The following is a 115,343-nucleotide window of genomic DNA, read 5'->3' as shown; positions in this document are numbered from 1 at the left end:
AGCGGATGAAGGTCACCGGCGAGGACGACATCGCGCGGCTCGGCGAGGCCTTCAACAAGATGGCGCAGAACCTCCAGATCAAGATCCAGCAGCTGGAGGAGCTGTCGCGGATGCAGCGGCGGTTCGTCTCGGACGTCTCGCACGAGCTGCGTACGCCGCTGACGACCGTACGGATGGCCGCGGACGTCATCCACGACGCGCGCGTCGACTTCGATCCGGTGACGGCACGGTCGGCGGAGCTGCTGGCCGGGCAGCTCGACCGGTTCGAGTCGCTGCTCGCCGACCTGCTGGAGATCAGCCGGTTCGACGCGGGCGCGGCGGCCCTGGAGGCCGAGCCGATAGACCTGCGGAACGTCGTACGACGGGTGATCGAGGGTGCCGAGCCGCTCGCCGAGCGCAAGGGCACCCGGATACGGGTGGTCGGGGACGAGCAGCCGGTGGTGGCGGAGGCCGACGCCCGCAGGGTCGAGCGGGTGCTGCGCAACCTCGTGGTCAACGCCGTGGAGCACGGCGAGGGCCGGGACGTGGTGGTGCGCATGGGCGCGGCCGGAGGAGCCGTCGCGGTCGCGGTGCGCGACTACGGAGTGGGCCTCAAGCCGGGCGAGGCGACCCGGGTGTTCAACCGCTTCTGGCGGGCCGACCCGGCCCGGGCCAGGACGACCGGAGGCACCGGTCTCGGCCTGTCGATCGCGGTCGAGGACGCACGGCTGCACGGCGGCTGGCTGCAGGCCTGGGGCGAGCCCGGTGGCGGCTCCCAGTTCCGGCTGACGCTGCCGCGTACGGCCGACGAGCCGCTGCGCGGATCGCCGATACCGCTGGAGCCGGAGGACTCGCGGGCCGCGCGTGAGCGGGCCCGCCAGGGCGCGGCGCCCGAGCAGGGCAATGGGCTGCGGCTGGCGAGCGTGCCGGTCCAGCCCGCCGCCACCCGCTCCTCGCTGCCCGTGCCGCCCCGGCCCCCGGTCCCGCCGAAGACGTCCGGACCGGCCGCCGATCCGACCGCGCTGCCCGGTGGCGGTGGCGCCAGGGTGGTGCCCCGGGTCACCGACGCGCGCGTGGAGACCGAAGCTCGCGTGGAGGCCGACGCGCGCGTGGAGGGCGAGTCCGTACCATCGCAGGCTGCTGACAGAGCGGCTGCCCCGGCAGCCGCCGACCAGGAGGAATCGGCTCGTGGGCGCTGATCGGGGGAAGGGCCGCGGCCGTCGGCTGCGGTCGACCGCGCTGCTGGGCTGCGGCGGTGTGCTGGTGGCGGGGTGCGCGTCGATGCCCGACAGCGGTGACGTGCACGCGGTGCAGGCCTCGCAGCGCGCGGACTCGCAGGTGCAGGTGTACGCGGTGCCGCCGCGCGAGGGGGCGGCCGCCGACGAGATAGTCGACGGCTTCCTGGAGGCGATGACCAGTGACGACCCGCAGTTCGCGACGGCGCGCAAGTATCTGACGCCGCAGGCCGCGCGGACCTGGAAGCCGGATCTGGCGACCACGGTGCTGGCCGACGGGCCGAACCCGCAGCCGAACCGGACGAATGACAAGGGCGACAACTCGAGCTTCACGTTCACGGTGACCGGAAGGCCGGTCGCCGTGGTGGACAAGCAGCACGCGTACCAGCCGGCGGGCGCGAAGTCGGCGTACAACGAGACGATCCATCTCGTACGGCAGAACACGCCCAGCGGCAAGGAGTGGCGCATCGACCAGCTGCCCGAGGGGCTGCTGCTCGGTCAGTCGGACTTCCAGCGCATCTACCGTTCCGTCAACAAGTACTACTTCGCGTCGGGACAGGACCGGCTGGTCGCGGACCCGGTGTACGTGCGTCAGCGCAATGACCCCGAGACGCAGATGAACCTGGTCACCCAGACGGTCATGTCCGTGCTGGAGGGTCCGACCAACTGGCTGCGGCCGGTGGTGGGTTCGCGCTTCCCGAGCGGTACGGCACTGAAGGAGGGCACCAAGTCGCTCTCGTTCGACGACCGCAACGCGCTCAAGGTGCCGCTCAACGAGCGGGCGTCCAACGTCGGCGGCAGCCAGTGCCGCAAGATGGCCGCCCAACTGCTGTTCACGCTGCGGGACCTGACGGCGACGCGGGTCGGCCAGGTGGAGCTGGACCGGGCGAACGGCTCACAGCTGTGCGTGCTCGGCGGCGACCAGGCCGAGGGGTACGCCCCGGACCGTATCTCGCCCAAGCCCGGCCAGTACTTCGTGGACTCACAGGGTCGCCTCGCGCGGATGCGCGCCGGTGCGCGCGACAGCGCCGATGGCACCGACGGCGTGGACAGCACGGACGGGGACGTGGTCACCGAGCTGGTGCCCGGGCCGTTCGGCCGGACCGAGCAGCGGCTGCGTACGGTCGCGGTGGAGCGGGACGAGAGGCGCGCCGCAGGGGTGACGAACGACGGCCGCTCGCTGTTCGTGGCGCCGATCGTGTCCGACGGCGAGCTGGTGAAGACGCTCGTGACCAGCCAGAGCAAGGAAACGAAGGACGGTCTCTCGGCGCCGAGTTGGGACGGCCGGGACGATCTGTGGGTGGCCGACCGGGACCCGGGGCACCCCCGGCTCCTCCGCCTCGACCACGGCCAGGGGCAGCCCCAGGAGGTCGATGTCGCCGGTCTGAACGGGGCGCGCATCGAGCAGGTGCGGATGTCGGCGGACGGGGTGCGGATCGCGCTCCTGGTGAACGAGGGCGGCCACACGACGCTGCGGATCGGCCGTGTGGAGCGGATCGGCGACCCGGAGCACCCTCAGGTCTCCGTGGTGGAACTGCGCCCCGGAGCGCCGCAGATGGAGGATGTGACGGCCGTGTCCTGGGCCGGACGCAGCCGCCTCGTCGTGGTCGGCAACGAGTCCGGCGGCCTTCAGCAGCAGTTGCGCTACATGCAGACGGACGGCTCGCTGTCCGCCGCGGGCAATCTGCCGGGAGCCAACCGGGTGACCGAGATCGCAGCTGCCGACGACGAGCGCCTGCCGCTGGTGGCGCACTCGCGGGAGGACGGCATCGTACGGCTGCCCCCGGGCGCCACCTGGAAGACGGCGGTCAAGACGGGCTCCTCGCCGGTCTACCCGGGCTGACAGCTCCGCCGCCATGGGCTCCATGGCGGCGGCCGCTCGGCCGTCGGCCGTTCGGTGACGGTGGCCCGGTTGCCCCGGTGGGTTTTCCACAGGGGTGGCCGGGCCGCCTTCCTGTTGGCAGAGTGGACGCCATGCGGGGATGGTGGCAGGAGATCTCCGGGCTGGTGCTGCCGGTTGCCTGCGGCGGCTGCGGCAGTCCCCGTACGGCGCTGTGCGAGCGGTGCGCGGCGGTGCTGCTCGATGTGCGGGCACGGCGGGTCAGACCTGCTCCCGAGCCCGCGGGGCTGCCGGTGGTGTACGCGGCAGCGGTGTACGAGGACGCCGTGCGGGCGGTGTTGCTCGCGCACAAGGAGCGGGGCGCCCTGGGGCTGGCCGGGGTCCTCGGGCAGGCGCTCGCGGGCGCGGTGCGCGAGGCCGCCGGAGTACCCCGGGACGGGCCGCTGCTGCTCGTGCCGGTGCCGTCGGCGCGGCGGGCGGTGCGGGCGCGCGGGCATGACGCGGCGCGCCGGATCGCCCTGGCGGCGGCGGGGGAGTTGCGGCGTACGGGCACGGACGCGCGCGTTGCGGCGGTGCTGCGGCAGCGGCGTGCGGTGGCGGACCAGTCGGGGCTGAGCGCCCGGCAGCGACTGGCGAATCTGAGCGGGGCGCTGGAGGTGACGGCGGGTGGTGACAGGCTGCTGGAGGGTGGCCGGGTGGTCCTGGTGGACGACCTGATGACCACGGGAGCCTCGCTGGTGGAGGCGGCCCGGGCCGTCTCCGGCCCCGGCCGGATGGCGGGCGGTGCCGGGGCGCAGGGAATTCCGGGATTCGCGCGACGGTCGTCGGTGGCCGCGGTCGTCGCATCCACTCCGGCATCTTTCGAAATAAACCGGAACTGACGGGGAACTTGCATCGTTGCAGGTAGTGAGAGGGAGAAAGCACCTGAACGGAGGTACGTGCGGGTAGCGGGTGCCGACATCCGTCCGAGCGAGCTATGTTCGGTTGTGAGGAATGGCGAGAGCCGGCCTCACTGAATGCACGGCCTCATGTCTGGGTATTTCCCCGACCCTGAAGTCGGTGGGGTGGCGATCTTCCCCACGGGGGAGGAGGAGGTGAAAGTCGCCCAGTCCGAGGCTCCGGTGCTCACCGGGGCCTGGTGCAAGAGGGAGATGCTCCGCAGTGAAGGCGGAGTGATCCGGGAACGGAGTTCTGCGTGGACATCGTCGTCAAGGGCCGCAAGACCGAGGTACCCGAGCGGTTCCGCAAGCACGTGGCCGAGAAGCTGAAGCTGGAGAAGATCCAGAAGCTCGACGGCAAGGTAATCAGCCTCGACGTCGAGGTGTCCAAGGAACACAACCCGCGGCAGGCCGACCGTTCCGACCGAGTGGAGATCACGCTGCACTCGCGTGGCCCGGTGATCCGGGCGGAGGCGGCGGCAGGCGACCCGTACGCAGCCCTCGATCTGGCCCACAGCAAGCTGGAGGCGCGGCTGCGCAAGCAGCACGACAAGCGCTACACCCGCAGGGGCAACGGCCGGCTCTCGGCTGCCGAGGTGGCCGACGTGGTCCCGGGCGTGGCCCAGTTGAACGGAAACGGCGAGCCGGTGGACGGATCGAGGGAGGAGCGCGTTCCCATCACCCGGATGGGATCGGTCGAGGTGCAGGGCGAGGGCCCGCTGGTGGTCCGCGAGAAGACCCATGTCGCCGCCCTGATGACACTCGACCAGGCGCTCTACGAGATGGAGCTGGTAGGACACGACTTCTACCTCTTCGTCGACTCGGAGACGAAGCAGCCCAGTGTCGTCTACCGGCGGCACGCCTACGACTACGGCGTGATCCACCTGGAGACGGACCCGCTCGCCGGTGAGGACGCGAGCGGCGCCGGTGGAGCGCTCGGCGGATGACCAGCTGGTCGGCGCGCTGAACGGATCGGTGCGGCGCGCCGTATGACAGTGCGGTGATGCCCCTGGAGCGCCTTGTGCGCCCCCAGGGGCACCACTGTGCGACTACTGGACCACCGCTCTGTCGGCCGGGCATGAAATCATGGCGTCGCACGCCAACCGCTGCTCCCCGGAGCACGGTTGGTGCAGCCACACCAACTCGGGCCATGGCCTTCAGGGGGAGGAACGATGGCAGACAGCTTCGGGCCGGTGCACGACGGGTCGGCCCCGGACGGTTCTGACGGGGCTCCCACCGGCATGGAAGCGGCCGGATCGCGCAAGGAGCCGATCCGGGTCCTGGTCGTCGACGACCACGCCTTGTTCCGCCGGGGCCTGGAGATCGTGCTGGCCGCGGAGGAGGACATCCAGGTCGTCGGCGAGGCGGGCGACGGGGCGGAGGCCGTGGACAAGGCGGCGGACCTGCTTCCCGACATCGTGCTGATGGACGTACGGATGCCTCGGCGCGGCGGGATCGAGGCCTGCACCTCCATCAAGGAGGTGGCCCCCAGCGCGAAGATCATCATGCTGACGATCAGCGACGAGGAGGCCGACCTCTACGACGCGATCAAGGCGGGTGCGACGGGCTACCTCCTCAAGGAGATCTCCACCGACGAGGTGGCGACCGCGATCCGGGCGGTGGCGGACGGCCAGTCCCAGATCAGCCCGTCGATGGCGTCGAAGCTGCTCACCGAGTTCAAGTCGATGATCCAGCGCACCGACGAGCGCCGGCTGGTGCCCGCGCCGAGACTGACCGACCGCGAGCTGGAGGTGCTCAAGCTCGTCGCCACGGGGATGAACAACCGGGACATCGCCAAGGAGCTGTTCATCTCCGAGAACACCGTGAAGAACCACGTCCGCAACATCCTGGAGAAGCTGCAACTGCACTCCAGGATGGAGGCGGTGGTGTACGCGATGCGCGAGAAGATCCTGGAGATCCGCTAGCCGCCTCGCGTCGGCCCGCCGAGGCCTGGCCGGGCTCCGGGGTTCAGGCCGCCGCGATCGCCGCCGTCAGCTCGCGGGCGAGCCCCGGGGTGTCGGCGCGCTCGATCCGTACGGCGTCGCAGCCCACCCACCGCGCCGCCTCCAGCAGGGCCTGGGCCATCGGGGCTATGGCCTTCGGCGTTTCCAGGGAGACCTGCTTGGCCACCAGGGTGCGGCCCTCGCGGGCGGGGTCGACGCGGCCGAGCAGCCTGCCGCCCGCCAGCAGGGGCATCGCGAAGTATCCGTACACCCGCTTCGGCTTGGGGGTGTAGGCCTCCAGGCGGTGGCTGAAGCCGAAGATCCGCTCGGTGCGCGCGCGGTCCCAGATGAGCGAGTCGAAGGGCGACAGAAGCGTCGTGCGGTGGCGTCCGCGCGGCTCGGTGGCCAGCGCCTCCGGGTCCGCCCAGGCGGCCTTGTCCCAGCCCTGGACGGTGACGGGCACCAGACCGGAGTCGGCGATCACCGCGTCCACCTGCTCGCCCTTCAGGCGGTGGTAGTCCGCGATGTCCGCGCGGGTGCCGACGCCCAGGGAGCGGCCCGCGAGGGCGACGAGGCGGCGCAGGCACTCGGCGTCGTCCAGCTCGTCGTGGAGGAACGCGTCCGGAATGGCGCGCTCGGCCAGGTCGTACACCCGCTTCCAGCCGCGCCGTTCGGTGCACACCACCTCGCCGTACATCAGCGCGCGTTCGACGGCGACCTTGGACTCCGACCAGTCCCACCACTCGCCCTTGTTCTTGGCGCCGCCCAAGTCCGTCGCGGTCAGCGGGCCTTCGGCCCGCAGCTGCTTGATCACCTGCTCGTACGCCCCGTCGGGCAGGTCGTGGTGCCATTGCGGGCGGGAGCGGTAGGCGCGGCGGCGGAAGGCGAAGTGCGGCCACTCCTCGACGGGGAGGATGCAGGCGGCGTGCGACCAGTACTCGAAGGCGTGGGCGTCCGTCCAGTACGCCTCGTCCACCGTCTTGCGGCCCACCGCGCCCAGGCGTGCGTACGGAATCAGCTCGTGCGACCGGGCGAGGACCGAGATCGTGTCGAGCTGGACCGCGCCCAGGTGGCGCAGCACGCCCCGCACCCCGCCCCTGCGGTCGGGCGCGCCCATGAAGCCCTGGGCGCGCAGGGCGATGCGACGGGCCTCGTCGGCGGAGAGTTGGGCGGCGGGACGCGGCAGGCTGGTCATGTTCCGCACGATAGACGGCACCACTGACAATCCCCCGGGGAGCGTCCCCGGCCGGGGCCCGTCCGCTCCGGCCTCACGCCCGAGGCGGCAGGTACGCGCGCGTGGTGGGCAGGCCCAGGTCGCCGGGGAGGAGGCCGCCCACCCAGCTGTCGCGGCGGGTGCCGCCGTGGACGAGGGCCCCGCGCAGGGTGCCCTCCATGGTGAAGCCCGCCTTCTCGGCCACCGCGCGCGAGGCCGTGTTGCCGACCTCCGCCCGCCACTCCAGGCGCTCGACGCCCGCCGACTCGAAGGCCCAGCGGGCCGCCGCCACCGCCGCCTCGGTCATATAGCCACGGCCCCGGTGCTCCTTGGCCGCCCAGAACCCCAGCTCGGCGACGTTCTCCCCGCGCCGCATGACGCCGACCATCGCCACCAGCGCGCCCTCTGCCGCCGCCCCCTCGGCCTCACCGGTCCCACTGGTCTCTTCCGTCTCACCGGTCCCGGAGGTGTCCCTCAGGCGTACCGCGAACGTGTAGTCGGAGTCGTCCCGCCAGCCGTTGGGCGCGAAGGTGCCGGTGAAGGCCTCGGCGTGCTCGCGCAGGTAGGGCGAGGGGACGGTGGTCCAGCGCTGGATGTCGGGGTCCTGACAGGCCGCGTACGCCGCGTCCGCGTCCTGCGGGCCGACGGGGCGCAGCAGCAGGCGCTCGGTGCTGAGGGTGACTGGGTCCATCGGCTGATTCTCCGTGCGGGGCCGGAACGGACGCCAGGGCTTTTCGTGTTTCCCGGCACCTTCCGGGCGCCCGGTCCGTTGTCGTCATGGCAGACCTCCCGGCGTGGGCGGGTCCTCGCATACGATGGCCGTTGCCCAGAAGTAATCAACCGTACTCGACCGCGCCAGGCCCGACCGGCAAGGAGACCAACCCCCGTGTCCGTCCTCTCAAAGCTCATGCGTGCAGGCGAAGGCAAGATCCTGCGCAAGCTGCACCGCATCGCGGACCAGGTCAACTCCATCGAAGAGGATTTCGTCAACCTCTCCGACGCCGAGCTCCGTGCCCTCACCGACGAGTACAAGGAGCGGTACGCGAACGGGGAGACCCTGGACGACCTGCTCCCGGAAGCCTTCGCCACCGTCCGCGAGGCCGCCAAGCGCGTCCTCGGCCAGCGTCACTACGACGTCCAGATGATGGGTGGCGCGGCCCTGCACCTCGGCTATGTCGCCGAGATGAAGACCGGTGAGGGCAAGACCCTCGTCGGCACCCTGCCGGCTTACCTGAACGCCCTGTCCGGCAAGGGCGTGCACCTGATCACGGTCAACGACTACCTGGCCGAGCGCGACTCCGAGATGATGGGCCGCGTGCACCGCTTCCTCGGCCTCGAGGTCGGCTGCATCCTGGCCAACATGACGCCCGCCGAGCGCCGCGCGATGTACGCCTGCGACATCACGTACGGCACGAACAACGAGTTCGGCTTCGACTACCTGCGCGACAACATGGCGTGGTCCCAGGAAGAGCTCGTCCAGCGCGGCCACAACTTCGCGATCGTCGACGAGGTCGACTCGATCCTGGTCGACGAGGCGCGCACGCCGCTGATCATCTCCGGCCCGGCCGACCAGGCCACCAAGTGGTACGGCGACTTCGCCAAGCTGGTCACGCGCCTCACCAAGGGTGAGGCGGGCAACCCGCTCAAGGGCATCGAGGAGACCGGCGACTACGAGGTCGACGAGAAGAAGCGCACCGTCGCCATCCACGAGCCCGGCGTCGCCAAGGTCGAGGACTGGCTGGGCATCGACAACCTCTACGAGTCGGTGAACACCCCGCTCGTCGGTTACTTGAACAACGCCATCAAGGCGAAGGAACTGTTCAAGAAGGACAAGGACTACGTCGTCATGGACGGCGAAGTCATGATCGTCGACGAGCACACTGGCCGTATCCTCGCCGGCCGCCGCTACAACGAGGGCATGCACCAGGCGATCGAGGCGAAGGAAGGGGTGGACATCAAGGACGAGAACCAGACCCTCGCCACGATCACCCTGCAGAACTTCTTCCGCCTCTACAAGCGCCACGACCAGGAGGGCAAGGAAGGCCCCGGCCTCTCCGGCATGACCGGTACGGCGATGACCGAGGCCGCCGAGTTCCACCAGATCTACAAGCTCGGCGTCGTCCCGATCCCGACCAACCGCCCGATGGTCCGCAAGGACCAGTCCGACCTGATCTACCGCACCGAGGTCGCGAAGTTCGAGGCGGTCGTCGACGACATCGCCGACAAGCACGACAAGGGCCAGCCGATCCTGGTCGGCACCACCTCGGTCGAGAAGTCCGAGTACCTCTCGCAGCAGCTCTCCAAGCGCGGCATCCAGCACGAGGTGCTGAACGCGAAGCAGCACGACCGGGAGGCGACGATCGTCGCCCAGGCCGGCCGCAAGGGCGCCGTCACGGTGGCCACGAACATGGCCGGCCGAGGCACCGACATCAAGCTCGGCGGCAACCCGGACGACCTCGCCGAGGCGGAGCTGCGCCAGCAGGGCCTGGACCCGGTGGAGCACGTCGAGGAGTGGGCGCACGCGCTGCCCGCCGCCCTGGAGAAGGCCGAGCAGGCCGTCAAGGCGGAGTTCGAAGAGGTCAAGGAGCTCGGCGGGCTCTATGTCCTGGGCACCGAGCGGCACGAGTCGCGCCGGATCGACAACCAGCTCCGCGGCCGCTCCGGCCGCCAGGGCGACCCGGGGGAGTCCCGCTTCTACCTGTCGCTCGGCGACGACCTGATGCGCCTGTTCAAGGCCCAGATGGTCGAGCGCGTCATGTCGATGGCCAACGTGCCGGACGACGTGCCGATCGAGAACAAGATGGTGACGCGCGCGATCGCGTCGGCCCAGTCGCAGGTCGAGCAGCAGAACTTCGAGACGCGTAAGAACGTCCTGAAGTACGACGAGGTGCTCAACCGCCAGCGCGAGGTCATCTACGGAGAGCGCCGCCGCGTCCTGGAGGGCGAGGACCTGCACGAGCAGGTGCAGCACTTCATGGACGACACCATCGACGCCTACATCCAGGCGGAGACCGTCGAGGGCTTCGCCGAGGAGTGGGACCTGGACCGGCTGTGGGGCGCCTTCAAGCAGCTCTACCCGGTGAAGGTCACCGTGGAGGAGCTGGAGGAGGCGGCGGGCGACCGCGCGGGCATCACCGCCGAGTTCATCGCCGAGTCCATCAAGGACGACGTCCACGCGCAGTACGCGGCGCGCGAGGAGCAGCTCGGCTCCGAGATCATGCGTGAGCTGGAGCGGCGCGTGGTCCTCTCGGTGCTCGACCGCAAGTGGCGCGAGCACCTCTACGAGATGGACTACCTCCAGGAGGGCATCGGCCTCCGTGCCATGGCGCAGAAGGACCCGCTGGTCGAGTACCAGCGCGAGGGCTTCGACATGTTCAACGCCATGATGGACGGCATCAAGGAGGAGTCCGTCGGCTACCTGTTCAACCTGGAGGTCCAGGTCGAGCAGCAGGTCGAGGAGGTCCCGGTCGAGGACGCGGCCCCCTCCGACAAGCCGTCGCTGGAGAAGGAGACCGCCGGGGCGCGTCCGGAGATCCGGGCCAAGGGCCTGGACGCCCCGCAGCGCCCGGACCGGCTGCACTTCTCCGCGCCGACGGTGGACGGCGAGGGCGGCGTGGTCGAGGGCGACTTCGACAACGGCGACGAGCCGGCCCGCTCCGAGGCGGACGGCATGACCCGCGCGGAGCGCCGCAAGGCCCAGAAGAGCACGGGCGGCCGCCGCCGCAAGAAGTAGCGGCGAGGCACGCAGTCACCGGGTGGGGCCGGGCACCGTACGGGTGCCCGGCCCCACTTCTACTGCCGCGCACCGCCAGCGCAGGTCGGCGCCCTGCTCCAGGCGGAAGGCCATGGCGCGTACGTGGTCGCCGGCGCCGATGCGGGCGAAGGCCTCGATGACGCCCGGCTGGGGCACGTACTCGTCGCAGTGCCGCACCACCGGTCGGCACGAGGCCCGCAGCGGGCTGGCCGGGGCCAGCAGCACCAGCTGCTCGTACGCCTCGCCGACGGTGTGCCCCAGCATCCAGTGGACCGGGCGGTGGCCGCTGAGGACGGCGAGCAGGCGCTCCGCGAACCAGTAGCGGGGCAGCCGCCTGCGCCCCGTGTGCGCGGTGCCGGGCCTGCCGGGCCCCACCCGGTCGACCCGGCCCGCGGGCCGGGTCCTGTCGGTCCGCGCGGCCGTCCTTGTCCCGTCGGTCCTGTTCATCTCCGCAGCCCCCTTTGATACCGGCCAGTAGCTTTCGTTGGGGATCTTGTACGGGGGCGGCGGCGCCGGTCGCAAGGGGCCTGGGGCGGCGGGGAATCCGGCGCCGCGCACTCCGAGGCCGCCGGCGCCGCGCGGGCAACCCGAAGGGGGACTCCCGCACGTATCCTGAGGGCGTCTTCCGACCAGAAAAGAGCGGCCTGTCATGCGCGTGTACCTCCCTCTGACCCTTCCTGGTCTCGCGACGGCGCACACGGCGGGAGAGCTCGGCCCCGGCCCGCTGACCGCCTACGCCGTCACGCCCGGGCTGCGCGAGTGGTACGTCTCGGACGACATCGAGGAGCTGGAGTACGCGGCGCTGAGCCGGGCCGCGGCGGCCTCGCTGAGGCTGCTCGCCGGGCACCCGGAGGCTGCCAGGCGCCGCGTCGTGGTAGCCGTGGACGTGCCCGACGGGGCCGCCTCGGCCGACCCCGACCGCAGCCTGGACGCGAGCTCGCTGGGCGAGGTGCGGATCGCCGGGCCGGTGCCGCTGGGCAAGGCGGCCGCGGTGCACGTGGACGCGGACGACGCGGTCACCGACGTCGCCGCGGCGGCCGAGGCGCTGGGCGCGGCGGACCAGGGCGACGACGACGCCCAGTTCACGGTCGACGGCGCCGAGGACCACGAGCTGCTGTGGTTCGGCGTGCAGGAGATTCCCAACCTGATCGGCTGACGGCCCCGCTGACCTGCGCTCTTGGGCACCTCTTGGGTGCATCGGGGTCCGTTGTCAGTGGGGGTGGGTACCGTTCTGGCATGGGGAAGCGCACGACGCATCTGGTCTGGGACTGGAACGGCACACTGCTCGACGACATCGCCGCGGTCATCGAGGCGACCAACGCCGCCTTCGCGGAGCTCGGCCTGGAGCCGATCACGCTGGAGCGGTACCGCGAGCTGTACTGCGTGCCGATACCCCGCTTCTACGAGCGGCTGATGGGGCGGCTGCCGACCGAGGCGGAGTGGCTCGTGATGGACGAGGCGTTCCACAAGCACTACTGGCTCCGGGCGGACGCCTGCGCGCTCACGGCGGGCGCGGCCGAGCTGCTCGCCGCGCGGCGGGCGGCCGGGCTCAGCCAGTCGCTGCTGTCGATGGCGCCGCACGAGCACCTGGTGCCGATCGTGCGCCGGCACGGCATCACCGAGCACTTCCTGCGTGTCGACGGGCGCACCGGCCCCTCGCACGGCAGCAAGGCCGAGCACATGGTGCGGCATCTGACGCTGCTGCGGGAGGCGGGCGAGGGGATATCCCCCGACCGGATCGTGGTGATCGGGGACGCGGTGGACGACGCCGTGGCCGCGGCGCACGTGGGGGCGCGTGCGGTGCTGTTCACCGGTGGGTCGCACAGCCGGGCCAGCCTCGCGGTGGCGGGCGTGCCGGTGGTGGACACACTGGCGGAGGCGGTCCAGACGGCGGAGCTGCTGGCGGGCTGACGGCCTCGTACGCGGTCGGTGGGGTAGTTCGGCGGGGTAGTGCGGTGGCGCCCGTGCGGGACGCCCTGAGACGCCCCGCACGCGGCCGCTGCGGGACCGGCTGGTGCCGAGGAGCGCCCAGGGGGCTCCGACGTGCCCAGGGCGCCCCTGGCGCGTTCCCTGCTACGTCACCGGCGCCTTGGCCCGCAGCACCGTGAGGAACTCCCGCATCCAGGTGGAGTGGTCCGGCCAGGCGCGGGCGGAGACCAGGGTGCCGTCGACGACGGTCTCCGCGTCGCGGAAGCTGGCACCGGCGGCCTGCATGTCGAGTTCGAGGGCGGGGTACGCGGTGACCCGGCGGCCGCTGAGGCCGCCGATCGCCGCGGTCAGGAGGGGACCGTGACAGATCTGGGCGACCGGCTTGTCCGTGTCGAAGAAGGCCTTGAGGAGCTTGCGCAGCTCGGGGTCGTTGCGCAGGTACTCGGGCGCCCGGCCGCCCGGGATCACCAGTGCGGCGTACTGGCCGGGATCGACTTCCGAGAAGGCGAGGTCGGCCGGCCAGGTGTAGCCCGGCTTCTCGGTGTACGTGTCGAAGCCCGGCTCGAAGTCGTGGATCACGAACTGGAGCTTCTTGCGGGCGGGGGCGGCGATGTGGACGTCGTAGCCCTCCTCGCGCAGCCGCTGGTAGGGGTAGAGGACCTCCAGCGACTCCGCCGCGTCGCCGGTCACGATCAGGATCTTGGCTGCCATCGGTGCTCCCGGAGTCGACCGTGCGTGCCTGGCTCGTACAGGGTGCGCAGGGCTGTTCGCCCCGCCGTTCCTGGGGGTGTGCGCGGTGCGGCTGGGCGCACCGCGGGTACGGGGCAAACGTGCCCCGGCCCGGCCGGTTTGCCAAGAGGGCGTTCGGACGGCCCGCGTCGCTGTCCAGAGTGTCAAACTTCGGGCCCTGCTTTTGTACACATACGGCTCATGACGGTTCGGGGGGGCGGGGCGATAGCCTTGACCCGTGATCAGCGCGATATCCCGCAGGGGCACTGACGCCCCTGCCCTGCGCCCGGAGTGCCACAGTGCCCGGGCCCTCGCTGATTCCCGTATCCCGGGCCCTTCGCCGAAAATGGCCAGTAACGACCCGGGCATCTCTCATCGCGGCATAACGTCGACTCCGACCGGACACCCCGCGTCGTGGCGTTGCGCCGCTTCTACCTACGTCACGCAACGGCGCGCGACAGGAGCCAGAGGACATGCAGACCAAGCTGGACGAAGCCAAGGCCGAGCTGCTCGCACGGGCCGCCCGGGTAGCTGAGAACAGCCCGGTGGGGGGCCCCGGCGGTCTGGGGGGCGCCCCCCAGGACCGGGCAGCCACTACCGGGGCCGCAGGGGAGGAAGGTCCTGCCCAGGACGCCGTCCTCGGGTACCTCCAGCGCTACTACCTGCACACCGCTCCCGAGGACCTGACCGACCGCGACCCGGTCGACGTCTTCGGTGCCGCCCTGTCGCACTACAGGCTGGCCGAAAACCGCCCGCAGGGCACCGCGAGCGTGCGGGTGCACACCCCGACCGTCGAGGAGAACGGCTGGACGTGCAGCCACTCGGTCGTCGAGGTCGTCACCGACGACATGCCCTTCCTCGTGGACTCCGTCACCAACGAGCTCTCCCGCCAGAGCCGCGGCATCCACGTCGTGATCCACCCGCAGGTCGTGGTCCGCCGTGACCTCACCGGCAAGCTCATCGAGGTCCTCGACGCCGGCGCGCACAACGGCGCCCTGCCGCACGACGCTCTCACCGAGTCCTGGATCCACGTCGAGATCGACCGCGAGACCGACCGCGCCGACCTGAAGCAGATCACCGCCGATCTGATGCGGGTGCTGTCCGACGTACGGGAAGCCGTCGAGGACTGGGAGAAGATGCGCGACTCCGCGCTGCGCATCGCCGAGGAGCTCCCCAAGGAGCCCAAGGCGGGCGATCTGCGCGACGAGGAGGTGGACGAGGCCCGGGAGCTGCTGCGCTGGCTCTCCGACGACCACTTCACCTTCCTCGGCTACCGCGAGTACGAGCTGCACGAGGACGACTCGCTGGCGGCCGTGCCCGGCACCGGCCTCGGCATCCTGCGCTCCGACCCGCACCACCACGGCGACGACAGCCACCCGGTCAGCCCGTCCTTCGAGCGGCTGCCCGCCGACGCGCGCGCCAAGGCCCGTGAGCACAAGCTCCTGGTGCTCACCAAGGCCAACAGCCGGTCCACCGTGCACCGGCCCTCCTACCTCGACTACGTCGGGGTGAAGAAGTTCGACGACAACGGCAACGTGGTCGGCGAGCGCCGCTTCCTCGGCCTGTTCTCCTCGGCCGCGTACACCGAGTCGGTCCGCCGCGTCCCGGTCGTGCGCCGCAAGGTCGCCGAGGTGCTGCGCGGCGCCGGGTTCTCGCCCAACAGCCACGACGGCCGCGACCTGCTCCAGATCCTGGAGACCTACCCGCGCGACGAGCTGTTCCAGACCCCGGCCGACCAGCTGCGCTCCATCGTCACCTCGGTGCTCTACCTCCAGGAGCGGCGCCGGCTGCGCCTCTACCTGCGCCAGGACGAGTACGGGCGCTACTACTCGGCGCTGATCTACCTGCCCCGCGACCGCTACACCACGGGCGTGCGGCTGCGGCTCATCGACATCCTGAAGGAGGAGCTCGGCGGCATCAGCGTCGACTTCACCGCCTGGAACACCGAGTCGATCCTGTCCCGGCTCCACTTCGTGGTGCGGGTGCCCGTCGGCACCGAGCTGCCCGACCTCACCGACGCGGACACCGAGCGCATCGAGGCCCGCCTCGTGGAGGCCGCCCGCTCCTGGGCCGACGGGTTCTCCGACGCGCTGAACGCCGAGTGCGGCGAGGAGCGCGCCGCCGAGCTGCTGCGCCGCTACGGCCACGCCTTCCCCGAGGGCTACAAGGCGGACCACTCCCCGCGCGCCGCCGTGGCCGACCTGGTCCACCTGGAGCAGCTCACCCACGGCCGCAAGGACTTCGCGCTCTCGCTGTACGAGCCGGTCAACGCGGCCCCCGGCGAGCGCCGGTTCAAGATCTACCGCATCGGCGAGCAGGTCTCGCTCTCGGCCGTGCTGCCGGTCCTCCAGCGCCTGGGCGTGGAGGTCACGGACGAGCGCCCCTACGAGCTGCGCTGCGCCGACCGCACGCACGCGTGGATCTACGACTTCGGCCTGCGCCTGCCGAAGAAGATCAACGGCAACGGCGACTACCTCGCGGACGACGCGCGCGAGCGCTTCCAGGAGGCCTTCGCCGCCACCTGGACCGGCTCCGCCGAGAACGACGGCTTCAACTCGCTGGTGCTGCGCGCCGGGCTCAACTGGCGCCAGGCGATGGTGCTGCGCGCCTACGCCAAGTACCTGCGCCAGGCCGGTTCGACCTTCAGCCAGGACTACATGGAGGACACCCTCCGCGACAACGTCCACACCACCCGGCTGCTGGTCTCGCTCTTCGAGGCGCGGATGTCGCCGGGCCGCCAGAGTGCGGGCACCGAGCTCATCGACGGGCTGCTCGAAGAGCTGGACGGGGCGCTCGACCAGGTCGCCTCGCTCGACGAGGACCGCATCCTGCGCTCCTTCCTCACCGTCATCAAGGCGACGCTGCGGACGAACTACTTCCAGAAGAACGCCGAGGGCAACCCCCACGCGTATATCTCGATGAAGTTCGACCCGCAGGCGATCCCGGACCTGCCGGCGCCCCGCCCGGCGTTCGAGATCTGGGTGTACTCGCCGCGCGTCGAGGGCGTGCACCTGCGCTTCGGCAAGGTCGCGCGCGGTGGTCTGCGCTGGTCCGACCGCCGCGAGGACTTCCGTACGGAGATCCTCGGCCTGGTCAAGGCGCAGATGGTGAAGAACACCGTCATCGTGCCGGTCGGCGCCAAGGGCGGCTTCGTCGCCAAGCAGCTCCCGGACCCGTCCGTGGACCGCGACGCGTGGCTGGCCGAGGGCATCGCCTCGTACAAGACGTTCATCTCGGCGCTGCTCGACATCACCGACAACCTGGTGGCGGGCGAGGTCGTGCCGCCGTCCGACGTGGTGCGCCACGACGAGGACGACACCTACCTGGTGGTCGCCGCCGACAAGGGCACCGCGACCTTCTCGGACATCGCCAACGACGTGGCGATCAGCTACGACTTCTGGCTCGGCGACGCGTTCGCCTCCGGCGGCTCCGCCGGATACGACCACAAGGGCATGGGCATCACCGCGCGCGGTGCCTGGGAGTCCGTCAAGCGGCACTTCCGCGAGCTCGGCCACGACAGCCAGACCGAGGACTTCACGGTCGTGGGCGTGGGCGACATGTCCGGTGACGTGTTCGGCAACGGCATGCTGCTCTCCGAGCACATCCGCCTGGTCGCCGCGTTCGACCACCGTCACATCTTCATCGACCCGACCCCGGACGCGGCCACCTCCTACGCCGAGCGCCGCCGTCTGTTCGACCTGCCCCGCAGCTCCTGGGCGGACTACGACAAGGGGCTGCTGTCCGCGGGCGGCGGCATCCACCCGCGCACGGCCAAGTCGATCCCGCTCAACGCGCAGATCCGGGCGGCCCTCGGTATCGAGCCGGGTGTCACCAAGCTGACGCCCGCCGAGCTGATGCAGGCGATCCTCAAGGCGCCGGTGGACCTGCTGTGGAACGGTGGCATCGGTACGTATGTGAAGTCGTCCGCCGAGTCCAACGCGGACGTCGGCGACAAGGCCAACGACGCGATCCGCGTCAACGGCGAGGACCTGCGGGTCAAGGTCGTCGGCGAGGGCGGCAACCTGGGTCTGACCCAGCTCGGCCGGATCGAGTTCGACCGCAACGGCGGCAAGGTCAACACCGACGCGATCGACAACAGCGCGGGCGTGGACACCTCCGACCACGAGGTGAACATCAAGATCCTGCTCAACGGTCTGGTCACGGACGGCGACATGACCGTCAAGCAGCGCAACAAGATCCTCGCCCAGATGACCGACGAGGTCGGCAGGCTGGTGCTGCGCAACAACTACGCGCAGAACACCGCCCTGGCCAACGCGGTCGCGCAGTCGCCGTCGCTGCTCCACGCCCACCAGCGGTTCATGCGCCGCCTCGGGCGCGACGGCCACCTGGACCGGGCGCTGGAGTTCCTGCCGACGGACCGCCAGATCCGCGAGCTGCTCAACAACGGGCGCGGGCTCAGCCAGCCGGAGCTCGCCGTGCTGCTCGCCTACACCAAGATCACGGTGGCCGACGAGCTGGTCCACACGGACCTGCCGGACGACCCGTACCTGCAGAAGCTGCTCCACGCGTACTTCCCGAAGCAGCTGCGCGAGAAGTTCCCCGAGGCCATCGACGGACACGCGCTGCGCCGCGAGATCGTCACCACGGTCCTGGTCAACGACACCGTGAACACCGGTGGTTCGACCTTCCTGCACCGGCTGCGGGAGGAGACCGGCGCGTCCATGGAGGAGATCGTCCGGGCGCAGACCGCGGCCCGCGAGATCTTCGGCCTGAGCGCGGTGTGGGACGCGGTCGAGGCGCTGGACAACAGGGTCGACGCCGACGTCCAGACCCGTATCCGCCTCCACTCGCGCCGTCTCGTCGAGCGCGGCACGCGCTGGCTGCTCAACAACCGGCCGCAGCCGCTCCAGATCGCCGAGACCATCGCGGACTTCGCCGAGGGCGTCGAGAAGGTCTGGGGCGAGCTGGCGAGCATGCTCAAGGGCGCGGACCTGGAGTGGTACCAGTCGATCCTGGACGAGCTCACCGCGGCCGGGGTGCCCGACGAGCTCGCCCGCCGGGTCGCCGGGTTCTCCTCGGCGTTCCCCTCGCTCGACATCGTGGCGATCTCGGGCCGCACCGGCAAGGACCCGCTGGCCGTGGCCGAGGTCTACTACGACCTCGCGGACCGGCTGCGGATCACTCAGCTGATGGACCGGATCATCGAGCTGCCGCGGGCCGACCGCTGGCAGTCCATGGCCCGCGCCTCCATCCGCGAGGACCTGTACGCGGCGCACGCGGGTCTCACCCAGGACGTGCTCTCGGTCGGCAACGGCACCTCGTCGCCCGAGCAGCGCTTCAAGGCCTGGGAGGAGAAGAACGCGGCGATCCTCGGCCGTGCCCGCACCACCCTGGAGGAGATCCAGGGCTCGGACGCCTTCGACCTGGCGAACCTGTCGGTCGCGATGCGGACGATGCGGACGCTGCTGCGCACGCACAGCTGAGCGACGGCTGAGGGCTGACGGCTGAGGGGCGGCCACCGGTGGAAACCGGTGGCCGCCCCTCACGCGTACGTGGGGTGCTGCCCGTCTAACGCGTCGCCTTCCAGAGCGTGACCGTGCCCTCGAACGCCGGGATGTCCTTGTCCGTGGACGGTGTCACCTTGGTGATCTTCCACATGGCCAGATTGCCCTTGGTGGTCACCGAGCACATGATGTCGCCCGCCTTGATCAGGTGGTCGTCGTTGAGCGCCTGGGCCGAGGCGGAGTTGGGCAGCGGGTTCTGCAGCGCGCCCTCACGGCACTGCTCGGGCGTGGTGCCGTCCGCCTTGCCGAGCGCCTGCTTGAAGTCCAGCCGGTCGTCGCGCGCCTCGAACTCGGTGTTGTCGTAGGCGAGCTTGCCGGTCGGGTCCACCGCCGGGACGTCGAAGTCGATCATCGTGGTGGAGAGCGACTCCGGGGTGCGCAGGGTGATCGGCTTGTCCTGGAAGACCACGGTGTACGTGACGTTGGCGGGCGGCGCCGAACTGTCGTCGCTCGCGGCGTCCGAGGGCGTGTCGGCCGCCGGGGACTGCTTCGGCGGGTTCTTGGCGGCGGGCGACTGCGTCGTGCCGCCCTTGGCCTCGTCGCTGCCGCCGTCGGCGCAGCTGCTGGGTCGTCATCGACCAGCAGTTTAGACCGGTTTGGGATATTTATTCGTACCGGTGTGACCCTATTTCTTCTTGGTGTGCTCCTCGTACGCGGCGACCACCTCGTCGGCCGGGCCGTCCATGCGCAGGACCCCCGACTCCAGCCAGATGGCCCGGTCGCAGGTCTGCTTGATGGTGCCGTTGCTGTGGCTGACCAGGAAGACCGTGCCCGCCTCGGCGCGCAGCTCCTCGATCCGCTCCTGGCTGCGCCGCTGGAAGCGGGCGTCGCCGGTGGAGAGCGCCTCGTCGATCAGGAGCACGTCGTGGGACTTGGCGGCGGCGATGGAGAACCGCAGCCGGGCGCCCATGCCGGAGGAGTAGGTGCGCATCGGAAGGGTGATGAAGTCGCCCTTCTCGTTGATCCCGGAGAACTCGACGATGTCGTCGTAGCGGTCCCGGACCTCCTCGCGGGACATGCCCATGGCGAGCCCGCCGAGGGTGACGTTGCGCTCGCCGGTGAGGTCGTTCATCAGCGCCGCGTTGACGCCGAGCAGGGAGGGCTGGCCCTGGGTGAAGATCCTGCCCGCGGCGGTCGGGAGCAGGCCCGCGACGGCCTTCAGGAGGGTCGACTTGCCCGAGCCGTTGGAGCCGATCAGGCCGATCGCCTCCCCCTTGCGGGCGACGAAGCTGACGCCCTTGACGGCGTGCACCTCGCGGATGCCCGGGGTGGCCCTGCGGGAGGCGATACGGCTGAGCGCGGAGGTCGCACTGCCTCTTCCTTTGGAGGAGCCGCCGTTGACCTTGTAGACGATGTGGACGTCGTCGGCGATCACGGTGGGAGCGCCGAGCGGGGCGGGGGCGCCGATCACGGCGGGAGTGCTGTCAGCCACGGCCGTACTTCTCCTCTGCCTTCCAGAAGTAGATGAACCCGGCGACGAGGGCGAGGACGGCCCAGCCGCCCGCGATGGCCCACACGTGCGGCGGGAGCTGCTTCGCCTTGAAGCTGTGGATCAGGGCGAAGCGCATCAGGTCGATGTAGACGGCGGCCGGGTTGTACTGGAGCACCTTCACCAGGCCGTGCGGCAGCGAGCTGCGGGTCATCAGCTGCGGCAGGCTCCACATGACGCCCGAGACGTACATCCAGGTGCGCAGCACGAACGGCATCAGCTGCGAGATGTCCGGGGTCTTGCTGGCGACCCGGGCCATCGCGAGCGACAGACCGGTGTTGAACATGGCCTGCAGGATCAGCGCGGGGACGGCGATCAGCCAGGACACCGCCGGGTAGACGCCGACGGCGACCAGGATCATCGCGAGCGCGGCGATGGAGAAGAGCAGCTGCTGGAGCTGCTGGAGCGCCAGCGCGATGGGCAGTGACGCGCGCGGGAAGTGCAGGGCGCGGACCAGGCCCATGTTGCCGGTGATCGCGCGCGTGCCCGACATGATCGAGTTGGCGGTGAAGGTCCAGATGAAGACGCCGGTGACCAGGAACGGGATGTAGTCCGGGACGCCCTGCTTGGTGCCCATCAGGATGCCGAAGATGAAGTAGTAGACCGTCGCGTTGAGCAGCGGGGTCATCAGCTGCCAGATCTGGCCCAGCTTCGCCTCGCTGTACTGCGCGGTGAGCTTGGCGGTGGCGAACGCCGAGATGAAGTGGCGGCGCGCCCAGAGCTGCTGGACGTACTCCTTCAGCGACGGGCGGGCGCCGCTGACCGTCAGGCCGTACTTGGCGGCCAGCTCGGTGGCGTCCAGGCCCTGGTCGGGGTCGGCGGGCCGGGTGTCCTGCGCGGGGGCCGGCGGGGCCGGCGGTGCTGCGGTCTGGCTCACAACGATCGCTTTCGACGTGGCTTCGCGGGCGGGAGGTCTTCGCGGGGACGCGTGTCCCAGGGCCGACGCGTGTCTCGAAGTCGACGGGTGCCTCAAGGCCGACGGGGTGTCTCGAGGCCGGGACATGGCCGGGCGGTGAACCCGGGGTTACGACGGGACGGGTCCGTATCGTCGTAACGGTGAGACTAGGACGGGATGACGTCGCAACGCAACCGTCTCGTCGTATCGCTATGCTCAAGACATGACCAACTCGGACGCCCCGGCCCCCGCCGAACCCCAGCGCCGCGCCCCGGCCGGTGCCGCCGTGCTGCGCTCCGACGTGACCGAGGCCATCCGCAAGGCCGTCTTCGAGGAGCTGGCGGCGGTCGGCTTCGCCCGGATGTCGATCGAGGGCATCGCGCGCCGCGCCGGAGTCGGCAAGACGGCCGTCTACCGCCGCTGGAAGTCCAAGCTGAGCCTGGTCCTCGACCTGGTGTCCGCCTTCGCCGCGCAGGGCCTGCCGGTGCCCCGCACGGGCTCCCTGTACGGGGACATCAGGGCGCTGCTCGCGGTGGCCTCGCTCGCCCTGCGCCACCCGGTCGCCTCCCAGGTGATCCCGGACCTGCTCGTCGAGTCGGTCCGCCACCCGGAGATCGCCGACGCCATCAAGAAGGCGCTGCTCGACGGACAGAAGGGCGTCGCGGCGGTCGTCGTGCGCGAGGCCGTGGAGCGCGGCGAACTCCCCGAGGGGGCCGACCCGGACCGGGCCCTCGACCTGATCGTCGGGCCGCTGTACTGGCGGCTCGTGGTGGTCCGGGGCGACCTGCCGAAGGGATACCTGGACGATCTGGCCACCTCGGCGGTGGCGGCCCTGAAGGCGACGGGCTGAGCCGTCGCGCGTCCGTGGGCCGGTCGGCTCAGCCGCGGACTCCGGGGTAGCTCACCCGCGCCAGCACCTCTCCGCTGTGCGGGCTGAACGCGACCACCACCGCCTCCTCGGGCAGGCGTTCCTCCGGAGTGAGCAGCAGCCAGTGGACGCCGTAGCGGCGGGCGATGGCCGCGCGCGCGTGGAGAGGCGTCGACGGGGACAGATAGCGCCTCACGGCCGCCTTGCGGCGCAGCCGTTCGGACTCCGCGAGCGCCGGGTCGGGCCAGACCGGGGCCACCAGGAAGGGCCCGTACCCGGGCAGGGAACGCACTACGTAGTAGTCGTCCGCGAGAACCGTGTCGCCCGGCGGGATGTGCTGGGCGGCCCAGCCGTAGGTGTCCCAGTGCGGCGGGCGCTCGACGCCCCGCACCCCCAGGCTCGGCGCCACCGCCCCGGCCTGGGCCGAGACGAACCCCAGGCACGCCCCGGCCGCCGCGAGCGGGGCGAGCGCACGGCGGGCCGCGGACCACGGGCGCGGCCGGGCCAGCTCGACGGCGAGCGCGACCTGTGCGGGGACCGGGGCGACCGCGAGCAGCCTGCCGTACGTGTAGTGGCCGCTCACCCAGCCGTACAGGACGACCAGCCAGAACAGCAGGGTCATCAGCGCCAGCGGGTCGCGCCGGTCGCGGCGCAGGCGCAGCAGCAGCACGGGCGCGCCGAGCAGGGCCGCCAGCCAGTAACGGCCGATCAGATCTTCATACAGGGCCCTGTGCATGGAATCGATGCCGGTGTCGCCGACGAGTGTGAAGATGTCGCAGTACGGCCAGGTCACCGTCACCGCCAGGGCGCCCGCCCCCGCCAGCGCCCAGCGGGCGGCGGCCGCGCCGCTCCACGCCCCCTTCCGCGCGAGGGCGAGGCCCGCCGTGCCGAGCACCGCGGCGATCGCGGTGATCGGGTGGACGAGGACGACCACGCCGGTCAGCACGCCGAGCGCGGCGAACTCCAGCGGGGCCGCGCGCCACCGGGGCGTACGGGAAGAACGTTCCGTCAGACGGCCCGCCAGGGCCCAGATGTGAAAGGTGAGGCCGATGGCGAAGGTGCTCGGGTAGGACAGGTTGCCGGTCATCGACAGCAGACCGAGGAAGCCGCTCCACCAGGTCACCGCGGTGCCCCACAGGACCGCCGAGAAGGCCAGCGTGAACACCGGCGCCCACGCGCGCGTGGAGAACAGCCGGGTGAAGCGGCCGAGTCCGGTGAGCAGGACCAGCAGGTTCACCGGCCCGAAGAGCCGTACCACCACACGGCCGGGCAACTCGGTGAGCTGGGCGAACACGCCCTGGGCCACGGAGTACGGCGAGTAGTACGGGCTGCCCGCGCCCGGCAGGTCGGCCATCGGGTGGGCGGGGTCGAGCAGATCGGCCTTCAGCCGCTCCACCACGGCGGCGTGCGTACCGAGGTCGCAGCACAGCGGCACCCGCCAGGCCGCCGCCGATATCACCAGCCAGAACACCCCGCCCAGGACGAAGTAGGGCGTGACGCGCCAGGCGGGGCCCGGGGGCGGCGCGTCGGCGGGACTTACGGCCGCGCGCCGGGGCGCCGGAAGCCGGGCGGGGCCGGTGGGAGGAAAGGTGCGCACAGGTCATCGGTTCCGTGGGGGTCCCGATCTGTCCCGGCATCCCGCGTCGATCACCCGATCAGCAGCCCGTGGTCAGCCGGTCGACGACCCGGGCCGCCGCCCGGCCGTCGTCCAGGTCGCCGTACGCGGCGCGGAAGGCGGCGTACGCGTCCGCGTGGGCGGTGGCGCCGCTCTCCGGCTCTGCCAGCGCCTCCGCCACGGCGCCGGTGTCGGAGAGCAGCGGGCCGGGGGCCAGCGCCTCGAAGTCGGCGTAGAAGCCGCGCGCGGTGTCGCGGTAGTGGGCGAGGTCGTAGGTGTGGAAGAGCATCGGGCGGCCGGTGTGGGCGAAGCCGCAGATCAGCCCGGAGTAGTCGGTGACCAGGACGTCGGCGGCCAGCAGCAGCCCGGAGGTCGTGGGGTGCGCCGAGACGTCACGGCCGCCACCCCTGGAGACGCCCGTGCAGCCGACCCCCGCCCGCGCCTGTGAAGCCCGCTCAGGGCGCGACCCCCGTATCGGCATCCTCGTCGTCGCGTACAACGCCGAGACCACGCTGGAGCGGACGCTCGACCGCATCCCGGCCGACTTCCGCTCCCGTATCGACGAGATCCTGATCCTCGACGACGCCAGCCACGACGGCACCTTCACCGCCGGCTGCCGCTGGTCCCAGGCCGAGGGCAAGCCCCGTACCGTCGTCATGCGGCACACCAAGAACCTCGGCTACGGGGGAAACCAGAAAGCCGGGTACGCGCTCGCCGCCGAGCGCGGGCTCGACATCGTCGTCCTGCTGCACGGCGACGGCCAGTACGCCCCCGAACTGATCCCCGAGATGGTCGCGCCCATCGAGAACGGCGAGGCCGAAGCCGTGTTCGGGTCGCGCATGATGGACCGGGGCGGCGCCCTGCGCGGCGGAATGCCGTTCTACAAATGGCTGGGGAACCGTATCCTCACCCGCCTGGAGAACTCCCTGCTCGGCTCCCGGCTCACCGAGTTCCACTCCGGCTACCGCGCCTACAGCGTCGCCGCGCTGCGCCGGCTCCCCATCGAGCGCAATACCGACGCGTTCGACTTCGACACCCAGATCATCGTCCAGCTCATCGACGCGGGAATGCGGATCAGCGAAATCCCCGTGCCCACGTACTACGGCGACGAGATCTGTTACGTCAACGGGCTCAAGTACGCCAAGGACGTGGTGAAGGACGTCCTCGAATACCGGCTCGCGGTCAAGGGGTTCGGCACCTGCCCGTGGATTCCCAAGCCCGACGGATACGCGTTCAAGGAAGGCGACGGCTCCTCCCACTCCGTCATCCTGGACCGGATGCGCGCCCTCCCGCCCGGCCGCGTCCTGGACCTGGGCTGCTCCGGCGGGCTCTTCGCCGAGCGCCTGGAGGCGATGGGCCACGAGGTGACGGGCGTCGACCGCGTCGAGGTGCCGGGCGTGCGTGAGAGGTGTACGCGGTTCTTCGCGGCGGACCTGGAGGAGGGACTGCCCGAGGAGATCGGGCGGGGATACGACTACGTGGTCGCCGGGGACGTCATCGAGCACCTCTCCCGGCCCGAGCGGGTCCTCGCCGAGATCGCCCGGGTGCTGCGCCCGGGCGGGCGGGTCCTGCTGTCCGTACCGAACTTCAGCCACTGGTACGCCCGGCTGCGCGTCGCCCTCGGCGCCTTCGGGTACGACCGGCGCGGCATCCTCGACGAGACGCATCTGCGCTTCTTCACCCGCGCCAGCCTGCGCCGCACGGTCCAGGGCGCGGGGTACGACATCCTCTCCATGTCCTCGACCGGGGCGCCCTTCTGGGCGCTGCTCGGCGGTGGCGGCCCGGTCGGCGGGGCGCTCGCCAGGGTGCTCGGCGGGCTCTCCCGGCTGCTGACCCGGCTGCGGCCGACCCTGTTCGGCTATCAGCACATCGCCCTGCTCACGCCGCACGCGGCGGAGACGATCATCGCTGGGGAGCACGTCGATGTACAGGACATCCTCAACCGTCAGTACACCCCCGCCGACCGTGTGGGCGTCTGACCGCGCGCCGCACCCGGTGCCCGAAGTCCCGGTCGGGAGGCCGACGTTGAACCTGCCCAGCCTGGCCCTGCTGCTCTTCGCGGTGTTCTCCTCGGCGGGCGGCCAGATCATGCTCAAGCACGGCATGCGCAGCGCCGCCTTTGCCGTGCGGCACGGCGGAGGCTCGATCGCGCTGCGGGCCGCCACCAGCCCCTGGATCGTGGTCGGCCTGGTCGTCTTCGCCGTCTCGGCCGTCGCCTGGATGTCGACGCTGGCCCGGGTGCCGCTGTCCGTCGCGTACCCCTTCAACGCCCTGGGGTATCTGCTGATCGTGCTGGCCGGCTCGACCGTGCTGCACGAGCGGACGTCGGTGTGGACGTGGGCCGGCTCGCTGCTGGTGGTCGTCGGGCTCGTCACGGTGATGGCCGGCCAGCGGCGCTGACCCGGCGGGCACCCGTCTGACCCGGCAGCGGCGGGACCGCGCGCCGGGCGGGCTCCACCGGGCGCGGCGCGTCGGCCTCCTCGTCCAGGAACACCGTGCGCACCACGCGCTCGGCGGCGCGCCCGTCGTCGTAGGGGCAGAACCGCTCCCGGAACGCGGCCCGCAGCACGGCGTTCGCCCGGCTGTCCCAGCCGCCGTCCCGGAAGCAGGAGATGAGCTCGTCCGTGCTGGTGGTGACCGCGCCCGGGGTGTCTCCCGGGCGCCCCGAGAGGAGGTCGAAGCAGACGCCGCGGACCGTGCGGTACACCTCCCAGTCGGGGGCGTGGACGACGATCGGGCGGTCCAGGTTGGCGTAGTCGAACATCATCGAGGAGTAGTCCGTGACCAGTGCGTCCGCCGCCAGGCACAGCTCTTCGACCCGGGGGTGGGCCGAGACGTCGAGCAGCCCCGGGTGCTCCGGCAGCCCGGCCGAGGCGTGGAAGTAGTGGGCTCGCACCAGCAGCAGGGTGTCCGGGCCCAGCGCGTCGGCGACGCGGACCAGGTCCAGGGGGGCGGAGAAGCCGCGCTCGTACTCGCGGTGCGTCGGCGCGTACAGGATCGCGCGGCGGCCCGGCGCGATGCCGAGCGCGCGGCGGACGGCGGCGATGGACTCGGCGGTCGCCGTCGCGTACACGTCGTTGCGCGGATAGCCGGACTCCAGGTGCCGCACCGCACTCGGGTAGACGCGCGACCAGGTCTCGGTGGAGTGCGGATTGGCGGAGAGCGAGAAGTCCCAGCGGTCCACACGGGCGAGGAACCGGCGGAAGCCGAAGCCCTGGGCGGCGGCCGGACGGTCGAGCTGGTCAAGGCCCATGCGCTTGAGCGGGGTGCCGTGGTGGGTCTGGAGGTGGCGCTGGCCCGGGCGCTTGACCAGGTGGTCGGGGAAGTTGACGTTGTTGACGAAGTAGCCGGCGCGGGCCATCAGCCGCCAGTACGCGAGGGTGTCCGGCAGCACGAACGGGTGCCCGTCCGCCGCCTCGGCCTTGGTGACCACCCACACGCCCTTGATGTGCGGGGCGAGTTCGGCGGCCTTGCGGTGGACGGCCGCCGGGTTGCAGCTCACGCCCCGGTTCCAGTACGAGGCGTACACCGCGAGCCCGGGGTCGAGCGGGAGCAGCCGCTGGAGGCGGTAGTAGTGCCGGAACGCCGTGCGCAGCGCGGACCTGCGCACGGCGCGGACGCGTGAGCGCAGTGCGCGGCGGGCCGCCAGGGCCCCGTCGAGCGCGGCCAGCGTCCGGAACCGGCCCCCGGTGAGCAGCCGCGCGCGCACCCCGGACCGCCCGCTGCCGACGGGTCGATGGGTCCGGCTGAAGGCGGCCACCGCCCGGACGTACGCCCGCCGCTGCCCGCGCGCGCCCGCGTACGTCTTCAGCAACTCCCGCACGGCCAGCGCGAACAGCGGCCCGCGCAGGGCCTCGGCCCCGGGCCGGGCGGCGGTCTTGGCCAGCAGCGCGTCGTACGCGGCGACGACCTCCCCGCGGTCCTCCGCGGGCCGGGCCCCCGGCAGTGGGCGCCGCTGGCGGTGGTCCACGCAGGGGGTGGCGAGGGCCGCCACCGACCCGGCCGCCAGCAGCGCGCCGAGCGCCCACATCGCCTCGGCCCGCGCGCCCGGGCCGAACCGCGGGCCCCCGTCGCGCCAGAACTCCCGCCGCACCGCCCGGTTCCAGCTCACCGGGGCCACCCCGAGCAGGCCCGGCCGCCCGGCGGCCGTGGTCACCGCGTCCCCGGCCGCGCGCAGCACGTCGAGGGAGCGGGCCGGCTCGGCCGTGCCGAGGAACGGGGTCCGCAGATGCCCGAAGAGCAGCAGATCCGGGTCCCCGGCCTCCTTCAGCCGCGCGTCGACCGCGTCGAGCGCCCCCGGCAGCAGGACCAGGCCCGGCTCCAGGAAGAGCAGATACTCCCCGCGCGCCTGCCCGGCCCCGGCGTCGCGCCGCTCGCCCGCGCTCACCGGGGCCGCCAGATGGACCGCCCGTACGCGCCGGTCGGCGGCGGCCAGTTCGTCGAGCAGCCGCCCCGAGCCGTCCGCCGAGCCGTCGTCGACCCCGATGACCTCGATGGTCTCGCTGTGGCAGGAGCGCTGCCGCAGCACCGACTCCAGACACTCCCGCAGCAGCCCGCGGACCTCATGGACGGGCACGACGACGGTGAAACGGGGCAACGGATACCTCTTTCGGGGCCGGGGGAGAGCAAGGGGTGCCCGGACGCAGCGGCGGCGGGAGGGGGTCTGCTCAGACCAGCCCGGCCAGTTCCCGCTGGACCGCGTCGGCCGGCAGGGCCGCCGACGGGGCCGGGCGGCGGTCCTCGACCGGTACGAACGGCGGCAGTCCGGCGCTCTGGCCGAGGAAGACCCGCCGCACCACCCGCTCCGCCGCGTGCCCGTCGTCGTACGGGCAGAACCTGGCCCGGAACGCGGCCCTCAGCTGGGCCGAGCGGGAGCCGCGCCAGTGGCCGGTGGCGAAGATGTCGATCAGCTCGTCCTCGGTGCGGGCGACCGCGCCCGGCGGGAAGGCGCGCAGGTCGAAGTAGGTGCCGCGGGCCGCCTCGTAGGCCTCCCAGTCGTCGGCGTGGATGACGATCGGGCGGTCCAGATTGGCGTAGTCGAACATCAGCGACGAGTAGTCGGTGACCAGGGCGTCGGCGGCCAGGCACAGCTGCTCCACCGACGGGTGCCCGCTGACGTCGATGATCCGGGGGTGGATGCCCTCCTCCGCCAGCGGCGCCCCGTACGTGAAGTGGGCGCGGGTGAGCAGCACGACCTCCGGGCCGAGCGTACGGGCCACGCGCTCCAGGTCCAGCGGGCGGTGCTGGCCGCGCCGGTAGTCGCGGTGGGTCGGCGCGTACAGCACGGCGGTGGCGTCGGCGGGGATGCCCAGGCCGTCGCGGAGCCGGGCCACGTCCGCCGCGCTCGCCTCGTGGAACACGTCGTTGCGCGGATAGCCGTAGGCGAGCGTGGTGTAGCCCGAGGGGTAGGTGCGCTCCCAGGTGAGGGTGGAGTGGAGGTTGGCGGAGAGGCTGTAGTCCCACGTGTCGCTGCCGGCGACGAGACCCGCGAAGTCGGTGTCGCGGGCCGCCGCCGGGCGGTCCATCAGGTCCAGGCCCACGGTCTTGAGCGGGGTGCCGTGGTGGGTCTGGAGCAGCACCTGCCCCTCCCGCTTGACCAGGCGGGCGTCGAACTCCACATTGCTGACCAGGTACTTGGCACGGGCCAGCGCCGTCCAGTACGCGAAGGTGTCCGGCGCCACCTTGCGGGTGGCGGGCGGCACGGTGTGCAGCTGCGCGGGCGCCGCCACCCACGCGGTCCGCACCCGGGGCACCAGCTCGCGCACCTTCGCCTCGATCGCGGCCGGGTTGCAGGCGTACCCCCGGTTCCCGTACGCGCTGAAGACCGCCTCGTCCCGCATCGGCAGCAGCCGCTGGATCCGGTAGTGCGACTGAAGCACTCCGGAGCGCAGTGCGCGGCCGAGCGCGCGCAGCGGACGGCCCGCGCGGGCGCGCAGGGCGCTGAGCGCCCCCAGGCCCAGATAGGTGCGGTGGGCGCCGAGCCGGACCAGACCGTGCCGCACCCGGACGCGGAGGGTGCGCGGGCCGCCGCCGGGCGAGCGGTGGCGGCGGTACTGGGCGCGGGCGAGGCGGAAGAACTCGGCGCGGCTGCCGCGCGGCAGCCGCACCCGGGTGGTGAACACCGTGAGGAAGTGGTCGGCCATCTTCCGGAAGATCAGCGGCCGCAGCGGGGCCAGCTCGGGGCGCGCGTCGATGAACGCGAACACTCGGTCGTACTGGTCGAAGAGGTCGAAGTGGTGGCGGCTGGTGGTGGACAGGATGCTGCCCTGGCGGCGCTGGCGGTAGTGGACGCAGACCCGGTCGAGCGTGGTCAGCGCGTCGGCGGCCATCAGCGCCGGATACGTCCAGGGCGCGTCCTCGTAGAAGCCGGGCGTGAAGCTGAAGCCCTGCTCCTCGATGAACTCGCGGCGGTAGGCCTTGTTCCACACCACGCTCAGCAGCTTGAGCAGGCCCGGCCGGTCCGCGAGCCGGAAGGTGGCGGGCCCGGCCTCGGCGAGCTGGGCGGCCGACTTGTTGCGGACCTCCTCGCCCGACCAGTACGTACGGGCGTAGTCGTAGACCAGGACGTCCGGGTCGCCGGTCTCCTTGATCCGGTCCGCGACGGCCTGGAGGGCGCCCGGGGTGAGGGTGTCGTCGCCGTCGAGGAAGACCACGTAGTCGCCGGTGGCATGGGCGAGCCCGGCGTTGCGGGCGGGGCCGAGGCCCGTGTTGGTGTCCAGGTGCACGGCGATGACACGGCGGTCGCGGGCGGCGTGCTCGTCGATGATCGCGCCGCACGCGTCCGGTGAGCAGTCGTCCACCGCGATCAGTTCCAGATCGTCGTACGACTGAGTGAGCACCGAGCCCAGACAGTCGTGGAGATAGGCCTGGACCTTGTACACGGGGACGATCACGCTGAACCGGGGCATGGCCCGTAGAACGGCCAATGACGCGAGCGGGTTACGCCGGTGGCGGCAGACGGGGTAAACCCGCGGCGCCCGCTTGACGCGGGGTACTTGACCTGGGGCGCCGGGGTGCGAACGGGTTACTTGACGGCGCCCGCCATCACCCCCGACACGAACTGGCGCTGGAAGGCGAAGAAGACGGCCAGCGGGATGACCATCGAGACGAAGGCGCCGGGCGCCAGGACGTCGATGTTGTTGCCGAACTGCCGTACCTGCTGCTGGAGGGCGACCGTGATCGGCGGGTGCTTGGAGTCCGCGAAGATCAGCGCGACCAGCATGTCGTTCCAGACCCAGAGGAACTGGAAGATGCCGAGCGAGGCGATCGCCGGGCCGCCCAGCGGCAGCACGACCCGGGTGAACAGGCGGATCTCGCCCGCCCCGTCGAGCCGCGCGGCCTCCAGGAGCTCCCGGGGGATCTCCGCGAAGAAGTTCCGCAGCAGGAAGATGGCGAAGGGCAGACCGAAGGCGACGTGGAAGGTGATGACACCGACCGTCGTCTCGAAGATCCCGACCTTTCCGAAGAGCTTGGCGACCGGGACGAGGGCGACCTGGACGGGCACCACGAGCAGGCTCACCACGACCATGAACCACCAGTCGCGGCCGGGGAAGTCCATCCAGGCGAAGGCGTATCCGGCGAACGAGCCGATGACGACGACCAGGACGGTCGCGGGCACGGTGATCACGACGGTGGACAGCAGCGAGTCGGTGATCGTGCTGTTGTCCAGCAGGTTGGAGTAGTTGTGGAAGGTGAGCTGGGACGGCTCGCTGAAGATCTTCCACCAGCCGGTGGAGGCGATGTCGGAGGGGCTGCGCAGCGAGGAGAGCAGCAGTCCCACGGTGGGCATCAGCCAGAAGAGGCCGACGAGGATCAGAAAGACGCGCAGCGCGCCGCCGCCGGCCCGGGCGGCGATCCGGGCGGGCAGGGACTGCTTGGCCTTGACGACTCCCACGACTGTCATCGCCGGGCCTCCCGCCGCATCCGCCGGATGTTGCTGTGCTGTCCCGGGGGGCGACCCCCGGACCCCCGGCAGGGGGCGGTCGTGGTGCGGCTCGTCCTCATCGCCGGCTGTGCGTCGTCGGCCCATGGCCGGCCGGGCCCGGCTCGCTCGACGCGCGCGGGGACGGCACCCGCGCGGTCTCCGCGCCATGCGCGGCCGGGGCCGCCGGTGTGCCCTCTGCGTGCCCCACCGGACCCGACGGCGGCTGCGGGGGCGAGCCCGCCGGGGTCACCCGGACGTGTCCCTCCCCGTCCGGCGCCGTGGGCAGCGGCTGGGGGGACGGGGTCCCGGTGCTCAGCCGCAGCGCGGACTCCCCGAGCCGCAGCAGCGCGCCCACCGGCAGCCGCACCGGGTGCGGGCCGACCGGGCTGCCGTCCACGCGCGTGCCGTTCGTCGAGCCGAGGTCGGCCACCGAGACCCGGCCGCCCTCGCCGACCGTGACCGCGCAGTGCAGCCGGGACACATCCGGGTCGTCCAGCGGAACGTCCGCGTCCGCCGAGCGGCCGACGCGGATCTGGCCGCCGTGCAGCAGATGGACCCCGCCCGCGTCCGGCCCCGCGACGACGCACAGCCGGGCGGGGGCCGCCTCCTCGTGTTCCTCGTACGCGTACGAGGACGAGTCGGCCGGGGAGGAGAGGGACAGCACCGCCCCGTCCACCAGCGGTGGCTCGCCGAGCACCCGGCGCTGGGGGTCGAGGCGCTCGCGGCCCGCGTAGAGCACGACCGTGCTCGACACCTCGGAGCCGGACGCGGCCGTGGCGAGGCCCGAGGCGACGGCCGCGAGGGCGGTCCCGGCGGGCGCGGTCACGAGCACGTCGCAGGCGCGCGCCGCAGCGTGGCCGCTGCGCGGCGCGAGGACGGTCAGCCGGATCTGCATCGCCTCGGCGGTCCCTTCTGCGCGGGGGTGCCGGGCACGGAGGGAAAGGCCCTTGTGATTCCCCCCACCAGGCACACATGTCGTGCTGAGGGCATCCTCGCACCTGCCACTGACAACACGCCCGCCACCCACCTCCAAGTGATCTTGAATGATCGGCTCTCGACGCAAATGTGGCCGCAAAGTGGCCGGTTGCGCACCTCGACGGAATCGCTCACCCCGCTTCGGTACGGCCGTTCGGCAACCTTCCGTACGACGTGGGCGTCTTCCCTTCGAACAGCCGGAGCGTGCGGGCCCGAGTCGCCGAAGCCGTTGCCGCAGCCCCGGTGACAGTCGGCGGCACTACAGTGGGCGGCTCGGGGGACACCCGAGGAGACCCGGATCCAGCCAGACCAGCAGGGAGCGCATGACGTGCGGCCGGTAGGCAGCAAGTACTTGCTCGAGGAGCCGCTCGGACGCGGTGCCACGGGTACCGTCTGGCGCGCCCGCCAGCGTGAGGCCGCGGGCGCCGAGGCGGCCGTGGCCGGCCAGCCCGGCGAGACCGTCGCGATCAAGGTCCTCAAGGAGGAGCTGGCCAACGACGCCGACGTCGTGATGCGCTTCCTGCGCGAGCGGTCGGTGCTGCTGCGCCTGACGCACCCCAACATCGTGCGCACCCGCGACCTCGTCGTCGAGGGCGATCTGCTCGCCCTGGTCATGGACCTGGTCGACGGCCCGGACCTGCACCGCTATCTGCGCGACAACGGCCCGTTCACCCCGGTCGCCGCGTCCCTGCTGACCGCGCAGATCGCGGACGCGCTCGCCGCCAGCCATGCCGACGGCGTCGTCCACCGCGATCTGAAGCCCGCCAACGTCCTGCTCGACGAGCGCGGCGGCGCGATGCACCCGATGCTCACCGACTTCGGCATCGCGCGCCTCGCCGACTCCCCGGGCCTGACCCGTACGCACGAGTTCGTGGGCACGCCCGCGTATGTGGCGCCGGAGTCCGCCGAGGGCCGCCCGCAGACCTCCGCCGTGGACGTCTACGGCGCCGGCATCCTGATGTACGAGCTGGTCACCGGGCGTCCGCCGTTCGCCGGCGGGACCGCTCTTGAGGTGCTGCACCGGCATCTGAGCGAGGAGCCGCGCCGCCCCACCACCGTCCCCGCCCCGCTGTGGACGGTCATCGAGCGCTGTCTGAGCAAGAACCCGGACGAGCGGCCGAGCGCCGAGAACCTCGCGCGCGCCCTGCGCGTGGTGGCCGACGGCATCGGGGTGCACTCCACCCCGGCCCAGGTCGAGGCGGCCGACGGCGTGGGCGCGCTGCTCGCGCCCGACCCGGCGCCCGCGCCCGTCCCCGAGACGCCCGGCGCGGCCGAGCCGACCCAAGTGCTGCCGAGCAACGCGGGCTCGTACGGCGGGCACGATCCGAACGCGGCGACCTCGTACCTGCCGAACACGCCGGGAGCCGCGGACCCGACCGCCGTCCTGCCCAGCCGGGGCGCGGCCGACCCGACGGCCGTGCTGCCGCCGGTGCCGCAGGGCCAGGGCCAGTTCGACCCGCAGGGCGCCAGGCCCGAGGATCCGCACCCCTGGCAGTCCCAGCTCCAGGCGGCCCGCGACCGCAACGAGCAGACGCAGGTGCAGTATCTGGACCCCGCCGAGGACCCGCTGCGCCGCCGCCCGCACCGCCAGTCGCAGCAGCCTCAGCAGCAGCGGCCGCCGCAGCACCCCCAGCAGCCGTACGGTCAGCAGCAGTACGGCCAGCAGCAGCCCCAGCCTCAGCAGTACCGGCAGCCGCAGCAGCCCCAGCCGTACGCACAGCCCCCGCAGCACCAGCAGTACGCGCCGCCGCCCCAGCACCAGCAGCGCCAGCAGTACGCGCCGCCGCAGGCGCCCCAGCAGCCGCAGGGTCCGGCGCCGCGCGAACCCCGCGAGCCGCGCCGCCGCAGCGCCAACCCGATGCGGATTCCGGGGCTCGGCTGCCTCAAGGGCTGTCTGTTCACCCTGGTCCTGCTGTTCGTGGCGGGCTGGCTGATCTGGGAGCTGACCCCGCTCCAGGACTGGGTGGCCGAGGGCAAGAGCTACTGGCAGGCGATCGGTGACGCGGCCGACAAGGTGTCGGGCTGGCTCGGCAAACTCGGCGGCAATTGAGGCGTACACGACGCCGACTTCATGGATTTGTCGACTTCCCAGGGGTGATTTCCCCCTCGGAAGTGAAGGTTGCCCTTCTGGCCGCGTAGCCTCGGCGTGCACAGCCAGCCGCTGAGGGAGCAGTCTTGGCACGGAATATCGGCAGCCGGTACACCGCCCACCAGATCCTGGGGCGGGGCAGCGCCGGCACGGTGTGGCTAGGCGAGGGGCCGGACGGGCCCGTCGCCATCAAGCTGCTGCGCGAGGACCTCGCCGCCGACCAGGAGCTGGTCGGCCGCTTCGTCCAGGAGCGCACCGCGCTGCTCGGCCTCGACCACCCCAACGTCGTGGGCGTGCGCGACCTCGTCGTCGACGGCAACGACCTCGCCCTGGTCATGGACCTGGTGCGGGGCACCGACGTACGCACCCGGCTCGACCGCGAGCGCCGGCTCGCCCCCGAGGCGGCGGTGGCGATCGTCGCGGACGTGGCCGACGGCCTGGCCGCCGCGCACGCGGCCGGAGTCGTCCACCGCGACGTCAAGCCCGAGAACATCCTCCTGGACATGCAGGGCCCGCTCGGCCCCGGCGGCGCGCACCCCGCGCTGCTCACCGACTTCGGTGTGGCCAAGCTGATCGACACCCCGCGCCGCACCAAGGCGACGCGGATCATCGGCACGCCGGACTACCTCGCCCCGGAGATCGTCGAGGGCCTGCCGCCGAGGGCGGCGGTCGACATCTACGCCCTGGCGACGGTCCTCTACGAGCTGCTGGCGGGCTTCACCCCCTTCGGCGGCGGCCACCCCGGCGCGGTCCTGCGCCGCCACGTCACCGAGACCGTGGTGCCGCTGCCCGGGATCCCCGACGAGCTCTGGCAGCTGATGGTCCAGTGCCTCGCCAAGGCCCCGGCCTCCCGGCTGCGCGCCTCGGAGCTCTCCGCCCGGCTGCGCGAGCTGCTGCCGCTGGTGGCGGGGATGCCGCCGCTGGACGTGGACGAGCCGGACGCCGAGGAGCCCGAGGAGCCGGTCTACGAGGAGCCCGCGGCCCCCTCCGGCCGGCCCCGCCGGGGCGCGGTGCCCCTGGTCCCCGGCGCCCCTCTGGACTCCAACCGCGACACCCACACCAGCATGCGCGTCCCAACTGCGCGAGCAACCCTCCACGGGCCGCAGGTGGACGAGGGTTTTCAGGGGCGCGGGGAACTGCGCGGTCAGCCGGTCACCGGGTCGCAGGTGAAGCGCGCCCTTCGGGGTGAATCTTTATCCACAGGGTGTGGATAAAGATTCACCCGGCACGACCGCTACGGCACGAACAGCGTCTTGCCCCGCGCCCCACCCACCCGATTCCGCTCCAACGCCTCCGGTGCCTTCTCCAACGGATATTCCGCCTCCACGGGCACGTGCACCTCGCCCGCCACCGCCGCCGCCGCCAGCGCGTCGAGCAGCGCGCCCGACGCCGTGAGGCGGATGTTCACGCCCTTGCCGGACGGGGCCGCGCCCCGGGTGCTCAGCGCGGCGCCCCCCGGCCGCATCAGCCGCGCGTACGCGTCAAAGGCCTCCGCGTCCGCCGACACCAGGTCGACCACCGCGTCCACCCCGCCCGGCACCGCCCGCCCGCAGACCTCCCGCACCGACTGCTCGGTGGAGTCGATCGCCAGCACCGCGCCCAGCGCCCGCATCCGCTCCCGCTCGTCACCCCGCACCACCGCCACGACCCGGATGTCCCGCGCCGCCGCCAACTGGGTCAGCGCGCTGCCGATCCCGCCCGCCGCGCCCACGAGCAGCATGGTGTCGCCCGGTTCTAGCGCCACGCCCGCCCGCAGGATCTGGAGCGCGGTCATCCCGGCCGTGGGCAGGGCCGCGGCGGCCCGCAGCGTGAGCCCGTCCGGTACCCCGGCGATCGCCGCGTCGTGCGGCATCGTCACGTACTCCGTGTACGTTCCGGTCCCCACCGGCGGCCGCCCCGCCTGCCCGTACACCGCGTCGCCCACCACGAACCGGTTCTCGCCCGGCCCGACCACGTCCACACGGCCGGCGAAGTCGACGCCGAGGACCAGGGGGAAGACGTGCGGGACCCGGCCGTCGAGGAGGCCGTCCGCGACCTGCCAGTCGAAGGGGTTGAGGGCCGCGTACTCGATCTTCACCAACACCTCGCCGGGGCCCGGCTGCGGCTTGGGGACATGGATCACTTCCGGCGTGGCCCTGAAGGCCGGGACCGCGACAGCGCGCATACGCGTACGCCTCCTGCTCGGCCCCCCTGCAACCCGCCTTCCGGACGGTCCGATCCTCACCCAGGAGCGCGCCGCCCGCACCCCGGGACCCGCCCCCCGGGAAGTGGGGTCCCGCTACCCCTCGAACAGTTCGAGATCGACGACCAGCGCCCGGTGGTCGGTGCCGCGCAGGGTCAGGAAGTGCGCCGACCTGACCGTGAAGTCGTCACCGCTGACCAGTACATGGTCGATCTGGGTGCGGAAGGGCGTGGCGCGGTCGGCGGGCCACGAGTACGTACGCGACCTTCCCGCGAGCCGGGCGCTGTCGTGCAGGGCGCCCGCCTTGAGGACCGCGCGGAAGGCCGCGTGGTCCTGGGTGGCGTTGAAGTCCCCGGCGACGATCACGGCCCCGCCCTTCGCCGACGCGGCGAAGTCCCGCACCCGGCCCAGCTCCCGCCGCCAGCCGGCCTCCCGGCCCGGCAGCGGGGGCTCGGGGTGCGCGAGCTGGAGGCGTACGTCCCGGCCCGCGATCCGCGCCACCGCACCCGGCATGGCCATCGCGGAGGGGATCGCGGGGGCGTGGGTGAGCGGGTACTTGCTGAGGATCGAGGACCCGGCCGAGCCGTCCTCGCGTACGACCTCGCGGTACGGGTAGTCCGCCTTCGCCACCCGCTGCTCCAGCGCGTCCGCGCAGACGAACGCGCACTCCTGGACGAACACGACGTCCGGCTTCTCGCGCCGCACGGCCGCGATCAAGTCGTCCGTCGCCCAGCCGAATTCGGTGTTGGAGGTGAGAACGCGCAGCTGGCCGAGGGGGCGGCCGTGCGGGCGGGTGATCTCGGCGCCGTACGGCTGGGTGTACCAGCCGGTGACCGCCAGGACGACGAGCGCCCAGGCCATCCCGGTCCGCCACCGCCCGAACGCCGTCAGCACGAGCCCGGCGCCGCCCGGCACGAGGAGCCACGGCAGGAAGGCGAGCAGCTGCGGCACGGGGGTGATCCCGTCGGAGTCCGCCACCCGGCATCCGACGACCGCGCTGACCCCGGCGAGGACCAGACCGCCCAGGACCGCACTCGCCCGGCGCCACGGGTGCCCGCGCTCGCCGGGCGGGCCCGCCGCCGCGTCCGTCGCGGGCCAGGGCGGTGCGGTGCCAAGGGCGTCCAAGGGACCCTCCCGGTCGATCGACGGATGCGACGGGTTCGACGGCGCGGCCGTACAGGTCTACGCCCGCACAGGTCTTCATCCGTACAGGTCTTCGCCCGTACAGATCTGAAGTATCCGTCGTCGGCGGCCGGTGTGCGGTGAGGTCAGCCCGTCAGATGGGCGCGCAGGGCCGCGTTGAACTCCTCCGGCCGCTCCAGGTTGGGCAGATGGGCCGCCGCCTCCACGACCACCAGGGTCGATCCGGGGATCGCGGTGTGCATCGCCTCGGCGTCCGCGACCGGGGTGTACGTGTCGTCGCGGCCCACCACGACCAGCGTCGGGACGGTGACGGTGGTGAGCAGCTCGCGGTAGTCGGGCCGCTCGGCGCGCCCGCGCAGCGCGGCGGCGGCGCCCTCGGGGTCGGTCGCGGTCATCATCCGGAGGACGTGCGCCTTCACGTCCGGGTCCGCGTACGGCGCCACCATCTTCTCCAGGACCTCGTCCGCGTACGGCTTCATGCCCTCGCGCACCAGCCGGTCGGCCATCTCGCGGCGGGCGGTGCGCCCGTCCGCCGTCTCGGCGGCGGGGAAGGTGTCCGCGAGGACGAGAGCGCTGATCCGCTCGGGGAAGAGGCGGTAGCACTCCATGACGATCTGGCCGCCCATGGAGAGCCCGCCGAGGGTGAAGCGCTCGATGCCGAGCCGGTCGGCGAGCGCCAGGACGTCCTGCGCGAAGTCGGAGAGGAGGGTGGTGCCGGGGGTGACGGGCGCGCTGCCGTAGCCGCGCAGATCGGGGGCGACGACCCGGTGGGTCCGCGCGAACTCCTCGATCTGGGGGTCCCACATCGTGCGGTCGAAGGGGTGGCCGTGGACCAGGAGCAGGGCGTCGCCCGTGCCCCGGTCGGTGTAGGTGGTGGGCATGTCAGGAGGCTAGGCGGGCCCAACTGCTCGGTGCAATAAGATCTTTGCTCTCGGTGCAATGTGAGCGGTGTGCGCGGTGTGCGCGGTGTGCGCGGTGTGCGCGGTCTTCAGGGGGCGGGGATGGACTACCTACGGCTGGCCGACGGGGTCGCCAAGGCGATAGCCGACGGGAGGCTGCGGCCGGGCGACCGGCTGCCGCCGCAGCGGACGTTCGCGCGCCGCCACCGGGTGGCGGTCTCCACGGCGATCCGGGCGTACGGGGAGCTGGTGCGCCGGGGCCTGGTGGTGGGGGAGGTCGGGCGCGGCACGTTCGTCCGGGCGGCGCCGCCGCACCCGGGGTCGGTGCTCGCGGAGGACAGCGGGCGCACGCCGGTGAACCTGGAGCTCAACTACCCGGTCGCGGACGGCCAGTCGGAGCTGATGGCCCGCGCTCTCACGGGTCTGGCCCGCCCGGACGTCCTCCTGGAGGCGACCCGCCCGGCGGCGGCGGACGGCACGCCCGGGGCCCGGGCGGCGGCGGCCCGGGTGCTGGCCCGCCCCGGCTGGCGCCCGGACCCGGACCGGCTGCTCTTCGCGGGCAACGGCCGCCAGGCCATCGCGGCCGCCCTGTCGGCGCTGGCCCGGCCGGGGGGCCGGGTGGGGGTGGAGGAGCTGACGTATCCGCTGGTCAAGGCGGTGGCGGAGCGGCTGGGGATCACCTTGGTGGGGATCGGGACGGACGGGTCGGGGATGCTGCCGTCGGCGCTGGAGGCGGCCCACCGGCGTACGCCGCTGAGCGCGGTGTACGTCCAGCCGACGCTGCACAATCCGCTGTCGCTGACGATGCCGGGGGCTCGGCGCGAGGAACTGGCGTCGATGGTGCGGGAGTTGGGCCTGGCGGCGGTGGAGGACACGACGTGGGCCTTCCTGGCCGCCGCCGACACGCCCGCGCCGCTGGCGGCGTACGCGCCGGAGCGGACCCTGTTGGTGGACAGCCTGTCGAAGCGGCTGGCACCGGGCCTGACGGTGGGCTTCCTGAGCGTCCCCCCTCGGTACGGGGAAGGGGTCGCGCGGGCACTGCGGTCCGGGGCGTGGACGGCGGGCCGGTTCAACCTGGAGGCGGCGGCGCGGTGGGTGGAGGACGGCCCGGCGGGCACCCCGCGCCCCGGCTCGGCCCGCCATCGCGCGGACCAGCTGCGCAGACGCCGGCTGATCCTGGGCGCCTCGGCGGTGGCGCTGACGGCGGCGGTGGCCGTCGGCGGCTGGCTCGCCACCTCCGGCGACGACGACAAGCCCCCGCAGGACTCCAAGCACTCGGCGCCGGGGCCCCCGTAGACACGGGCCGCGCGGCCGTGGCACGGCGCGGGGGAAACGTCCTTGCGCACAGCCGTTACGCTGGACCCGTGGCAGTCGTCGATGTATCCGAAGAGCTGAAGTCCCTCTCCTCGACCATGGGGTCGATCGAGGCCGTCCTGGACCTCGACAAGCTGAGGGCAGACATTGCCGTGCTTGAGGAGCAGGCCGCCGCGCCGTCCCTGTGGGACGACCCGGAGGCCGCCCAGAAGATCACGAGCAAGCTTTCGCACCTCCAGGCCGAGGTCCGCAAGACCGAGGCGCTGCGCGGCCGGATCGACGACCTCAGCGTGCTCTTCGAGCTCGCCGAGGAGATGGACGACGCGGACACCCTCGCGGAGGCGGAGGCCGAGCTGGTCTCCGTGCGCAAGGCGCTGGACGAGATGGAGGTCCGCACCCTCCTGTCCGGCGAGTACGACGAGCGCGAGGCGCTGGTCAACATCCGCGCCGAGGCCGGCGGCGTCGACGCCTCCGACTTCGCGGAGCGCCTGCAGCGCATGTACCTGCGCTGGGCCGAGCGCCACGGCTACTCGACCGAGGTCTACGAGACGTCGTACGCGGAAGAGGCCGGCATCAAGTCGACCACCTTCGTCGTCAAGGCGCCGTACGCGTACGGAACGCTCTCCGTCGAGCAGGGCACGCACCGCCTGGTGCGCATCTCGCCCTTCGACAACCAGGGCCGCCGCCAGACGTCGTTCGCGGGCGTCGAGATCCTCCCGGTCGTCGAGTCGTCCGACCACGTCGAGATCGACGAGTCCGAGCTGCGTGTGGACGTGTACCGCGCCTCGGGCCCCGGCGGCCAGGGCGTCAACACGACCGACTCCGCGGTCCGGATCACGCACCTCCCGACCGGCATCGTCGTCTCCTGCCAGAACGAGCGCTCCCAGATCCAGAACAAGGCGAGCGCCATGAACGTCCTCCAGGCCAAGCTCCTGGAGCGCCAGCGCCAGGAGGAGCGCGCCAGGATGGACGCCCTGAAGGGCGACGGCGGCAGCTCCTGGGGCAACCAGATGCGTTCGTACGTCCTGCACCCGTACCAGATGGTCAAGGACCTGCGCACCGAGTTCGAGGTCGGCAACCCGCAGTCCGTGCTGGACGGCGAGATCGACGGATTCCTGGAAGCGGGAATTCGCTGGCGCAAGCAGCAGGAGAAGTAACCGACCGCCTTTTCGGGGCTTTGTCGACAAGGGAACTGCCGTTCAATGAGCGGTAGTTCCCTTTTTACGTCACAGTCGCAATCCCGTACGACGGGCAAGTCACACTAATACGGGCATTCCGTACGCAACGGCCTTGACTCCATTCTCGGGAGTGCGGAAGGGTGACGCGCGGCATGCGTATTTCCGGGGCGCGTGTGACGGGGGCGACGGAATCGGATCCCCCAGTCCCGCGGCCCCCGGGCGGTGCTCCATGACGATTGAGCTACTGGGGGTAGCAGGCAGATGACGAAAATGACGCGGGTCCGCGTTGCACGGATAGCCGCGGGTGCGGTGATCGCGGCAGGCGCGTCCCTGACCGCTGCGGGTGCGGCCCAGGCCGCCGGTGTCGACGTCAACATCGGCGGCATCAGCGCCAAGGCCGAGGTCGACAAGAGCGGTGTGGACGTCGGTCTGGGCGTCCAGGGCGAGTCGGACGGCGGCACCGGCACGGTCGGTGGCATCGGCGGCGCCGAACCGGCACGGTCGGTGGCATCGGCGGCGCCGACACGGGCGGTTCCTCCTCCACGGGCGGTTCCTCCACGGGCGGTTCCTCCTCCACGGGCGGTTCCTCCACGGGCGGTTCCTCCTCCACCGGTGGTTCGTCCTCCACGGGCGGCTCCAGCACCACCGGCGACACCTCGTCGACCGGTGGTTCGTCCACCGGCGGCAGCAGCAGCACGGGTGGCAGCTCGTCCACGGGCGGCAGCTCGTCGACCGGTGGCATCGGCGGCGCCGACACGGGCGGTTCGTCCTCCACGGGCGGTTCCTCGTCCACCGGTGGCTCGTCCTCCACGGGCGGCTCCAGCACCACGGGCGGTTCCTCCTCGACCGGTGGCAGCTCGTCCACCGGCGGTTCGTCCTCCACCGGCGGCTCGTCCACCACGGGCGGTTCCTCGTCCACCGGCGGCTCGTCCACCACGGGTGGTTCGTCCTCCACGGGCGGCAGCAGCACCACGGGCGGCTCCTCGACGACCGGTGGCAGCTCGTCCACCGGCGGTTCGTCCACCACGGGCGGCTCGTCGACCGGCGGCTCGTCCGCCACCGGCGGCAGCTCCACCGGCGGCTCGTCCTCCACCGGCGGTTCCTCCGCCACCGGCGGCTCCACCAGCACCGGTGGCAGCACCGGCGGCTCCGGTACCTGCACCGTCTCCCTCGACGGGGCCAGCTGCCCGGACAACACCACCCCGGACAGCGGTGGCTCCAAGCCGGTCGAGCAGGGCAAGGCCAAGGACGAGCTCGCCGAGACCGGTGCGGGCGAGACCACCTTCCTGCTGCTCGGCGCCGCGACGATGATCGCCGGCGGCATCGGCTTCCGCTTCATGCCGCGCCTGGTCGGCGGCCGCAACGTCGCCTGAGCGACATCAGCGACATCGGTGACATAGGCATGCCGTCGCGTGAGCGACACGGACAGTAGTCGCCGCGCAGTGCGAAAGTGGGGCCCGGGACGCGATGCGCGTCCCGGGCCCCACTCGCGTAAAGCCGTCAAGCCTCGTTACACGGTCTGGTGGGCCAGCAGCGCCACCGCGGCCACCAGGATCACCAGCAGCGTCACCAGCGCCGCCGGGCTCAGGCCGCCCCAGGGGCCTTCCTGCTGCAGCCGCTCGCGGTTGGCCCGGCAGACGGGGCAACGGCCCTCGCTGACCGGCGCCGCGCAGTTCGCGCACACCAATCGGTCGTAGGTCATGCGCTTTCCTCCTCCCGCGCGGCGGAGCCGCTGTATGCACCTACTGCTCCGCACAACGCTCAGGGAAACGCAACCGTTCCCCCTACCACTGTGCCAGCTCGCGCGCGTTTCGGCGCGCCCCGCCGGATTCTGCCCCCGTGAGGGGGGCCAGGGGCCCCCGTCAACAGGACATAAGGCGCATCCCCGGAACATCTCCGGACGGTGCCTGCACGGCCCAGGCGGGTTCGCGTAGTGTCACGCACACCTATTCCCGGCGACCGTGGTGCACCGTGATCCGATTCGACAACGTCTCCAAGACCTATCCCAAGCAGAGCCATCCCGCTCTGCGGGACGTCTCCCTCGACATCGAGAAGGGTGAGTTCGTCTTCCTCGTCGGTTCGTCCGGCTCCGGGAAGTCGACCTTCCTGCGACTCATCCTGCGCGAGGAGCGCGCCAGCCATGGGCAGGTGCACGTGCTCGGCAAGGACCTGGCCCGGCTCTCCAACTGGAAGGTGCCGCACATGCGGCGCCAGCTCGGGACCGTCTTCCAGGACTTCCGTCTGCTCCCCAACAAGACCGTGGCCGAGAACGTCGCCTTCGCCCAGGAGGTCATCGGCAAGCCGCGCGGGGAGATCAGGAAGGCCGTGCCCCAGGTGCTCGACCTCGTCGGGCTCGGCGGCAAGGAGGACCGGCGCCCCGGTGAGCTCTCCGGCGGTGAGCAGCAGCGCGTCGCCATCGCGCGGGCCTTCGTCAACCGGCCGATGCTGCTGATCGCGGACGAGCCGACCGGCAACCTGGACCCGCAGACCTCGGTCGGCATCATGAAGCTCCTGGACCGGATCAACCGGACCGGGACGACCGTGATCATGGCGACCCACGACCAGAACATCGTCGACCAGATGCGCAAGCGGGTAATCGAGCTCGAAAAGGGCCGTCTCGTACGTGACCAGGCGCGCGGCGTCTACGGCTACCAGCACTGATGCGCTGAGCATCGAGCTCGGAAGCACGACAAGCACGGAAAGGCTTAACCAGTCGCCATGCGCGCGCAGTTCGTACTCTCGGAGATCGGCGTCGGTCTCCGCCGCAACCTGACCATGACGTTCGCCGTCATCGTCTCGGTGGCCCTGTCCCTGGCCCTGTTCGGCGGGTCCCTGCTGATGCGGGACCAGGTCAACAACATGAAGGGCTACTGGTACGACAAGGTCAACGTCTCGATCTTCCTCTGCAACAAGGCCGACGCCGAGTCCGTCGCCAAGTGCTCCAAGGGCGCCGTCACGGCCCAGCAGAAGAAGGACATCGAGGGCGACCTGAAGAAGCTGGACATCGTCCAGACGGTCACCTACGAGTCGGCCGACGAGGCGTTCAAGCACTACAAGGAGCAGTTCGGCGACTCTCCGATGGCCGGTTCGATCACGCCGGACCAGATGCAGGAGTCGTTCCGGGTCAAGCTCAAGGACCCGGAGAAGTTCAAGGTGGTCGCCACCGCCTTCGCCGGGCGCGACGGCGTGCAGTCCGTCCAGGACCAGAAGGGCATCCTGGAGAACCTGTTCAGCCTGCTCGGCGGCATGAACGTGGCCGCGGTCCTGGTCATGGCGGTGATGCTGGTCGTGGCGCTGATGCTGATCGTCAACACGGTCCGGGTCTCCGCGTTCAGCCGACGGCGCGAGACGGGGATCATGCGCCTGGTGGGTGCGTCGAGCTTCTACATCCAGGCGCCGTTCATCATGGAGGCCGCCTTCGCCGGAGTGCTCGGCGGCATCGCCGCCTCCGGGATGCTGATCGTCGGCCGCTACTTCATGATCGACCACGGTCTCGACCTGTCGCACAAGCTCAACCTGATCAACTTCATCGGCTGGGACGCGGTCCTGGCCAAGCTGCCGCTGGTGCTCGCGGCGAGCGTGCTGATGCCCTCTCTCGCCGCGTTCTTCGCGCTGCGCAAGTACCTGAAGGTGTGACGCGGGCTCTTCCCTGTGTGAGATGCGCCCCGGGCGCCGTAGGAGCAACAGCCCCTGCGGCGCCCTCGCGTTGTCCTAGACTCGACGCCATGTCAGGTCCGGACGGCTGTCCCAGGTCCCGCGGAGTGCGCCGCGGGGCGACTCTGACATTGGTCTTCGTCTCGGTCCTGGCGACCGCCGCGGTGACCGGCGCGCTGCCGCAGGCCGAGGAGCGCCGCGCCCCGCTGCACGCGCTGCCCGCCTCCGCCGCCGGGTTCGGCGACCGCGGCGCGGACGTGGCCCGGGCTGCGGCGGACGCGGTGGCGGACGGCAAGTCGGGCACGGAGGCGGCCGCCGAGGCCGTCAGCCGCAGCGGCGACCGCTGGGGCGCGGTGTACGACCAGAGCGCGTACGAGCAGTTCGAGGACGCCCTCGACGGCCGGTACACGGGCGTCGGCCTCTGGGCCCGGCGCACCGCCTCCGGCCGTGTCGAGGTGACCCGCCTCCAGCCCGGCGGCCCGGCCGCCCGCGCCGGGATCAGGGCGGGGGACCGGCTCCGTACGATCGACGGCCGGGCCCTGGACACCCTGCCGGTCACCGAGGTCGTCGCCCTGCTGCGCGGCGACGGGGCCACCCCGGGCAGCCGGGTCGTGCTCGGCCTGGACCGGGCCGGGCGGACCTGGAGCGAGTCGCTGCGGCGGGCCGAGCTCACCACCGAGACCGTCACCGTGAGCAAGCTGTCCGGCGGCGACGTGATGATCAAGGTGGCGGCCTTCACCAAGGGCTCCGGCGAGCGGGTGCGCAAGGCCGTCCGGGCGGCCCCCGGCGGCGCCGGGGTCCTCCTCGACCTGCGGGGCAACACCGGCGGCCTGGTCACCGAGGCCGCCTCGGCCGCCTCCGCCTTCCTCGACGGCGGCCTGGTCGCCACGTACGACGTGCACGGCCGCCAGCGCGCGCTGTACGCGGAGCGGGCCGGCGACACCGCCCGCCCCCTGGTCGTCCTGGTCGACAGCGGCACCATGAGCGCGGCCGAGCTGCTGACCGGCGCCCTCCAGGACCGGGGCCGCGCCGTCACGGTCGGCTCGCGCACCTTCGGCAAGGGCTCGGTCCAGATGCCGACCGATCTCCCCGACGGCTCGGTGGCCGAGCTGACCGTCGGCCACTACCGCACCCCGGCGGGCCACGGCGTCGACGGGAAGGGCATCACTCCGGACGTACCGGTCACCGACCGGTCCCAGGAGCGGGCCGAGGCAGTATTGAGTGGCCTCGGGGGGCGGTCGTAGTGCGAAAATGGCCGCACTATGGCTAAGGCAAAAGACAAAGACAAGGACAAGGGCAGCGGGCGCAAGCTCGTCGCGCAGAACAAGAAGGCGCGGCACGACTACCTCATCATCGACACCTACGAGTGCGGTCTCGTGCTCACGGGTACCGAGGTGAAGTCGCTGCGCCAGGGGCGGGCGTCGCTGGTCGACGGGTTCGTCCAGATCGAGCGGGGCGAGGCCTGGCTGTACAACGTCCATGTGCCGGAGTACGCACAGGGCACCTGGACCAACCACAGCGCGCGGCGCAAGCGGAAGCTGCTGCTGCACCGCGCCGAGATCGACAAGCTGGAGTCCAAGTCGCAGGAGTCGGGTCACACGATCGTGCCCCTCGTCCTGTACTTCAAGGAGGGCCGGGCGAAGGTCGAGATCGCGCTGGCGAAGGGCAAGAAGGAGTACGACAAGCGCCAGACGCTGCGGGAGAAGCAGGACACCCGGGAGACGAACCGCGCGGTCGCGGCGGCCAAGCGGCGGCAGCGGGCGTAAATGTCCTGGCGAGCCGCGGTCCGCGTCGCGTACCATGGCTTCAGCACCGCCCCCCGGGGTGGAGCACATTGTTAACAAAACATGGGGATGATCGGTTTCGACAGCGGATGTCGAAGCAGGGGAAGCGTGTCGAGGAAGCGGCAATGATCTCGTTAACCATATGTCGCAACCAATAATCGCCAACACCAAGCGCGATTCCTTCGCCCTCGCTGCCTAAGTAGCGACTTGCGAAGTGTCAGCCCGGGGGTGATCCCGACCCGGATCCTGGCATCATCAAGGGATCTAAACTTCTGAGCCCGGTCACGGGGCCCAGAAGGAAATCAAACAGTGGCTGAGCCCGTCGGAGACTTGTTCGCGTGATCTCCGGGGCTGAGAAAATCGCAGCGAACTGCACACGGAGAAGCCCTGATTCCGCACCGTTGGACGCGGGTTCGATTCCCGCCATCTCCACAATTCCCATGTGAGGCGAAGGCCCGGCTGCATCGAGCAGCCGGGCCTTTGTCGTACGTACGGTACGGTCGCGCGCCATCAGCGCCGCCGCGCCGGACCAGCCGCGCACGCCACCAGCGCGAGGCCCGCCGCGCAGACCGGGGCGAGGTAGGCCGCCGGGCCGGACGTGTGGTCGGTCAGCCAGCCGCCGGTGGCCGAGCCGGCCGCGATGCCGCCCAGGATCGCGGTGACCGCGAGGGTCATCCCCTCGTTCAGCCGGCCCTCGGGCGTCAGCCGCTGGACCAGGGTCATCCCGGTGACCATGGTCGGCGCGGTCGCGGCGCCCGCGAGCAGCAGGGCGCCGGCCAGGACCGCCAGCGAACCGGTGGTGGCCGCGAGCAGCGGCAGGCACATCAGCGCCGTCATCGCGCCGACGCACACCAGGAGCCGCCGGGAGACCGAACGCGCGGGCCGCACCGAGCCGTAGACCAGCCCCGCCGCACCCGACCCGGCCGCCTGGAGCGCGAGGACCGCGCCGCCCGAGGGACCGTGGCCGAGCCCGGACGCGTACGCCAGGGTCACCACCTCCATCGAGCCGAACACCGCGCCGGTGGCGAGGAAGACGGCGAGCAGCGGGGCGAGGCCGGGGGAGCGCAGCGGGGACCGGGCGGTGGTGCGCGGGGCCACCGGCGGTTCGGTGGCGCGCTGGGCCGAGAAGATCAGCACGCCCGTCATCAGGAGCACCGCGCCGGCCAGCGTGCCCGCCTCCGGGAACAGGGCGGTGCAGAGGAACGCGGCGGCCACCGGGCCGAGCGTGTAGCACAGCTCGTCCACGGCCTGCTCGAAGGAGTTGGCGGTGTGCAGCGCCGCCGGGTCGCCGCGGTGGACGTGCGCCCAGCGCGCCCTGGACATCCCGCCGGTGTTGGGAGTGGTGGCGGTCGCGGCGTACGCGGCGAAGAGCGTCCAGTCCGGGGCGTCGAGGCGTACGCAGAGCAGCAGAGCCAGTGAGCCGAGCACCGCGATCGCGGTGGCGGGCACCGCGACCCGGGCCTGGCCGTGGCGGTCGACGAGGCGGGCGGTCCAGGGCGCGACCAGGGCGGTCGCGGCGAGACCGGTGGCGGTGACGGCTCCGGCGAGGGCGTACGAGCCGCGCGACCCGGCGATCATGATCACGGCGCTCACGCTGAACATGCCCATGGGCAGCCGGGCGATGAGGTTGCCCAGGGTGAAGGCGCGGGCGCCGGGGACGGCGAAGAGACGGCGGTAGGGGACGGTCCTCACGGACTTCTCGCGGGGCTTCCCGTACGCCTCGCGTGCCTCGCGGCGGGGCTCGCGCGAAGCGCGTGCGTCCTGGGTGCCCCCGGAGCGGGCGCCCTCGTACGGAGCGGGCCCGGCGAGCACCAGCGTGGAACCCGAGACGGTCATCAGTTGCGGCATGCACCGAGCCTCCCCGGGCCGGGGCACGGGCGTCCAACACCTGATCAGGGGCGATTGACGCACTTCCGTTGTCAACGCCCGTGCGGTTGACTGCCGTCCGTGACCCAGGACATCGACCCCCGGCTGCTGCGCGCGTTCACCGCCGTCGCCGAGGAACTGCACTTCACCCGGGCCGCCGCCCGGCTCTTCGTCGCCCAGCAGGCGCTCAGCCGGGATGTGCGGCGGCTCGAACGCGAGCTGGGCGCCGAGCTGTTCGTGCGGACCACGCGCGCGGTGGAGCTCACCGCCGACGGCGAGCGGCTGCTGCCGTACGCACGGCGGGTGCTCGCCGCGCACGACGAGCTCCGGGCGGGCTGGGCGGCCGAGGTCCGCCCGCTGCTCGTCGACATCAGCGCCCCCGTCGGCACTGGCCACCGCGTGCTGGTGCGGGCCCGTGAGGCGGCGGCCGGGCAGGAGTTCGTGGCGCGTTATCTGAGCGGGCTCACCGGGGCCGCCGCCGACATCCTGGCCGGGCGGCTCGACGTCTCCTTCGGCCGGGTCGCGGGCCTCGACCCCTCGGTGCTGGCGGGCCTCTCGCACCAGCCGGTGCGGTACGAGCGGATGGCGGTGCTGCTGCCCGAGGGCCACCGGCTCGCCCGGCTGGAGGCGGTGCCGGTGGACGCGCTCGCGGGCGAGACGCTGTACGCGGCGGCGGGTAATCCGGCCACCGCCGAGTGGACGGATCTGGCCGCGCGGCTCGTCGCGGGGCGGGGTGCGGAACTGGCCGCGCCGTTCCCGGAGATCTCCGGGAAGGACGAGTTCGCCCGGGTGGTGCTGGGACGCGGCTGGTCGGTGCTGGCCAGCACCGACTTCATGGAGATACCCGGGATGGTGCTCCGGCCGCTGACCGACCCCGTACCGCTGTCCCCGGTGTCGCTGGTGTGGCGCAAGGGGCTGACCCACCCGGGCCTGGCGGTTCTGCGGGAGGTCGCCCGGCGGATGGCGGAGGCCTCCGGGTGGCTGGATCTGCCCCCCGAAAGCTGGCTTCCGGAGGGAGATCTGCCCCTCATGTCTCACTGATGCCACTCTGGTGTTCCAGTTGAGGAACAACGCTTGGCGCGTGAACGTGGCTCACAGCGGCGTGCGCTACATTCATTCCCCGGGTGCGGTGTGGTAGTGGGGGTGCGTGGAACGGGTGGGGACCCGGTCCGGAACGCAGTGCCCGCTAGAGGAGTGCGCGCAACCCGCGAATCATCCAGTGGGGAAGTGCGTACGCAAGTGGACAATTGGCGAAAAGATGCCCCTCAGGGGCGACCCCGGAGTCCGTTCGAGGAGCCCCGTGGGCCCCTCGACGACTACACGATGGAACTGAACGTCGCCGGGCAGCAGTTGGGCAACCCCCGGGTACAGGACCGGATGCAGGACCGGACGCTGTCCGAGTCCGAGGCATGGACCCAGGTGCAGCCCCAGGTCCAGATCCAGATCCAGCCGCCCGTCGCGGGCGCTGACCCCGACGGCCCCGTCTTCGTGGACGAGAGCGGCCGCCGCGGCAAGAACCTGCGCCGGCTCGGCTGGGTCTTCGGGCTGGCATGCACCTGCTACGCGGTGATGTTGGTCGGCAGTCTGCTCGGCGGCAGCTCCCGCGCGCCCTGGCTCGGCATACCCGGGCCCGCCGCCAAGGAGAAGAAGACGGAGACGGTCCAGGTCACTCCGGCCCCCACACCACCTCCCCGCGCCCCCGCACCTCGCAGAGTGCCAAGCCGATCGGCGGCCACACGGCGAGCCCCGGTCTCCCCACCGCTTCGTCCAGCAGCCCGACGGGGCTGTCGACGAAGCCGACTCCGCCCTCTGGAGCCAGCACGTGAAAGCCCCTCGCCGTACGACCCGTCGTACGACTTCCGCCACGCCCCCCCGCACGCGAAGACGCCGCAGACTGCCGATGCGCTATCTGCTGCCCCTGCTCTTCCTCGTCGCCCTCTTCGCGATGCTGATGCTGCGCGGGTACGTCCACAACGAGATACTCGCCGACCACCGCATCCGCGCGGAGGCGTCCACCGACGAGGTGCCCGAGCGCATCCTGGACGGCGGCCCGGTCATCGACGCACGGGGCACGGGCAAGCCCACCAGCCTCGACATCCCCAAGCACAAACTGGTGCTCACCTTCGACGACGGCCCGGACCCCACCTGGACCCCGAAGGTGCTCGACCAGCTGAAGAAGTACCACGCGCACGGCGTCTTCTTCGTCACCGGCGCCAACGCCGCCCGCTACCCCGATCTGATCAAGCGGATGGTCGACGAGGGCCACGAGGTGGGCCTGCACACCTTCAACCACCCCGACCTCTCCTACCAGTCGCACGCGCGCATCGACTGGGAGCTCGCGCAGAACCAGCTGGCCCTCGAAGGCGCCGCCGGTATCCGCACCTCCCTCTTCCGGCCGCCGTACTCGTCGTTCGCGGATGCGATCGACGACGAGAACTGGCCGGTGATCAAGTACGTGGGCAGCCGCGGGTACATCACCGCGCTCGACTCCACGGACAGTGAGGACTGGCAGCGCCCCGGCATCAAGACGATCGTCAAGAACGCCACGCCCAAGCACGGCAAGGGCGCCATCGTCCTGATGCACGACTCCGGCGGCGACCGCTCGCAGACCGTGGCCGCGCTCGACACCTTCCTGCCCCAGCTCCAGGGCAAGGGCTACACGTTCGTGAATCTGACCGAGGCCCTGAACGCGCCGAGCGCGCACACCCCGGTCACCGGCATGGACCTGTGGAAGGGCAAGGCGTTCGTCTTCGCCGTCCAGGTCTCCGAGCACACCACCGACATCCTGGTGGGCGGACTCGCGGTGATCGGCGTGCTGGTCTTCGCCCGCTTCGGCCTGATGCTGATCCTCTCCTTCCTGCACGCGCGCAAGGTCCGGGGGCGCGGCTTCCGCTGGGGCCCCGAGGTCACCGAGCCGGTCTCGGTGATCGTCCCGGCGTACAACGAGCGGGAGTGCATCGCCAACACCGTGCGCTCGCTGATGGCGAGCGACCACCCCATCGAGGTGATCGTCGTCGACGACGGCTCCACCGACGGCACGGCGGACATCGTCGACGCGCTGTGGCTGCCGAACGTCCGGGTGGTCCGCCAGGTCAACGGCGGCAAGCCGTCGGCCCTCAACAACGGCATCAGGAACGCCCGCTACGACATCGTCGTGATGATGGACGGCGACACCGTCTTCGAGCCGTCGACCGTACGCGAGCTGGTGCAGCCCTTCGGCGACCCGAAGGTCGGCGCGGTCGCGGGCAACGCCAAGGTGGGCAACCGCGACTCGCTCATCGGCGCCTGGCAGCACATCGAGTACGTGATGGGCTTCAACCTGGACCGCCGGATGTACGACGTGCTGGGCTGTATGCCGACCATCCCCGGCGCGGTCGGCGCCTTCCGCCGCACCGCCCTGGAGCGGGTCGGCGGCATCAGCGAGGACACCCTCGCCGAGGACACCGACGTCACCATGGCGATGCACCGCGACGGCTGGCGGGTCGTGTACGCGGAGAACGCCCGGGCCTGGACCGAGGCCCCGGAGTCCGTACAGCAGCTGTGGTCGCAGCGCTACCGCTGGTCGTACGGCACCATGCAGGCGATCTGGAAGCACCGCCGCGCCGTCTTCGAGCGCGGCCCCTCGGGCCGCTTCGGCCGCGTCGGACTGCCCCTGGTCTCGCTCTTCATGGTCCTGGCCCCCCTCCTGGCCCCCCTGATCGACGTGTTCCTCCTGTACGGCCTGGTCTTCGGCCCGACCCAGAAGACCGTGCTGGCCTGGCTGGGCGTCCTGGTGATCCAACTCGTCTGCGCGGCCTACGCGTTCCGCCTGGACCGCGAACGCCTCACCCACCTGGTCTCGCTCCCGCTCCAGCAGGTCCTCTACCGCCAGCTGATGTACGTGGTGCTCCTCCAGTCCTGGATCACCGCCCTCACCGGCGGCCGCCTGCGCTGGCAGAAGCTGCGGCGTACGGGAGTGGTGGAGGCGCCGGGCGGGATCCCGACCCAGCGCGGCAGCAAGGAGAACGTCGACCGGAGGCCCGTCGCATGACCACCACCGAGCCCACGGGCGCCCGGCCGCAGCCCGGACCGTACGGGACAGGCGAACAGGGCACGTCTCCCTACGCCGAGCAGGGAGCGGCCCCGTACGCCGAGCAGGGCGCGGGCGCCCACTCCGCGCAGGGAACGGACCCCCGCTACCTGACTCCGCCGGCCGCGGCCCTGCGCCACAAGCCGGAGGCGGCGGCGCCGGCCAGGCCCGGCCGCGACCGCTACTTCGACCTGCTCAGGGCGCTGGCGCTGTTCCGTGTCGTCCTCTACCACCTCATGAGCTGGACCTGGCTGCCGCTGGCGTTCCCGTCCATGGGCGTCATGTTCGCGCTCGCGGGCAACCTCATGGGGCGTTCCCTCAAGCGCCCGGCCCCCCAGGTCATCCGCAGCCGGATGCGCCGCCTGCTGCCGCCGATGTGGCTGCTGGGCGCGATCGGCGTCACCGGCATGATCGCCCAGGGCTGGGGCCCCGACGCGGACGGGCACCCGGGCTGGTGGTGGACCCACCTGCTGTTCTGGATCGTCCCGCTGAGCGACCCCCCGTTCGCGGCCGATCTCCCCGGTGTGCACGGCTTCCTGGACGGCTCCTGGGCGGGCAACATCGCCGAGCCGCTCTGGTATCTGCGCGCCTACCTCTGGTACGTCCTGCTGTCGCCGCTGATCCTGCGGTATCTGCGCAAGGTGCCGTGGACGACGATCCTGGCGCCGCTGGTGCTCTCGGCGGTCATGACCCTCGGCAGCTTCGACCTTCCGGAGCGGATCGACTCCACGATCACCGACTTCTCCACGTTCGGCGCCTGCTGGGTCCTGGGCATGGCCCATCAGGAGGGCGTACTGAGCCGCGTGCCGCGGTACATCGTCCCGGCGGTGGCCCCGTTCATCCTCGGCCTCGGCCTCTGGTGGGCCATGCGGAACGACTTCGGGGACGGGAACGAGCTGGACGGGATCCCGCTCGCCCAGGCCCTCTGGTCGTTCGGCGCCGTTCTGCTGCTCCTCCACTTCAGCCCCTCGTGGTCCGAGTGGCCGCCGCGGCTGCGCCGCTGGGACCGGCTGATCACCCTGCTCAACTCGCGCGCGGTGACGGTCTACCTCTGGCACAACGTGTGCATCCTCGCCGCGGCGACGATGTGGGACCAGCTGTGGAACGTCGGCTCCCTGGGCGAGAGCGTGCCGTGGCTGCTGGACAGCGCCTGGCCGGTGCTCGCCTTCACCTGGGTGCTGATCGGGCTGTGCGTCCTGAGCTTCGGCTGGGTCGAGGACGTGGCGGCCAAGCGCAGCCCCCGGCTGTGGCCGGACGGCAAGGAGCGCGGCCGCCGCAAGCGCTGACGGGCGCCCGCCACCCGTCGATCGAGGCACCCGAGGGCCCGGACCACCGCGTCCGGGCCCTCTTCGTGCGTCCGGGCTCCGCATCCCGTCCCCTGTGCGACTGCGGACGCCTCCTGTTTCCGCCCCACCCCCCCTTCCCCCGAGGATCGCCCTGTACAGGCGTGCTCACACAAGAGGGACCGGCGCGGTGAGGACGGGGACGGGTGCGGCCTCACCGCACCCACCCGCTCCCCGTGAACACAAGGTTGCCCACCGGTCACGCGGCGGCACGGGGGCGAAATGCGGTCTCCCTACCGTCGGTGTCCGGAAACAGTCAGCGGACCGGCCCCGCACGCCGCAGCGCTACGACCCGTCGATCAGGGAGGCGTCATGAAAGGCCGTTGGATCGAGGAGTGGGATCCCGAGGACGAGGTGTTCTGGGAGCGTACGGGGGAGCGGATCGCCCGGCGGAACCTGTGGTTCTCCGTGTTCTCCGAGCACATCGGGTTCTCCATCTGGACGATGTGGTCGGTCATGGTGCTCTTCATGGGGCCCGAGTACCACGTGGACCCGGCCGGGAAGTTCTTCCTGATATCGACCGCCACCGCCGTCGGGGCGGTCGTGCGGATTCCCTACACCTTTGCCGTCGCCAAGTTCGGTGGCCGGAACTGGACCATCTTCAGCGCGCTGTCCCTGCTGGTGCCCGCGGCCGCCGCGTTCGCCGTCATGAAGCCCGGCACCTCTTACAGCACCTTCATGCTGGTCGCCGCGCTCGCGGGGATCGGCGGCGGCAACTTCGCCTCCTCCATGACCAACATCAACTCCTTCTTCCCGCTGCGGAAGAAGGGGTGGGCGCTGGGGCTCAACGCCGGCGGGGGCAACATCGGGGTGCCCGTCGTGCAGCTCATCGGGCTGCTGGTGATCGGGACCGCCGGGGCCACGCACCCGCGGATCGTGCTCGGGGTGTACGTGCCGCTCATCGTGGCCGCCGCCGTCGGCGCCGCGCTGAAGATGGACAACCTCGCGCCCGTGAAGAACGACACCGGCGCCGCCCTGGAGGCGGTGCGCGACCGGCACACCTGGATCATGGCGTTCCTGTACGTGGGGACCTTCGGCTCCTTCATCGGGTACAGCTTCGCCTTCGGGCTCGTCCTCCAGACGCAGTTCGGGCGCACCCCGCTCCAGGCCGCGTCCCTCACCTTCATCGGGCCGCTGCTCGGCTCGCTGATCCGGCCCGTGGGCGGGGCGTTCGCCGACCGGTTCGGCGGCGCGCGCATCACGCTGTGGACGTTCGCCGCGATGTCGGCCGCGACCGGGGTGGTGATCTTCGCTTCCGTACAGAAGTCCCTCGGCGTCTTCCTCGTCGGGTTCATCTCGCTCTTCGTGCTCAGCGGGCTCGGCAACGGCTCCACGTACAAGATGATTCCGGCGATCTTCCAGGCCACGGCCCTGGCGAAGGGGATGGAGGGGGAGACCGCCGCCGCGTACGGGCGGCGGCTGTCCGGGGCCGCGATGGGGCTGATCGGCGCCGTCGGCGCGCTCGGGGGCCTCGGGATCAACCTCGCATTCCGCCAGTCGTTCATGAACAACGGCACCGGAACCGCCGCCTTCGTCTGCTTCCTCGCCTTCTACGCGGCCTGTTTCACAGCCACTTGGGCGGTATACCTTCGCCGTCCGGCCCGCGCGGAGACACTGTCCGAGCCCGTATACGCCGAGGTCTGAAGAGGTCTAATAGGTCACACGGACCGTGCCGCATCCGCCCTCGCCGTAACGCGGGGGACATGCGCGCGAACCGAGCCTGTCACGCGGGGTTGACAGGCTCGGGCGAACCGCCGCACCACCCCGGTTGGAGAGCCATGGTCGACACACAGCACGGACCCCTCGCCGGGTTCACGGTCGGAGTCACCGCCGCCCGCCGCGCCGACGAGCTGGGGGCGCTCCTGCAGCGGCGCGGCGCCGCCGTGGTGCAGGCGCCCGCCCTGCGGATCGTCCCGCTCGCCAACGACGGCGAGTTGCTCTCCGCCACCAAGGAGCTGATCGACGAACCGCCGCACATCGTCGTCGCCACCACCGCGATCGGCTTCCGCGGCTGGGTGGAGGCCGCCGACGGCTGGGGCCTGGGCGAGGCGCTGCTCGCCCGGCTCGGCGCCACCGAGCTGCTCGCGCGGGGGCCGAAGGCGAAGGGCGCGATACGGGCCGCCGGGCTCACCGAGGAGTGGTCGCCCTCGTCCGACTCGATGGCCGAGGTCCTGGACCGGCTCCTGGAGCAGGGCGTCGAGGGCCGCCGGATCGCGATCCAGCTGCACGGCGAACCCCTGCCCGGCTTCGTGGAGGCGCTCCGGGCCGGCGGCGCCCAGGTCGTCGGCGTCCCCGTCTACCGGTGGCTGCCGCCCGAGGACCTCGGCCCGCTCGACCGGCTGCTCGACCTCACCCTGACCCGCGGGGTCGACGCGCTCACCTTCACCAGCGCGCCCGCCGCCGCCTCGCTGTTCTCCCGGGCCGAGGAGCGCGGGCAGCTCACCGAGCTGCTGCGGGCGCTCGACCGCGATGTGCTGGCCGCCTGTGTCGGGCCGGTCACCGCGCTGCCGCTGCAGGCGCGCGGGATCAAGACGGTGGCGCCCGAGCGGTTCCGGCTCGGGCCGCTGGTCCAGCTGCTCTGCTGCGAACTGCCCGCCCGGGCACGGGCGCTGCCGATCGCCGGGCGCCGGGTGGAGATCCGTGGCCACGCGGTCCTGGTCGACGGCGAGCTGCGGCCCGTCCCGCCCGCCGGGATGTCGCTGCTGCGCACCCTCGCCCAGCAGCCCGGCTGGGTGGTCTCGCGCGCCGACCTGCTGCGGGCCCTGCCGGGCACGGGCACCGACGAGCACGCGGTGGAGACCGCGATGACCCGGCTGCGCACCGCCCTCGGCGCCCCCAAGCTCATCCAGACCGTGGTCAAGCGCGGCTACCGGCTGGCCCTCGACCCGGGCGCGGACGCCAAGTACGCCGACCGCTGAGGAGCGGCGGCCGAGGAGGCCGCCGGGTAGGGGCGGGGCCCCGTCCCGTACGGCCGCGCCCCGGCTCGTCGAGGAGGTGTGCCGGGCCGCCCGCGAGGAGCTCGGGCTGCACCGCGTCGAGGCCGGTACGGTCCTCGCCAACACCGCGTCCCAGCGCGTCCTGGCCAAGGCCGGCTTCACCGAGATCGGCGTGGCCCCCCGCTACCTCCACATCGACGGCGCCCGGCGCGGCCACCGCCTGTTCCGGCGGATCCTGCACGACGGCCCGCCGACGGGCCCGGGCCATCGGCCGAACGGCCCGCCCGCGCCCGGCAGGAGGGCTTCCGGCCTCGCCCCGGGGCGGGCACTCTGGAGGCACGGCACTCACCGGTAACCCCCAAGGCGGTGGCGCATGTTGCGGTTCGACTCCGGGCGGATCTGTCTGGATCTGGTGGCGACCGGGGCGTACGACAGTGATCAGCTGGACAGCTCCGGGCGGCTCGGGCAGTGGCTCGTCGGCGCCGGGCTCGTGCCGCCGGGCACCCCGCTCCCGGGGGCCGACGGCCAGTGGCTGGTCCGGTTCGCCGAACTGCGCGACCAGATCGGGCAGCTGGTCCACGCCGAGCTCGGCGGGCGGGGCGGCGCGGCCGCCGCCGCGCTGGAGCGGGTCAATGCCCTGGCCGCCGCCGCACCCCCGGGCGTACGTGCGATCCGGGGCGCCGACGGACGGCTGGTGCGCACCCTCAGCGGCACCCCCGACTGCACCGCGCTGCTCGCCGTGGTCGCCCGGGACGCGGTGGAGCTGCTCACCGATCCGCAGGACCGGTCCCGGCTGCGCCAGTGCGAGGGCGACAACTGCTTCCGGCTCTATCTGGACACCTCGCGAGGACGCCGCCGCCGCTGGTGCTCCAGCGAGGTGTGCGGCAACCGGGAGCGGGTCGCACGCCACCGGCGTCGTACGGCGGCCGCTGCCTTGTGAAGACCGTGCGGGCACTGCGTAAACAAAAATCTCGCGCTGATTTGAATGGTTCAGGACAACCGCCCGTATGGAGGGATGAGCCGGTACGCGATCCGCGCGCCGGCAGGGTCTCGACCGGGAGGTTCTGGTGCGCAAGGATGCCGCCGTGGCCGATGACCGTCCGCAGAGGGCCCGGCACCGCTCCGTTCCCGACGAGGAGCTGATGCGGGCGCTCTACCGCGAACACGCGGGCCCGTTGCTCGCGTATGTGCTCCGTCTCGTCGCCGGCGACCGCCAGCGGGCCGAGGACGTCGTGCAGGAGACGCTCATCCGTGCCTGGAAGAACGCCGGTCAGCTCAACAGAGCGACCGGTTCGGTCCGCCCCTGGCTGGTGACGGTCGCACGGCGCATCGTCATCGACGGCCACCGCAGCCGGCAGGCCCGGCCGCAGGAGGTCGATCCGTCGCCGCTGGAGGTCATGCCCGCGGAGGACGAGATCGACAAGGCGCTGTGGCTGATGACGCTCTCGGACGCGCTCGACGACCTGACACCCGCACATCGCGAGGCGCTGGTCGAGACGTACTTCAAAGGACGTACCGTCAATGAAGCGGCCGAGGTGCTGGGCGTGCCGAGCGGGACCGTCAGGTCCCGGGTGTTCTACGCCCTGCGGTCCATGAAACTCGCGTTGGAGGAACGGGGGGTGACGGCATGAGCACGCCGGAGTACCAGTCCGAGCACGAGGCGGTCGCCGCGTACGCGCTCGGCATCCTCGACGACGCCGAGGCCACCGCCTTCGAAGCCCATCTGGCGGGCTGTGACCCGTGCGCGGCCGAGCTCGACCAGCTCGGCGGCATGGAGCCGCTCCTCGCCACCCTCAAGGAGTTCCCCGGTCCCGCCGACCGGCCGCTGCGCCCGGCCCCGCCGAGCATGAGCGAGCGGCTCATCGACGAGGTGGCCGTCCAGCGCGCCAGGCGCAGGCGCCGCACCACGTACCTGGTGGCGGCCGCCGCGGCGCTGATCATCGGCGGTCCGGCGATCGCCGTGGTGGCCACCTCCGACGACGGCGGTACGCACCAGAGCGCCCCCGTCGAGCCGCACCCGACCAGCCCGGCCGAGGACGCCTTCTTCAACCACATGACCCAGAAGGTGGCGGCGACCGACACGACGACCGGTGTCAGCGCGACCGTCGGCACCGAGAAGAAGGCCTGGGGCACCCACACCGTCCTCCAGCTGAAGAACGTGAAGGGCCCGCTGAAGTGCAGCCTCATCGCGGTCGGCAAGGACGGCGCGCAGGAGACGGTGACCACCTGGGCGGTTCCCAAGTGGGGATACGGGATCAAGGACAGCCCGCACAAGGAGGCGGAGTACCCGCTCTATGTGCACGGCGGTACCGCCATGAACCGGGACCAGATTGACCATTTCGAGGTCCGGACCCTCGACGGCAAGGCCCTGGTGGACGTTCCGGCCTGAAAGGTGACCGGCCACGCGCCGGTCACCGCCTGACAGACCCGCCCCCTTCGCGTACGGTTGACGGCTGCCCAATGCACGTCAGAAGGGGGCCTCGGTGGCCGCGCAGGAAGCCGCTGTCGACTCGGTCAGAGACCGTGAGATCGGAGTCGAACAGGAACACCTGGACAAGGTGTACCGCCGCCTTGAGGAGAAGATCCACGAGGCGGAGTTCCTGATGAACGACGCCGCCCAGCGCGGCCAGGTGGGAACGCCCGGAGCTCTGGCGGAGCGGGACGCCCAGGTCTTCCGGGCCGGGATCCACCTCAACCGCCTGAACAACGAGTTCGAGGACTTCCTCTTCGGCAGGATCGACCTGCTGCTCGGCAAGGACGGCAAGAAGGGCCCCGACGGGGCCTACACGGCCGTGGAGCCCGCCGAGGGGGTCGTACGGGAGGACGGTGGCGGCAAGTACGCCGAGATCGCCGAAACGCTGCACATCGGCCGTATCGGCGTTCTCGACTCGGACTACGCGCCGCTGGTCATCGACTGGCGCGCGCCCGCGGCCGCGCCGTTCTACCGCTCCACGCCGGTCGACCCCGGCCGGGTGGTGCGCCGCCGCGTCATCCGCTCCAAGGGCCGCAAGGTGCTCGGGGTCGAGGACGACCTGATGCGCCCGGAGCTGACCGCGACGCTCGACGGCGCCGAGCTGCCGGTGATCGGCGACGGCGCCCTGATGGCCGCGCTCGGCCAGGCCCGCAGCCACACCATGCGGGACATCGTGGCGTCGATCCAGGCCGAGCAGGACCTGGTGATCCGGGCGCCCGCCGCGTCCGTCACCTATGTGGAGGGCGGCCCCGGCACCGGCAAGACCGCCGTCGCGCTGCACCGCGCCGCGTATCTGCTCTACCAGGACCGCCGCCGGTACGCGGGCGGCATCCTGATCGTCTCCCCGACGCCGCTGCTCGTGGCGTATACCGAGGGCGTGCTGCCCTCGCTCGGCGAGGAGGGCCAGGTGGCGATCCGCGCGGTCGGCAACCTGGTCGACGGCGCCGAGGCCACGGCGTACGACGACCCGGCGGTCGCCCGGATCAAGGGCTCGTCCCGGATGCTCCAGGTGCTGCGCAAGGCGGCGCGCGGGGCCCTGGAGACGGCGGACCCGGCGCGCGGCAGGACCCGGCGGGGCAACCCGGCCCGGGGCGGCGCCCCGCAGGACACCGGGCAGCTCTCCTTCGGCGAGGCGGCCGAGGCGGGCGCGGAGAGCGGGGCGACGGGCTCCGGGGCGCCGGTGACCCCCACCCGGCTGCGCGTGGTCGCCTTCGGCCGGCGCGTCGAGCTGGAGGCCGAGGAGCTGCGCCGGATCCGGCACAACGTGCTCGGTGGGACCGCACCGGTCAACCTGCTGCGCCCGCGCGCCCGCAAGCTGCTCCTGGACGCCCTGTGGGGCAGATCGGGGGCGGCCGGGCGGCACACCGACCCCGAGCTCGCCGCCGAACTGCGCTCGTCCTTCGACGACGACATCACCTCCGAGGACAGCTTCATCGCGTTCCTGGACGCCTGGTGGCCCGAGCTCACCCCGCGCGGGGTGCTCGCGGCGATGGGCGACGAGCGGCGCCTGGGCCGCTGGGCCCGGCGGGTCCTCACGCCCGGCGAGACCCGTCGCCTGGCCCGCTCCCTCTCGCGGCTCGACGCGAGTGGCCACGGGCCCCTCTCGGTGCACGACGTGGCGCTCCTGGACGAGCTCCAGACGCTGCTGGGCACCCCGGCCAGGCCCAGGAAGAAGCGCGAGTACGACCCGCTGGACGCGCTCACCGGCCTTGAGGAGCTGATGCCGCAGCGCGAGGAGACCCAGCGCGAGCGCGCGGAGCGCCTGGCACAGGAGCGCACCGAGTACGCGCACGTCATCGTCGACGAGGCGCAGGACCTCACGCCGATGCAGTGGCGGATGGTCGGCCGCCGGGGCCGCACCGCCACCTGGACGGTCGTCGGGGACCCGGCCCAGTCGTCCTGGTCAGACCCGGACGAGGCGGCCGCCGCGCGCGACGAGGCGCTGGGCTCGCGCCCCCGGCGCCGCTTCGAGCTGACCGTGAACTACCGCAACCCGGCCGAGATCGCGGAACTGGCCGCCCGGGTGCTGGCGTTGGCGATGCCGGGCATGAAGTCCCCGGCGGCGGTCCGCTCCACCGGCGTCGAGCCGCGCTTCTCGGTGGCGGGCCCCGACCTCGCCCAGTCCGTGCGGGAGGAGGCGGCCCGGCTGCTCGACCAGGTCGACGGCACGGTCGGCGTGGTCGTCGCGATGCGGCGGCGCGAGCAGGCGGCGCGCTGGCTCGCGGGTCTGGGGGAGCGTGTGGTGGCGCTCGGCAGCCTGGAGGCCAAGGGGCTGGAGTACGACGCCACGGTGGTGGTCTCCCCGGCGGAGATCGCCGACGAGTCGCCCGCCGGGCTGCGGGTGCTGTACGTGGCGCTCACCCGGGCCACCCAGCAGCTCACCGTGGTCTCCGGCGAGCGCGACGAGCCGGATGCGGACGGGGTGCCTGACCTGCTGCGGGACTGAGCGCGGCGGAACGCCGAAAATACAGCGGAGTCAACTCGCGATGCTTGAATCACTTGCCGGGGTGGTTTGTTAGCCTGGGTACGGCACCGGCTCGATCCAAGCCCCCGGGCCCAACCTTAGTCGCTTCGAGCGACCACTTGCCGCGAGGCGAGCATGGCGGGTCGGTGTCTTCACGTGAGCGACAGGCCCACGTCATCTTCGGATGACGTGGGCCTGTTGTGTTTTCCAGGGGCTTCCGCCGACCGATCATCTCTCGTATGGTGGAAACTGTTTTCCGGAATGAAGCGCGCGTTACCGGCTACCCGCCGGTAGGTGCGAACATCGGATGGCGCTGCCCGGCAACAGTCGGGGCGGCGCTAGCAACGAAGCTAGGGAAAGCAGAGGAACCCGGTCATGGCAACGGCGCCCAGCGTCTCGTACTCGATGACGGTCAGGCTGGAGGTGCCCGCCAGCGGAACGGCGGTCTCCCAGCTCACCACGGCCGTGGAGTCCTCCGGCGGTTCGGTCACCGGCCTCGACGTGACCGCTTCCGGCCACGAGAAGCTGCGGATCGACGTCACCATCGCGGCCACCTCCACCTCGCACGCCGACGAGATCGTCGAGAAGCTGCGCGGGATCGAGGGCGTCACGCTCGGAAAGGTCTCCGACCGTACGTTCCTGATGCACCTCGGCGGCAAGATCGAGATGGCGTCCAAGCACCCCATCCGCAACCGTGACGACCTCTCGATGATCTACACCCCCGGTGTCGCCCGGGTGTGCATGGCGATCGCCGAGAACCCCGAGGACGCCCGCCGCCTCACCATCAAGCGCAACTCGGTCGCCGTCGTCACCGACGGCTCGGCCGTCCTGGGCCTCGGCAACATCGGCCCCAAGGCCGCGCTGCCGGTCATGGAGGGCAAGGCGGCCCTCTTCAAGCGCTTCGCGGGCATCGATGCCTGGCCGCTCTGCCTGGACACCCAGGACACCGACGAGATCGTCGCGATCGTCAAGGCGATCGCTCCCGGCTTCGCCGGGATCAACCTGGAGGACATCTCGGCGCCCCGCTGCTTCGAGATCGAGGCCCGGCTGCGCGAGGCGCTCGACATCCCCGTCTTCCACGACGACCAGCACGGCACCGCGATCGTGGTGCTCGCCGCGCTGACCAACGCGCTGCGCGTGGTGGGCAAGGGCATCGGCGACGTACGGGTCGTCATGTCCGGCGCGGGCGCGGCCGGTACGGCCATCCTCAAGCTGCTGCTGGCCGCCGGCGTGAAGAACGCGGTCGTCGCCGACATCCAGGGCGTCGTCCACTCGGGCCGCGCGGACCTGGCCGGCGCCGACGAGGACTCCGACATGGCCTCGCTGCGCTGGATCGCCGAGAACACCAACCCGGAGGGCCTGACCGGCTCGCTGCGCGAGGCCGTGGTCGGCGCGGACGTCTTCATCGGCGTCTCCGCCCCCAACGTCCTGAACGGCGACGACGTGGGCGCGATGGCCGAGGGCGCCATCGTCTTCGCGCTCGCGAACCCCGACCCCGAGGTCGACCCGGCCGTCGCGCGCCAGACGGCCGCCGTGGTGGCCACCGGCCGCTCGGACTTCCCGAACCAGATCAACAACGTGCTGGTCTTCCCGGGCGTCTTCCGCGGCCTCCTGGACGCCCAGTCGCGCACGGTCAACACGGACATGATGCTGGCCGCCGCGACCGCGCTCGCGGACGTGGTGAGCGAGGGCGAGCTCAACCCGAACTACATCATCCCGTCGGTCTTCAACGACAAGGTCGCGGGCGCGGTGGCGGGCGCGGTGCGCACGGCGGCCCAGGCCGCGCTCTGAGCCGGGCCGTGACGCCGGGCTCCGACGCCGGGCTGTGACCGGCCCCACGTCCGCCTGACCTCCGGCGCGTCGCGGGATGCGGGGCTGTGGGGCCGCCCGTAGGGTGGCGGACCATGAGCCCGCGTCCGCCGCCCCCGGTGGTTCCAGCGAGTCTCCACGGAGTCGACGGAGCGTCACCACAAAGGGGCTGTGGCGCTTTTCGTGTGACTCCGAAGGGTGCCGGATTGGCTTTCCCGCCACAGGTGGGGGCAGGATGCGTAACCGGGCGCGAGGGTCTGACACAGACCCGGGTCCGGGGACTGTCCGAGGGCCCTGGCAGCATCGGCTTTCGCTGTACCCAACATGCGGCTTCCGCCGCGTGGCACGCCTCACAGGCAAGAAGAACACGGGAGTAAGAACATGAACCGCAGTGAGCTGGTGGCCGCGCTGGCCGACCGCGCCGAGGTGACCCGCAAGGACGCCGACGCCGTTCTGGCCGCTCTCGCCGAGACGGTCGGCGAGGTCGTCGCCAAGGGCGACGAGAAGGTCACCATCCCCGGCTTCCTGACCTTCGAGCGCACCCACCGTGCCGCTCGTACCGCTCGCAACCCGCAGACCGGCGACCCGATCGACATCCCGGCCGGTTTCAGCGTGAAGGTCTCCGCGGGCTCGAAGCTCAAGGAAGCCGCGAAGGGCAAGTAAGCGCCCCTAGGCAGGCCGCTTAGCTAAAAGACAAAGGGTGGCCACCCCCGTGGAGGGGGGTGGCCACCCTTTGCCGTGTTTTGGGGCCCGGTGTTCGTCTGCGGGTGGGTGGTGGGTTGCTCGCGCAGTTCCCCGCGCCCCTCTTCGTCTGCGGGTGGGTGGTGGGTTGCTCGCGCAGTTCCCCGCGCCCCTCTTCGGCCCGGTGTTTGTCTGCGGGCCGGTGGGTGGCTGGTCGCGCAGTTCCCCGCGCCCCTTTTCGGCCCGGTGTTTGTCTGCGGGCCGGTGGGTGGCTGGTCGCGCAGTTCCCCGCGCCCCTGGGTAGTCCGGCCTCAGCCACCTCCAGCCCCTCGGGCGGGAGTGATTCAGTCCCTGAGCGGTTGCGATTCAGCCTCTCCGGCGTTTGAGGAGCGGGGTTCGGGGCGGAGCCCCGGGGTGGGGCCGGGGCCAGGACCGGCGTCAGCTCAGCGCACCGTTCGGCAACTCCACCTTCGCCCCCAGCTCCACCAGCTTCTCCATGAAGTTCTCGTACCCCCGGTTGATCAGGTCGATCCCGTGCACCCGGGACGTCCCCTGCGCGGCCAGCGCCGCGATCAGGTACGAGAACCCGCCCCGCAGGTCCGGGATCACCAGATCCGCGCCCTGGAGCTTCGTGGGGCCGCTCACGACCGCCGAGTGCAGGAAGTTGCGCTGGCCGAAGCGGCAGTCCGAGCCGCCCAGGCACTCCCGGTACAGCTGGATGTGCGCGCCCATCTGGTTCAGCGCCGACGTGAAGCCGAGCCGCGACTCGTACACCGTCTCGTGGACGATCGAGAGACCCGTGGCCTGCGTCAGGGCCACCACCAGCGGCTGCTGCCAGTCCGTCTGGAAGCCGGGGTGGACGTCCGTCTCCAGCGCGATCGACTTGAGCGAGCCGCCCGGGTGCCAGAACCGGATGCCCTCGTCGTCGATCTCGAAGGCGCCGCCGACCTTCCGGTACGTGTTCAGGAAGGTCATCATCGACCGCTGCTGCGCGCCGCGGACGTAGATGTTGCCCTCGGTCGCCAGCGCGGCGGACGCCCAGGAGGCGGCCTCCAGCCGGTCCGAGAGGGCGCGGTGGGTGTACCCGCCGAGCTTGTCGACACCGGTGATCCGGATCGTCCGGTCCGTGTCCATGGCGATGATCGCGCCCATCTTCTGCAGTACGCAGATGAGGTCCTCGATCTCGGGCTCCACGGCCGCGTTGGAGAGCTCGGTCACACCCTCGGCGAGCACGGCCGTGAGCAGCACCTGCTCGGTCGCGCCGACCGACGGGTACGGCAGCCGGATCTTGGTGCCGCGCAGCCGCTGCGGGGCCTCCAGGTACTGGCCGTCGTCCCGCTTCTCGATGGTCGCGCCGAACTGCCGCAGCACCTCGAAGTGGAAGTCGATCGGCCGGCCGCCGATGTCGCAGCCGCCCAGGCCCGGGATGAAGGCGTGGCCGAGGCGGTGCAGCAGCGGGCCGCAGAGCAGGATCGGGATCCGGGAGGACCCCGCGTGCGCGTCGATGTCCGCGACGTTCGCGCTTTCGACGTGCGACGGGTCGAGGACCAGCTCGCCGGGCTCCTCGCCGGGGCGGACGGTCACCCCGTGCAGCTGCAGCAGGCCGCGTACGACACGCACGTCACGGATGTCGGGCACATTGCGCAGCCGGCTCGGACCGCTGCCGAGCAGGGCGGCGACCATCGCCTTCGGCACGAGGTTCTTCGCGCCGCGGACGCGGATCTCGCCCTCCAGCGGGGTTCCGCCGTGGACAAGCAGTACATCGTCTGTGCCGGTCATGAATCTCGCGTTCCGGAATCGTCGGGCAGGGGGCCAGAGAAAAGGGTAAGGGGCTTCTACCCATGTCCTGTAAGGCCAAGGGGGGTTCGCAAGCGTAATGAATTCGCCACAACACGCTCCGCTCAGGCCAGTTCGGCGGAGGGTCACCAAGAGGGTCGTGGTGAGGAAGCCGGTGCGCCCCATTGCTGCCGTGCGCTCCCCCTCGGGGGCGAAGATGCGGGATCATGTCCGCATGACCGAGGTGTCCTCGCTCACAGGGCGGCTGCTCGTCGCCACTCCCGCCCTCGCGGATCCGAACTTCGACCGCGCGGTGGTGCTGCTCCTCGACCACGACGAGGAGGGCTCGCTCGGCGTCGTCCTCAACCGCCCGACCCCGGTCGGCGTCGGCGACATCCTGGAGCCGTGGGCGTCCCTGGCCGGTGAGCCCGGCGTGGTCTTCCAGGGCGGCCCGGTCTCCCTGGACTCCGCGCTCGGCGTCGCCGTGATCCCCGGCGACGAGGGCCCCCTGGGCTGGCGCCGGGTGTACGGGGCGATCGGCCTGGTCGACCTGGAGGCGCCCCCCGAGCTGCTCGCCGCCGCCCTCGGCTCGCTGCGGATCTTCGCCGGATACTCGGGCTGGGGCCCGGGCCAGCTGGAGGACGAGCTGACCGACGGGGCCTGGTACGTGGTGGAGTCCGAGCCGGGCGATGTCTCCTCCCCGGAGCCGGAGTCCCTGTGGCGGGCGGTGCTGCGCCGCCAGCGCAGCGAACTGGCGATGGTGGCGACCTACCCGGACGACCCTTCGCTGAACTGAACCCGCCGCGCTTCAGTACGCTCCGCGCTTCAGTACGCTAGGAACTTATGAGCACTCTTGAGCCCGAGCGCGGGGCAGGTACGGGGACCCTCGTAGAGCCGGTACCGCAGGTATCGAACGGCGACGGCGACCACGAGCGCTTCGCCCACTACGTCCAGAAGGACAAGATCATGGCGAGCGCGCTCGACGGGACCCCCGTCGTCGCGCTCTGCGGCAAGGTCTGGGTGCCGGGCCGCGACCCGAAGAAGTACCCGGTCTGCCCGATGTGCAAGGAGATCTACGAGTCCATGGGCGCCGGTGGCGACAAGGGCAAGGACGGCAAGGACAAGAAGTAGGTCCCGCCGGGCCCCCTTCTCGGCCCGGTGTTCGCCCGCGGACCGTGCTGGGTCGCTCGCGCAGTTCCCCGCGCCCCGGAAGAGGCGCCCCGCAGGGGTGCGTTTAAGGGGCGCGGGGAACTGCGCGACCAGCCACAGACGGCCCGCGGCCGACGTAGTAGCGGGGGATACCGTGTCCCCCATGGCCATGGACTACGTGGATCTCGTACCGGCGCCTGTCTCCGTGGAGCACGGGGAGGGCGCCTTCGTCCTGGGGGAGGGGACCGCACTCGCGGCCGGTCCCGGCACCGAGGGCGTGGCCCGGTGGCTGCGCTCGACCGTCGGCGCGGCCCTCGCCCGCCCGCTGCCGCCCGGCGAGGCGGGCGCGCCGGACACCGTCACCCTGCGCCTGGACCCCGCCCTCGCCCCCGAGGCGTACCGGCTCGCCGTCGGGCATGAGTCCGTCGAGCTCGCGGGTGGCAGCGCGGCCGGGGTGTTCTGGGGCGCGCAGACCTTCCGCCAGCTGCTCGGGCCCGACGCGTACCGCAGGGCGTGCGCGGATCCGGGCGCGCGGCGCGGCATCGCGCGGCAAGTCATCGAGGACGCACCCCGCTTCGCCTGGCGGGGTCTGATGCTGGACGTTTCACGCCACTTCCTGCCCAAGGACGGCGTGCTGCGCTACCTCGACCTGCTGGCCGCGCACAAGCTCAACGTCTTCCACTTCCACCTCACCGACGACCAGGGCTGGCGCGTCGAGATCAAGCGCTTCCCGAGGCTGACGGAGGTCGGTGCCCGGCGCTCGCGGACCAAGTACGGCCACCGCGCCTCGGAGTTGTGGAGCGAGGAGCCGCACGGCGGCTTCTACACCCAGGACGACATCCGCGAGATCGTCGCGTACGCCGCCGAGCGGCATATCTCCGTGGTTCCGGAAATCGACATTCCGGGCCACTCGCAGGCGGCCATCGCCGCATACCCGGAACTGGGCAACACCGACGTCATCGACACGACCCGCCTCTCCGTCTGGGACACCTGGGGCGTCAATCCGAACGTACTCGCCCCCACTGACAACACCCTCCGCTTCTACGAGGGAGTGCTCGAAGAGATCCTCGAACTCTTCCCCGCCGCCACGGCCCCCTTCTCGGAGTTCGTCCACCTCGGCGGCGACGAGTGCCCCAAGGACCAGTGGAAGGCGTCCCCGGCCGCCCAGGCGCGCATCAAGGAATTGGGTCTCGCGGGCGAGGACGGGCTGCAGTCCTGGTTCATCCGCCACTTCGACCGCTGGCTGGCCGACCGGGGCCGCCGGCTCATCGGCTGGGACGAGATCCTGGAGGGCGGCCTCGCACCCGGCGCGGCCGTCTCGTCCTGGCGCGGCTACGCGGGCGGCATCGAGGCCGCCCGGGCGGGCCACGACGTCGTCATGTGCCCCGAGCAGCAGGTCTACTTGGACCACCGGCAGGCGGCCGGGCCCGACGAGCCGATGCCCATCGGATACGTACGGACCCTGGAGGACGTCTACCGCTTCGAGCCCGTGCCGCCCCAGCTGACCGAGGCCGAGGCGCGGCACGTGCTGGGCACTCAGGCCAATGTCTGGACCGAGGTGATGCAGGACCAGGGGCGCGTGGACTACCAGGTGTTCCCCCGGCTCGCGGCGTTCGCGGAGGTGGCGTGGTCGGCGCTGCCCGCCCCCGCCGCGCGCGACTTCGCCGGATTCGAGCGCCGAATGCGCTCGCACTACCCCCGACTTGACGCCCTCGGCGTCGCCTACCGGCCGCCCGGCGGCCCGTTGCCCTGGCAAAAGCGCCCGGGAGTGCTCGGACGCCCGATCGACGGGTCGCCCCCAAACGTGTGAGCCGGGGCGCAAGACGGGGACCCGCCGCCCCCGACCCTGGAACGGTGATCGGTGACTGTCCCGTACGGATAAGTCGTACAACCCGCCGTGAATCCGGACCATTCCCCTGGTCGGGGACGGAACTGTCCTTCGCGGACCCTCGCGTCGGGCGGCTCGGAAGATGTGCCAGAGTTGCCACGTCCGGGCTGTGAGCACGTACGGTACGGCCAACACGCGGAGACGCAGCCACACACTGGCGGGACAGTCGGGACGGCCGGGACACCGGGAAGGGGCAGCTGGGTTGACCACGCACGCACCGCAGGCGGCGCAGTCGGTGACACTGCCGGCCTCGCTCGACGAGGCCGTGGCGGCGCTCGCCGCCATGCCCGCCGCCGTGCCCGTCGCGGGCGGCACCGATCTGATGGCGGCGGTGAACCGGGGCCTGCTGCGCCCCGCGGGCCTCGTCGGCCTCGGCCGGATCAACGAGATCCGCGGCTGGCAGTACCAGGACGGCCATGCGCTTCTGGGCGCGGGGCTCACGCACGCGCGGATGGGGCGCCCGGACTTCGCGGCGCTCATCCCGGCGCTCGCGGCGGCCGCGCGCGCCGCCGGCCCCCCGCAGATCCGCAACGCGGGCACCCTCGGCGGCAACATCGCCTCGGCGGCGCCCACCGGCGACGCGCTGCCCGTGCTCGCCGCGCTCGAAGCCACCCTGGTCATCGCCGGTCCCGAGGGCGCCCGCCGGGAGATCCCGGTCTCGCACCTGCTGGCCGGGCGCGAGCTGCTCGCCCCCGCCGAACTCATCGGCCATGTCCGCGTGCCCCTGCTGCACGCTCCCCAGGTCTTCCTCAAGGCGACCGGCCGCACCGGCCCCGGCCGCGCCACCGCCTCGGTCGCGGTCGTCCTGGACCCGGCCCGGCGCGGGGTGCGCTGCGCGGTGGGCGCGATCGCGCCGATGCCGCTGCGGCCCCTGGAGGCCGAGCGCTGGATCGCCTCCCTGATCGACTGGGACGGCGAGCGTGCGGCGCTGGCCCCGGAGGCGCTCAACGCCTTCGGTGAGTACGTGGCCGCCGCCTGCATCCCGGACCCGGTACCCGCGGCCGACGGCACGGAGCCCCCCGCGCTGTCGCCCGCCGTACTGCACCTGCGGCGCACGGTCGCCGCGCTGGCCCGACGAGCACTGGGGAGGGCGCTGTCGTGAGCGAGAACGACAACCACGCGCGCGGGACGGGCGGCTGGCAGCCGGTCCCGCAGGGCGGCGAGTACGACGACGGCGCGACCGCCTTCGTCCAGCTGCCCGCGGACCTGGACGCGCTGCTCGGCGGCGACCCGCTGGCCGCGCCGGGGCACGGCTATGTGCCGCCGATGATCGTGCCGTTGACGCCCGCCGCCACGACCGACCCGGCCACCACCGGCGCCTGGGCGATCCCGACGCCGCTGCCCGAGCCGGACCGGGGCGAGAGCCAGGTGCGGTCGGTGCAGTGGCCCGACGCGTCCGCCGTGCCCGCGCCCCCGCTGCCCGAGCCGGACCCGCTGGGCGAACCGCCGCAGGACCGGCACGCCACCGGCCAGTGGACGTTCACGGACGACTCCGCCCTGACCGGACAGCTGACCGGCCAGTGGACGATCCCGGTCGCCGACGGCGAACTGCCGGATGAATCGGGCGAATTCAGTACATCTTCTCTGATCGAGCAGTGGGGGACGACGCCTCCGGCGACCCTGCCCGGCGGCGCGGCCGCGCCCTGGGCGACGGAGCAGCCGCTGCCGGAGCCCGAGCCCGTCGTGGAGGCGGACCCCGAGGCCGCCGACGCGCGCGTGGAGGACTTCGCCGCTCAGGCGTACGGCCGGGCGCCCCTGGACGCCCGGCACGAGGCCGCCATGGGCCTCTCCGCGCCGCCCGTGGACGCCCCGGCGCCCGTGGACTTCGCGGCCCCCGCGCCCGTACGCCCGGAACCCGTCCTGTCCTGGAACCCGCCCGGCCCCGGGGCGACCCTGCCGGGCGGCGCCACCCCGTACTCACTCCGCTCCCCCTCCCCGAGCCGGAGCCGCAGCTGCCGCCCGCCGCCGACCTGGAGCACCCCCGCGCCTCCTACGTCCTGCGCGTCAACGGCACCGACCGGCCCGTCACCGAGGCCTGGGTCGGCGAGTCGCTGCTCTATGTGCTGCGCGAGCGGCTCGGGCTCGCCGGGGCCAAGGACGGCTGCTCGCAGGGCGAGTGCGGTGCCTGCAACGTGCAGGTCGACGGCCGTCTGGTGGCCTCCTGCCTGGTGCCCGCGGCCACCACCGCGGGCTCCGAGGTGCGTACGGTCGAGGGCCTCGCCGCCGACGGCGAACCCTCCGACGTCCAGCGCGCGCTCGCCGCGTGCGGAGCCGTGCAGTGCGGCTTCTGCATCCCGGGCATGGCCATGACCGTCCACGACCTGCTGGAGGGCAACCACGCGCCCACCGAGCTGGAGACCCGGCAGGCGCTCTGCGGCAACCTCTGCCGCTGCTCCGGCTACCGGGGCGTGCTCGACGCCGTACGCGAGGTGGTGGCCGGGCGCGAGGCGCAGACGGCCGCGGCGAGCGACACGGCGGGCCCGACACCGGGGCATGCGGCCGGCACCACCGAAGAAGCCCGCATTCCGCATCAGGCGGGGCCCGGCGCGGGCGGCGTCCAGCCCCCGCACACGCACGACGGAGGCATGGCGTGAGCAACGACGCAGCCACCGCGACGACCGCGGCGGTCGACGGAACGGGCACCGGCCCCGAGCAGCCGCCCGCGCCCGGCCACGGGCTCGGCGCCTCGCTCCGCCCCGCCGACGCGCGCGCCAAGGCCGAGGGCACCTTCCCGTACGCCTCCGACCTGTGGGCCGAGGGCCTGCTGTGGGCGGCCGTGCTGCGCTCCCCGCACGCCTCGGCCCGGATCGTCTCGATCGACACCTCGGCCGCGGTCGAGATGCCGGGCGTACGGGCCGTGGTGACCCACGCCGACGTGCCCGGCGACGCCGCGCACGGCCGGGGGATCGCGGACCGTCCGGTCTTCGCCGCCGACGTCGTACGCCACCACGGCGAGCCGATCGCGGCGGTGGCCGCCGACCACCCCGACACGGCCCGGCTCGCGGCGGCGGCGATCGCGGTCGAGTACGAGCTGCTCGAACCGGTCACCGACCCCGAGAAGGCGTTCGGTGCCGAACCGCTGCACCCCGACGGCAACCTGATCCGCCACATCCCGCTCCAGTACGGCGACCCGGACGTCACCGGCGAGGTCGTGGTGGAGGGCCTGTACCGGATCGGCCGCCAGGACCCGGCCCCGATCGGCGCCGAGGCGGGGCTCGCGGTGCCGCGCCCCGACGGCGGCGTGGAGATCTACACCGCGTCCACCGACCCGCACGCCGACCGCGACCTCGCGGCGGCCTGCTTCGGCCTGGACCCGGAGCGCGTGAAGGTGGTCGTCACCGGCGTCCCCGGCGCCACCGGCGACCGCGAGGACTCCGGCTTCCAGCTCCCGCTGGGCCTGCTCGCGCTGCGGACCGGCTGCCCGGTGAAGCTGACGGCGACCCGCGAGGAGTCGTTCCTGGGCCACGCCCACCGCCACCCCACCCTGCTGCGCTACCGCCACCACGCGGACGCCGAGGGCCGGTTGGTGAAGGTGGAGGCGCAGATCCTCCTGGACGCGGGCGCGTACGCGGAGGCGTCGTCGGAATCCCTGGCGGCGGCCGTGTCCTTCGCCTGCGGCCCGTACGTCGTCCCGCACGCCTTCGTCGAGGGCTGGGCGGTCCGTACGAACAACCCCCCCTCCGGCCATGTCCGGGGCGAGGGCGCGATGCAGGTGTGCGCGGCCTACGAGGGCCAGATGGACAAGCTGGCGGCCAAGCTGGGCCTGGACCCGGCGGAGCTGCGCCTGCGCAACGTCCTGGCGACGGGCGACCTGCTCCCGACGGGCCAGACGGTGACGTGCCCGGCCCCGGTGGCCGAACTCCTCACCTCCGTAAGGGACTTCCCGCTGCCTACCCTCCCCAAGGACGACCCCGAGGACGACTGGCTGCTGCCGGGCGGACCCGAGGGCGCGGGCGAGCCGGGCGCGGTGCGCCGCGGTGTCGGCTACGCGCTCGGCATGGTGCACATGCTCGGCGCCGAGGGCACGGACGAGGTGTCGACGGCCACGGTCAAGGTGCAGGACGGCGTGGCCACGGTGATCTGCGCGGCGGTCGACACCGGCCAGGGCTTCACGACGCTGGCCCGCCAGATCGTCCAGGAGACGCTGGGCATCGAGGAGGTCCACGTGGCCCCCGTCGACACGGACCAGCCTCCGGCCGGTCCCGCGTCGCACGGCCGCCACACCTGGGTGTCGGGCGGAGCGGTGGAACGCGCGGCCAAAATGGTCCGCACGCAGTTGTTGCAGCCGCTCGCGCACAAATTCGGCATGTCGACGGAGCTGCTCCAGATCGCCGACGGCAAGATCACGTCGTACGACGGAGTCCTGTCCACCACGGTCACCGAGGCGATGGACGGCAAGGAGCTCTGGGCCACGGCCCAGTGCCGCCCGCACCCCACCGAGCCCCTGGACGAGACGGGCCAGGGCGACGCGTTCGTGGGCCTGGCGTTCTGCGCGATCCGCGCGGTGGTGGACGTGGACATCGAGCTCGGCTCGGTCCGCGTGGTGGAGCTGGCGGTCGCCCAGGACGTGGGCCGGATCCTCAACCCCGCCCAGCTGACGGCCCGTATCGAGGCGGGCGTGACGCAGGGGGTGGGCGCGGCGCTCACCGAGAACCTGCGCACGGCCCGCGGCCTGGTCCGCCACCCCGACCTGACGGGCTACGCCCTGCCCACGGCCCTGGACGCCCCCGACATCCGCATCGTGAAGCTGGTGGAGGAGCGGGACGTGGTGGCCCCCTTCGGCGCGAAGGCGGCGAGCGCGGTCCCCGTGGTGACGTCCCCGGCGGCGATCGCCTCGGCGGTCCGCGCGGCAACGGGCCGCCCGGTGAACCGCCTGCCGATCCGGCCGCAGGCGGCGGTGGTGAACGCGTAGGCGGATGCTCGCCCGGAGGGGTGGCCGGGCTGGACGAACGCGTCCTGCCCGGCCACCCGTCATAGCTGATGATTCATGACCTCCGTCGTGGCCATGGCTTTGCTACCGGTCGGAGGCGGGGAACCCTGACGCTTCCCTGCGTGTCCTCGTACAAGGAAGCGATGCACGAGGAAGCGATGCACGAGGAAGCGATCGCTCAAGCGGTCAAGACCGAAAGCAGAGGGAAGAGTTCAGTCTGTCAGCGGTGCTGACTACAGTTACTTACGGAGCTGTAAGGGGAACGGCGAACGGGGAGGCGACTGTGGCGCAGGATGGCGGCGGGGACGTAGGACCCGGGGTGACCGCGCTGGCACCGGTGCTCGGGATGATGCCGGTGGTCGGGGCGGCGGCGGGTGCCGCCGTGGTGGCGGCGGCGGACCTGGCCCGCGAGGCCGAGTCGATGCTGACGTTCAAGAAGCGCGTCGACGCGCTGCTCACCGAGCTGAACGAGTCCGAGGCCTCGTCGGTCAAGATCGGCGCCGACCGCCTGGCGAAGTCGGAGCTCGGCCCGGAGGACTTCAAGGAGAGCGCGTTCCTGTACGGGGTGTACGAGGTCGTCCACGAGCAGATCGGCCAGCTCTCCAAGGCGCTGGGCATGCAGATAGAGGGCCTGTGCATCGCCGTACTGGCGGCGGAGAACGGGTACGACGGCGTGGACGCCGACGTCCGTGACCGGATGCGCGCGATCAGCGACGAGTTGCAGAAGCAGTACGAGATGTACGGGCCCGGCGCGTCGGTGACACCCGGCGCGGCGCCGCAGGGCTCGCAGCCCGGGCAGTCCACGCCGGACAAGGGCGCTACGGGCGGCTCGATCTGATGGACGCGCTGGTGTACGCGGCGATCGCGGCGTACGTGACGGGGGACGACGGGAGTCGGGGAATGGCGGTGCGACGGGATGGCTGAGAACAAGGACCGGAGCGGGCAGGGGGCGCCGAAGCCGCCGCCGGTGGAGCGTACGAACTTCGAGTCCAAGTCCCACCAGGAACTGTGGACCATGGTCCAGGGTATGAAGGGCGACTCGGCGGACGGCCTGGCCAAGAAGCTGGCGAAGGCGTCCACGGCGATCACGAAGATCGGCGACGACCTCAAGCTGCACATGAACCGGGTGGTCTGGCAGGGCGAGGGCGCGAAGGCGTTCACGGACTGGGGCCACGACGCGGCGATGGCCACGCTGGAACTCGGCAAGTACAGCCAGGACGCCTCCGGTTGGCTAGCCTCGGTCTCGCACGCCATCACCCAGGCGAAGTCCGCGGTCCCGACGTACGACCCGACCCTCAAGCAGCAGGCCACCGACACCCAGAAGCTGTACGTCGCGGCCCACCACGACCCCGACGGCCAGCAGGACGCCCGCGACGCGTCGGCCAAGCTGACCGGCCTCAACGAGAAGATGGAGGGCCAGCGGCAGGACGCGGTGCGGGAGTTGCGGCGGTTGGCGGATGTGTATGTGCAGTCGGGGGAGCAGGTGGCCGCACTGAGGCCGCCGGTTTTTCCGCCGCCGCCGGCGGTGTTTGTGCCGGAACGCTCCATTGACAGCAGTAAGTACGTCAGCGGTGGGGGGACGCCGTCGAGCCAGCGAGCCAGAACCTCGACGTCGCAGACCGGCAGTCACGTCTCCACCCCTTCGGGGACGACGCACAGCACTTCGGTGACGTCGCACACCGTGACTCCGGTAGGGGAGACGCTTCCGACTCACGTGCCTGACGTGCCTGTGGGGACGACCATCGACGGCGTCGACACGCTGCCGCCGCCCACTCACGTCACTCCCACCAGCCCTGTTGTCACTCCCACCCCGTCGCCTGTCGGCAGGCCGGACATCGGGCCGATGCCGCCGCTCGGGACTGTTCCGCCCACGTTCACTGGAGGCGGGAAGCACGGTGTGCCGGAGCCCGGCGTACCGGGAGGGCGGCAGGCGACGGGCGGTCTCCGTGGACCCGGCCTTCCGGGGCGGGGCACCGTGGGAGGCCTGCCCCCGAGCTCGCTGCCGCGACCGCCCGGCATCGTCGGCGGCCGTCAGGTACTGCCCGGTGAGGGCCGCCCCACGACCGGCATTCCCCGGGGCACCGTCGTCGGCGACGAGGGTCGGCAGGGGACGCAGGGCCGTCCGCCGATGGCTCACGGTCCGGGTGGCCACGGGGGCGGCGGTGGAAGCCGGGGCGGCTTCTCCGGCGGACGCCGACTGGCGGGCGAGCCCGGCGGTATCGTCGGCGGCCGCCCGACCGAGCCCGGCAGCCGGAGCGGGCGCCCGTTCACGGAGGGCGGCTCGGGTCTCGTACGCAATGGCACCGCCGAAGGCAACCCGCGAGCCGGTCAGACCGGTCGGGGGATGATTCCGCCCGGTACGCACGGCCCCGCCGGGCGGCGGGACGAGCGCGGTGGCGAGCGGCCGGACTACCTCACCGAGGACGAGGAGACCTGGCAGCAGAGCGACCGCCGTATTGTGCCGCCCGTAATCGACTGAGCCTCTGAGAAGGAAGCGCATGCCCACCAGGAGCCATCGAGTCATGAGGCGCGGCCGTGCCGTGTCCGTCGTCCTTGGGGCGCTGCTGGTGGGCGTTGCCGCCACACCCGCGCATGCGGACACGGTCCGTGAGCGGCAGTGGCATCTCGACGCCATGCAGGCCGAGGAGATGTGGAAGACCAGCACGGGTAAGGGAGTCACTGTCGCCGTCATCGACACCGGCGTCGATGACACTCTGGCCGATCTTCACGGGCAGGTACTGCCTGGGCTCAATCTCTCCAGTGAACAGGGTGACGAACACACTGACTGGAAGGGTCACGGAACCGGCATGGCGTCACTGATTGCCGGTACTGGGAAGAGGTCGGCGGCGGACGGTGCCTTCGGTCTGGCGCCTGGAGTGAAGGTTCTTCCGGTCAGGCTGCCGAAGGACACGGAAGGTTCGAAGTTTGTGAACCTCCCTATGTGGCTTGAGAAACTGAGCCAGGGAATCCGCTATGCGGCGGACCATGGCGCCAAGGTGATCAATATTTCGCAGGCCTCGCCGGAGGGCTCTGATGAGCTCACCAGCGCGGTGAAGTACGCCTTGGGCAAGGGATCTTTGGTCTTTGCCGGTGTCGGCAACAGCGGCGACAAGGGCAATCCGATTCAGTACCCCGGTGCAACCCCCGGCGTAGTAGGCGTAGCAGCCGTGGACAAGAAGATCGAAGCGACCAAGGAGTCCCAGCACGGTCCTCAGGTCGATCTCGCCGCCCCCGGCGACGAGATGACGGAGGCCTGCGGCGGCGGCACCCAGATCTGCACCAGCCACGGCACCAGCGACGCCACCGCCCTCGCCTCCGCCTCCGCCGCCCTCATCTGGTCCGCCCACCCCCAGTGGACCAACAACCAGGTCCTCCGCGTCCTGCTCAACACGGCCGGCGGCCCCAAGAACGGGGACAAGCGCAGTGACTACATCGGGTACGGGGTCGTCCGCCCCCGTATCGCCCTGAAGACCCCCGGCGACCCGGGCCCGGCGAACGAGTGGCCGCTGCCCGACCTGGCGGCGGCCGGGACGCCGTCCCCGCAGGCGTCGGCGTCGCCGGCCCCGTCCGCTGCGGGCAAGCCCGTGACGGCCGCGCCTGACTCGGAGTCGGACGACGGCGGTAACACCGGGCTGTGGGTCGGCGTGGGTGCGGCCGGTGTGGTCGTCGCGGCCGTCGCCGTACTGCTCGTACGGTCACGGCGCCGCACCTCCTGAGTCGGACGTGAGGCGACACGCGCCCCACCGGTGATCCGTCAACCCATCCGCCCCATCCCAGCCATTCAGGGGGGATGAAACGGCCACGTACCCCCATAGCCGGAGCATGTGCTGGCGCGAAGAGCGGCCCGTCCGTACGGTGTGGAAGCGGTAAAGGGTCGTCCGGGGGCGTACGGGGGCGGGGTCCGCATGTCGTTCGAGGAAGAGTGGCGCCAGGCGCAGGCGAGTGCGGCCGCGAACGTGGCCATGCGGCTGAACCGCGTCGACGAGGGGCCGAGCGGGCCCGGGGCCGCCGACCTCAGCGTGCGGCGCGACGACCTCGGCGTGGTCGGCGGGGACGCCTTCAAACTGCACGACGGGCTCAGGCGCGACGGTAGTCACGCCCGCGAATCCACCGGCTCCGCGGCGACCGCGCTCACCGCCCGCAACTTCACCAGCGGCGGCGAACTGGCGAAGGTCCGCACCAAGTGGGACACCCAGCTGCGGACGCTCAGCGACGCCTGCGCGCAGATCTCCAACCACCTCGACTACTCGATGGCCGCCCACGCCAAGGACGACCAGCGCGTCGGGGGCGAGTTGCTCGCGGTGTCGCGGATCGACGCATACCTGAAGTAGGCCGCGGGCAGCGGGCCAACGGGACTTCGAGCCATCAAGGTCGGTATCAGGACATGCTCACGTACGACGACGTGGTGAACGCACCGCTCGACAAACTGAAGACCGCGGTCGACGACTGGGCGGACATGGTCACCCGGCTGAAAACCCTCGCCGAGGAGGCCCGCAAGGGCATGAAGGCCCACGCCGACAAGGCGGACTGGGCCGGGGTGAACGCGGGCGTCACCAGGCAGTTCATCGACAAGACGGCCAAGGAGTTCGAGGACGCGGCGGCGGAGGCGAAGGGGATCCACGCGGTACTGGCGGACGGGTACGCGGCGTTCAAGCGGGCCAGGGACGAGTTACGGAAGATCGTCGACGGCTCGGAGCAGTCCGGCATCGTCGTGGACGCGCAGGGGCGGGTCACCGCCCGCTACTCCGTCGCCGGAGACTACGCCGCGCGTCACACCACCCCGGGCGTCTCCAGCGATCTTGAGATCAAGCGGCAGAACGACGCCGTCGAGCAGTGGCAGCGCCGGATCAAGGTGATCGTGGAGGAGTGCGACGAGGCGGACGAGTCGTTGCGGCGGGCGCTGGCGGCGAACGACGGGAGCGAGCACGACTTCGCCCCGCCGAAGTTCAGCGGCCTGGAGGACGAGAAGGCGGCTCGGGCCGTCGAACTGGCCAGGAGCGCCACGGGGGACGGGGGCGTGGCGCGTAACGGCGAGGCCCTTCGCCGGCTCCGGGAGCTCGTGCACGACAACGCGAGGGATCCCGAGTTCGCCACCGCCTTCTACCGCCGGATGGGCGCGGAAGGCACGCTTGAGCTGTACACGAAGATGTCGCTGGACGCGACGGGCCTGGGTGCGGCCGGCCAGGACCGGGTCGCGATGGTGCATGGCCTCCAGGACGACATGGGCGACATGCTGGGCGTCGCCACCGATCCGAGGACGCGCGGCCACCTGGACGCGACCTGGACCCTCGACATGATGCGGGCCGGTCGCAAGCGGATCGACATCCCGGGGGTCACGAGCATCGGCGCGAAGGTGTACGGGTACCAGGCGCTGGGCGCTTTGCTGCGTCAGGGCCGGTACGACAAGGAGTTCCTGGTCCCGATCGGGCGCGACATGGTCGGGATGGAGCACGCGGACCCGGGCATCTGGGAAGGGAACGTGCCCACCTCCCCGGCTCTGGCCTTCAACCTCGACAAGGGGGGCGGCCGCGGCTTCGACCCCATGACCGGTCTGATGCAGGCGATGGGCAACAGCCCGGAGGCGGCCACGGCCTTCTTCAACGAGCCCGTACGTGAGGACAGCGATGGGGACGGGATCGTCACCACCGACGACAAGCCGGTCTCCGGTGACCAGGGGCGCCCGCAGGGGATGGTCGACTACGCCCTCGACCGCGAGGCGACGGCGGACTGGTTCGACACGGCCCCCACCGACGGCCCCGTCCCGACCCCCCTCCAGACCGCGACCGGTAACGCGCTGGAGGCGGCGGTCACGGGGCGGGTGGTGGGGGATGAGCACGCAAGGCCCGTGGAGCACACCGAGCAGATGGCCAAGGTGATGGAGCGGGTCGTCACGAAGGTGGGAGGCTCCCCGGAGCTGGTGACGGGCGAGGGCGACACACCCGGCCCACTGGCGGGGCTGTCCGGGAACTTCGGGAACATGGCTGCGGAGTACATGCCGGATCTTCAGGCGGCGGCGGAGAACGGGGCGGGGCAGGCGAAGCCGCTGGGTGTGCCGGCCACCTTCGATCCGGGCCGGATGGCCCATTTCCTGACCGCCGTGGCACAGGACCCCGATGCGTACGGTGCGATCACCAACGCGCAGCAGGTATACACGACGCTGTTGGTGCACGATGTGTTCGCCCATCCGGAGAACCATGGAACGGACGTCGGTGAGGCAGTGCGCAACGCTGTTGGGCCCGGTGGGCAGATCGCGGGAATGATGGCCGAGGGGCGGGTGGAGGCGATCCACGAGAAGCACTCTTCGGATGACGCCAAGTTCAACAAGGCAGTGCAGGACAAGGCCGATTGGACCAATCGGATCATCAGTGCCGTCGGGGCCAAATACATTGAGATGCTGCCGGTCGGGGGTGACGCTGTGAAGTGGTTCCAGGAGGATGTTACGAAGTCCATCGTTGAGGGAGCGCAGACTGACTCCTCGGCGGAGGCGAGTCAGGAAGCCGCCGGTTCCTACACGAAGGCCGAGTCCCGTACCAAGCAGGCGGCGATGAGCGCTGTGGGCACGGCTGGCCAGAGTGCCGGACTCTCGGAACGGGACATTCGCGAATACCAGGGAACCGCTTCGTCATCGGCCGGTCTTGCCTTTTCCGCGGGCCGGGACATGGTGGACAGTTCTGCGCCTCGTGGTGGTGGGAAGTGATACGCCGTGTGGGCCGGGCTTTTGGGTCCCTCCTCGCCGGAATGGTGGTTCTGAGCGGTTGCTCGGACAGCAATGATTCAGTGCCGAGCCTGCCGAAGAGCATGTGTTGGGGGGCGTTCACAGGGGCCTCGGTCGCGCCGCTTCTGCCCCACGGCAGCAAGGCGGAACTGTCGAAGGATCGCCCCTTCGATGTGTTCGGTGCACGGGGCAGTACGTATTGCAGCCTGTTCATCGACGGCGATGCGCGGTTCATCGCATTCGCCGAGCGGCGAAGGACCGGCAAGGGAACGGAATGGAACGGATGGGCGCGGTCGCGCGGAACGCGTATCGACGCCGGTGACGAGGCATTCGTCTGGGACGGTGGTGCAGGTTCCGTGTTCCTGTGCGAGCGCCCGGACCTGCCGAGGAGCGACGCTCTGCCCAAGTCGGCCAAGTATGTCGAGCTGACACTGACCGCAAACAGGGCCCCCGAAACGCCAGAATCCCGGAAGACCCTCACTGCCCTCATGCAGCGTTACGTCGACTTCGCCAAGCGTGAGCTGAAGTGCGCGGGCGGGGCCTGACCTCGAAGGCAGGGTTGCCGGATCCGCTCGTTCTGCGGCCCGTCGCGTGAGGCCGTGAACGGCGAGAGCGGGCGCCCTCCCCGTCATAGGGGGGACGCCCGCTCGTAGGTGTTCGTGGAGGCCGTGACCGGAATCGAACCGGCGTAACTCGCTTTGCAGGTTTGTCCACGCTGGTCAGAGCATGGTCCGGAGTCGTACGCGCCCGTTCATGCTCGTATGCGAAACGGCGCCGGGTGGGTCTCACGTGCGGCCGTGAACGGCTGCGTACAGCCATGAACGAGACGGAAACTGAGACGGCCTGGAGTGCTGGCCGAAGGTGCCTAGCGGCCTGTCGTCTTGCCGCATCGCTCACGCTGGAGGCCGTACTACGGCACTCTCGTGACTATGAACGAAGCCATAGCTGGTCTGGTCGGAGCTTTTGTCGGCAGCGCGCTCACCGCAGTTGGGGCGCTAGCCCAGGCACGGGGCGCACACGCCCAAGCCAGAGCGGCGCAAGACGCGGCAGATGCTGGACGAGCACAGTGGGCCCGGGCGAGCCGAGAGAACGCCTGGGTCGCATTTCATGACATCTCGCGGGATATCGAGGCGGACATATATGCCTTCGCGGTGTATCAGCGAGCTGCGCTCAGTGAATCCCCCTTGCTGTCGGATGGACGGGCACGAAAGGCGTGCCGCGAATCGAGTTTAGAGATGCAGCACGGCATGTGGAATCTCCAAGAGGCCTTGGAGATCGTTAAGCTTCATGCTCGCGACGAAACGACTGCGGCTGCGGAAGAAGTAACGCGCGCGTGTGCGCGCTTCGTTCGCCGCGCAGAGTGGTGGGTTCAACTGGGTATGCGCCAGGAGGACAGCATGACCCCTTGGGATGACGAACGACACGCCGTAAGGCAAGCTCGCAGTGCTTTCGAGCAGGCTGTGGTCAGAGCCCGTCAGACATCAGGTAGCTGATTGCCAGTCGCATGGGACGTGGGACCCTTAGCAGCGAGGGATGGGCGTTGCGAGAGGAGTCGAAGTGCCGGAGGCCAGTCCGCGCGGAACCTACCTGATCATTGCGGAGACGCTGCGAAGCGAGATTCAGGCGGAGCAGGCTGACGACGCCTTGCCGTCGGAGGCCGACCTGATGGAGTCGCACAGCGTCTCCCGGAACACGATCCGCCGCGCGCTCAAGGTTCTCGAAGCTGACGGGGTTGTCGAGTCCGCCCCCGGGATCGGTTGGCGCGTGGTTCGGGGAGGTGACCGGCGGTCGCTCGCGGAGCGCATGACGGACCTGATCAAAGAGGACGCACTCTCGGTAGGGGACACCTATCCGTCCGAAGCGAAGCTGTGTGAGAGGTTCGGAGCGTCCCGGACCGCTGTGCGCCGTGTGCTTGCCCAGATGGAGGGAAACGGCTTGCTCGCGACCGTGCACGGCAAGGGGCGGACCGTGCTTGCCCTCCAGACTTCCACAGTCCGGCCGTAGCCTTGGCCATCATGGGACTCACTGAGTGGGCGTACACGCTCTCCGAATCGCTGCTTTCTGATCCGCTTCCGCGCCGGTGGGCGCACTCACTCGGGGTCGCCAAGCGCGCCCGTTCCCTGAGTCCGATCCTGGGCGACGACGCGGAGGTGTTGGAAGCGGCGGCCGTGCTGCATGACATCGGCTACTCGCCGGCCATCGCTGCCACGGGCTTCCATCCCTTGGACGGCGCGCGCTTCCTCAGAGATCAGGAAGGAGCGGACGAACGGGTTGTTCGTCTCGTGGCGCATCACTCCTGTGCCTTGCTGGAAGCGGAGGAACGCGGACTTCGCCACGAACTTGAGGGCGAGTTCGAGCTAGAGCGTCCCGACTTGGTCGACGCCTTGCTGTACTGCGACATGACCACCACGCCCGACGGAACGCAGACCACGCCTACGGAGCGCTTGCACGAGATCGTGCGGCGGTACGGCCCGGACACAATCGTCGGCCGGTTCATCCAGCGCGCAGCTCCGGAGATCCACGCAGCGGTGTACCGCGTTCAGTACCGGTTGGGGCAGGTCTACTATTTCGATCAACCGATGTAGGGCGCTCGCCGCGCGTCATCAAGGCCGTGCCTGATACGCAGCATCATCGACGGGTGGATGTCGAGTCCGTCAAGGTCCGCTGGATCAATCCAGCGGACCTCTTTCGACTCGCTACTTGTGCGTAGCGAACCGCCGACTGGGTGTGTCCGGAAGCAGATGGAGAACTGCTGCCGGACCTCGCCGTCGTCGTACGCCAACACGTGCTCGGGGTCGGTGTAGAGCCCGACGATGTTGTCTACCTCAACATCGATACCGGTCTCTTCCCGTACCTCACGAACGACCGTGTCCGCGATGCGCTCGCCGATGTCATGGCCGCCACCAGGCAGGGCCCAAAGGTCGTTGTCGGTCTTGTGGATGAGCAACAGCCGCCCCGCACCGTCCCGGACAACGGCTGTCACCGACGGGACAACCGAGTTGGCGGTAGGAGCGTGCGGGTCACGGAAGTAGTCAATCCGGCTCATCAGCTTGTGCCTTCCCAACCAGTAGGTGACGAGACCGGACGGGCCGCCTGCCAGACCTTCTCAACGCTCTCAGCGTAGGCGTCGAAGAGTTCACCGCCGGGGACGCGCCGCAGGTGGAGCACGGGCGCCATGTAGGCGCCGACCCCGTACAGGTGGCCGTTCGCCAGCATCTCGTCATCGGCCCGGTAGATCGAGTTATAGAGCGTGGTGCCGTGCAAGCGGAACTCGACACCCGGGAGCCCGAAGAGCGGGGCGTAGTTGATGAGGGCGTTACGAATCTTGCCCGCCATCGCGGCACCGATCCCTTCGTCCTCGCCCCTCACGGACACAGCCGGCGAGTCGGGTTCCCCCAGCATGAAGCGGATGTGTACTCCGTCGGCCGCCTTCTCCTTCACGATGCGGTGAAACGTCGCGTCCTCGGTGAGCCAGAACCCCGAGTACACCAGTAGGTCAAACTGCCGGGTGGCCTTGGAGTACAGGTTCGTCCAAAGGGTCTGCATCACTACGGACCGGTGCGGATACAGCCTGACCAACTCGGCGTTGCCCGTGGCGGTCACCTCAGCCGACGTTCGTTCGTCCGGCCAGAGGTACGACACTTCGCACTTCAGGAGTGAGGCGGTCGCGTACTGGAAGCGTCGATAGGGCTTGCGCTCAGGGTCGTTGATCCAGCGCTCTACTGTCTTGGCCGAGACCCCGAGACGTTCGCCTACCTCATCAAGGGTCAGGCCCAAGTCGACGATCGCGCCACGTAATCGTTCGTTAGCCACGTCCAACCTCCGCATGTGCGGGACGACTTGGTACGACTTCACGCTAGCCAAGAACGACCTGAGTCGTACAGGTGCGAAGTCGAACGTCGCCGTCGGCGCCGCCACTCTGTAGGTACATCGAGCGCGAGGGGCGCGCGAACTCCAAACAGCCGAAGGGCTTGACGGGGCGAACCTCTCTCTGCAAGATGAGGGACATGTAATACATGTTCCTCTCGATCGTGCCGCTTCGGCGGGGCGACCGAGCGCACGGCAAGGGGCCCGGGACAGAGCGGGCCGAGGGACCCGGACCCCTGGTCAACCGGAGGGCTTAGATCGAAAGATCACGTCTCCATACGCCTGAAACGGGAGCTCGTGTTCCCGAAGGAGACGACGTACCACGGCACATCAACGCGCCGCCGCTTGCGGTGCGTTCGCTCTCATTCCCGGCGCGGCGGCACTCCCGGACAGGACAGCCCGCCGCGCCCGGTCTCTCATCCCGACGCAGTCAGGAGTTCTTCCATGACCGAGCGCATCATCCCCGTGGACGTCGTCGGCCCGATCGCCCTGGATCTGACGATGGCCACCGGCAGTATCCGCGTCGTCGTCGACCCCGCGCTGAAGCAGGCGCGCATGGTGTTGACGACGGAAGCCACCTCCGGCCCGTCGGCCGACGCGATCCGCGACACCACCGCCAGCCTCACCGGGCAGAACCTGCGGGTCCGCGTCCCGGACGTCGCCGGCGGCATGAGCGGCAGCACCACCATCCGGATGGGCGGCAACACCATGACGTTCTCCGGCGGCAACGGCGTGCAGATCATCAATGGCAACGTCCACATCTCCGGCCACGGCGGCGGCAAGGTCTTCGTCAACGGCCGTGAGGTCACCGCCACCGGCCCGGCCGGGGAGGCGGTGACGCCGATCAGCGCCGTGGTTCACCTGCCCGCGCGGTCGGTGGCCGCGATCAGCACGCACAGCGCGAACACCGTCGTCACGGGCACGCTGGCCCGGTTGGAGTACGACGGCACCTCCGGGAGGCTGACCGCTGAGCGCGTCGGTGATCTGGAAGCCGTCGTCACCAGCGGCAGCGTCACTGTCGGCGAGGTGAGCGGCCTGCTGGACATCAACCTCACGTCCGGCAGCGTCAACGTCGGCGCCTACAGCGGTCATCACGCCCGGCTGAACCTCACGTCCGGCAGCGTCCGCATGGCGGCGACCTCGCAGGCCAGCGGCCGTCTGTCCGTGAACGCCACGTCCGGCAGTGTCCGCGTCACCGGGGCGGCTCACCTGAACGTCCGCCGCCGGGTGACCAGCGGCCACGTGCAGATCAGCTAGCACCCCGACCGGCCCGCAGCTCTCACCGTCTTCCGGACAGGAGTCCGTCACCGATGCACGCTGCCACGTTCACCGCCGTGTTCGTTGTCCTGTACGTCGCCCACAGCGTGGGTGATCACTGGGTGCAGACCTCGCCCCAGTCCGCGCACAAGGGCCGTCCCGGGTGGGTCGGCCGTCTCGCGGACGCCCGGCACGTCGCCACCCTGACACTGACCAAGCTCGCCCTGCTCATCCCGGCCGCCGCCCTGCTCGGGCTGCACCTGTCGGCGTCCGGCGTCGTCGTCGGCCTGGTGGTGGACGCGGTCTCGCACTGGTGGGCCGACCGGCGCACCACCCTCGCGTGGCTGGCCCGGGTGACCGGCAAGGGCGAGTTCTACCGGCTCGGTGCCCCGCGCGCCGGCCGCGACGACAACCCGCACATCGGTACCGGCGCCTACGCGCTTGACCAGTCCTTCCACCACCTGTGGCTGCTGGTCGCCGCGCTCATCATCGCCGCTGTCTGACCCCCGGTTCTTCGCGGGGCGGTCGCACTCCCGGACAGGACAGCCGACCGCCCCGCGCCCCTCCCGACGTACCCGAATGGAGAGATCCATCATGCGTATGCGCAGCTTCGTCGCCGGCCAGGAAGCCCACGGCGACGCCGAGTTCGCGGAACTGGCGCTCGGAATCGACATCGACCTCTTCCGGGGCCCGCTGAAGCCCGAAACGGACGGCGAGCGTGCCGCCCGCCAGGACGCGGCCCGTGACGTCCTCGTCGACCTGCGGGCGGAGGCGGAGGCCGGTGACGAGATCGCCGGTTGGGACGCCCTGTACGCCGACGCGTTGACCCGCACGGTGCCCTTCCTGCGCGCCGCCCGTGACTACCAGCCGGGGGCGGGGGAAGCGGCATGAACGCGACCCGCGAGCCTCTGTCGAAGATTCAGGCCGGTGTGCTGACGGCCGCGTTCGTGCCCATGCTGGGCGCGGGCGTGATCGGCGGTATCGGCACCTACAGCAACATCGGGCACGCCTACGGCACGGGGACCGCGCTCGGCGCGCTCGGTGCCGGCGAGGGCGCAACCGCCGTCCTCGCCCTGGTCCTATTGGGGCTGACGATGCTGGGACAGTCCTCCCCGCGTGTCGTGCGGATCGGGCTGTGGGCTCTGCCGACGGCCGCCGCCGTCATGGGCGCCATGGCCGCGCCGGACCCGGGACGCACCGTGATCTACGCCCTGACCCCGATGGGCATGTCCGTGTCGGCGGAGGGCATGGCGTTCCTCGCGCGCCGGATCGTCGTCCACACGGATGGCCGGGATGCGGAGAACGAGCGGCGCACCGCCGACATCGTGCAAGCCCTCGCCTACCACCGCGCCCGTGCCGCCCACCACCCGAGCGACCGGGTCCGCAAGCGGTCCGATCGGGCGTCGTGGCGTCTGGCCCGCAAGGTCGGGGTCGGGGATGCCGCCCTCGGATCGCGGCTGCTGGAGGTCCAACGCGCTCGGATCACGGGTGGTGCGGATGCCGCGCTGATGTCGATGTTCGGCAGCACTGGTGCCGTACCCGCACTGGTCGTAAATGCGGAGGAATCAGCCAAGACAATGAGGAATCGGTCTACGGCTGACCTGCCCGAATCGACCCCGCCGCCCGTGGCGGTCAATCCGCTCCGGATTCCGGCAGCGGTACAGGTCGGCTTCCTCAAACCGGTGATCCCGCCCAAGCCCGTCCCGTCGACCGTGCTCGCTCCGATCGGGCAGACGTCGGCCGCGCAGTCGGCCCGGCCGCGCCGGGCGACGGGTCGGGTGCCGCAGTCGGCCCGGTCGACTCAGCCGCGCCGAAGCCCGGAGCAACTGCTCACCGAGGCACGGACACTGGTGGCCGACTGGTCGGATGCGGAGCTGACTGCGGAGGGGATCCGCCGGGCGCTGCACACGTCCCCGGCCAACGCCCGTGCGCTGCGGGACACACTGCGCACGGAGCGGGCCGCCGCTGAGGCGGTCGCCTGATGGCCACCGCGTACGCGAAGTGCTTCGACCCGTCCGGCGCCCGCTACGGCATCCCGACGTTCCCGTGGCGGCTGGCCCCGGAGGGCTATGCCACCCGCCGACAGCTCCGCACGCAGGGCTTACGGCCCGGGGGTCAGCCGGTGGCCGCGCAGGTCATGCGCCGCTCACGGCACCACACGGGCGGGGTGAGCGTGGCCTACCTGTACCGCGTGGATCGGGCGTTGCCGGTGCGGCCGATGACGGCCCGCAAGTGGGGTGCGCTCGCGTTGGCGATGCTGGCGCGCCGTACCTGCCCCAACTGTCGGACCGACGCGGGGTACTGCATCCCGCGCTCACTCGGCATGTGCGTGACCTGCGCCTACCCCGAGGAACAGCGCGCCGCTTGAACCACCCCGAATCCCGGGCCCGGCCGCCCGACCTTCCACAGCAAGCCGGCCGGACCCTTCGACTCCCGAAGGAGTGCGTACATCGTGACGGAGAACCCCGAGTTCCTGTCCCCGGACGACCCGGAGGGCACGGACGAACGGACGGCTGAGGTACTGCCGTTCCCACTGAAGAAGAAGACCGACCCCACTGACTCGGCTACGTCGGCCGGTGTGGTGAAGCCGGGGGAGTGGGAGGCTGAACTCCCCGACACCGACGACCCGGAGGCCGACGGCCTGAGCGAGGGGGCGCCGGTCGACCCGCCGCGCGAGGTCTACCCGCCCTCGGTCGCGGAATGGATGGAGGCCAAGGACAAGGCCCGGATGCCGGTGCTGCCGGACTGGGTCAAGCTCCCCGACCAGCGCAAGGCCGTGCGCAAGTGGGCGTTTCGGCATTACTCCGCCGTGGCCGGCTATCACGCGATCCGGCTGCCGCTGGTCTACACGCCGAAGATCTGCATGTACTTCCCGCGGGGCGCCTGGCGGTGGTCGACGGCGATCGGTCGGTGGGTGTTCGACGCGGAGGGCAAGGGGCTGCGGCTCGCGGCCGTGGCGAACGAGGACGCGGGCGAGTACCTGAAGCTCTCGCGCCAGCGCAACGACCGGGTCCGGCTGCGGGGGATCGTGGCGACGATCGGCGCCGTCATCGGTCTGGCCGCCGCACTGACGCTGTACGTCATGGCGCCGTCGTGGCTGCTCCTGCTGGCCGTGGCCGCGATGACCACCACCCTCGGTGCGGTGGGTGCGCCGGCCGACCAGCCGCTGATCGACATGGCGAAGGTGACGTTCCGCAAGCGCAAGCTGTCCTCGGACATTGTCATCCGCGCGCACGAGGTGGCGGGGCTGACCAGCAAGGATCAGACGATCGGTTTCCCGCGCCCGATCGGGCGGGACGGCGACGGCTGGCGGGTCGTGGTGGATCTGCCGTACGGCAAGACGTTCGAGGACGCGATGAAGGCCCATGCCCGGCTCGCCTCCGGTATGGACATCGCGCCCACGCAGCTCTTCCTCGACAAGGACGAGACGAGCGGGCGGCGGGTGTCGTACTGGATCGCCGACCGTGACCCGCTCGCCGTCCCCTCGGGCAAGTCCCCGTTGCTGGGGGCGACGCGGGTGGACTTCTGGAAGCCGTTCCCGTGGGGCGTGGACGAGCGCGGCAACCCGGTCATGGCCACGATGCTGTGGCTGTCCCTGCTGGTCGGTGCCGTGCCGCGTCAGGGCAAGACGTTCTCTGCCCGCACGATCGCGCTGGCCGCCGCGCTGGACCCGTACGTGCGGCTGTACGTGTTCGACGGGAAGGCGTCGCCGGACTGGCGCACGTTCACCAAGGTCGCCCACCGCATCGGGTTCGGGATCGTACCCAAGGGCGGGTTCGACCCGGTTCAGCATCTGCTGACCTCGCTGCGCGAGCTGAAAGCGGACGTCGAAGACCGCTACCACCGGCTCTCTGAACTGTCGCTGCACGTCTGCCCGGAAGGCAAGCTCACCCCGGAGATCAGCCGGGACAAGAAGCTGAACATGCCCCTGGTCCTGTTCGTGGTGGACGAGGTGCAGGAGTACTTGACCCACCCCGAGCACGGCAAAGAGATCCTGTCGCTGATGGTCTACCTCGCCCGGGTTGCCCCGGCCGTCGGCGTCAGTGTGATGACGGCGACGCAGAAGCCGGACGACAAGGCGTGCCCCTCGGAGCTGCGTGACCAGCACCAGGCTCGGTTCGCGCTGCGGGTCGGCGCCTACCAGGTCTCGGACACCATCCTTGGCGCCGGCTCCTACAGCGAGGGCCTGGACGCGTCCAAGCTGCTCAAGTCCCACAAGGGCGTCGGTCTGCTCAAGGGCATGTCGGACGACTCCGGGATCGTGCGCACCTACCTCGCCAACGGGACAGACGCAGCGCGCATCCTGACCCGCGCCGCCGCCCTGCGCGAGGCCGAAGGAACCCTGTCGGGCGACGCGGCCGGCGAGGCCCCGGCCCCGGAGGTATCCGCGACGATCCTGGACGACGTCGCGACTGTGCTCGGCAAGGGCGAGACCAAGGTGTGGTCCGAGACCATCGTCGACCGCCTCGCCGACCTGCGCCCCGACGTCTACGGGCCGTGGGCCGACTTGGAGCCCAAGCCCAAGGCCGAAGCGCTCACCGCCGCGCTCAAGCCGTTCGGCATCGGCACCGTGCAGATCAGTCGGCGAATCGACGGCGAACAGGTCAACAAGCGCGGCATCAAGCGCGACGACATTGCCGCCGCGATTACCCAGCGCAACCAGAAGAGGGATGCCGGATAGGTCCCCGCAGCCCGCTACCGGTAGCGGCAGACGTCGCTACCGGTAGCAACCCTGCTAGCGACCCAAACCGCCCCTGATCAGGCCGCTAGCGTCTAGCGGCCGACCTGCGAAAACTCCCTTCAACCCCTCTGAGAGGGCCCCTGATGAGCCTTGCAGTGCTCGCTACCGCATTCCTGCTGATGGTCACCCTTGGTTACGTCGCCGCATGCTGGCTGAGCCCGTTCGGGGACTGCCGCAAGTGCTCTGGCATGGGCCACACCATCAAGACCAACCGCAAGGGCAACGCCAAGCGCGGCAAGGACTGCCGCCGCTGCGACGCGACCGGCAAGCGCATACGTGTCGGCCGCTGGATCTACAACCGCGCCGCGCGCACCTACCGCGCCGGCACCCGCTGACCCGCCGGGAGACTCCGTGACCCTCACCGTCCCGCTCGTTCTGCTGCTCGCCGTCGTCGTCGTGCTGCTACTGCGGTTCAAGGCCGTCGGCGCCGGTGCGGCCGTCGCCGTCGCGCTCTTCGGCTTCTACCTCGCCCACACCGGCGCGGCCGACACCGTCAACCAGCTCGTCACCGCCTTCACCGACGCCTTACCCGGCATCAGCCGCTGACCCGAAAGGAGACCAGCACCGTGAACGAACCCACCCCGTACGGCCGTCCGGTCGCACACGAGACGGCGGCCGTGCACGTCCACACCCCCGCCCCGCTCGTCCCCGCGCACACGACACCGCTCGTGCCCGTGCAGCCGGGCGCCGTCCCGGCCGTGGCGAGCGTCGTCCTCCCGGACGGCCGCGTTGTCATCGGCTACGCCATCGAGCCCGCCAAGCCCGAACCGGTCGCCGCCAAGCCGGCCGTCTCACGGGCGGCGGTGAACATCGCGCTCGGAGGCATCGGATTCGGCGCGGTGTGCGGCGGCCTGGTCCTGCTGACCACGTTCATCGCCGCGCTCGCCGCGTTCATCCACCAGCTCATCATCCTCGCCGCCGTCATCTTCGGCGGCTGGATCGCCGTACAGGCCTTCAGCACGAGCGGCCACAGCGGCGGAACCACGGTCAACATCCGCAAGGCCGTCATCAAGCGGAACAAGTTCTACAGCTGACCAAGGAAGGCCAACACCCTTGATCCGACTCCGCATTCAGGTCGCCCACTGGCTCCGCCGGTCCCTGGTCCTGACCGACACGCCCCGCCCTCACTGCCGCAACTGCGACGGCGTGGGCGGCATCCCGCACGACTACGGCCACCCCGAGACCGGCGAGTACGACGGCATCGACTGGGAGCCCTGCGACTGCTGGACGCAGTGGCGGACGGTCCTGCTCCCGCTGCCGTACCGGCAGCGGCGCACCCTGCCCGACAGCTACAGCGACGAACCGCCCTTCTGACCCTCGCTAGGAGAGACGTGATCGAGATCCGCATCATCTGCGACCCTGCCGACGCCGACCGCGTCACCACCGCGCTCAACAGTGCGTTCGCCATCGGCGCCGTACGCGACTACCCCACCCGCGACGGTAAACACCGGCGCCTGTACGTCACCGCCGACCACCGCCCCGAGTTGGGCCCATGGCCGACCCCGGACGAGGCGTACACGCTCGCTCCGAGCATGGTCAGCGAGATCGGGTGGACCGCTCAGGCGGCCGTCGACAAGCCGTTCGGCAAGGACCTTGACCGGGAGTACTGGCTTCGCAAAGCCGCGCTGTTGGACCGCATCGCACTCCAGGACGAGGCCGACGGGTTCCACGGTGACGCGTGCGAGGTGGCCACGGAAGCGGCCCGTCGACTGATCGAGCGCGACCGGGACGGCGAAGGCGACCACCGCGGCACGCCGTACTGGCCGGAGCACCCGGCGAGTGCCGCCGACCCGCGCGCCTACGTCCGCCAGGAATACGCCCACTGGACCAAGAACCACTAGCTGTGCCCGTGGGCGGCGGCACTCCCGGACAGGACAGCCCGCCGCCCACGGTCTCCGAGTCCCGACGTTGCAGAACAGGAGACCTACAGCATGACCCAACTGCGCGTTTCCGGCGAGGGCCCTTCGGCCCACGCCACCCGATCGGGGCGAGTGCCCCGGCCGCGTCTGCTGGACGCGTTCTGCTGCCAGGGCGGGGCATCCATGGGCTACCACCTCGCCGGGTTCGACGTCACTGGCGTCGACCTCGCCCCGCAGCCCCGCTACCCCTTCACCTTCGTGCAGGCGGACGCGGTCGCCTTCATCCGCGAGCATGGCGCGGACTTTGACTTCATCCATGCCTCGCCGCCGTGCCAGCACGACAGCGGCTGCCAGCGCATCCGGGGCAACACCCACCCCGACCTGATCGCCCCCACCCGCACCGCACTGGAGGCCTCCAGGCGGCCGTGGGTCATCGAGAACGTCCGGGGCGCGCTGCCGAAGCTGCGCCGTCCCGTGATGCTGTGCGGGCCCATGTTCGGGCTGGAGACCTACCGCCACCGCTACTTCGAAGCTGGCGGATGCTTCCGACTCCCGCAGCTCCCGCACCCCGCGCACACCGCTCCTCAGGCCAAGATGGGTCGCCCCGTCCCGCCCGGCCACTTCGGCCAGTTCATCGGCAACTTCTCCGGCGTCCCCCTCGCCCGGAAGGTGATGGTCGTGGACTGGATGAACCGCGATGGCATCCGCGAGTGCATCCCGCCTGCCTACACCGAGTGGATCGCCACCCAGTTCCTCGCCCTGGACGGGAGGGCAGCGGCATGAGCACGACGCCCGAAGTTCTGCGGGCCGCCCTCGCCCTCGCGGCGGCCGGTGTCCCGGTTCTGCCGCTGCGGGCCGGCAAGGTGCCGTTCGGCAACTGCCCTTCCTGTAAGGACGGCGCCTGCGGCGGACGGCCCAACATGAAGTCGCCGGGCCCCTGCCAGTGCCCGGCGCCGTGCCATGCGTGGGCCGCCGCGACCGCCGACGCGCACGTCTTCGCCTCGCCCGTGTGGGCGCCGGTGTGGCGTGAGGCGGTGGCGGTCGCCTACCACCCCGGCGGGGCCGGGCTGACCGTGGTCGACCTCGACAACGCGGCGGCCGTCGCGTGGGCCCGTGAGAGCCTGCCTCGCACCCGCATTGTGTCGACGACGCGGGGCGAACACTGGATCTACCGGGGCGCCATGCCGTCGTCGAACGCGGTCCGTCCGGGTGCCGACATCAAGTCCCTGATGCAGTACGCCCGTTGGCTCGGTCCCGGAACCGGCCGGATGGTTGTTCTCCCGGCGGCCGTGCGCGCCCTGGTGGTGAAGGAAGAGGCCACCCCCGCCCCGGGGGAGGTGGCCTCTTCTCTCCCGACGCGCGCCGCGTGGGGCCGGTCGGTGGCCATCGGGTGCTGCCACACCGAGCGCTACGTCCGCACCGGTCTGGAACGCGGCCTCGCCCTCGTGCGGGCCCGCACCGAATCCGGCGCCGGCTCAAGGGCGTTCGGCGTCGCCCGGTTCCTTGCCTCACAGCACACCGCGTGTCCGGGACCGTGCGGCCTCGCGGCGATCGGTGAAGAGATCGTGGCCGTCGCCGTCTCGGTGGGCGTCCCGGCGGCCTATGCGCGCCGCGCGGTCACCAACGGCCTTGAGGCGACTGTGGGGCGCGCGGCATGAACGAGGCATCCCGAACCCCCACGTGCGGCCCTCATGGCGCCGTACAGTGCCCGCTACGGTCGGCCGTGGGTGAACCGAAGGTCGCCGCCCGCAAGGGCGTCCTTTCTGTCGTTGGTTCTGACCCGCACACGGTCACCGTCACCGGCATCGCCCGGGGGCTTCAGATCCAGTGCGAGGGCGTGCCGGTCGCGGACTGGCTCTGTGCCTGCGGGCATCACGAACGCGCCCGGGGTCGCGCGGCCGTCATCAGGCTGATCGCCCGTGTCGGCGTCTGCCCGCACACCGTCGCGGAGCAGAGGGCAGTCTCATGAGCGCCCCGATCCGGCACGTGGTGATGATGAGCGGGGGTATCGGTTCCTGGGCCACGGCCAAGCGTGTCATCGACGAACACGGGCCCAATGAAGTGGTGTTGCTGTTCGCGGACACCAAGGTTGAAGACCCGGACCTGTACCGGTTCCTGGACGACGCGGCGGGCAGTCTCGGGGCGCGGCTGGTCAAGGTTGCCGATGGTCGCACTCCGTGGGAGGTCTTCCAGGACCGGCGGATCATCGGCAACAGCCGCATCGCACCGTGCAGCCAGTACCTGAAGCAGATCCCCTGTCGCAGGTGGCTGGAGGAGCACACCGACCCGGCCGTGTGTGCGGTCTATGTCGGAATCGACTGGAGCGAGACGCACCGGCTTCCGGCGATTCAGGCGGCATACCGGCCCTGGACGGCGCTCGCCCCGCTGTGTGAGCCGCCGTACCTCGACAAGGAAGACCTGCTGCGCAATGCCGAAGCGATGGGCTTGCGCCGCCCGCGCTTGTACACGCAGGGCTTCCCGCACAACAACTGTGGCGGAGCATGCGTGCGCGGCGGACAAGCCCAATGGGCCCTGCTCTATGAGACCAACCCCGCCCGGTTCGCCGCCGAGGAACGCCAGGAACAGGCCCTGCGTGCCGAACTCGGCAAAGACGTAGCGATCCTGCGCGAGCGGATCGACGGCATCACCCACCCCCTGCCGCTGGTGGAACTGCGTTCGCGCATCACCGGTGGCGCCACCGACCGTGAGGACTGGGGCGGCTGCGGCTGCTTCAGCGAACCCACCTTGAACGACGACGAAGGAGGAGACATGCCCACACAGCCTGTGGACAGCACGGACATGTGGGCCGGACTCGCCACGCACGACACCCCGCCGCAGCCGCTCAAGCCCATGTGGGACGACCCCATCCCCCTCACCGGCCAGCGTGAGCGTCCGCCGTTCCCCGCCCACGTCCTCCCCGCCTGGTTGGGGGAGTTCGTGGCGGCCGTCGCGGAGGAGACGCAGACCCCGGTGGACCTTGCTGGTTCGGTCGCCCTTGCCGTGCTCGCCACGGCGGCCGGAGGCCGGTCGGTGGTCCACGTGCGCGGCAACTGGCGTGAGCCCACCAACCTCTACACCGTGGTGGCGCTGCCGCCCGCGAACCGCAAGTCAGCCGTCTTCGCCCTGCTAACCGACCCCCTCTATGAGGCGGAGAAGCAGCTCAAGACAGCCATGAAGCCCGTGATCGTGGAAGCGGAGTTGACGGCGAGGCTGGCCAAGGAAGCGGCGGACAAGGCCGCTGCCAAGGCCGCGTCCGCCGACGGCGACAAGCGGGACGAGATCGTGGCGACCGCGGTCGGCCTCGCGCAAACCGCCGACACGCTCACCGTCCCCGCCGAACCGGTGCTGCTGGCGGACGACTCGACACCCGAGACGGTCACCTCGCTCATGGCCGAACAGGGCGGCCGGCTGTCGGTGATGAGCGCGGAGGGCGGCATCTTCGACATCATCGCCGGCCGCTACTCCGGCGCCCCCAACATGGAAGTCTTCCTGAAGGGACATGCGGGGGACCGGCTGCGGGTGAACCGTCAGACCCGCCGCGAGTACATCGACGCCCCCGCGCTGACCATCGGCCTCGCCGTGCAGCCGGACGTGCTGCGGGACATCGGGAAGGTGAAGGGGTTCGAGGGGCGCGGACTGCTGGCCCGCTTCCTGTACTCCCTGCCGGTGTCCACGGTCGGTGAACGAGAGGTCATCACCGACCCGGTGCCGGAAGAGACGGCCGCCGCCTACACCGCCCGGGTCATCGACCTGACCCTGTCCCTGGCGGAGTGGACCGACCCGGCCGTCATCCAGCTCACCCCGGAGGCGGACACGGCCCTGATCGCCTATCAGGAGCACATCGAACCGCAGCTCAAGGCACGCGGCGGCACGCTGGGCCACATCTCCAACTGGGCCGGAAAGCTCGCCGGGGCGACCGCCCGCATGGCCGCGCTGCTGCACCTCGCCGAACACGGCGGCAGCGGCTACGCCCGCCCGGTCACCGAAGACACCATGCGTGCGGCCATCGAGCTGGGCGGCTACTACACCGCTCATGCCCTCGCCGTGTTCGACGTCATGGGCGCCGACCCCGTCCTCTCCCGCGCCCGCAGCGTCCTGGGCGTGCTGCGGGACAACGGATGGGAGGACGTCAGCCGGCGGGACGTCTTCACGGTTCTGTCTCGCAGCGAGGTGCCCACCGTCGCCGACCTCGAACCCGCCCTCGCGCTCCTGGAAGACCACGGATACCTGCGGTCCTACCAACCCGAGCGCACCGGCAAGCGCGGACGACCCCCGGCACCCCGCCTGTTGGCCCACCCGTCCCTGCACCACGGCGGCCGGTGACGCGGCCGACCCGCACAATCCCTCCCGCACAAACCGCAAAATCCGCAATAAAGCCCGGCTGCCTCGCTGACCTGCGACGGGTCCCCACGCCGACCCCGGGAGGGGGCCCGTCGCACAATCCCGCGATATTCCGCAAAAAACCGAGCGCCACCCCGCCCACGGGGACCGGCCGACAGTCGCCCCTGATTTTTGCGGAATAACGCGGGTTTCTGCGGAGCACCGCCCGCCCCCGTCCGCGAACCACATCACCGCAGGTCAACGGCCTCTCCTGGCTTTTCTGCGGATTTTGCGGTTTGTGCGGCGGCTCCTGCCAATGAACTCATGCCCACCGGAGGAGTGAGCCTTGGACGAACACGACATATCCGTTACCCCGACCGACGATGATCCGACTCTCGTCTTCCTCAAGGTCGAAGAGGCCGCCCGCCGCCTCCGCATCGGCCGGACCAGATGCTTCGCCCTCATCCGCACTGGCGAACTGGAGTCCGTCATGGTCGGCGGACTCCGCAGGGTCCCGGTCGACGCGCCGGCCGCGTACGCGGCCCGTCTCCGTACCGCCCAACGCGCCGCTTGACGACGCCCGGGGCGGCGGCACTCCCGGACAGGACAGCCCGCCGCCCCGGCCCCCATCCCGACACACAAGAAACAGGAGTCTGCCTGTGGCAGAGGACAAGAAGAAGCGCACCCGACAGCCCAACGGCCGCAGCTCGATCTACTTCGGCAAGGACGGCAAATGGCACGGCCGCGTCACCGTCGGCGTCCGCGACGACGGCAAGCCGGACCGCCGCCATGTCGAACGCAAGACCAAGACCGAAGTGGCGGACGGTGTCCGAGAGCTGGAGAAACAGCGCGACACCAAGACCGTGAAGAAGCCCGGCAAGGCGTGGACGGTCAAGGCGTGGCTGACGCACTGGGTTGAGAACGTCGCGCCCCTCGCCGTCAACGACAACACGATGGTCGGGTACGGCGTTGCGGTCCGAAAGCACCTCATCCCCGGCTTGGGCGCTCACCGTCTCGACCGGCTCAAGCCCGAGCACATTGAGGTGTTCTACGCGAAGATGCAGGCCAACGGCAGCAAGCCCGCGACTGCTCACCAGGTGCACCGAACCTTCCGTACGGCCCTCAATGAGGCTGTACGGCGCGGTCATCTCGGCAAGAACCCCGTTCAGTTGGCCAAGGCCCCGAAGACGGGGGAGTACGAAGTGGAGCCCTACAGCGTGCAAGAGGTACAGCGACTGCTGAAGGCCGCTGACCAGCATCGCAACTCCGCACGGTGGGCCGTCGCGCTCGCCCTCGGACTGCGTCAAGGGGAGGTCCTCGGGTTGAAATGGGACGACGTGGACCTTGAGGGTGGGTTCCTCGTGGTCCGCCGTAGTCGCCACCGCGCGCAGTACGCTCACGGCTGCACGGAGCCCTGCGGACGCAAGACCGCCGGGTACTGCCCGCAGAGGCGACGAACCAACCCGGAACTGTCCACCACCAAGTCACGCGCCGGCCGTCGCGCGGTCGGCCTCCCCGAACAGCTCGTTGACCTGCTCCATGCGCACCTCAAGGCACAGGATGTGGAGCGAACAGAGGCTGGGAAACGCTGGGAGGAGAACGGCTTGGTCTTCCCGGATGAGCACGGCCGAAGCCCGTCGCACCGCCGGGACTGGACCGAGTGGAAAGCTCTTCTCGCTGAAGCGAAGGTGCGGGACGGGCGTCTGCACGATGCGCGCCACACGGCCGCCACGGTTCTGCTCATCCTCGGGGTCCCCGAACGGGCGGTGATGGGCCTCATGGGCTGGTCGACCACGGCCATGGCCGCCCGCTATCAACACATGGTCGACGCCGTGCGGACGGATATCGCGAGGCAGGTGGACGGCCTGATCTGGAAGCCCCAGACGGACCGGCCAGACGATGACGGCGGGCTTGCTGGGGTGCCCGTGCGGGTGGACTAGACAGGAATATCGGACAGGGCAGTCTCTTCGGGACTGCCCTGTCCGCCCGTCTGCGATCGGTTGCCGTGGTCACCAGGGATTTCGGCGATACGCTCGACGCTTGAGTACTTCGGGATGTTCATCAGGGAGTTCGTGCGACTGCCCGCTCCGTATCCTGTCGATCTGATTCTTCTCCCACCGGGTGAGTGCGCTCAACTCTGGTGTCAGCGCGGAAAGTTCCTTGCAGCTGTCTGCTCGGCGACGGCACGAGCAGTACCCATCACGGGTCTCATCTTGATGATGCAGCCGGTTAATTGCCCACAGCGCCCGAAAGGCGTAGTCCCTGGATCGATAGGCGTGATCGCGCTTCCGTGTGGCCTCGGCGACCTGCGCGTTGGTCCACCACCGCTCCACTGAGGCGAGTGGGGCCTTCTCGACTCCCTCGGCCAAGGTCGCCCGTAGATCGCTAATCAGGGTCTGTAGCCGTGCAATCTCGGCGTTGCGCTCTTCAAGAGCGCCACGGAGCCGTGCTGCTTCGTGGCTCCGCCTCTCCTGTTCGAGGGCGAGTTCAGAGCGCCACAGGCCAACGTGGTCTGCGTCGCGGAGGATTGCCTTCGCCGCTGTATCACCCTGATGTCGTGTGCAGCTCTTACAGATGACATGGTCTGTCTTGGACGTGAAGACGAACTCTTGCTCAGCCTTACAGCAGAGGCACGCGGTGAAGAGGGAGCGGTGGAGCGGGTGGTTGTGCACGGGCCCTCCGTCGCGGAGACGTTAGATCCTGCGAGTCTGCCACCCGCCACTGACAACGCTGTGGGCTAGCACGGTCCGCCTCGTTGTCAGGCTCTCTGGCTCTCCTCTTACCCGAGCATGATCACGGGGAGCGAATTGAGACGGGAACTGAGACGAACGATCGAAAGGGCGGCACCCTTCCAGGGTGCCGCCCTTTCATTCTTCCTGGTCAGGCCAGGTAGAGGCCGTGACCGGAATCGAACCGGCGTAACTCGCTTTGCAGGCGAGCCCCTCAGCCACTCGGGCACACGGCCGTGTGCTGGCTTCTTTCTTGACCGTAGGGGGTGGGGGACGCTCCCCTCTATCCCCGTCACCCCGACGAGCGGCGCCGCCGCGCCGCTCGTCGGGGTGACGGGGATAGAGGGGAGCGTGGGCGTGGTGATGCTCGCGGACGCGGTGCCGGAACGGGTCGGTCCGAGGGTGGTGGACGCGGCGAGGGAGGTGGCGGACGCGCTGCGGTGAGCCGGGGCGGGTGCCGCGCGCGGGGCGCGACCGGTGATCTGCGGGGCCGAGCCCCCGCAGGTCGCTCGGCACGCCCCGATACATTGGGTCCGTGCATCCCCGTCACTCACGCCTCCGCAACCTCGCCATCGGCACCGCCCCCGTCGTCGCGCTGCTCGCCGTCGTCGGCTTCGCACCGCTGCCGTTCTCGGTGGCGCAGCCGGGGCTGACCGCGAACGTGCTCGGCGACGACAAGGGCGCGCCGGTGATCACCATCGAGGGCAGACCCGCCCGGCACACCACCGGGCAGCTGCGGATGACGACCATCGAGGCGACCGGGCCGTCCGCCGAGGTGGGCATCAGGGACGTGGTGCGCGCCTGGTTCCGTACCGACCAGGCCGTCATGCCCCGCGACTCGGTCTACCCGAGCGGCGGCAGCGACAAGGAGATCACCGAGCACAACCGGGCCGAGATGAAGGAGTCGCAGGACAGCGCCACCGCGGCCGCCCTGAACTACCTCCACCTCGGCCCGAAGCAGGTCAAGGTCACCCTCAACCTCGCCGACGTCGGCGGGCCCAGCGCCGGGCTGCTCTTCTCCCTCGGCATCGTCGACAAGCTCGACGGCAACGGCTCCGGCGGCGAGCTCACCGGCGGGCGCACGATCGCCGGTACGGGAACCATCGACGCGGACGGCAGTGTCGGCGCGGTCGGCGGCGTCTCGCTCAAGACGCGGGCCGCGCGGCGGGACGGGGCGACCGTGTTCCTGGTGCCGAAGGACGAGTGCTCGGACGCGCGCGCCGAGCTGCCGAGCGGGCTGCGCCTGATCCCCGTCACCACCTTGTCGGGTGCGGTGTCCGCCCTGAAGGCCCTGGACAAGGGCGGGGACGTGCCCGGCTGCTGAGAGCCTGTCTTTGAACCCCCGCCTGCGCAGCGGCGGCCGGTGCGCAGGCCGGGGTTCAAAGACAGGCTCTGAGCGGCGCCGGCCGCTCAGCAGCTCGCGCCCACCGGCTCCCGCTTCGACTCCGGCCCCTGTACCGGGACTTCCTCGTCCATCCCCCGCCACGCCGGGAACACCAGCGGGCTCAGTGTCGTCGCCAGATACACCGCGCCCACCACCAGCAGCGCGCCCTGTGCGCCCATGCCGTCGACCAGCAGGCCCGCGCCCAGGCCGCCCAGCGGCATCGCCAGTTCGCAGCCGGCCGTGAGCGCGCCGGACACACGGCTGCGCAGCTCCTGGGGGACGCGTTCGTACGTCACCGTCGTCAGGATCGGGTTGAGCATGCCGCCCGCGAGGCCGCCGAGCGCCATCGTGGCCGCCAGCGGCAGTGCCGAGCCGGTCAGCGCGGCCACCACGAAGCGGGGCGCGCCCGCCAGGACGAAGGCCGTGGTGAACACCGCGCGCCGGGGGAACCGGTGGCCCACCGCTCCGTACAGCAGCGCCCCGAACAGTCCGCCCGCGCCGAACGAGGCGGTGAGCAGCCCGAGTTGGGTGGCGCCGCCCAGTTCGCGCTCGGCGTGGACGGGGAGGAGCACGGCGTTCCAGCCCTGGTCGAGGCCGTTGGTGACCATGACCATCACGGTGACCGCGAGCAGCAGCCGGGCGCGCAGCAAGAAGGCGTACGTCTCGCGGAGTTCGGCCCGGTAGCCGGTGAGGGAGACCGGCGCCGCGTCCCGTACCGGCTCGGCCGCGCGGATACCGCGGATGCCGAGGGCGACGAGGAGCGCGGAGGTGGCGAACGTCGCCGCGTCCAGGAGCAGTACGGACTCGGCGCCGACCAGCGCGATCAGCAGCCCGGCGAGCGCCGCGCCCGCCATCCTGGCGCCGCGCTGCACGGCGTCGAAGAGGCTGGCCGCGCGGGCCAGGGTGGTCCCGGCGCGCTCGGCGAGGTCGGGGACCAGGACGTAACGGGCGGTCCGGCCCGGTGTGACGGCCAGCCCTTCGAGCGCCATCAGCGCGCACAGCAGCCAGAAGTGGAGCGCCCCGGCGAAGTGCAGCAGCGGGATGGCCCCGATGGCGAGCGCGCAGACGAGGTCGGAGGCGACACTCACCCGCCGCCGCCCCAGCCGGTCGATGACCGGCCCCCCGACCAGCGCGGCCACGACGATCGGCAGGGTGGCGCAGAAGGCCACCACCCCGGCCCGGCCGGCGCTCCCGGTGGTCTCCAGGACGAACCAGGGAACGCCGATCAGGGTCAGTGAACTGCCCGCGGTGGAGACGGTGTTGGCCGTCAGGACGGCGGCCAGGGGCACGCGTGTCCTCTTCCGCCGGTCTCCTTCCTCGTGCCCCCCGTAGCCGTTCATGCGATACGGGTGCGGTGGCGCGGCGGGGCGGGCTGGGCGAGACGCGTCCCCCACTCGACCAGCCTCAGGCCGACTCGGGTGCGTATGCGGTGGCTTTCGGGGCGCGGTACGCGTGCGTACTCGGCCGCTTCCTCGCGGAGTTCGGCGGCGCGGTACTCGTGCAGGGTGAGGTGCGTGGCGGGCAGCATGTCCGTGGTCCCTTCGCTGGTTCGAGGTCTCGGGTCAGTGGCTCTTGCGCGGGAACGAGTGCAGATGGACGCGGACCTGGGCCGTGTCCTCGGGGTTGGCGTGGGCGAGGTCGCGGTAGCCCTCGATGAGCTCGTGCGCCTTCTCGTTGAGCTCGCGCAGCTGAGAGGCGGTCAGCCGGAGCGTGAAGTCGCTCATGTCCGAACTGGTGGACCACTCCTCGGGCCACTCGTTCGCGGTGCCCAGCCAGGTCGAGAGCTCCTGGGTGTGGATGGTCGCGATCTCGTGCATGAACAGGTCGACGGCGCCGCGCACCTCGGGGTCGGGGTCGCGGTGCAGCTCCTCGGTGAACGTGGTGCCCTCGTGGGCCGCCCGCCACCAGCGCTCGCGGCCCTTGCCGTGCTCGGGCGCGTCCTCGACGAAGCCGTGCGCGGCGAGCTGGCGCAGGTGGTAGCTGGTCGCGCCGCTGGACTCGCCGAGGCGTTCGCCCAGCTGGGAGGCGGTGGCCGGGCCGTCGTGCCGCAGTGCGGCCAGCAGCCGGATCCGCAGGGGGTGGGCCAGGCCCCGCAGCGAGCGGGCGTCGAGCGAACGCTCGCGCGGCTCCTGCTGGGAGGTGTCGGGCTCGGGGTTCTCGTGCTCGCTCATGAGGCAACCGTAGCTTTGCAAAGAACTCTCTGCAAGTGTTTCTTTGCATCGAGCTCTTTGCAAGGTGTTCCCTGTGCGGGCGGCGGCGGCCTGCGGGCCTCGCCGCCCGCCTCATCCCTCCCGGATGAACCCCTGCTCCACCAGCCACTCCTTCGCCACGTCGTGCGGATCGCGGCCCTCCACGTCGACCCGGGCGTTGAGGTCCTGGGCGACCTCGGTGGTGAGCTTCGCGCTGACCGGGTCCAACAGGGCGGCGATCGCGGGGTACTTGGCGAACGTCTTCGCGTGCAGCTCGGGGGCCGCGTTGTAGTTGGGGAAGAAGTGCCGGTCGTCCGTCAGGACGTCCAGGTCCATCGCCTTGATCCGGCCGTCCGTGGTGAAGACCTCGCCCAGCAGGCAGGAGCTGGACTTGGACACCTGGGTGTAGATGATCCCGGCGTCCATCTTCTGGATCCTGGAGGCCGGGATCGACATCCCGTACGCCTTCTCCATGCCCGGCAGCCCGTCGTCCCGCGACGCGAACTCGTTCTCCACGCACACCGAGACCGCCGACGGGTCCTCCTTGGTCAGCGCGGCCACGTCCGACAGGGTCTTGAGCTTGTACTTCGCGTTGTTCCGCTTGCTGATGGCGAGGGCGTACGTGTTGTTGAGCGTCGACTGGGGCAGCCAGGTCACCCCGTTCCGCACATCCGCGTCCCGCACCGCCTTCCACTGTGCCAACGGGTCGGTGATGGGCTTGCTGTTGCCGAGGTAGGTGATCCACGCCGTGCCGGTGTACTCGTACATCGCGTCCGCGTCGCCCTTGACGATCGCCTCGCGCGCGCTGATGGAGCCCGGCAGGTTGGTGCGGTCGACGACGTCGGCCCCGGCCGCCTTGAAGACCAGACCGGCCATCTGGCCGAGGATGATGTTCTCGCTGAAGTTCTTCGAAGTGACCGTCAGGGAGGCGCCCTTGAGGGGACGGCCCTGGCCGACCGAGCCGGGCTTCACGTCGTCCACCATCGGCGAACCGCTGGTGAGCCCGCAGCCGCCGGTGAGCGAGACCGCGAGCAGGGTGAGGACCCCGGCAGCCCCGGCCCACTTCGTCCGTACGCCGCCCATCACCCCACCTCCAGGCCGCGCGGGGTCAGTGCCACCTCGGCCAGCGACGCCAGCCAGTCCACCAGGAGGGCGAGCGCGACCGTGAGGACCGAGCCGAGGACCAGGACCGGCATGCGCTGGGTCTGGATGCCGGAGGTGATCAGGTCGCCGAGCCCGCCACCGCCGCCGAAGGTGGCAAGGGTGGCCGTGCCGACGTTCAGGACGAGCGCCGTGCGTACGCCCGCGAGGATCAGCGGGACCGCGAGCGGGAGTTCGACCTTGCCCAGGGTGCCCAGGGCCGACATGCCGATGCCGCGCGAGGCCTCCACCAGCTGCGGGTCGATCGCCCTGAGGCCCGCGACCGTGTTGGAGAGCACCGGCAGCACCGCGTAGATCACCATGCCGACGATCGCCGTCGAGGGGCCGATGCCCAGCCAGATCACCAGCAGGGCGAGCAGCCCGATCGCCGGGGTCGCCTGGCCGATGTTGGCGACCGCGGTGACCAGGGGAGCGGCCCGGCTCAGCCCGCGCCGGGTCAGCGCGATGCCCAGCGGGATCGCCACGAGCAGCACCCAGAAGGTGGAGATGGCGGTGAGCTTCACGTGCTGCCAGAGCCGCAGCTGCACATTGCCGTTGTCGAGCGAGTTCTCGGCGATCGAGTCCAGGTGGACGTTGGTGATCCACAGGAAGGTGACCAGCAGGACCACGGCCAGTACCGCGGGCAGGAACACCAGCTTCTGCCAGGTGATCCGGCGCGGCGGCGGCGCGGGCGCGGGGGCGGGCTCCGCCTCCTCGTCGCGGAAGACATGGCCGCCGGCCTCGTGCTCGCCCGGCGGGCGCTCGGGTGCGGTGCTCATCCGCCCGCACCGCCTTCCGACCCCTCCAGCTCCTGCTCGGTCAGATGGTGGCGGGTCTCCTCCAGATCGTGCTGGTGCTCGACGGCCGCCAGCCGGTCGGCCTCCAGGAGCTCGTGGACGGAGTTCATCAGGGTCTCCATGTCGACGACGCCGATGTACTCGCCGCGCCGCCCGGTCACCGCCACCCGGCCGCCGGAGTCGATCAGCACCGCCTCCAGGGCGTCGTGCAGGGTGGCGTCCCGGGTCACCGTGTCGTGCACCAGCTGCCCGGCCCGCGCGAGCGACCCCTTGGCCCGCATCAGGTCGCCGCGCCGCAGCCACTTGTACGGGCGCCCGCGCCGGTCCAGCATCAGCAGCTCGTTGTGCGGGCCGCTGCGCAGCTTGTTGAAGATCGACTGGAGCGGGTCGTCGACGGTGACGGTCGGCACTCCGGCCATCTCCACATCCCGTACGCGCGTCAGGTTCAGCCGTTTCAGGGCCGCGCCCGCCCCCACGAACCCGGACACGAAGTCATCGGCCGGATTGGTGAGGATCGCCTCCGGGGTGTCGAACTGGGCGATGTGCGAACGCTCGCGCAGCACCGCGATCCGGTCGCCCAGCTTGATCGCCTCGTCGAAGTCGTGGGTGACGAAGACGATGGTCTTGTGCAGTTCGTGCTGGAGCCGGATGAGCTCGTCCTGGAGGTGGTCACGGGTGATCGGGTCGACCGCGCCGAACGGCTCGTCCATCAGCAGCACCGGCGGATCGGCCGCCAACGCCCGGGCCACACCGACCCGTTGCTGCTGTCCGCCGGAGAGCTGGCGCGGATAGCGGCCGTGGAACTCGCGCGGATCGAGCCCGACCAGGTCGAGCATCTCCTCCACCCGGTCCTTCACCCTCGACTTGGACCAGCCGACCATCTTCGGTACGAGGGCGATGTTCTCGGCGACCGTCATGTGCGGGAAGAGCCCGGAGGACTGGATCGCGTAGCCGACCTTGCGGCGCAGCTTCACCGGGTCGATGTCGGTGACGTCCTCGTCGTTGATCCGGATGCGGCCGGATGTCGGTTCGATCAGCCGGTTGATCATCTTGAGCGTGGTGGACTTCCCGCACCCGGAGGGCCCCACGAAGATCACGGTCTCGCCCGCCTTGATCTCCATGCTGACGTTGTCGACGGCCGGTCCCGGATTGCCCGGATAGCGCTTGGTCAGGTTCTCCAGCTCGATGGAGGCGCCCGAAGTGGTGGCGGCGGGGGCCTCGGCTGCGGTGTCGGACGGCTCAGGCACGGATCCCCCTGGGGATGGTCAGTCGGCCGATCAGGACGTACGCGGCGTCGAAGAGCAGGGCGAGGACGACGATGCCGAGGGTGCCCGCGAGCACCTGGTTGATCGCGTTGGCGCTGCCGAGCGAGGCGATGCCGCGGAAGATCTCGTTGCCGAGCCCGGGGCCCGAGGCGTACGCGGCGATCGCGGCGATGCCCATCAGCATCTGCGTCGACACCCGGATCCCGGTCAGGATCGGCGGCCACGCCAGCGGCAGCTCGACCCGCAGCAGCCGGGCCAGGCGCGACATCCCGATGCCCTTGGCCGCGTCCACGAGCGAGGGGTCGACTCCGCGCAGCCCGACGATCGAGTTGCGCACGATCGGCAGCAGCCCGTACAGCGTCAGCGTGATGACCGTGGGCGCGACCCCGAGCCCCACCAGCGGGATCAGCAGACCGATCAGGGCGAGGGAGGGGATGGTGAGGACCGTCGAGGTCGCGGTGACGGCGAGTGCGCCCGCCCAGCCGCTGCGGTAGGTGAGCACGCCGATCAGGACCCCGAGCACGGTCGCGATCACCATGCACTGGAAGACCGCGCTGGCGTGCTGGAAGGCGTCCGTGAGCAGCTGCTGGTGCCGGCTGGACAGGTAGCTCCAGAAACTCATGCGCGCCACCTCTCCTCGGCCTCGGGCGGAGTCCCGGCCCGGAGGGAGTCCCGGCCCGGACGGAGTCCTCAGCCCCTGGCGGAGTCCTCCGCGGCCTGCTCCACCAGCGGGATGATCCGCAGCGGAACGGGGTTCTCCATGACGATCGCCGTGGAGGCCCGGACGATGCCATCAAAACCGACGACCCGGTCGATCACCCGCTGGAGATCGGCGTTGGAGCGGGCCACCAGACGGCAGAGCATGTCCCCGTGCCCGGTGGTGGTGTGCAGCTCCAGGACCTCGGGCACGGTGGCCAAGTGCGCCCGTACGTCGGCGCCCTGGCCCTGTTTGATCTCCAGGGTCGCGAAGGCGGTCACCGGGTAGCCGAGGGCCGCCGGGTCGACGTCCGGGCCGAATCCCCGGATGACTCCATTCGACTGAAGCCGGTCGAGCCGGGCCTGGACGGTGCCGCGCGCCACGCCGAGCCTGCGGGACGCCTCAAGCACCCCGATACGCGGCTCCCGCGCCAGGAGCACGATGAGCCGCCCGTCCAGATGATCGATCGCCATGAGCCTCTCCGGATGGTCACGATGTACAGAAGGTGGATGATGACCCCTAGCTGACTGGGCAGATTGCACAGCCCAGACACAAACTATTGCGCACCTTGCAGGACGGGGGGAGCCTGCCGCTATGACTGAGACCATCGATCACACGCCCGACACCGCCCGGCAGGCCGACCCCTTCCCGGTGAAGGGAATGGACGCGGTCGTCTTCGCCGTCGGCAACGCCAAGCAGGCCGCGCACTACTACTCGACCGCCTTCGGCATGAAGCTCGCCGCGTACTCCGGACCGGAGAACGGCAGCCGCGAGACCGCCTCGTACGTCCTGACCAACGGGTCCGCCCGTTTCGTGTTCACCTCCGTCATCAAGGCGTCCACCGACCACGGCCGCTTCCTGGCCGACCACGTGGCCGAGCACGGGGACGGCGTCGTCGACCTCGCCATCGAGGTGCCGGACGCGCGTGCGGCGTACGCGTACGCCACCGCGCACGGCGCGACCGGGCTCACCGAGCCGTACGAGCTGAAGGACGAGCACGGCACGGTCGTGCTGGCCGCGATCGCCACGTACGGCAAGACCCGCCACACCCTGGTCGACCGGTCCGGCTACACCGGCCCGTACCTGCCCGGCTTCGTCGAGGCCGCCCCGATCGTCGAGCCGCCGGCCAAGCGCACGTTCCAGGCGATCGACCACTGCGTGGGCAACGTCGAGCTCGGCAGGATGAACGAGTGGGTGGCGTTCTACAACAACGTCATGGGCTTCACGAACATGAAGGAGTTCGTGGGCGACGACATCGCGACGGAGTACAGCGCGCTGATGTCGAAGGTGGTGGCGGACGGGACCCTGAAGGTGAAGTTCCCGATCAACGAGCCCGCCATCGCCAAGAAGAAGTCCCAGATCGACGAGTACCTGGAGTTCTACGGGGGCGCGGGCGTCCAGCACATCGCGCTCGCCACGAACGACATCGTCTCGACGGTACGGGCGATGCGTGCGGCGGGTGTGGCGTTCCTGGACACGCCGGACTCGTACTACGACACGCTGGGCGAGTGGGCGGGCGAGACCCGGGTGCCCGTGGAGACCCTGCGCGAGCTGAAGATCCTGGTGGACCGGGACGAGGACGGCTACCTCCTCCAGATCTTCACCAAGCCGGTGCAGGACCGGCCGACGGTCTTCTTCGAAATGATCGAGCGGCACGGTTCGATGGGCTTCGGCAAGGGCAACTTCAAGGCGCTCTTCGAGGCGATCGAGCGGGAGCAGGAGAAGCGGGGCAATCTGTGACCCGCAACATGCCTGCCACACAGGCGAGTTGAAGTAACGTCAAGCCCCCGCGGCCCCCACGGACCTGACCCGTGGGGGCCGCGGTGTCTTGTGCCCGGGCTTTGCCTGCGGGCCGGTGGGTGGCTGGTCGGGCAGTTCCCCGCGCCCCTTTTGTGCCCGGTCTTTCTCTGCGGGCCGGTGGTGGGTTGCTCGCGCAGTTCCCCGCGCCCCTGAAGGGTCGGGGCTCCGCCCCGGACCCCGCCCGCTCCTCAGACGCGGGAGGGGCTGGATTGCCGCCCGAGGGGCTGGAGATGCCTGGGGCCGGAGATACCTAAGGGGCGCGGGGAACTGCGCGACCAGCCCCCACGGGGAAACCAGTACGGCGGTCCCGACCCGCTCAGCGGGATGCCGCCGCTCGCCGACTTCGGCCGGCGGCTGCTCGCCCGCATCATCGACGCCCTGCTGATCGCGATCCCGCTGGGTCTCCTCGAGTGGGCCACCTCGGACCGCTGGGTGTACGAGACGCGGAGCGGCGAGGACACCTCCGACGTCATCAGCCGGGCGTACAGCGGCAGCGGACTCGCCTGGAACCTCATCGGTATCGTGGCGTATCTCGCGTACGACACCATCATGCTCAAGCGCGACGGTCGGACGGTCGGCAAGAAGCTGCTGAACCTACGGGTCGCGATGCTCAACGACGGCAGTGTGCCCACCACCAGTGCCGCGCTGGCCCGCACGGCCGTGCTCTGGCTGCCCGCCCTGCTGTGCTGTCCCTGTCTGTGGCAGATCGTCCTCATCATCACGATCCTCACGGACAAGCCCTACAAACAGGGCCTGCACGACAAGGCGGGGAAGACGGTGGTGGTCTCGACCGCCCCCTGACCCGGAGCCGGTCCGGTGCGGGGCGTCAGCTCCGTACCGAGTCGGCCGGTACACGCACCTCGGCGCTCTTGCCGACGGCGGCGGCGCGGTTCGTACGGACCGTGCGCGCCGCCTTCGGCATGGGGACCGTCATGGCGACCAGCAGTCCGAGCAGAAGCGCGGCGAGCACTATCACGCCCACCCCGACACCCGAGTCGGTCTGGGAGAGCAGAATCATGGCCACGGTCGAGAAGACGACGGTGGCCGAACCGTAGGCGAGCTGTGCTGCAGTCGGACGCGGCATGGCGGTATCCGTCCTCGGGGGCAGGCATCGGATGGGGCGGGTCTCTCGACCGGGCAACCGGATCGCACTGTCAAGCGACTCTACGACGGTGCTTGCCCTTGCGGAACCGTTGGTAAGCGTGACCTAACCCACGGTGCCGGAGCACAGGGGGCGCACGGAGTCATTCCGCATTCCATCAGGTGGGACAGGCGCACCCGATGTCCCGGTTGGGTAGCACATCGGAAGCGTTCGGATACCGGAACTACGGCTCTGCATAATGTAATTGCCTGACCCAAGTCAAGATCTGTCTTTTCTTTGGCAACTCCGGTCCAATGTCGTCACTTGAGACGCGTGCCGCGCACCGGAGACCAGACCCCTCACCCCCGGTCCGTGCCTGCGGCCGCGGGGGAGGACATCATCAAGTGACCAGCAACAGACGAGCGGTCAGAGCTGCCGCCATACTCGTGGCCCTGGCCACGACCGGCGCGATAGGCTCCGCGTTCGCCACCGCCCAGGCCGACGGCAAGGCCCCGGCACCCGTCGAGCGGCGGGACCCGGGCACCGTCTCGGGCAAGCACGTCGACAACATCCCGGGCCCGTTCACCAAGCAGCGGGAGCTCCAGCGCCAGGTGGCGCTGGAGAAGGTCATCGCGGGCGACAGGAAGGTGCAGCAGCGCGGCGCCTCCAAGGTCGTCCAGCTCGACGACAAGAAGTACGTCGAGCTCGGCCGCGAGAAGACCGACAAGATCTTCACCGTCCTGGTGGACTTCGGGGACCAGGTCGACAGCACGACCATGTTCGACCCGGACGGCCCGACCGGCCCCAAGCCGCCGGTCCTCAAGTACGGCGGCACGCCCGGCCCGGCGCACAACACCATCCAGCAGCCGGACCGCACCAAGGACAACTCCACCGCCTGGCAGAAGGACTACAGCCGGCAGCACTTCCAGGACCTGTACTTCGGGACCGGCAAGAACGCCGACGGCACCCAGAAGCACTCCCTGAAGACGTACTACGAGAAGACCTCCTCGGGCCGCTACTCGGTCGACGGCACCGTCACCGACTGGGTGCGCGTCCCGGCGAACGAGGCCCGCTACGGCTCGAACTACTGCGGCGCCACCAACTGCTCGAACGTGATGGACCTGGTCCGCGACGGCGTCAACGCCTGGGCCGCGGACCAGAAGGCCAAGGGCCAGACCACCGAGCAGATCAAGGCCGCGCTGGCGCAGTACGACCAGTGGGACCGCAACGACTTCGACAACGACGGCAACTTCAACGAGCCCGACGGCTACATCGACCACTTCCAGATCGTCCACGCGGGCGAGGACGAGTCGGCCGGCGGCGGCGCGCAGAAGACCGACGCCCTGTGGGCCCACCGCTCGTACGCCTACGGCACGGACGCGGGCAAGACCGGCCCGGCGGACAACAAGGCCGGCGGCACGCAGATCGGCGACACCGGCATCTGGGTCGGCGACTACACGATGCAGCCGGAGAACGGCGGCCTCGGCGTCTTCGCCCACGAGTACGGCCACGACCTCGGTCTGCCGGACCTCTACGACACCACGAACACCGCCGAGAACTCGGTCGGCTTCTGGTCCCTGATGTCGGCCGGCTCCTGGCTGGGCACCGGCAAGGACTCGATCGGCGACATGCCGGGCGACATGACCGCCTGGGACAAGCTCCAGCTCGGCTGGCTCAACTACGGCACGGCCAAGGCTGCGACGCACTCGACCACCAAGCTCGGCGTGTCGGAGTACAACACCGCCGACAAGCAGGCGCTCGTCGTCGAGCTGCCGAAGAAGCCCGTCACCACCACCATCGTGAAGCCCGCCGAGGGCACCAAGCAGTGGTGGAGCGGGATGGGTGACAACCTCAACAACACCCTGTCCCGCCCGGTCGACCTGACCGGCAAGTCCAAGGCCTCCCTGGACCTGTCGGGCTGGTGGGACATCGAGCTGGACTACGACTTCCTGTACGCCGAGGCCTCCACGGACGGCGGCGCCACCTGGACCGCGCTCGACGGCACCGCCGACGGCAAGCCGATCAGCCGCGACCCCAGCGACAAGCCGGCCCTGACCGACGTGTCGGGCGCGTACAAGAAGCTCTCGTACAACCTGGACGCCTTCGCGGGCAAGAAGATCAACCTCCGCTTCCGCTACCAGACGGACGGCGGCGCGGGCGGCAAGGGCTTCACCGCCGACGCGATCACCGTGAACGCCGACGGCGCCGCGATCTTCACCGACGGCGGCGAGGGCGACGACAACGGCTGGACGTCGAAGAACTTCTCCCGCATCGGTGAGTCGTTCACCAACGACTACCCGCAGTACTACATCGCGGAGAACCGCCAGTTCGTGTCGTACGACGAGACCCTCAAGGTCGGCCCGTACAACTTCGGCTTCGCCAAGACCCGCCCGTCCTGGGTGGAGCACTACGCGTACACGCCGGGTCTGCTCATCTGGCTCTGGGACCTGTCCCAGAAGGACAACAACGTCGCGGTCCACCCGGGCCACGGCCAGATCCTGCCGGTCGACGCCCACGCCAAGCCGCTGAAGTGGGCGGACGGCACGCTGATGCGCAACAAGATCACGCCGTTCGACGCGACCTTCAGCTTCTACCCGACGAACGCGCTGACGCTGCACAAGGCCGATGTGGCGACCACGGTCCGCCCGCAGGCCGGCGTCCCGATGTTCGACGACCACCGGGGCACCTACTGGTACAAGGAGAACCCCACGGGAAGCGTGCAGGTTCCTGACACCAACACCCGGATCACCATCGTCCAGCAGCCCAAGGACGGCTCGACGATCACCGTGAAGGTTGGTCCGTCGACCAAGTAGTTCGCATCACCGCAGGTCAAACCATGATCGGCCGTCGCCCTCTAGCGGGCGGCGGCCGATCGTGTTTAGGTGCGTCCTACGAGTCCTTATTGACACGACGTCTCACGGGGGAGCGGTACGCCATGCCTGGCGGAGGTTTCAGCAAGCTGCCGAACGGCAGCGTCGTCGTCGCGCTCACCCTGCCGTCGCCCGCCGGGGACGGCCGCAAGGTGCGCGTCCTGGTCCACGCGGCCAACCGGGCCCGCGCCCTGACCCGGCTGCGGAACCTGGGGCTGCGCGCGGTCTATCTGCGCGGCAACACGGAGCCGCCGACGCCGGACGAGATCACGGCGGTCCTGCACCACCCGGACGGCCTCCTGTGGCGCACGGCGCCGCACCCGGGGGCCGAGGAGCTCTGGCACCCGATACGGGCGCTGCTGCGGCCGTAGGAGCGCCCGCGAGGCCGCTTCCGGGGGCGCACGAGGCGACCCCGGTCAGCACACCGGCTTGCCCGACAGCTCCGCCCCGGCGGCCCGCATCTCCTCGATGGCCCGAGCGGTCGTCTCCTCGGTGACGCCGGCGGTCAGATCGAGCAGCACATGGGTCGCGAACCCCGCCCGCACGGCGTCCAGCGCGGTCGCCCGCACACAGTGGTCGGTGGCGATCCCGACCACGTCGACCTCGGTGACCTCCCGGTCCAGCAGCCAGTTCGCCAGCCACACCCCGTTCTCGTCGCGCCCCTCGAACCCGCTGTACGCGGCCGCGTGCGCGCCCTTGTCGAAGACCGCGTCTATGGCCCCGCAGGCGACCGCCGGGGCGAAGTTCGGGTGGAAGCCCACGCCCTCCGTCCCGGCCACGCAGTGCACCGGCCAGGAGTTCACGAAGTCCGGCCGCGGCGAGAAGTGCGGGCCCGGGTCGATGTGGTGGTCGCGGGTGGCCACCACATGGCGGTACACGGACCCGGCGGACTGCCCGATCAGGTCGGTGATGGCAGCGGCGACGTCGGAGCCACCCGTGACCGCGAGGCTGCCGCCCTCGCAGAAGTCGTTCTGAACGTCCACGACGATCAACGCGCGGTGCATGTCGGCTGTCCTTCGGTCAGGGGGCTGTTCAACGAGCGTAGAGACTCCAACCCCGCCGCGGCAGGGGGCAATTGGTGCGCAAAGACCCGGACGTACGACATCACGCGTACTCCGTGGGCAGCACCGGCTCGCCCCGCGACAGCTGGATCGCGGACATCGGCAGCGCGCCGCGTGCCGCGATGTGCCGCTCCCGGGCGGCGTCCAGCGGCTCGCGGGCGACCACCGTGCCGCCCTTGACCAGCTCGGCCAGCAGCTGCCGGTCGGCCAGCTCGGCCGGGACCGGCCCGGTGCCGACGACCTCGGCCTCCGCGACCCCCTCCGCGTCGGTGCGCCGGGCGGCCCACTTGCGGCCGCCGATCGACGTCTTGCCGCCCATCGACTTCTTCGCCACCGGCACCAGCGGCGCCTTCGGGTCCGCGCTCTGCGCCCGGGCGACCAGCTTGTAGACCATGGAGCAGGTCGGGTGGCCGCTGCCGGTGACGAGCTGGGTGCCGACGCCGTACGCGTCCACGGGCGCGGCCGCCAGCGAGGCGATGGCGTACTCGTCCAGGTCCGAGGTCACCACGATCTTCGTCTTCGTGGCGCCCAGCTCGTCGAGCTGCTGGCGCACCCGGTGGGCGACGAGCAGCAGGTCCCCGGAGTCGATCCGGACCGCGCCGAGCTCGGGGCCCGCGATGTCGACGGCCGTACGGACCGCCTCGGCCACGTCGTAGGTGTCCACCAGGAGGGTGGTGCCCCGGCCCAGCGAGTCCACCTGGGCCCGGAAGGCGTCCCGCTCGCTGTCGTGGAGCAGGGTGAAGGCGTGCGCACTGGTGCCGACGGTGGGGATGCCGTACCGGAACCCGGCCGCCAGGTCCGAGGTGGTGGTGAAGCCGCCCACGTACGCGGCCCGGGCGGAGGCCACCGCGGCCAGCTCGTGGGTGCGCCGGGCGCCCATCTCGATCAGCGGGCGGCCGGCCGCGGCCGCGGACATCCGGGACGCGGCGGCGGCGATCGCCGAGTCGTGGTTGAGGATGGAGAGGATCACGGTCTCCAGGAGCACGCACTCCGCGAAGGAGCCCTCGACCCGCAGGATCGGCGAGCCGGGGAAGTAGACCTCGCCCTCCGGGTAGCCCCAGATGTCGCCCGAGAAGCGGTAGGAGGCCAGCCA

At 71.1% G+C, this 115,343-nt stretch carries 101 protein-coding genes, 1 tRNA gene, 1 other RNA gene and 3 pseudogenes (2 of these 106 cut by a window edge); 70 read left to right on the top strand and 36 right to left on the bottom strand.

What is annotated here, in order from left to right; genetic code table 11:
* The 5 genes from mtrB to A8W25_RS12310 form a co-directional block, all read left to right on the top strand.
* Positions 1-1,178, top strand: partial view of an MtrAB system histidine kinase MtrB gene (gene mtrB, locus A8W25_RS12330; protein WP_199831729.1) — the 3' portion only. Its footprint begins 910 nt before the window's first position; the window shows 1,178 of its 2,088 coding nt (coding positions 911-2,088); its start codon lies beyond the left edge, outside the window; its stop codon occupies positions 1,176-1,178.
* Positions 1,168-3,057 carry an LpqB family beta-propeller domain-containing protein gene (locus A8W25_RS12325; protein ID WP_067159752.1) on the top strand — a complete coding sequence of 630 codons (1,890 nt, stop codon included), beginning with the start codon at positions 1,168-1,170 and terminating at the stop codon, positions 3,055-3,057. Before mtrB ends, A8W25_RS12325 begins: the two co-directional genes overlap by 11 nt.
* A gap of 131 nt (positions 3,058-3,188) precedes the next feature.
* Positions 3,189-3,935 carry a ComF family protein gene (locus tag A8W25_RS12320; protein WP_067161110.1) on the top strand — a complete coding sequence of 249 codons (747 nt, stop codon included), beginning with the start codon at positions 3,189-3,191 and terminating at the stop codon, positions 3,933-3,935.
* Between the two features lie 314 nt (positions 3,936-4,249).
* Positions 4,250-4,939 carry a ribosome hibernation-promoting factor, HPF/YfiA family gene (gene hpf, locus A8W25_RS12315; protein ID WP_067159749.1) on the top strand — a complete coding sequence of 230 codons (690 nt, stop codon included), beginning with the start codon at positions 4,250-4,252 and terminating at the stop codon, positions 4,937-4,939.
* A gap of 225 nt (positions 4,940-5,164) precedes the next feature.
* The gene (locus A8W25_RS12310) at positions 5,165-5,917 is read left to right on the top strand and encodes a response regulator (RefSeq protein ID WP_067159746.1); all 753 of its coding nucleotides are present in this window, start codon (positions 5,165-5,167) and stop codon (positions 5,915-5,917) included.
* 43 nt (positions 5,918-5,960) lie between these two features.
* Here the strand turns inward: A8W25_RS12310 and A8W25_RS12305 are convergent, their stop codons facing one another.
* Both A8W25_RS12305 and A8W25_RS12300 read right to left on the bottom strand, forming a co-directional pair.
* The gene (locus A8W25_RS12305; protein WP_067159743.1) at positions 5,961-7,130 is read right to left on the bottom strand and encodes a winged helix-turn-helix domain-containing protein; all 1,170 of its coding nucleotides are present in this window, start codon (positions 7,128-7,130) and stop codon (positions 5,961-5,963) included.
* Positions 7,131-7,203: 73 nt separating this feature from the next.
* Positions 7,204-7,839: a GNAT family N-acetyltransferase gene (locus A8W25_RS12300; protein WP_067159740.1), complete on the bottom strand. Its 636-nt coding sequence runs from the start codon at positions 7,837-7,839 to the stop codon at positions 7,204-7,206.
* A 195-nt stretch (positions 7,840-8,034) separates the two neighbouring features.
* On the opposite strand from A8W25_RS12300, the gene secA reads away from it, so the two are divergent.
* Positions 8,035-10,881 (top strand): preprotein translocase subunit SecA, encoded by a 2,847-nt coding sequence (gene secA / locus A8W25_RS12295; protein WP_067159737.1) that lies wholly within the window; start codon positions 8,035-8,037, stop codon positions 10,879-10,881.
* Positions 10,882-10,896: 15 nt separating this feature from the next.
* On the opposite strand, the gene A8W25_RS12290 is transcribed toward secA, so the two are convergent.
* Positions 10,897-11,349: an Rv3235 family protein gene (locus tag A8W25_RS12290; protein WP_199831728.1), complete on the bottom strand. Its 453-nt coding sequence runs from the start codon at positions 11,347-11,349 to the stop codon at positions 10,897-10,899.
* Positions 11,350-11,551: 202 nt separating this feature from the next.
* Between A8W25_RS12290 and A8W25_RS12285 the strand changes: the two genes are divergently transcribed.
* Both A8W25_RS12285 and A8W25_RS12280 read left to right on the top strand, forming a co-directional pair.
* Positions 11,552-12,058 (top strand): DUF6912 family protein, encoded by a 507-nt coding sequence (locus A8W25_RS12285; RefSeq protein WP_067159735.1) that lies wholly within the window; start codon positions 11,552-11,554, stop codon positions 12,056-12,058.
* 80 nt (positions 12,059-12,138) lie between these two features.
* On the top strand, positions 12,139-12,813 hold the full coding sequence (locus A8W25_RS12280) for an HAD family hydrolase (RefSeq protein ID WP_067159732.1): 675 nt from the start codon (positions 12,139-12,141) through the stop codon (positions 12,811-12,813).
* 162 nt (positions 12,814-12,975) lie between these two features.
* Here the strand turns inward: A8W25_RS12280 and A8W25_RS12275 are convergent, their stop codons facing one another.
* Positions 12,976-13,542, bottom strand: coding sequence for a DJ-1/PfpI family protein (locus tag A8W25_RS12275; RefSeq protein WP_067159729.1), 567 nt, complete (start codon positions 13,540-13,542; stop codon positions 12,976-12,978).
* A gap of 491 nt (positions 13,543-14,033) precedes the next feature.
* Here A8W25_RS12275 and A8W25_RS12270 point away from each other — a divergent pair, with 491 nt between their 5' ends.
* Positions 14,034-19,004, top strand: a complete 4,971-nt coding sequence (locus A8W25_RS12270) for an NAD-glutamate dehydrogenase (RefSeq protein WP_067159726.1) — start codon at positions 14,034-14,036, stop codon at positions 19,002-19,004.
* 85 nt (positions 19,005-19,089) lie between these two features.
* Here A8W25_RS12270 and A8W25_RS12265 read toward each other — a convergent pair whose 3' ends face one another.
* On the bottom strand, positions 19,090-19,494 hold the full coding sequence (locus A8W25_RS12265) for a hypothetical protein (RefSeq protein ID WP_067159723.1): 405 nt from the start codon (positions 19,492-19,494) through the stop codon (positions 19,090-19,092).
* Between A8W25_RS12265 and A8W25_RS12260 the strand changes: the two genes are divergently transcribed.
* Positions 19,478-19,675: a hypothetical protein gene (locus A8W25_RS12260; RefSeq protein ID WP_158942489.1), complete on the top strand. Its 198-nt coding sequence runs from the start codon at positions 19,478-19,480 to the stop codon at positions 19,673-19,675. The two genes, A8W25_RS12265 and A8W25_RS12260, sit on opposite strands and share 17 nt — an antisense overlap.
* Before the next feature lie 35 nt (positions 19,676-19,710).
* On the opposite strand, the gene A8W25_RS12255 is transcribed toward A8W25_RS12260, so the two are convergent.
* Together A8W25_RS12255 and A8W25_RS12250 are read right to left on the bottom strand one after the other, a co-directional pair.
* On the bottom strand, positions 19,711-20,517 hold the full coding sequence (locus tag A8W25_RS12255; protein WP_234386411.1) for an ABC transporter ATP-binding protein: 807 nt from the start codon (positions 20,515-20,517) through the stop codon (positions 19,711-19,713).
* Entirely contained in the window at positions 20,510-21,457 is a 948-nt protein-coding gene (locus A8W25_RS12250; protein WP_420708458.1) for an ABC transporter permease, read from the bottom strand. The genes A8W25_RS12255 and A8W25_RS12250 overlap by 8 nt, the downstream gene beginning before the upstream one ends.
* A gap of 235 nt (positions 21,458-21,692) precedes the next feature.
* On the opposite strand from A8W25_RS12250, the gene A8W25_RS12245 reads away from it, so the two are divergent.
* Positions 21,693-22,319, top strand: coding sequence for a TetR/AcrR family transcriptional regulator (locus A8W25_RS12245; protein WP_067159714.1), 627 nt, complete (start codon positions 21,693-21,695; stop codon positions 22,317-22,319).
* Positions 22,320-22,347: 28 nt separating this feature from the next.
* On the opposite strand, the gene A8W25_RS12240 is transcribed toward A8W25_RS12245, so the two are convergent.
* Positions 22,348-23,934, bottom strand: a complete 1,587-nt coding sequence (locus A8W25_RS12240; RefSeq protein ID WP_234386410.1) for a hypothetical protein — start codon at positions 23,932-23,934, stop codon at positions 22,348-22,350.
* 58 nt (positions 23,935-23,992) lie between these two features.
* Positions 23,993-24,358: pseudogene (locus tag A8W25_RS32255) on the bottom strand (CDP-glycerol glycerophosphotransferase family protein); the annotation flags it as partial.
* A gap of 13 nt (positions 24,359-24,371) precedes the next feature.
* Between A8W25_RS32255 and A8W25_RS12230 the strand changes: the two are divergent.
* On the top strand, positions 24,372-25,931 hold the full coding sequence (locus A8W25_RS12230) for a bifunctional glycosyltransferase/class I SAM-dependent methyltransferase (protein ID WP_067159709.1): 1,560 nt from the start codon (positions 24,372-24,374) through the stop codon (positions 25,929-25,931).
* 46 nt (positions 25,932-25,977) lie between these two features.
* Positions 25,978-26,352: an EamA family transporter gene (locus tag A8W25_RS12225; protein WP_234386409.1), complete on the top strand. Its 375-nt coding sequence runs from the start codon at positions 25,978-25,980 to the stop codon at positions 26,350-26,352.
* Here the strand turns inward: A8W25_RS12225 and A8W25_RS12220 are convergent.
* The 4 genes from A8W25_RS12220 to A8W25_RS12205 form a co-directional block, all read right to left on the bottom strand.
* Positions 26,324-28,549, bottom strand: coding sequence for a bifunctional glycosyltransferase family 2 protein/CDP-glycerol:glycerophosphate glycerophosphotransferase (locus tag A8W25_RS12220; protein ID WP_067159705.1), 2,226 nt, complete (start codon positions 28,547-28,549; stop codon positions 26,324-26,326). The two genes, A8W25_RS12225 and A8W25_RS12220, sit on opposite strands and share 29 nt — an antisense overlap.
* Positions 28,550-28,619: 70 nt before the next feature.
* Positions 28,620-30,860: a bifunctional glycosyltransferase/CDP-glycerol:glycerophosphate glycerophosphotransferase gene (locus A8W25_RS12215; protein WP_067159702.1), complete on the bottom strand. Its 2,241-nt coding sequence runs from the start codon at positions 30,858-30,860 to the stop codon at positions 28,620-28,622.
* 116 nt (positions 30,861-30,976) lie between these two features.
* The gene (locus A8W25_RS12210) at positions 30,977-31,855 is read right to left on the bottom strand and encodes a carbohydrate ABC transporter permease (RefSeq protein WP_067159699.1); all 879 of its coding nucleotides are present in this window, start codon (positions 31,853-31,855) and stop codon (positions 30,977-30,979) included.
* Positions 31,856-31,952: 97 nt separating this feature from the next.
* Complete coding sequence (locus A8W25_RS12205; protein ID WP_067159696.1) at positions 31,953-32,771, bottom strand: FHA domain-containing protein; 819 nt, start codon at positions 32,769-32,771, stop codon at positions 31,953-31,955.
* A 408-nt stretch (positions 32,772-33,179) separates the two neighbouring features.
* Between A8W25_RS12205 and A8W25_RS12200 the strand changes: the two genes are divergently transcribed.
* Together A8W25_RS12200 and A8W25_RS12195 are read left to right on the top strand one after the other, a co-directional pair.
* A complete protein-coding gene (locus A8W25_RS12200) occupies positions 33,180-34,901 on the top strand; it encodes a serine/threonine-protein kinase (protein WP_067159693.1) in 1,722 nt (573 codons plus the stop codon).
* Positions 34,902-35,026: 125 nt separating this feature from the next.
* The gene (locus tag A8W25_RS12195; protein ID WP_234386408.1) at positions 35,027-36,154 is read left to right on the top strand and encodes a serine/threonine-protein kinase; all 1,128 of its coding nucleotides are present in this window, start codon (positions 35,027-35,029) and stop codon (positions 36,152-36,154) included.
* 20 nt (positions 36,155-36,174) lie between these two features.
* On the opposite strand, the gene A8W25_RS12190 is transcribed toward A8W25_RS12195, so the two are convergent.
* The 3 genes from A8W25_RS12190 to A8W25_RS12180 form a co-directional block, all read right to left on the bottom strand.
* The gene (locus A8W25_RS12190; RefSeq protein WP_067159690.1) at positions 36,175-37,104 is read right to left on the bottom strand and encodes an NADP-dependent oxidoreductase; all 930 of its coding nucleotides are present in this window, start codon (positions 37,102-37,104) and stop codon (positions 36,175-36,177) included.
* Between the two features lie 114 nt (positions 37,105-37,218).
* A complete protein-coding gene (locus tag A8W25_RS12185) occupies positions 37,219-38,247 on the bottom strand; it encodes an endonuclease/exonuclease/phosphatase family protein (RefSeq protein ID WP_067159687.1) in 1,029 nt (342 codons plus the stop codon).
* A 143-nt stretch (positions 38,248-38,390) separates the two neighbouring features.
* Positions 38,391-39,146, bottom strand: a complete 756-nt coding sequence (locus tag A8W25_RS12180) for an alpha/beta fold hydrolase (RefSeq protein ID WP_067159684.1) — start codon at positions 39,144-39,146, stop codon at positions 38,391-38,393.
* 120 nt (positions 39,147-39,266) lie between these two features.
* Here A8W25_RS12180 and A8W25_RS12175 point away from each other — a divergent pair, with 120 nt between their 5' ends.
* Positions 39,267-40,460 (top strand): PLP-dependent aminotransferase family protein, encoded by a 1,194-nt coding sequence (locus A8W25_RS12175; RefSeq protein ID WP_079125979.1) that lies wholly within the window; start codon positions 39,267-39,269, stop codon positions 40,458-40,460.
* Positions 40,461-40,528: 68 nt separating this feature from the next.
* Positions 40,529-41,635 (top strand): peptide chain release factor 2, encoded by a 1,107-nt coding sequence (gene prfB / locus A8W25_RS12170; RefSeq protein ID WP_067159681.1) that lies wholly within the window; start codon positions 40,529-40,531, stop codon positions 41,633-41,635.
* 406 nt (positions 41,636-42,041) lie between these two features.
* Here prfB and A8W25_RS34345 read toward each other — a convergent pair whose 3' ends face one another.
* Both A8W25_RS34345 and A8W25_RS12160 read right to left on the bottom strand, forming a co-directional pair.
* On the bottom strand, positions 42,042-42,995 hold the full coding sequence (locus A8W25_RS34345; RefSeq protein ID WP_199831727.1) for a hypothetical protein: 954 nt from the start codon (positions 42,993-42,995) through the stop codon (positions 42,042-42,044).
* A 171-nt stretch (positions 42,996-43,166) separates the two neighbouring features.
* On the bottom strand, positions 43,167-43,358 hold the full coding sequence (locus tag A8W25_RS12160) for a hypothetical protein (RefSeq protein ID WP_067159675.1): 192 nt from the start codon (positions 43,356-43,358) through the stop codon (positions 43,167-43,169).
* 269 nt (positions 43,359-43,627) lie between these two features.
* On the opposite strand from A8W25_RS12160, the gene ftsE reads away from it, so the two are divergent.
* From ftsE to ssrA, 5 genes are all read left to right on the top strand, one after another.
* The gene (gene ftsE / locus A8W25_RS12155; RefSeq protein ID WP_067159672.1) at positions 43,628-44,317 is read left to right on the top strand and encodes a cell division ATP-binding protein FtsE; all 690 of its coding nucleotides are present in this window, start codon (positions 43,628-43,630) and stop codon (positions 44,315-44,317) included.
* Positions 44,318-44,374: 57 nt separating this feature from the next.
* Positions 44,375-45,292 carry a permease-like cell division protein FtsX gene (ftsX, locus tag A8W25_RS12150; RefSeq protein WP_067159669.1) on the top strand — a complete coding sequence of 306 codons (918 nt, stop codon included), beginning with the start codon at positions 44,375-44,377 and terminating at the stop codon, positions 45,290-45,292.
* 89 nt (positions 45,293-45,381) lie between these two features.
* Complete coding sequence (locus A8W25_RS12145; RefSeq protein WP_067159666.1) at positions 45,382-46,554, top strand: S41 family peptidase; 1,173 nt, start codon at positions 45,382-45,384, stop codon at positions 46,552-46,554.
* Between the two features lie 18 nt (positions 46,555-46,572).
* Complete coding sequence (smpB, locus tag A8W25_RS12140) at positions 46,573-47,076, top strand: SsrA-binding protein SmpB (protein WP_067159663.1); 504 nt, start codon at positions 46,573-46,575, stop codon at positions 47,074-47,076.
* 83 nt (positions 47,077-47,159) lie between these two features.
* Positions 47,160-47,529: a transfer-messenger RNA gene (gene ssrA, locus A8W25_RS12135) on the top strand.
* Positions 47,530-47,604: 75 nt separating this feature from the next.
* On the opposite strand, the gene A8W25_RS12130 is transcribed toward ssrA, so the two are convergent.
* Positions 47,605-48,942: an MFS transporter gene (locus A8W25_RS12130; RefSeq protein ID WP_234386407.1), complete on the bottom strand. Its 1,338-nt coding sequence runs from the start codon at positions 48,940-48,942 to the stop codon at positions 47,605-47,607.
* 99 nt (positions 48,943-49,041) lie between these two features.
* On the opposite strand from A8W25_RS12130, the gene A8W25_RS12125 reads away from it, so the two are divergent.
* Positions 49,042-50,001 carry a LysR family transcriptional regulator gene (locus A8W25_RS12125; protein WP_067159661.1) on the top strand — a complete coding sequence of 320 codons (960 nt, stop codon included), beginning with the start codon at positions 49,042-49,044 and terminating at the stop codon, positions 49,999-50,001.
* 625 nt (positions 50,002-50,626) lie between these two features.
* Here the strand turns inward: A8W25_RS12125 and A8W25_RS33935 are convergent.
* Positions 50,627-50,782, bottom strand: coding sequence for a hypothetical protein (locus A8W25_RS33935; RefSeq protein WP_158942487.1), 156 nt, complete (start codon positions 50,780-50,782; stop codon positions 50,627-50,629).
* A 78-nt stretch (positions 50,783-50,860) separates the two neighbouring features.
* Between A8W25_RS33935 and A8W25_RS12120 the strand changes: the two genes are divergently transcribed.
* The 11 genes and pseudogenes from A8W25_RS12120 (at position 50,861) to A8W25_RS12070 (ending at position 64,717) form a co-directional block, all read left to right on the top strand.
* Positions 50,861-52,990 carry a bifunctional polysaccharide deacetylase/glycosyltransferase family 2 protein gene (locus A8W25_RS12120; RefSeq protein WP_067159658.1) on the top strand — a complete coding sequence of 710 codons (2,130 nt, stop codon included), beginning with the start codon at positions 50,861-50,863 and terminating at the stop codon, positions 52,988-52,990.
* Positions 52,987-54,315: an acyltransferase family protein gene (locus tag A8W25_RS12115; RefSeq protein ID WP_079125978.1), complete on the top strand. Its 1,329-nt coding sequence runs from the start codon at positions 52,987-52,989 to the stop codon at positions 54,313-54,315. The genes A8W25_RS12120 and A8W25_RS12115 overlap by 4 nt, the downstream gene beginning before the upstream one ends.
* A gap of 369 nt (positions 54,316-54,684) precedes the next feature.
* The gene (locus tag A8W25_RS12110; protein WP_067159655.1) at positions 54,685-56,016 is read left to right on the top strand and encodes a nitrate/nitrite transporter; all 1,332 of its coding nucleotides are present in this window, start codon (positions 54,685-54,687) and stop codon (positions 56,014-56,016) included.
* A gap of 134 nt (positions 56,017-56,150) precedes the next feature.
* A complete protein-coding gene (locus A8W25_RS12105; protein WP_067159652.1) occupies positions 56,151-57,290 on the top strand; it encodes a uroporphyrinogen-III synthase in 1,140 nt (379 codons plus the stop codon).
* A 55-nt stretch (positions 57,291-57,345) separates the two neighbouring features.
* Positions 57,346-57,663 (top strand): annotated as a pseudogene (locus A8W25_RS12100) (GNAT family N-acetyltransferase); the annotation flags it as partial.
* A gap of 18 nt (positions 57,664-57,681) precedes the next feature.
* Positions 57,682-58,248 carry a CGNR zinc finger domain-containing protein gene (locus A8W25_RS12095; protein WP_067159649.1) on the top strand — a complete coding sequence of 189 codons (567 nt, stop codon included), beginning with the start codon at positions 57,682-57,684 and terminating at the stop codon, positions 58,246-58,248.
* 127 nt (positions 58,249-58,375) lie between these two features.
* Positions 58,376-58,939: a sigma-70 family RNA polymerase sigma factor gene (locus A8W25_RS12090; protein ID WP_067159646.1), complete on the top strand. Its 564-nt coding sequence runs from the start codon at positions 58,376-58,378 to the stop codon at positions 58,937-58,939.
* Entirely contained in the window at positions 58,936-59,697 is a 762-nt protein-coding gene (locus tag A8W25_RS12085) for an anti-sigma factor family protein (RefSeq protein WP_067159643.1), read from the top strand. The genes A8W25_RS12090 and A8W25_RS12085 overlap by 4 nt, the downstream gene beginning before the upstream one ends.
* Before the next feature lie 94 nt (positions 59,698-59,791).
* Positions 59,792-62,227: a HelD family protein gene (locus A8W25_RS12080; protein ID WP_067159639.1), complete on the top strand. Its 2,436-nt coding sequence runs from the start codon at positions 59,792-59,794 to the stop codon at positions 62,225-62,227.
* 393 nt (positions 62,228-62,620) lie between these two features.
* On the top strand, positions 62,621-64,036 hold the full coding sequence (locus A8W25_RS12075; RefSeq protein WP_067159635.1) for an NAD-dependent malic enzyme: 1,416 nt from the start codon (positions 62,621-62,623) through the stop codon (positions 64,034-64,036).
* Positions 64,037-64,435: 399 nt separating this feature from the next.
* Positions 64,436-64,717 carry an HU family DNA-binding protein gene (locus tag A8W25_RS12070; RefSeq protein WP_067159632.1) on the top strand — a complete coding sequence of 94 codons (282 nt, stop codon included), beginning with the start codon at positions 64,436-64,438 and terminating at the stop codon, positions 64,715-64,717.
* A 456-nt stretch (positions 64,718-65,173) separates the two neighbouring features.
* Here the strand turns inward: A8W25_RS12070 and murA are convergent, their stop codons facing one another.
* A complete protein-coding gene (gene murA / locus A8W25_RS12065) occupies positions 65,174-66,514 on the bottom strand; it encodes a UDP-N-acetylglucosamine 1-carboxyvinyltransferase (RefSeq protein WP_067159629.1) in 1,341 nt (446 codons plus the stop codon).
* Between the two features lie 232 nt (positions 66,515-66,746).
* Here murA and A8W25_RS12060 point away from each other — a divergent pair, with 232 nt between their 5' ends.
* From A8W25_RS12060 to A8W25_RS12045, 4 genes are all read left to right on the top strand, one after another.
* Complete coding sequence (locus tag A8W25_RS12060) at positions 66,747-67,307, top strand: YqgE/AlgH family protein (RefSeq protein WP_067161085.1); 561 nt, start codon at positions 66,747-66,749, stop codon at positions 67,305-67,307.
* A gap of 47 nt (positions 67,308-67,354) precedes the next feature.
* Positions 67,355-67,642 carry a DUF3039 domain-containing protein gene (locus A8W25_RS12055; protein WP_067159626.1) on the top strand — a complete coding sequence of 96 codons (288 nt, stop codon included), beginning with the start codon at positions 67,355-67,357 and terminating at the stop codon, positions 67,640-67,642.
* 181 nt (positions 67,643-67,823) lie between these two features.
* The gene (locus A8W25_RS12050) at positions 67,824-69,470 is read left to right on the top strand and encodes a beta-N-acetylhexosaminidase (protein WP_420708441.1); all 1,647 of its coding nucleotides are present in this window, start codon (positions 67,824-67,826) and stop codon (positions 69,468-69,470) included.
* Positions 69,471-69,750: 280 nt separating this feature from the next.
* On the top strand, positions 69,751-70,650 hold the full coding sequence (locus A8W25_RS12045; RefSeq protein ID WP_067159623.1) for an FAD binding domain-containing protein: 900 nt from the start codon (positions 69,751-69,753) through the stop codon (positions 70,648-70,650).
* A gap of 151 nt (positions 70,651-70,801) precedes the next feature.
* Here the strand turns inward: A8W25_RS12045 and A8W25_RS34845 are convergent, their stop codons facing one another.
* On the bottom strand, positions 70,802-71,032 hold the full coding sequence (locus A8W25_RS34845) for a hypothetical protein (protein WP_079125976.1): 231 nt from the start codon (positions 71,030-71,032) through the stop codon (positions 70,802-70,804).
* Between the two features lie 111 nt (positions 71,033-71,143).
* Here A8W25_RS34845 and A8W25_RS33380 point away from each other — a divergent pair, with 111 nt between their 5' ends.
* From A8W25_RS33380 to A8W25_RS11995, 10 genes are all read left to right on the top strand, one after another.
* Positions 71,144-72,142 carry a (2Fe-2S)-binding protein gene (locus A8W25_RS33380; protein WP_234386406.1) on the top strand — a complete coding sequence of 333 codons (999 nt, stop codon included), beginning with the start codon at positions 71,144-71,146 and terminating at the stop codon, positions 72,140-72,142.
* Positions 72,139-74,460 carry a xanthine dehydrogenase family protein molybdopterin-binding subunit gene (locus A8W25_RS12035; RefSeq protein WP_067159620.1) on the top strand — a complete coding sequence of 774 codons (2,322 nt, stop codon included), beginning with the start codon at positions 72,139-72,141 and terminating at the stop codon, positions 74,458-74,460. Before A8W25_RS33380 ends, A8W25_RS12035 begins: the two co-directional genes overlap by 4 nt.
* 337 nt (positions 74,461-74,797) lie before the next feature.
* Positions 74,798-75,316: a hypothetical protein gene (locus A8W25_RS12030; RefSeq protein WP_079125975.1), complete on the top strand. Its 519-nt coding sequence runs from the start codon at positions 74,798-74,800 to the stop codon at positions 75,314-75,316.
* A 78-nt stretch (positions 75,317-75,394) separates the two neighbouring features.
* Positions 75,395-76,957, top strand: coding sequence for a hypothetical protein (locus A8W25_RS12025; protein ID WP_067159617.1), 1,563 nt, complete (start codon positions 75,395-75,397; stop codon positions 76,955-76,957).
* Between the two features lie 19 nt (positions 76,958-76,976).
* Complete coding sequence (gene mycP, locus A8W25_RS12020) at positions 76,977-78,194, top strand: type VII secretion-associated serine protease mycosin (RefSeq protein ID WP_067159614.1); 1,218 nt, start codon at positions 76,977-76,979, stop codon at positions 78,192-78,194.
* Positions 78,195-78,383: 189 nt separating this feature from the next.
* Positions 78,384-78,809 (top strand): hypothetical protein, encoded by a 426-nt coding sequence (locus tag A8W25_RS12015; RefSeq protein ID WP_067159611.1) that lies wholly within the window; start codon positions 78,384-78,386, stop codon positions 78,807-78,809.
* 53 nt (positions 78,810-78,862) lie between these two features.
* Positions 78,863-81,175 carry a DUF6571 family protein gene (locus A8W25_RS12010; RefSeq protein WP_067159608.1) on the top strand — a complete coding sequence of 771 codons (2,313 nt, stop codon included), beginning with the start codon at positions 78,863-78,865 and terminating at the stop codon, positions 81,173-81,175.
* 41 nt (positions 81,176-81,216) lie between these two features.
* On the top strand, positions 81,217-81,738 hold the full coding sequence (locus A8W25_RS12005; protein WP_158942485.1) for a hypothetical protein: 522 nt from the start codon (positions 81,217-81,219) through the stop codon (positions 81,736-81,738).
* Positions 81,739-82,750: 1,012 nt separating this feature from the next.
* The gene (locus A8W25_RS12000; RefSeq protein WP_067159602.1) at positions 82,751-83,197 is read left to right on the top strand and encodes a GntR family transcriptional regulator; all 447 of its coding nucleotides are present in this window, start codon (positions 82,751-82,753) and stop codon (positions 83,195-83,197) included.
* Positions 83,198-83,208: 11 nt separating this feature from the next.
* Positions 83,209-83,778, top strand: a complete 570-nt coding sequence (locus A8W25_RS11995; protein WP_199831725.1) for an HD domain-containing protein — start codon at positions 83,209-83,211, stop codon at positions 83,776-83,778.
* Here the strand turns inward: A8W25_RS11995 and A8W25_RS11990 are convergent.
* Together A8W25_RS11990 and A8W25_RS11985 are read right to left on the bottom strand one after the other, a co-directional pair.
* A complete protein-coding gene (locus A8W25_RS11990) occupies positions 83,766-84,239 on the bottom strand; it encodes an NUDIX domain-containing protein (RefSeq protein ID WP_067159595.1) in 474 nt (157 codons plus the stop codon). The genes A8W25_RS11995 and A8W25_RS11990 overlap by 13 nt on opposite strands.
* Positions 84,239-85,006 carry a helix-turn-helix domain-containing protein gene (locus tag A8W25_RS11985; RefSeq protein ID WP_067161076.1) on the bottom strand — a complete coding sequence of 256 codons (768 nt, stop codon included), beginning with the start codon at positions 85,004-85,006 and terminating at the stop codon, positions 84,239-84,241. Before A8W25_RS11985 ends, A8W25_RS11990 begins: the two co-directional genes overlap by 1 nt.
* A gap of 498 nt (positions 85,007-85,504) precedes the next feature.
* Between A8W25_RS11985 and A8W25_RS11980 the strand changes: the two genes are divergently transcribed.
* The 16 genes from A8W25_RS11980 to A8W25_RS11905 all read left to right on the top strand — a co-directional run bounded on the left by A8W25_RS11980 (position 85,505) and on the right by A8W25_RS11905 (position 99,177).
* Positions 85,505-86,317 (top strand): DUF4097 family beta strand repeat-containing protein, encoded by an 813-nt coding sequence (locus tag A8W25_RS11980; protein ID WP_067159592.1) that lies wholly within the window; start codon positions 85,505-85,507, stop codon positions 86,315-86,317.
* 53 nt (positions 86,318-86,370) lie between these two features.
* Positions 86,371-86,820, top strand: coding sequence for a DUF3307 domain-containing protein (locus A8W25_RS11975; RefSeq protein WP_067159589.1), 450 nt, complete (start codon positions 86,371-86,373; stop codon positions 86,818-86,820).
* A gap of 97 nt (positions 86,821-86,917) precedes the next feature.
* On the top strand, positions 86,918-87,208 hold the full coding sequence (locus A8W25_RS11970; protein WP_067161073.1) for a hypothetical protein: 291 nt from the start codon (positions 86,918-86,920) through the stop codon (positions 87,206-87,208).
* Positions 87,205-88,299, top strand: coding sequence for a conjugal transfer protein (locus tag A8W25_RS11965; RefSeq protein WP_067159586.1), 1,095 nt, complete (start codon positions 87,205-87,207; stop codon positions 88,297-88,299). The genes A8W25_RS11970 and A8W25_RS11965 overlap by 4 nt, the downstream gene beginning before the upstream one ends.
* Complete coding sequence (locus A8W25_RS11960) at positions 88,299-88,685, top strand: RRQRL motif-containing zinc-binding protein (RefSeq protein ID WP_067159583.1); 387 nt, start codon at positions 88,299-88,301, stop codon at positions 88,683-88,685. Before A8W25_RS11965 ends, A8W25_RS11960 begins: the two co-directional genes overlap by 1 nt.
* 84 nt (positions 88,686-88,769) lie before the next feature.
* On the top strand, positions 88,770-90,998 hold the full coding sequence (locus A8W25_RS11955; protein WP_067159579.1) for a cell division protein FtsK: 2,229 nt from the start codon (positions 88,770-88,772) through the stop codon (positions 90,996-90,998).
* Positions 90,999-91,141: 143 nt separating this feature from the next.
* Positions 91,142-91,393: a hypothetical protein gene (locus A8W25_RS11950; RefSeq protein ID WP_067159576.1), complete on the top strand. Its 252-nt coding sequence runs from the start codon at positions 91,142-91,144 to the stop codon at positions 91,391-91,393.
* 16 nt (positions 91,394-91,409) lie between these two features.
* Positions 91,410-91,604, top strand: a complete 195-nt coding sequence (locus tag A8W25_RS11945) for a hypothetical protein (protein WP_067159573.1) — start codon at positions 91,410-91,412, stop codon at positions 91,602-91,604.
* Between the two features lie 20 nt (positions 91,605-91,624).
* The gene (locus A8W25_RS11940) at positions 91,625-92,092 is read left to right on the top strand and encodes a hypothetical protein (protein WP_067159570.1); all 468 of its coding nucleotides are present in this window, start codon (positions 91,625-91,627) and stop codon (positions 92,090-92,092) included.
* A 19-nt stretch (positions 92,093-92,111) separates the two neighbouring features.
* The gene (locus A8W25_RS11935) at positions 92,112-92,372 is read left to right on the top strand and encodes a hypothetical protein (protein ID WP_067159567.1); all 261 of its coding nucleotides are present in this window, start codon (positions 92,112-92,114) and stop codon (positions 92,370-92,372) included.
* A gap of 17 nt (positions 92,373-92,389) precedes the next feature.
* Positions 92,390-92,899 carry a hypothetical protein gene (locus A8W25_RS11930; RefSeq protein WP_067159564.1) on the top strand — a complete coding sequence of 170 codons (510 nt, stop codon included), beginning with the start codon at positions 92,390-92,392 and terminating at the stop codon, positions 92,897-92,899.
* 201 nt (positions 92,900-93,100) lie between these two features.
* Positions 93,101-93,700: an SAM-dependent methyltransferase gene (locus A8W25_RS11925; protein WP_234386442.1), complete on the top strand. Its 600-nt coding sequence runs from the start codon at positions 93,101-93,103 to the stop codon at positions 93,698-93,700.
* Complete coding sequence (locus A8W25_RS11920) at positions 93,697-94,575, top strand: bifunctional DNA primase/polymerase (RefSeq protein WP_067159561.1); 879 nt, start codon at positions 93,697-93,699, stop codon at positions 94,573-94,575. The genes A8W25_RS11925 and A8W25_RS11920 overlap by 4 nt, the downstream gene beginning before the upstream one ends.
* A 1,126-nt stretch (positions 94,576-95,701) precedes the next feature.
* Positions 95,702-97,240 carry a YfjI family protein gene (locus A8W25_RS11915; RefSeq protein WP_067161067.1) on the top strand — a complete coding sequence of 513 codons (1,539 nt, stop codon included), beginning with the start codon at positions 95,702-95,704 and terminating at the stop codon, positions 97,238-97,240.
* Positions 97,241-97,583: 343 nt separating this feature from the next.
* Positions 97,584-97,811, top strand: a complete 228-nt coding sequence (locus tag A8W25_RS11910) for an excisionase family DNA-binding protein (RefSeq protein WP_067159558.1) — start codon at positions 97,584-97,586, stop codon at positions 97,809-97,811.
* An 85-nt stretch (positions 97,812-97,896) separates the two neighbouring features.
* The gene (locus A8W25_RS11905) at positions 97,897-99,177 is read left to right on the top strand and encodes a tyrosine-type recombinase/integrase (protein WP_067159555.1); all 1,281 of its coding nucleotides are present in this window, start codon (positions 97,897-97,899) and stop codon (positions 99,175-99,177) included.
* Positions 99,178-100,130: 953 nt separating this feature from the next.
* On the opposite strand, the gene A8W25_RS11900 is transcribed toward A8W25_RS11905, so the two are convergent.
* Positions 100,131-100,202, bottom strand: a tRNA-Cys gene (locus tag A8W25_RS11900).
* Between the two features lie 67 nt (positions 100,203-100,269).
* Between A8W25_RS11900 and A8W25_RS32220 the strand changes: the two are divergent.
* Positions 100,270-100,410: pseudogene (locus tag A8W25_RS32220) on the top strand (IclR family transcriptional regulator); the annotation flags it as partial.
* Positions 100,411-100,501: 91 nt separating this feature from the next.
* Positions 100,502-101,290, top strand: coding sequence for a PDZ domain-containing protein (locus tag A8W25_RS11895; protein WP_067159552.1), 789 nt, complete (start codon positions 100,502-100,504; stop codon positions 101,288-101,290).
* An 86-nt stretch (positions 101,291-101,376) separates the two neighbouring features.
* Here A8W25_RS11895 and A8W25_RS11890 read toward each other — a convergent pair whose 3' ends face one another.
* From A8W25_RS11890 to A8W25_RS11855, 8 genes are all read right to left on the bottom strand, one after another.
* Positions 101,377-102,690, bottom strand: coding sequence for an MFS transporter (locus A8W25_RS11890; RefSeq protein ID WP_067159549.1), 1,314 nt, complete (start codon positions 102,688-102,690; stop codon positions 101,377-101,379).
* Entirely contained in the window at positions 102,687-102,878 is a 192-nt protein-coding gene (locus A8W25_RS11885; protein ID WP_067159546.1) for a hypothetical protein, read from the bottom strand. Before A8W25_RS11885 ends, A8W25_RS11890 begins: the two co-directional genes overlap by 4 nt.
* Before the next feature lie 34 nt (positions 102,879-102,912).
* The gene (locus tag A8W25_RS11880) at positions 102,913-103,521 is read right to left on the bottom strand and encodes an ArsR/SmtB family transcription factor (RefSeq protein WP_067159543.1); all 609 of its coding nucleotides are present in this window, start codon (positions 103,519-103,521) and stop codon (positions 102,913-102,915) included.
* A 111-nt stretch (positions 103,522-103,632) separates the two neighbouring features.
* Positions 103,633-104,622, bottom strand: a complete 990-nt coding sequence (locus tag A8W25_RS11875) for a glycine betaine ABC transporter substrate-binding protein (RefSeq protein ID WP_067159540.1) — start codon at positions 104,620-104,622, stop codon at positions 103,633-103,635.
* Complete coding sequence (locus tag A8W25_RS11870) at positions 104,622-105,458, bottom strand: ABC transporter permease (RefSeq protein ID WP_067159537.1); 837 nt, start codon at positions 105,456-105,458, stop codon at positions 104,622-104,624. Before A8W25_RS11870 ends, A8W25_RS11875 begins: the two co-directional genes overlap by 1 nt.
* On the bottom strand, positions 105,455-106,723 hold the full coding sequence (locus A8W25_RS11865) for a betaine/proline/choline family ABC transporter ATP-binding protein (protein WP_067159534.1): 1,269 nt from the start codon (positions 106,721-106,723) through the stop codon (positions 105,455-105,457). Before A8W25_RS11865 ends, A8W25_RS11870 begins: the two co-directional genes overlap by 4 nt.
* A complete protein-coding gene (locus A8W25_RS11860; RefSeq protein WP_067159531.1) occupies positions 106,716-107,363 on the bottom strand; it encodes an ABC transporter permease in 648 nt (215 codons plus the stop codon). The genes A8W25_RS11865 and A8W25_RS11860 overlap by 8 nt, the downstream gene beginning before the upstream one ends.
* 68 nt (positions 107,364-107,431) lie before the next feature.
* The gene (locus A8W25_RS11855) at positions 107,432-107,911 is read right to left on the bottom strand and encodes an Lrp/AsnC family transcriptional regulator (RefSeq protein ID WP_067159528.1); all 480 of its coding nucleotides are present in this window, start codon (positions 107,909-107,911) and stop codon (positions 107,432-107,434) included.
* Positions 107,912-108,032: 121 nt separating this feature from the next.
* On the opposite strand from A8W25_RS11855, the gene hppD reads away from it, so the two are divergent.
* Positions 108,033-109,178 (top strand): 4-hydroxyphenylpyruvate dioxygenase, encoded by a 1,146-nt coding sequence (gene hppD, locus A8W25_RS11850; protein ID WP_067159525.1) that lies wholly within the window; start codon positions 108,033-108,035, stop codon positions 109,176-109,178.
* Between the two features lie 264 nt (positions 109,179-109,442).
* Positions 109,443-110,039, top strand: a complete 597-nt coding sequence (locus A8W25_RS11845) for an RDD family protein (protein ID WP_420708457.1) — start codon at positions 109,443-109,445, stop codon at positions 110,037-110,039.
* A 25-nt stretch (positions 110,040-110,064) separates the two neighbouring features.
* Here A8W25_RS11845 and A8W25_RS11840 read toward each other — a convergent pair whose 3' ends face one another.
* Entirely contained in the window at positions 110,065-110,322 is a 258-nt protein-coding gene (locus tag A8W25_RS11840; protein ID WP_067159520.1) for a hypothetical protein, read from the bottom strand.
* Between the two features lie 401 nt (positions 110,323-110,723).
* Here A8W25_RS11840 and A8W25_RS11835 point away from each other — a divergent pair, with 401 nt between their 5' ends.
* Together A8W25_RS11835 and A8W25_RS11830 are read left to right on the top strand one after the other, a co-directional pair.
* Positions 110,724-113,132, top strand: a complete 2,409-nt coding sequence (locus tag A8W25_RS11835; protein ID WP_067159516.1) for an immune inhibitor A domain-containing protein — start codon at positions 110,724-110,726, stop codon at positions 113,130-113,132.
* A 122-nt stretch (positions 113,133-113,254) separates the two neighbouring features.
* The gene (locus tag A8W25_RS11830) at positions 113,255-113,560 is read left to right on the top strand and encodes a hypothetical protein (RefSeq protein ID WP_067159512.1); all 306 of its coding nucleotides are present in this window, start codon (positions 113,255-113,257) and stop codon (positions 113,558-113,560) included.
* A gap of 45 nt (positions 113,561-113,605) precedes the next feature.
* On the opposite strand, the gene A8W25_RS11825 is transcribed toward A8W25_RS11830, so the two are convergent.
* Both A8W25_RS11825 and A8W25_RS11820 read right to left on the bottom strand, forming a co-directional pair.
* Positions 113,606-114,193 (bottom strand): isochorismatase family protein, encoded by a 588-nt coding sequence (locus A8W25_RS11825; protein WP_067159509.1) that lies wholly within the window; start codon positions 114,191-114,193, stop codon positions 113,606-113,608.
* Between the two features lie 100 nt (positions 114,194-114,293).
* Positions 114,294-115,343: the 3' portion of a nicotinate phosphoribosyltransferase gene (locus tag A8W25_RS11820; RefSeq protein WP_067159506.1), read on the bottom strand. It continues 279 nt past the right edge of the window; only the last 1,050 of its 1,329 coding nucleotides appear in the window; the start codon falls outside the window, past its right edge — the gene reads right to left on this strand; the stop codon is at positions 114,294-114,296.

Source organism: Streptomyces sp. ERV7 (assembly GCF_001653515.1).
GTDB lineage: Bacteria > Actinomycetota > Actinomycetes > Streptomycetales > Streptomycetaceae > Streptomyces.
This window is presented reverse-complemented; position numbering and strand designations above follow the sequence as displayed.

Coding starts and splice junctions, on each gene's coding strand:
- A8W25_RS12320 (WP_067161110.1), top strand. CDS start 3,189: ATGCGGGGATGGTGGCAGGAGATCTCCGGGCTGGTGCTGCCGGTTGCC.
- A8W25_RS12310 (WP_067159746.1), top strand. CDS start 5,165: ATGGCAGACAGCTTCGGGCCGGTGCACGACGGGTCGGCCCCGGACGGT.
- A8W25_RS12305 (WP_067159743.1), bottom strand. CDS start 7,130: ATGACCAGCCTGCCGCGTCCCGCCGCCCAACTCTCCGCCGACGAGGCC.
- A8W25_RS12300 (WP_067159740.1), bottom strand. CDS start 7,839: ATGGACCCAGTCACCCTCAGCACCGAGCGCCTGCTGCTGCGCCCCGTC.
- A8W25_RS12290 (WP_199831728.1), bottom strand. CDS start 11,349: ATGAACAGGACCGACGGGACAAGGACGGCCGCGCGGACCGACAGGACC.
- A8W25_RS12285 (WP_067159735.1), top strand. CDS start 11,552: ATGCGCGTGTACCTCCCTCTGACCCTTCCTGGTCTCGCGACGGCGCAC.
- A8W25_RS12280 (WP_067159732.1), top strand. CDS start 12,139: ATGGGGAAGCGCACGACGCATCTGGTCTGGGACTGGAACGGCACACTG.
- A8W25_RS12275 (WP_067159729.1), bottom strand. CDS start 13,542: ATGGCAGCCAAGATCCTGATCGTGACCGGCGACGCGGCGGAGTCGCTG.
- A8W25_RS12270 (WP_067159726.1), top strand. CDS start 14,034: ATGCAGACCAAGCTGGACGAAGCCAAGGCCGAGCTGCTCGCACGGGCC.
- A8W25_RS12245 (WP_067159714.1), top strand. CDS start 21,693: ATGACCAACTCGGACGCCCCGGCCCCCGCCGAACCCCAGCGCCGCGCC.
- A8W25_RS12215 (WP_067159702.1), bottom strand. CDS start 30,860: ATGCCCCGGTTCAGCGTGATCGTCCCCGTGTACAAGGTCCAGGCCTAT.
- A8W25_RS12210 (WP_067159699.1), bottom strand. CDS start 31,855: ATGACAGTCGTGGGAGTCGTCAAGGCCAAGCAGTCCCTGCCCGCCCGG.
- A8W25_RS12205 (WP_067159696.1), bottom strand. CDS start 32,771: ATGCAGATCCGGCTGACCGTCCTCGCGCCGCGCAGCGGCCACGCTGCG.
- A8W25_RS12190 (WP_067159690.1), bottom strand. CDS start 37,104: ATGCGCGCTGTCGCGGTCCCGGCCTTCAGGGCCACGCCGGAAGTGATC.
- A8W25_RS12180 (WP_067159684.1), bottom strand. CDS start 39,146: ATGCCCACCACCTACACCGACCGGGGCACGGGCGACGCCCTGCTCCTG.
- A8W25_RS12175 (WP_079125979.1), top strand. CDS start 39,267: ATGGACTACCTACGGCTGGCCGACGGGGTCGCCAAGGCGATAGCCGAC.
- A8W25_RS34345 (WP_199831727.1), bottom strand. CDS start 42,995: ATGAAGCGGAAGCCGATGCCGCCGGCGATCATCGTCGCGGCGCCGAGC.
- A8W25_RS12160 (WP_067159675.1), bottom strand. CDS start 43,358: ATGACCTACGACCGATTGGTGTGCGCGAACTGCGCGGCGCCGGTCAGC.
- ftsX (WP_067159669.1), top strand. CDS start 44,375: ATGCGCGCGCAGTTCGTACTCTCGGAGATCGGCGTCGGTCTCCGCCGC.
- A8W25_RS12145 (WP_067159666.1), top strand. CDS start 45,382: ATGTCAGGTCCGGACGGCTGTCCCAGGTCCCGCGGAGTGCGCCGCGGG.
- smpB (WP_067159663.1), top strand. CDS start 46,573: ATGGCTAAGGCAAAAGACAAAGACAAGGACAAGGGCAGCGGGCGCAAG.
- A8W25_RS12130 (WP_234386407.1), bottom strand. CDS start 48,942: ATGCCGCAACTGATGACCGTCTCGGGTTCCACGCTGGTGCTCGCCGGG.
- A8W25_RS12120 (WP_067159658.1), top strand. CDS start 50,861: ATGCGCTATCTGCTGCCCCTGCTCTTCCTCGTCGCCCTCTTCGCGATG.
- A8W25_RS12115 (WP_079125978.1), top strand. CDS start 52,987: ATGACCACCACCGAGCCCACGGGCGCCCGGCCGCAGCCCGGACCGTAC.
- A8W25_RS12110 (WP_067159655.1), top strand. CDS start 54,685: ATGAAAGGCCGTTGGATCGAGGAGTGGGATCCCGAGGACGAGGTGTTC.
- A8W25_RS12105 (WP_067159652.1), top strand. CDS start 56,151: ATGGTCGACACACAGCACGGACCCCTCGCCGGGTTCACGGTCGGAGTC.
- A8W25_RS12095 (WP_067159649.1), top strand. CDS start 57,682: ATGTTGCGGTTCGACTCCGGGCGGATCTGTCTGGATCTGGTGGCGACC.
- A8W25_RS12085 (WP_067159643.1), top strand. CDS start 58,936: ATGAGCACGCCGGAGTACCAGTCCGAGCACGAGGCGGTCGCCGCGTAC.
- A8W25_RS12075 (WP_067159635.1), top strand. CDS start 62,621: ATGGCAACGGCGCCCAGCGTCTCGTACTCGATGACGGTCAGGCTGGAG.
- A8W25_RS12070 (WP_067159632.1), top strand. CDS start 64,436: ATGAACCGCAGTGAGCTGGTGGCCGCGCTGGCCGACCGCGCCGAGGTG.
- murA (WP_067159629.1), bottom strand. CDS start 66,514: ATGACCGGCACAGACGATGTACTGCTTGTCCACGGCGGAACCCCGCTG.
- A8W25_RS12060 (WP_067161085.1), top strand. CDS start 66,747: ATGACCGAGGTGTCCTCGCTCACAGGGCGGCTGCTCGTCGCCACTCCC.
- A8W25_RS12055 (WP_067159626.1), top strand. CDS start 67,355: ATGAGCACTCTTGAGCCCGAGCGCGGGGCAGGTACGGGGACCCTCGTA.
- A8W25_RS12050 (WP_420708441.1), top strand. CDS start 67,824: ATGGCCATGGACTACGTGGATCTCGTACCGGCGCCTGTCTCCGTGGAG.
- A8W25_RS12025 (WP_067159617.1), top strand. CDS start 75,395: ATGGCTGAGAACAAGGACCGGAGCGGGCAGGGGGCGCCGAAGCCGCCG.
- mycP (WP_067159614.1), top strand. CDS start 76,977: ATGCCCACCAGGAGCCATCGAGTCATGAGGCGCGGCCGTGCCGTGTCC.
- A8W25_RS12015 (WP_067159611.1), top strand. CDS start 78,384: ATGTCGTTCGAGGAAGAGTGGCGCCAGGCGCAGGCGAGTGCGGCCGCG.
- A8W25_RS12010 (WP_067159608.1), top strand. CDS start 78,863: ATGCTCACGTACGACGACGTGGTGAACGCACCGCTCGACAAACTGAAG.
- A8W25_RS12005 (WP_158942485.1), top strand. CDS start 81,217: ATGGTGGTTCTGAGCGGTTGCTCGGACAGCAATGATTCAGTGCCGAGC.
- A8W25_RS11995 (WP_199831725.1), top strand. CDS start 83,209: ATGGGACTCACTGAGTGGGCGTACACGCTCTCCGAATCGCTGCTTTCT.
- A8W25_RS11990 (WP_067159595.1), bottom strand. CDS start 84,239: ATGAGCCGGATTGACTACTTCCGTGACCCGCACGCTCCTACCGCCAAC.
- A8W25_RS11980 (WP_067159592.1), top strand. CDS start 85,505: ATGACCGAGCGCATCATCCCCGTGGACGTCGTCGGCCCGATCGCCCTG.
- A8W25_RS11975 (WP_067159589.1), top strand. CDS start 86,371: ATGCACGCTGCCACGTTCACCGCCGTGTTCGTTGTCCTGTACGTCGCC.
- A8W25_RS11970 (WP_067161073.1), top strand. CDS start 86,918: ATGCGCAGCTTCGTCGCCGGCCAGGAAGCCCACGGCGACGCCGAGTTC.
- A8W25_RS11965 (WP_067159586.1), top strand. CDS start 87,205: ATGAACGCGACCCGCGAGCCTCTGTCGAAGATTCAGGCCGGTGTGCTG.
- A8W25_RS11960 (WP_067159583.1), top strand. CDS start 88,299: ATGGCCACCGCGTACGCGAAGTGCTTCGACCCGTCCGGCGCCCGCTAC.
- A8W25_RS11950 (WP_067159576.1), top strand. CDS start 91,142: ATGAGCCTTGCAGTGCTCGCTACCGCATTCCTGCTGATGGTCACCCTT.
- A8W25_RS11925 (WP_234386442.1), top strand. CDS start 93,101: ATGGGCTACCACCTCGCCGGGTTCGACGTCACTGGCGTCGACCTCGCC.
- A8W25_RS11920 (WP_067159561.1), top strand. CDS start 93,697: ATGAGCACGACGCCCGAAGTTCTGCGGGCCGCCCTCGCCCTCGCGGCG.
- A8W25_RS11890 (WP_067159549.1), bottom strand. CDS start 102,690: ATGAACGGCTACGGGGGGCACGAGGAAGGAGACCGGCGGAAGAGGACA.
- A8W25_RS11885 (WP_067159546.1), bottom strand. CDS start 102,878: ATGCTGCCCGCCACGCACCTCACCCTGCACGAGTACCGCGCCGCCGAA.
- A8W25_RS11880 (WP_067159543.1), bottom strand. CDS start 103,521: ATGAGCGAGCACGAGAACCCCGAGCCCGACACCTCCCAGCAGGAGCCG.
- A8W25_RS11875 (WP_067159540.1), bottom strand. CDS start 104,622: ATGGGCGGCGTACGGACGAAGTGGGCCGGGGCTGCCGGGGTCCTCACC.
- A8W25_RS11870 (WP_067159537.1), bottom strand. CDS start 105,458: ATGAGCACCGCACCCGAGCGCCCGCCGGGCGAGCACGAGGCCGGCGGC.
- A8W25_RS11860 (WP_067159531.1), bottom strand. CDS start 107,363: ATGAGTTTCTGGAGCTACCTGTCCAGCCGGCACCAGCAGCTGCTCACG.
- A8W25_RS11855 (WP_067159528.1), bottom strand. CDS start 107,911: ATGGCGATCGATCATCTGGACGGGCGGCTCATCGTGCTCCTGGCGCGG.
- hppD (WP_067159525.1), top strand. CDS start 108,033: ATGACTGAGACCATCGATCACACGCCCGACACCGCCCGGCAGGCCGAC.
- A8W25_RS11840 (WP_067159520.1), bottom strand. CDS start 110,322: ATGCCGCGTCCGACTGCAGCACAGCTCGCCTACGGTTCGGCCACCGTC.
- A8W25_RS11830 (WP_067159512.1), top strand. CDS start 113,255: ATGCCTGGCGGAGGTTTCAGCAAGCTGCCGAACGGCAGCGTCGTCGTC.
- A8W25_RS11825 (WP_067159509.1), bottom strand. CDS start 114,193: ATGCACCGCGCGTTGATCGTCGTGGACGTTCAGAACGACTTCTGCGAG.